Origin of the sequence: Kitasatospora sp. NPDC057965 (assembly GCF_042887135.1) — a bacterium.
GTDB lineage: Bacteria > Actinomycetota > Actinomycetes > Streptomycetales > Streptomycetaceae > Kitasatospora.
In genome coordinates this window covers 1-87,064 of the sequence record NZ_JBHVPZ010000019.1, presented here as the reverse complement: position 1 = coordinate 87,064, position 87,064 = coordinate 1, and the positions used below count along the sequence as shown (strand labels likewise).

Sequence of the window (87,064 nt, the reverse complement as noted above, 5' to 3'; positions counted from 1 at the left end):
CCGCCGCGGCGGAGCTGACCGAGCGCACCGCCGCCGAGACCGCCGCCGTCCGCGAAGCCGCCGACACCCACGCCGAACGCGTCCGCACCGACGCCGAAACCGCCGCCAAGGAGCTGCGCGAGCGGGGCGCCGCCGACCTGTCGCTGGCCGAGGAGCAGGCCGGGACGGTCCGCGCCGAGGCCGGCCGTGAGCTGTCCGAGGCCCGCGCCACCGCCGCGGCGATCCGCACCGAGGCCGGCGAGGAGCTGGAGCAGGCCCGGCGCGACGGCGAGGAGCTGGTCGAGGCCGGCCGGACCGAGGCCGCCGCGCTGGTCGAGGCCGCCGAGGAGGAGGCCGCCGAGGTCCGCCAGTCGGTGGCCGGGCTGCACGAGACCGCCTCCCAGCAGATCGCCGAACTCCGCGCCACCGCCGAGCGGGACGTCGAGGAGCTGCGCGAGCAGGCCGAGCGGGCCGCCGCCGAGGTGCGCGACACCGCCGACCGGGAGACCACCGAGCTGCGGGCGCTGGCCGACCGCGAGACCGCCGAGCAGCGCGAGACCGCCGAGCAGGAGGTCGCCCGGCTGCGCGAGACGGCCGAGCACGAGACCGCCGACCTGCGGGCCCGGACCGCCGCCGAGACGACCGCCCTGCGCGAACAGACCGAGCTGGAGCTGGCCGCCGACCGCGAGGCCGCCGAGGCCGAGCTGGCCCGTCAGTTCGCCGAGGCGAAGGCCCACGACGAGCAGCTGCGCGCCGAGGCCGAGGACACCCTGCGCGCCGCCCAGGAGGCCGCCGAGCAGCAGCGCGCCGACTCCGAGCAGTGGGCCGCCCGGACGGTGGCCGCCGGTGAGGAGCGGGCCGCCGCCACCGTCGCCGAGGCGGAGGAGTTCGCCGCCGCCCTGCGCACCGAGGCCGAGGAGTACGCGCTCGCCACCCGCGCCCTCGCCGACGAGTACGACACGGCCACCCACGGCCGCGCCGACGCCTACGACGCCGAGGTCCGGGAGACCGCCGAGCAGTTCGACAAGGCCACCCGCGAGCGGGCCAAGTCCGTACTGGAGAAGGCCTTCGCGGACGCCGAGGCGCTCGGCGAGGACGCCCGGACCACCGCGCTGGCCACCACGGCCGCCGCCGAGGAGCAGGCGGACGCGATGGTCGCCGCCGCCCGCAAGGAGGCCGACCGGCTGGTCGTGGCCGGCGAGGCCGCCGGGCAGGAGGCCGTCGAGAAGGGCCGGTCCGACGCCGACGCGCTGCTCTCCGAGGCCCGGCGGGACGCCACCGCGATCCGCGAGCGCGCCGAGGAGCTGCGCGAGCGCACCGACGCCGAGGTGGAGGCCCTGCACGAGCGCGCCCGCAAGGAGAACGCGCAGGCCATGAAGTCGGCCGGCGAGCGGGTGGACGCGCTGGTGACGGCCGCCCAGGAGCAGCTGACCGAGGCCGAGGAGCAGGCGGTGGCCACCGTCGCCGAGGCCGAGGACCGGGCCGCGGCGCTGGTCGCGGCCGCCGAGGACCGGGCCAACGAGCTGACCTCGGAGGCGTCCACCGAGGCCAGCAAGGTCCGGCTGCAGGCCGTCCGCAAGGCGGAGGGCCTGCTCAAGGAGGCCGAGACCAAGCTCGCCAGCTCCACCGACCGCGCCGAGGCCCTGATCATCAAGGCCGAGGCCAAGCTGAAGTCCGCCCAGGACGAGGCGGAGGAGCGGCTGGAGTCGGCGTCGGCCGAGGCCGAGAAGCGGCTGCGGGCCGCCGACCGGGCCGCCGACGAGCAGGTCGAGCTGGCGAAGGCGGAGGCCGAGCGGCTGCTCGCCGAGGCACGGGCCGAGGCGCAGCGGGCCACCGACGAGGGCCGGCGCGAGCTGGACGAACTGGTGCGCCGCCGCAAGGACATCAACACCGAGATCTCCAGGGTGCAGGACGTGCTGTCCGCCCTGGAGGCCTTCGAGGCTCCGTCACCGGTCGCCCAGGCCAACGGGGGAAGCACCACCAAGAAGGACGGGGGGGCCAAGGCGGGTGCCGGAATTGGCTCTCCCCGATCGGGCGGCAATCGCTCCAAGAGCGCACCACCCGATTGAGCGGACATTGTCCGCGGGACAACGGCGTTTCGTCGCCGACACTCCGGTACCGTGTCAGGATTCCCTCAACCACCTCAGCGGTTTGACGACAGGAAGCCCAGAACCCCATGAGCGACAGTCACTCCCCTCACGGCTTCGACCTGGTGCGCCGTGGGTACGAGCGCGCCCAGGTCGACGAGCGGATCACCAAGCTGGTAGCCGACCGTGACAGTGCCTTGACCCGGATCAGCGCCCTCGAGAAGCGCATCGAGGAGCTCCACCTGGAGACCCAGACCGCCCAGGCGGCGGTCGCCGAGGCTGAGCCGTCGTACGCCGGTCTCGGTGCCCGGGTCGAGAAGATCCTGCGGCTCGCCGAGGAGGAGGCCAAGGACCTGCGCGAGGAGGCGCACCGCGCGGCCGAGCAGCACCGCGAGCTCGCCGAGGCGGCCGCCCAGCAGGTCCGCACCGAGGCCGAGAACTACGCCAAGGACCGCAAGGCCAAGGCGGAGGACGAGGGTCTGCGGATCGTCGACAAGGCCAAGAGCGACGCCGCCCAGCTGCGTGCCGAGGCCAACAAGGACGCCCAGAACAAGCGCGAGGAGGCGGACGCCCTCTTCGAGGAGACCCGCACCAAGGCCGCCCAGGCCGCGCTGGAGTTCGAGACCAACCTGGCCAAGCGCCGCGAGCAGTCCGAGCGCGACCTGGCCGCCCGTCAGGCCAAGGCCGAGAAGCGGCTGGCCGAGATCGAGCACCGCGCCGAGCAGCTCCGCCTGGAGGCCGAGAAGCTGCGCACCGACGCCGAGCGCCGTGCCCGCCAGACCGTCGAGACGGCCCAGCGCCAGTCCGAGGACATCGTGGCGGACGCCAACGCCAAGGCCGACCGCATCCGCAGCGAATCCGAGCGCGAGCTGGCGGCGCTCACCAACCGCCGCGACAGCATCAACGCCCAGCTGACCAACGTCCGCGAGATGCTGGCGACGCTGACCGGCGCGGCCGTGGCCGCCGCCTCGCTGCCGAACGACGACACCATGGGCGTTCCCGCCCAGCAGTCGCGCTGACGCGGCCCGCAGGCCCCGACGGCCCCCGCCCTCCCAGGGCGGGGGCCGTCCCCTTTTCCTCAGCGCGGGTAGGCGCCGTCCGGGCGCTGGTGCCCGCAGCTCAGCTGGTTGCCCTCGTCGTCCGAGACCGTCCCGAACCACGAGGTGCACCAGACCGAGACCGAGTCCGGCCAGTACTGCACCTCGAAGGGGTGCCCGGGGCCGTAGTCGCCGTACGAGGTGACGATGAACGTCTCCCCCGGGCGCATCCAGTAGTCCTCGCCCAGCGGTTCCAGGGTCAGTTCGAGCAGCCCCTCGCCCCGGTTGGTCAACGGCATCCGGCCGGTCACCTCCAGCGCGGAGAAGTCCCAGCCGCCGGTCTCCGCCCGTTCCTCCCTCATCCCGCCGCCACCCGCTCCAGCAGGCGCAGCGCCACCGCGTCGAACGCCTCCGGCGCCTCGATCGCGCTCAGGTGGCCCACTCCGGGAAGCACCGTCAGCTCCGCGTCCGGCAGGGCCTCCATCATCAGCTCCGCCTCGGTGAGCGGCATCAGCGCGTCCTCGGCGCCCGCCACCACGGCGGCCGGCACCCGCAGCCCGGCCAGCACGTCGAGGCGCTCCGGCCGGGCCGCCATGGCCCGCTGCGCCCAGGCGACGGCGGCCGGCGGGGCGGCCTCGATCAGGTCCTGCACCCGGCCGACCAGGTGCTGCGAGCCCGGGGCCAGCTGACCGTTCGCCACCCGCTCGTCGAGCAGCAGCCGGACGCTGTCGCGGGCCAGCACGGCGGAGGCGATCCGCTCCCGGTTCGTCCTGGCCGCCTCCGGGTCGGCGGTGGCCTTGGTATTGGCCAGCAGCAGGCCGGCCAGCCGGTCCGGGTGCCGCTCGGCGAAGGCCATCGCCACGTACCCGCCCATGGAGAGCCCGCCGAGCACCGCCCGGTCGATCCCCCCGGCGTCCAGCAGCCGGGCGACGTCGTCGGCGACGGCCTCCAGCGAGGGTTCCTCGGAGCCCAGCCCGGCGGCGCCGAAGCCGCGCTGATCGGGTGCGATCACCCGGGCCCGGTCCCCGCCCGGGCCGGGCAGCTCGTCCAGTTGGGCGGACCACATGGCGGCGTTGAGCGGAAAGGCGTGCAGCAGCACGAGGGGTGTTCCGGTGCCGCTCTCGCGGACCGACACTGCGGAGGGGAGCTGGGTCATGGGGCCACCGTATTCCGGTGTGCCCGGCGGGCCCACTCAGCAGGCCGCCTTGTCCGCATTGTCATAGTCTGACGGAGAGTGAGGGAGCTCCCATGATCGAGTTGCACGACCTGACCAAACGCTACGGCAGGACGCTGGCCGTGGACCGGCTGAGCTTCAGGGTCCCGGAGGGGGTGGTCACCGGGTTCCTCGGGCCCAACGGCGCCGGCAAGTCCACCACCATGCGCATGATCCTCGACCTCGACCGCCCCACCGGGGGCCGCGTCACCATCGACGGCAAGAGATACGGACAACTCAGCGAACCGCTCAAGTACATCGGCGCGTTGCTGGAGGCCAAGGCCGTCCACCCCGGCCGCACCGCCCGTGACCACCTGCTCTGGCTCGCCCAGAGCAACCGGATCCCCGAGCGCCGGGTGGACGAGGTGCTCGCCCTGGTCGGCCTCACCCCGGTCGCCCGCAAGCGCGCCCGCGGCTTCTCGCTCGGCATGGGCCAGCGGCTCGGCATCGCCAGCGCGCTGCTCGGCGACCCGGAGATCGTGATGTTCGACGAACCGGTCAACGGCCTCGACCCGGAGGGCATCCTCTGGATCCGCAACCTCATGAAGCGCCTCGCCTCCGAGGGCCGCACCGTCTTCGTCTCCTCCCACCTGATGAGCGAGATGGCCGTCACCGCCGACCACCTGGTGGTCATCGGCAAGGGCCGGCTGCTCGCCGACCTGCCGATGGCCGAGTTCATCCGCCGCAACTCCCGCTCCGCCGTCCGGCTGCGCAGCCCGCAGCCCGAGCGGCTGCTCGACGCCCTGGCCGGCGCCGGGCTGCGGCACGAGCCCGGGCCGGACGGCTCGTTCGAGGTGGTCGACGGCGACCTCGCCGCACTCGGGGAGCTGGCCGCCGCGCACGCCGTGGTGCTGCACGAGCTGAGCCCGCAGCAGGCCTCACTGGAGGAGGCGTTCATGCAGATGACGGCCGACGCGGTCGAGTACCACGCCGGCGCCGGACCGGTGCACGGCCCGGACGGCACGCCCGGCACACCCGCCGCACAGGACGCGGCGGGCGCACCGGGCGCACCGGGCGCAGCGGGCGCCTGGGGCGCGAACTGGAAGGGCGGCCGGGCCGGACAGCCCGCCTCCCCCGGCACGGAGGAGAACTGAGATGGCGTCCTTCCCCGCGGTCCTGCGCTCCGAGTGGACCAAGATCCGCAGCGTCCGCTCGACGGTCTGGACCCTCGCGCTGACCTTCGTGGTCACCCTCGGCATCGGCGCCCTGCTGTCGCTGCTCACCAACAACAACTTCGAGGAGTTCCGCAGCGACAACGCCCCGTTCGACGCCACCGGCACGTCCTTCGCCGGCATCATGCTGGGCGAGCTGGCCATCATCGTCTTCGGCGTGCTGGCCATCGGCAACGAGTACAGCAGCGGCATGATCCGGGTCACCCTGGCCGCCGTCCCGCAGCGCGGCACCCTGCTCACCGGCAAGGCCGTGGTGCTCGGCACCCTGGCGCTGGCCGTCTCGCTGGTGACGGCCTTCCTGACCTTCTTCACCGGCCAGGCGCTGCTCGGCGAGCACTCCACCTCGCTCGGCGAACCGAACGTGCTGCGCGCGGTGTTCGGCGCCGCGCTCTACCTCACGATGCTCTGCCTCTTCTCGGCCGGCGTCACCGCGATGCTGCACAACCAGACCCTGGCGCTGGGCGTGCTGGTGCCGTTCTTCTTCCTGCTCTCGCCGATCCTCTCGGCGGTGCCCGGCGCCAAGACCGTCGCCCACTACTTCCCGGACTACGCCGGCTCCCGGATGCTGCTGGTCTACGAGCAGCACGACCAGCCGTACGGGCCGTGGGCGGGCTTCGCCATCTGCCTGACCTGGACGCTCGCCGCGCTGGTCGGCGGGGCGCTGGTGCTGAAGAAGCGCGACGCCTGAGCCCAGGGCGGTCAGTACCGGGGAGCGCCGCGGCCGCGGAGCAGGTTCGAGGCCCGGCGCTCCCGCGCGCCCCAGCAGGCCCGGTGCCAGTGCCGGCGGTCGTCCACCCCGGCGCCGTGCATCGGCCAGGCCACGATGTGGCCCATGCCGGGCGGGATCTCCTGGTCGCAACCCGGGCAGCGGTAGTGCCGGCCGGCCGTCCCGGCGACCGTCTGGACCACCCAGTCGTCACCCTGGTAGTTCTCGGTCCGGCGCATCGAGCCGCCCAGCGGTGCGGCCGGCTCGGCCTGGTCGCGGTCGGCGGCGCTCTTGATCCGGTTGCGTCGGGGCGACACGGCAACTACCTCTCTACGAGTTGCGGGAACCGTTCCAGCCTACGGCCGGGCGCCACCCGACCGGGCCACTATCACGGCATCGGAGGATGATCGGGCGTTTCCCATGAGATCCACCCGTTTCTCCGGTAAATCGGTGCTCCGGTGTGCCATTGGCACATGACATGGGCTACTCACGAGGGGACAGGCGGGGCCCGCAGACCCTGCGCGCACCCGAGGAGGCCTCAGAAATGACCAGAACGAGCACCGCCACGGCCGTCGCCACCACCGCGGCGACCACGCTACCGGCGGCCCAGGGCGCGAGCGCCGCCACCGCGGACACCGCACCGGTCCGGGTCGGCGCCTTCCTGCTCTCCGCGCAGTTCCCCGGCCAGACCCACGGCGAGGCGCTGGACCGCACCGTGCGGGCCGCCGTCGAGGCCGAGCAGGCGGGGCTGGACAGCGTATGGCTGGCCGAGCACCACTTCGTCCCGTACGGCGTCTGCCCGAACGCCGCCACGCTGGCCGCGCTGCTGCTGGGCCGGACCAGACGGATCGGCATCGGCACGGCGGTCAGCGTGCTCTCCACCACCCACCCGGTGGCGCTCGGCGAACAGGCCGCGCTGCTCCACCTCACCTCCGGCGGACGCTTCACGCTCGGGGTGGGGCGCGGCGGCCCGTGGATCGACCTGGACGTCTTCGGCAGCGGCGTGGACGCCTTCGAGGCGGGCTTCCCGGAGCGGCTCGACCTGCTGCTGCGCTGGCTGCGCGGCTCCCGGGTGGGCGCGGCCGGGCCGCAGTTCAGCTTCCCCGAGGTGGCCGTGGTGCCCCGGGCCACCGAACCTCCCCGCCGCCCGGACCTCGGCGCCTGGCTGGGCCTCGCCGACCGGACCGGCACCGGCGTGCTGCGCTTCCCCCGTCAGCGCCAGGACGCCGACGGTCCCGCCGACGAGCAGCTCACCACCGCCGGCCGCCCGCCGGCCGGACCGCCGGTGGTGGTCGCCTGCACCTCACCCGGCGGGGTCCGCACCGCCGCCGAGCGCGGCCTGCCGATGCTGCTCGGCATGCACTCCGGCGACGACGACAAGCTGCGCATGCTGGAGCTGTATCGTTCCGCCTGGCTGGCGGCCGGACGCGGCGAGGAGCAGCTGCGCCGGGTCGCCCGCCGGCACGTCGCGGCCGGGGTGGCCCAGGTCGACGACCGCACCTCGGCGGCCCGGGCCACTCTGCTCCGTGCGATGCCCGGCTGGTTCGAGTTCGGGCTCGGCGCGCACCGCACGGTGGACGGCCGGGAACGCAAGATGCGCGACCCGCGCCAGTACACCGAGCTGCTCTGCGACCTGCACGCGGTCGGGACGCCGAGGCAGTGTGCGGACCGGCTGCTGGCCACCGCCGAGCGGACCGGCATCCGCCGCTTCGCCCTGCTCGCCGAGGGCAGTGGCGACCGGGAGGCGACCCTGCACAACATCGCCCGGCTCGGCTCCGAGGTCCTGCCGCAGCTGGGCTGAGATCAGCAGTCGCGGAGTTCCTCGGACTGGTTGAGCAGCTGTGCGCGGACCGAGGTGAAGCGCTCGTACCGCTTCTTGTTGGCGGAGGACGGCACGAAGACCGCCACCCGGTGACAGTTCTGGAAGGCCAGCTGAACACCGAAGTGCCGCTCCAGGGCACCCCGGATGGCATTGCTGGCGAGTGCCCGCAGGAGCTGGCCGCGGGCCTGCTCGCTGGGCGGCGGTACCTGGTTGTCGGCGAAGTCGGTGCCGTCGACCTTCGCCTGGGCGACCAGTGAGCTGATCAGGTCCCAGGCGTACGGCAGGGAGACGCGGACGCAGTCGACGAACTCCCGCTCGTCGACCTCGTCCCGCTCGGCCTTGTCCAGCAGGGCCGGTGAGACGTCGAGCGACATGGGTTCTCCTCTCGCGGACCACCCGCGCGACGCCCGGGTGGTGATGCGTAGTCCAAGTCCAAGCTGAGGGTGAGGGTGGGGACGCGTGTGTGTCCGGAGCACCGTCGGACGGGTGTGACGCCGTCGGACGGCCGGGTTTCCGGCACCGCGCCGACGCGGGGGCGCCGCAGACCTTTCGAGGGACGTCGGTCGAGGGCGCCGGCCGCTCAGAACAGCGTGGCAGTCAACGACGGGCCAGGCCGGTCATTCCTGCGGATTGCTCCGGGAATGCGCCCGTGTGCACCACATTGGCCGGATCCCGTCGGATCGTTCATCTGAAGTCTCCATCCCCGTTGACAGCGCTCCCGCAAGCAATCCGTCACACACCGTAGCGGCCTATCATGGTGGCCGCCAGGGTGCCGACGGGCTTTCGAGGATCGCAGGGCATCCATCGTGGCGGGGTTCGTGGATTCTTCACCCGCTCGTCGTGGAATCGCATCAACTGGCCCCGGTGGGCTAGCGTGGTCGACCGTGCGTCTCGTAATTGCCCGCTGCTCAGTCGACTATGCCGGTCGGCTCTCCGCCCATCTGCCCTCCGCCACCAGGCTCATCCTGGTCAAGGCCGACGGCAGCGTCAGCATCCACGCCGACGACCGCGCCTACAAGCCGCTCAACTGGATGTCCCCGCCGTGCGCCCTCAAGGAGGCCGACGGGGTCTGGACGGTGGAGAACAAGGCCGGCGAGAAGCTCATCATCACGCTGGAGGAGGTGCTGCACGACTCCTCGCACGAACTCGGCGTGGATCCCGGCCTGATCAAGGACGGCGTCGAGGCCCACCTCCAGGAGCTGCTCGCGGACCGGATGGAGGTGCTCGGCAGCGGCTGGTCGCTGATCCGCCGCGAGTACCCGACCGCGATCGGCCCGGTGGACATCCTGTGCCGCGACGCGGACGGTACGACGGTCGCCGTCGAGATCAAGCGCCGCGGCGAGATCGACGGCGTGGAGCAGCTCACCCGGTACCTGGAGCTGCTCAACCGGGACCCGCTGCTGGCGCCGGTGAAGGGCGTCTTCGCCGCGCAGGAGATCAAGCCGCAGGCGCGGGTGCTGGCCACCGACCGCGGCATCGGCTGCGTGGTCCTGGACTACGACGGGCTGCGCGGCATCGACGACGACAAGCTGAAGCTGTTCTGAGCGGTCAGGTGCCGCTCGGCGACGGGGACGTCGCGGACGCCGTCGGACTCACCGGGTCCGACGGCGTCGTCGTCGGCGGCGAGGGTGTGGCGGTCTGCGCGGGCGAGGTGCTCGCCGGGGCGGACGGCGTGGTCTCGCCGGTCGGCTGAGTGACGCCCCCGGCGCTGCCGCCGCCGGCCGTCCCGCCGCCCCCGCTCGTCCCGCCCGCCGTGGAGCCGCCCGTGCCACCGGTGCCACCCGAGGCACCGGAGCCGCCGACCGCGCCCGTACCGCCCGTTCCGCCGCCGGAACCGGCGGTGCCGCCCGCCGGGGGCTGCGGCGGGTTCGGGGCCGCGGGCTGGGAGGAGGCGGCCGTGCTGCTCTCCCCCGGGCTCGGCGAACGGCTCGCCCGCTTCGACGCCGGCGTCGAGGCCGACGGCGAGCCGGACGGCGTCCGCGAGGCGGTGGCCGCGCCGCTCGGCGCGGGCTCGTCGTCGGGCTCGCCGGAGGCCGGCTCGGCGGCCCCGTCCGAGGGCGGGTCGGTGGTCGGCGCGGCCGACGGGGAGGGCGAGGACGCCGAGGGCCGCGGCGCGGTGGGGCGCGGCGAGCTGCCCGCACCCGGCAGCACCGAGCCGTCGTCGCTGCTGCTGTGCGGATCGTTGCCCTTGTCCTCGCCGGCCACGGTCATCCCGACCGCGGTGCCGAGCACGCCCAGCGCCAGGACCGCCGCCGAGGCGGCGATCGCCGTGCGCCGGTTCCCCAGCCGCAGCGGCACCCGGGCGATGGCCCGCAGCCGGGGCCGACGGGCCGGCGCCGCCTTGGCCGGCGCGGCGGGCGGCAGCTGCCGGCCCTCGGCCCGCAGCAGGTCCAGCATCCGGCGCGCCCCGGCCGCACCGCGCTGCTCGCCGAGCGCGCCGCGCAGCGCCAGCGCGGCCTCCAACTCGGCGATGGCCCGGCCGGGTTCATGGACGCAGACGGCGTACACGCCCAGCTCGTGGCGGAACCAGGCCTCGTCGGCCCGGGCGCCGGTGTGCCGGGCGGCCTCCAGGCCGAGCTGCAGGGCGCGCTCCCAGGCCCCCCAGCGCAGCGCCAGCGCCAGCGCGGGGGCCGCGGCCCGGGCCAGCCGCAGCACCGCGTCGTGCCGCCCGGCGGCCCGGTCGGCGAGCAGGACGCCGATCACCACCTCGGCCTCGGCGGCGATCTGCGGCAGCGAGACCGAGGAGTGGCCGACCCACCAGGCGAAGTGCTGGGCGGCGCCGTCGGCGCTGCCGCGGGCCGGCCAGTGCGGGGCGAGCAGTTCCAGCGCCCCGGCGGTGAGCCGGTGGTGGCCGCCGATCGAGACGGCGAGCCCGGCGTCGGCGAGTTCGGCGAGCGCGCTCTCGCCCTGGCCGACGTCGATCAGCGCGGGCAGGTGCGGGGCGGTCGGGCACTCGCCGCCGAGCGCCACGGCGAGCCGCAGCACGGCCTGCGCGGTCTCGCTCAGCCCCTCGGCGAGCCGGACGGCGGGCAGCGTGGACTCGGCGACCGAGGGCAGCGGCACGGTGCCGCGCAGCGCGGCCTCGCGGACCGCCGGATCGGGGTGGTGGACGGGCTCCTCCACCGCGCCGAAGACGTCCATCCGGTCCTCCTCGGCGGCCACCAGGGCGTCCACCGCGACATCCCGCTGGCGCAGCAGGGCGGCGGCCTGGACGAAGCGCAGCGGCAGTCCCTCGGACTCGAACCAGAGGTCCACCGCCCATGCCTTCTCGGCGGCGTCCAGCGGCCGCCCGGCCAGCCGGGCGGCGAGGGCCAGACAGGCGGGCCGGGAGAGGCCGGCGAGCAGGTGGTCCCGGAGCCGGGAGTCCGCCGGGAGCAGCGGGCTGTCCGAGGCGGCGGAGATCAGGAACGCGCAGTCGGGGGCGGCACCGAGCAGCGCCTCCAGTTCGGTGCCGGTGGGCACCACCTCGTCGATGACGACGATCGCGCCGACCCGGGCGAGGTGTTCGACGAGCTGACCGGGGTCGGGGCGGAAGCCGGGGGCGTGGTGGGTCGCCGCGAAGAGGTCCTGGAGCAGGTCGGCGGCGGTGCGGCGGTGGCCGCAGAGCTGCACCACGCCACCGGGGGCGAGGCCGCCGGCCGCCGCGGCGACGGCCGACAGCAGGGCGCTGCGGCCGGAGCCGGCCTGGCCGACCAGGCGTATGGACCGGCCTTCGGCGAGCAGGGCGAGCAGCTGGGCGACGTCGTCCTCGCGGTCGAGCAGCGGCAGGTCGGCGGGCCCGGCGCCGAGGGCGAGCGGGCCGACCTGGCGGCCGGCGTCACCGGCCGGGCCGCGGGCGGGCGCGCCGGGGGTGACGGGGCGGGGCCGGGGGCGCCACTCCTCGGGACAGGGCCGCACCTCGGAGCCCTCGGGGCCGCCGACGGTCACCAGCAGTCCCCCGGAGACCAGTTCACCGCTCCGGGTGCGCACGGACTCCTGCCGGAAGTCACCGGTTGGCTGTGCCACGTTCTGCTCCGCCCCACGCTCGCGCCGTCAACCCCGACCGGCCGCCGCGCGCCCGGCAAGGGCGGGCCGGGCGGCCGTGTCCTGACGCCAGACTCTCGCACATCCGTGCCCGCCCGCGCAGCGTCGCGCGGTCAGGGCCCCGGGAGTCCCGGGCCGCCGGGTGGTCAGAGCGCGGGGAGGGTGGCGCCGCGGGCGTCGGCGGTGACGCCCTCGACGGCGAGGATGCGGTGCAGCCGGGTGGCCACCAGCAGGCGCTGGAGCTGGGCGGGGACGGAGCGGAGCACCAGGCGGCGGCCGATCCGCCCGGCCCGGCGGTGGGTTCCCATGATCACGCCCAGGCCGGTGGCGTCCCAGAACTCCAGCCGGGCGAGGTCGAGGACGAGATCGCCGAGGCCGCCGTCGACGGCATGGTGCAGCCGGGCGCGCGCGTCGGCGGCGGTGCGCACGTCGAGGCGGCCTTCGATGGCCAGCGCCGCGTGGTCGCCGGTGATGCGCATGCTCTCCTCCTTCGCGTGGCGGGCCTGGGATGCGGGTGTGCGGGTGTGTTCGGGTGGTGGTGTGCGGGTGTCGGCGGGTACGGGTGTCACCGGCGGTGCCGGGCCGGAGGGGGCGGTGGTGATCCGGGCGCCGGGCGGGCCCCGCGGCCCCACGCGCCGGCCCCGGCCGGAATGCCGGGTTCCCCGTCATCCATCTGACGGTGAGCCGGCCCCCTGGGTTGCTGGTCATGGCCGGATCTGAAGCAATTTCACTCGTCCGAGGGAATATACGCAGGAACTCTCCACACTTACGCTCGATTACCGCCCAAATCACCCGTCTGCGGCATCGGCGTGAGGAAACTCACCCGCCCCGGGAGGGACGGGCCGCCCGGTTCCACGACCGCACGGCCCGCCCGTTCACCGGCTCAGCGCCGGCTGCCCGCCGTCACTTGCCCGGGTACGGGTAGAAGCCGCGGCCGCTCTTGCGGCCGAGGTCGCCGGCGGTGACCATGCGCGCCATGACCTCCGGGGCGGCGAACTTCTCGTCCTGGGTCTCGTTGTAGATGTTCCGCGCGGCGTGCAGCAGGATGTCCACGCCCGTCAGGTCGGCGGTCTCCAGCGGGCCCATCGGGTGGCCGAAGCCGAGCCGGCAGGCGGTGTCGATGTCCTCGGCGCTGGCGACGCCCGACTCGTAGAGCTTGGCGGCCTCGACGACCAGCGCGGTGATCAGACGGGTGGTGACGAAGCCGGCCACGTCGCGGTTGACCACCACGACCTCCTTGCCGACACCCTCGGCGAAGGCGCGCGCGGCGGCCAGCGTCTCGTCGCTGGTCTTGTAGCCGCGGACCAGCTCGACCAGCTTCATCAGCGGCACCGGCGAGAAGAAGTGCACGCCGACCACCGACTCGGGGCGCGAGGTCGCGGCTGCGATCCGGGTGATCGGGATGGCGGAGGTGTTGGAGGCGAGCACCGCGCCGTCCTTGGCGATCTTGTCGAGCTCCTTGAAGACGCCCTCCTTGACGTCCAGCTGCTCGAAGACGGCCTCGACCACGATGTCGGCCTCGGCGACGGCGCCCAGGTCGGTGGTGGTGGTGATCCGGGCGAGCGCCGCCTCGGCGTCCTCGGCGGTGAGCCGGCCCTTGGAGACGAACTTGTCGTACGAGGCGCGGATGCCGTCGAGGCCGCGCCGCAGCGCCTCCTCGGTCACGTCACGCAGGACCACCGGGTGCCCGGCCTGGGCGGAGACCTGGGCGATGCCGGCGCCCATCAGGCCGGCACCGATCACGGCGATCTGCTTGCTGGACGCATTGCTCATGGCTTGGTCTCCCGATGCCGTCGCCGCCCCGATGGGCGGGCCCTGAAGGCGGCTCAAGGCAGGGGTCGCCCACCGAGCCGCATCGCTCATGGGCCGGACTTTAGTCCCCGGACGCGGCCCGTGGTGCCATCCGAGGGTGTGATCTGCGACCGACCTGGTCAACTGAGCAAATCACTCGATCAGATCATCATCCCGAGGTCCTGGGCGAGGATCGCGGCCTGCACCCGGCTGCGCAGCCGCAGCTTCGCCAGGATCCGGCTGACGTGCGTCTTGGTGGTCGCCTCCGCCATCTCCAGCCGCCCGGCGATCTCACCGTTCGACAGGCCGGCCCCGATGCAGGCCAGTACCTCCCGCTCGCGCGGCGTCAGCCCGTCCACCGCCGCCCGCAGCTCCGGCCCCACCACCCGCTCCGGGCGGGCGAAGGTGCCGATCAGCCGCCGGGTCACCGAGGGCGCCAGCATGCCGTCCCCGCGGGCCACCGTGCGGATGCCCTCGACCAGGGTGTCCGCCTCCAGGTCCTTCAGCAGGAACCCGGCCGCCCCGGCCCGCAGCGCGCCGTAGACGTACTCGTCCAGGTCGAAGGTGGTCAGCACCAGGACCTGCGCCGCCCCGGCCGCCACCACCTGGCGGGTCGCCGAGACGCCGTCCAGCCGCGGCATCTGCACGTCCATCAGGACGACGTCCGGCCGCAGCTCCAGCGCCAGCCGGACGGCCTCCTCGCCGTCCGCCGCCTGCCCGACCACCTCCAGGCCCGGCTCTGCCCGCAGGATCATCACCAGCGCCGCCCGCACCGCCGCCTGGTCCTCCGCGACCAGCACCCGGATCGTCATGCCCGCCCCACCCTTTCCTCCGTCCCCAGCGCCCGCGGCAGCACCGCGCGCACACTCCAGCGGTCGTCCCGCGGCCCGGCCTCGAAGCCGCCGCCCAGCAGCGAGGCCCGCTCCGCCATGCCGACCAGCCCGGCCCGGGCGCCCGGCAGCGACCGCCCCGCCCCCTGGCGGAACGGGCTGTCCACGACGATCCGCAGCTCCTCGGGGCAGAAGTCCAGCAGCACCCGCACCTCCCCCGGACCGGCGTGCTTCAGCGCGTTGGTCAGCGACTCCTGCACGATCCGGTACGCGGCCAGCTCCACCGGCACCGGCAGGGAGCCGCGCTCCCCGCGCTCGGCCAGCTCGAAGGCCAGCCCGACGTCCCGCCCGGCCGCCCGCGCCTTGGCGAGCAGCGCGTCCACCGCCGCCAGGTCCGGCGCGGCGTACGACTCGTCGGCCTCGCCACCGCCGCTGTCACGCAGCAGGCCGATGATGCGACGCATTTCGGCCAATCCCTGGACGCTGTTCTCCCGGATCACCCCGAGCACCTCCACCACCGGATCGTCCGCCGCCCGGTGCTGACGCCGCGCCATCGACTGTGCCCCGGTCGCGTGGATCGCGATCGCCGACAGGTGGTTGGCCACCACGTCGTGCAACTCGCGGGCCATCCGGGCCCGTTCGGCGACCACCGCCTCGCGCCGGTCCATCTCCGAGAGCAGCGCGGTCTGCTCCGCCCGCAGCCGCTGGGCCTCCGCCTCCTGCCGGTGCTTGCGCACCGCGTCCGCGGTCCACAGCGGGCCCAGGAAGATCAGGGCGGTCAGCATGGCCACCGCGACGGCCGTCGCCGAGTCGGAGTACACGAAGGTCAGGGTGGTCAGCACCAGCACCGAGGCGGTACCGCTCACGTGCAGGACCGGCGACATCCGGCGGGGGCCGTAGACCACCGCCGCGTAGAGCAGGTCGGTGTACATGATGGTGGTCGCCAGCAGCGCGCCGGAGAAGATGCTCCCGGCGAAGACCAGTCCGCCGAGCGTCACCACCAGGATCGGCCGGGTCCGCCGCATCAGCTCCAGGCCCGACATCGCCAGCAGCGCCGGCAGCACCTGCCACCGCTCGATCGTCGACGAGTGGTCGTACACCTGGAAGGCGATCAGCAGCAGCCCGCCGAGCAGCCCGGACAGCGCCAGTGCCCCGTCGACCTGCCGCGGGGTGGGGGTGGGTCTGCGCACGCCCCCCATCAGATCATCCCGGGGGTCGACCCGGCTCCGGCAGCGGGGAGGAGCCCCGGTACATCGAAAGATGCAGCCCGGGTCCGTTCCCGGCGACGACGCGCGCGCGAGCGGCCCCGGGGAGGCTGGAGGCATCGCCGAGAGCCGGAGCAGACCATGATCGTCACCCTGATCCTCGCCGCCGAGGCCGCCTTCTGGGTGGTCCTCGCCCTGGGTCTGATCACCCGCTACCTGCTGCGGTGGCGCACGGTGAGCACCGTCCTGCTGGTCGGGCTGCCGGTGATCGACCTCGGGCTCTTCCTGCTCACCTTCCTCGACCTGCGCGGCGGCGCCACCGCCTCCTGGACGCACGCGCTGGCCGCGAGCTACCTGGGCTTCTCGGTCGGCTACGGCCCGTCGGTGGTCCGCTGGGCCGACGCCCGGTTCCTGCACCGCTTCGCCGGCGGGCCGAAGCCGCCGCCCGCGCCCGGGTACGGCGCCGAACGCAGCCGCCACGAGTGGCGGATCTGCGGGCGCACCCTGGTCTCGGTGGCGATCACGGTCACCCTGATCAGCGCGCTGAAGCTGTTCACCGGCGCGCCCGGGACCGCCGTCTTCGACCAGTGGTACTGGAAGCTGGGCATCGCCGCGGTGGTGAACACCGCGATCGCCGCCAGTTACACGCTCTGGCCCAAGCGGCCGCCGAAGCCCGGCAGCTAGGTTCTAGCGGTTCTCACCCGGCACCCAGAGCACGTCACCGCGCTCCTTGTTGGCCGACCGGGCCAGGATGAACAGCAGGTCGGACAGCCGGTTGAGGTACTTGGCGGTCAGCGGGTTGACGGTGTCCCCGTGGGTGTCGATCGCCGCCCAGGTGGCCCGCTCGGCCCGCCGGACCACGGTGCAGGCCAGGTGCAGGTAAGCGGCGCCCGGGGTGCCGCCGGGCAGGATGAAGCTGCGCAGCTTCTCCAGCGTCTCCAGGTAGTGGTCGCAGTCCGCCTCCAGCTTGTCGATGTAGGACTGCTGGACCCGCAGCGGCGGGTACTTCGGGTCCTCGACCACCGGGGTGGCCAGGTCGGCGCCGACGTCGAAGAGGTCGTTCTGCACCCGGGTGAGCACGGCGGCCACGTCCTCGGGCAGCGCGCCGGCGGCGATCGCCACGCCGATCGCGGCGTTGGCCTCGTTGGTGTCCGCGTACGCGACCAGGCGCGGATCGGTCTTGGTCGTGCGGCTCATGTCGCCCAGCGCGGTGGTGCCGTCGTCGCCGGTGCGGGTGTAGATGCGCGTCAGATTGACCATGCGGCCAGCCTAGCCGGGCCGGTTAGGCGGCGTTAACCTCTCCCCCACCCCGAGGGTCCGTCGCTACGCGACGTTGACCCTCTGCCCGGGCGGGGCCGCCTCCAGCCAGGCGAGGAAGCCGGTGAGCGCGTCCTCGCTCATCGCCAGCTCCAGCGGGGCCCCGTTGTGCAGGCAGCGCAGCACCACCGAGCCGGAGAGCAGGGCCAGCTCCTCCTGCCCCTCCGGATAGCGCCGGCCGAGCACCTCGATCTCCCGGCGCGGCAGCACCTTGCGCGGGCGCGGGGCGTACGAGAAGACCCGGAACCACTCGATGGAATCGCCGCTGTACCGGCCGATACCAAAAACCCACCCCTTGCCATCGGTCTGCGGGACCGGGGCCGGGGTGGGTTGGCCGTTCTCGTCGAGGTCGGGCTGCGTCGAGGCGTCGGCCGGCATTTTGAGCCGGTAGCTGCAGTCGAACGTGCCACCGACCCGCTGGATCACACGGCGGCGTACCGCGAACGCGACCAACCCGATCACACCGAGCGCCACGACCGCCGCACACACCACAAGGGCGAGGACCATGCTCACCTACCTCCTCGCTACCCGCGTTCCCCGTGTCGGTCGTACCAGCCGACCGCGTTGACCTACCAACTGAGACGACAGTCCCGGGGTCACGCTCACGCGTCCCCGGGACCGTCGGTCGACCCCGCTCAGGCGGGGTCCGGCGCACTCAGGCGTGGGCCTTGAGGCCGCGCGCCGCGAACAGCCGGACCTCGGCGCGCCGCTCGGCGTGCTCGTCCAGGTCCGACTTGGCCTTGTCCAGTGCGCGCTCGGCGCGCGCGACGTCGATCTCGTCCGCCAGCTCGGCGATCTCCGCGAGCAGAGACAGCTTGTTGTCGGCGAAGGAGATGAAGCCGCCGTGCACCGCGGCGATCACGGTGTTGCCGTCCGTGGTGCGGATGGTGACCGGACCGGTCTCCAGCACGCTCAGCACCGGGGTGTGACCCGGCATGATGCCGGTGTCACCGGAGGCCGTACGGGCGACGACGATGGTGGCCGCACCGGACCACACCTTGCGGTCGGCTGCGACCAGCTCGACGTGCAGCTCAGCCAACGTGGGCTCCTAGGCTCATGCAACGCCCGATTACTCGGGAGTTTCGGTAAGAATAACGGGCCCGCGCCCCCGGCATGAAACCGGCGGCACGGATTTGACCGGAATCACAGTCGATGCGACGCGAGGGGTGGGTCCCAGGGTTGGGGCCCACCCCTCGCGATCACGCTCGGCTGCTACCGGCCGGACTACTTCTTCGCCAGCTCGGCGGCGTTCTTCTCGAGGTCCTCGATGCCACCGCACATGAAGAAGGCCTGCTCCGGGACGGAGTCGTACTTGCCGTCCGCGATCGCGTTGAAGGCCTCGATGGTCTCCGACAGCGGGACGGTCGAGCCCTCGACACCGGTGAACTGCTTCGCCACGTAGGTGTTCTGCGAGAGGAAGCGCTCGATGCGGCGGGCACGGTGGACCGTGACCTTGTCCTCCTCGGACAGCTCGTCGATACCGAGGATCGCGATGATGTCCTGGAGGTCCTTGTACTTCTGCAGGATCCCCTTGATACGGACGGCCGTCTCGTAGTGGGTCGCAGCGATGTACCGCGGGTCGAGGATGCGGGACGTGGAGTCCAGCGGGTCGACGGCCGGGTAGATGCCCTTCTCCGAGATCGGACGCGACAGAACGGTGGTCGCGTCCAGGTGGGCGAAGGTGGTGGCCGGCGCCGGGTCGGTCAGGTCGTCCGCGGGGACGTAGATCGCCTGCATCGAGGTGATCGAGTGACCGCGGGTCGAGGTGATGCGCTCCTGCAGGAGGCCCATCTCGTCGGCCAGGTTCGGCTGGTAACCCACCGCGGAGGGCATACGGCCGAGCAGGGTCGACACCTCGGAACCGGCCTGGGTGAACCGGAAGATGTTGTCGATGAAGAGGAGCACGTCCTGCTTCTCGACGTCGCGGAAGTACTCCGCCATGGTCAGCGCGGAGAGCGCGACGCGCAGACGGGTGCCCGGCGGCTCGTCCATCTGGCCGAAGACCAGCGCGGTCTTGTCCAGAACGCCCGAGTCGACCATCTCGTCGATGAGGTCGTTGCCCTCACGGGTGCGCTCGCCGACACCGGCGAACACCGACACACCACCGAAGTTCTCGGCGACGCGGTAGATCATCTCCTGGATCAGAACGGTCTTGCCGACACCGGCACCACCGAACAGACCGATCTTGCCACCCTGGACGTACGGGGTGAGGAGGTCGATGACCTTGATGCCGGTCTCGAACATCTCGGTCTTGGACTCGAGGTCCTTGAACTCCGGGGCCTTGCGGTGGATCGGCCAGCGGACCTCGACCTGCTTGTCGAACTCCGCCTGGTCGACGTTCAGCACGTCACCGAGGGCGTTGAAGACCTTGCCCTTGGTGATCTGGCCGACCGGCACCGAGATGGCGGCACCGGTGTCGCTGACCTGCGAGCCACGGACCAGACCGTCGGTCGGCTGCATCGAGATGCCGCGGACCAGGCCGTCGCCGAGGTGCTGGGCGACCTCGAGGGTCAGGGTCTTCTTGCCCGAGCCGTCGGGGTTGTCCACCTCGACGTGCAGGGCGTTGAACATGTCCGGAATCGCGTCGACGGGGAACTCCACGTCGACGACCGGGCCGATGACCCGCGCGACGCGGCCCGTCGCCGTGGTCGGCTCAACAGTGGTGGTCATACTCATTCGCTCCCCGCGCTAGCGTCGGCCAGGGCGTTCGCGCCACCGACGATCTCGCTGATTTCCTGGGTGATCTCGGCCTGACGGGCCGAGTTGGCAAGCCGCGTGAGCGACTTGATGAGCTCGCCGGCGTTGTCCGTCGCGCTCTTCATGGCGCGGCGGCGGGCGGCGTGCTCGGAGGCAGCCGACTGCAGCAGCGCGTTGTAGATCCGGCTCTCGACGTACCGCGGCAGCAGCGCGTCCAGGACGCCCTCCGCCGACGGCTCGAAGTCGTACAGCGGGAAGATCTCCGACTTGGCCGGGCTCTGGTCGCTGAGCTGGACCTCGTCCAGCTTCAGCGGCAGCAGCCGCGCCTCGACCGCGTTCTGCGTCAGCATGGACACGAACTCGGTCGAGATCAGGTGGAGCTCGTCCACACCGCCGGTCTCCGCGGTGAAGGCCTCGATCAGCTCGGAGGCCACCGTCTTCGCGTCACCGTAGGTCGGCTTGTCGGAGAAGCCCGTCCACGAGCCCGCGACCTGGAGGTTGCGGAAGCCGTAGTACGAGACGCCCTTGCGGCCGACGATGTACGTCACCACGTCCTTGCCCTCGCCGCGCAGGCGCTCGGAGAGCGTCAGCGCGGCCTTGATGGCGTTGGTCGAGTAGCCGCCCGCCAGACCGCGGTCCGCCGTGATCAGCAGGACCGCGGCGCGCGAGGCGCTCGGGTTCTCGGTGGTGAGCGGGTGCTTGGCGTTGGACCGGGTGGCCACCGCCGTCACCGCCCGGGTGAGCTCATCGGCGTACGGAGTGGAGGCGGCCACCGCGCGCTGCGCCTTGACGATGCGCGACGCGGAGATCATCTCCATCGCCTTGGTGATCTTCTTCGTCGCGGTGACAGAGCGGATCCGGCGCTTGTAGACCCGAAGCTGTGCTCCCATGGGTCGTTACGTCCTTTCCCTCGCTACCGGACTCAGGCCTGCTCGGAGAGCAGCTTGCCGTCAGCGGTCTGGTAGCCCGCCTTGAAGCTCTCGACGGCCTTGGTCAGCGCGTCGACGGTGCCGTCGGCCAGCAGACCGGTCTCGACGATGCCGGCCAGCAGGTCCTTGTGCTGCAGACGGACGTAGTCCAGGAACTCGCGCTCGAAGCGGCGGATCTCGGCGACCGGGACGTCGTCCAGCTTGCCGGTGGTGCCGGCCCAGATGGAGACGACCTGCTCCTCGACCGGGAACGGCTGGTACTGGCCCTGCTTCAGCAGCTCGACCATGCGCGCACCGCGCTCCAGCTGGGCCTTGGAGGCCGCGTCCAGGTCGGAACCGAAGGCGGCGAACGCCTCCAGCTCGCGGTACTGGGCGAGGTCCAGACGCAGACGGCCGGCGACCGAGCGCATGGCCTTGATCTGGGCGGAGCCACCGACGCGGGAGACCGAGATACCGACGTTCACGGCCGGGCGGATGCCGGCGTTGAACAGGTCGGACTCCAGGAAGCACTGGCCGTCGGTGATGGAGATGACGTTGGTCGGGATGTACGCCGAGACGTCGTTGGCCTTGGTCTCGATGATCGGCAGACCGGTCATCGAGCCGCCGCCCAGGGCGTCGTTCAGCTTGGCGCAGCGCTCCAGCAGGCGGGAGTGCAGGTAGAAGACGTCACCCGGGTAGGCCTCGCGGCCCGGCGGGCGGCGCAGCAGCAGGGAGACGGAACGGTAGGCCTCGGCCTGCTTCGACAGGTCGTCGAAGATGATCAGGACGTGCTTGCCGTCGTACATCCACTCCTGGCCGATGGCCGAGCCGGTGTACGGGGCGAGGTACTTGAAGCCGGCCGGGTCGGAGGCGGGAGCGGCCACGATGGTGGTGTACTCCAGCGCGCCGGCCTCCTCCAGGGCGCCGCGGACGGACGCGATGGTGGAGCCCTTCTGGCCCACGGCGACGTAGATGCAGCGGACCTGCTTCTCCGGGTCGCCCGAGCGCCAGTTGTCGCGCTGGTTGATGATCGTGTCGACGGCCACCGCGGTCTTGCCGGTCTGGCGGTCACCGATGATCAGCTGGCGCTGGCCGCGGCCGATCGGGGTCATCGCGTCGATGGCCTTGATGCCGGTCTGCAGCGGCTGCTTGACCGACTTGCGGGCCATGACGCCCGGAGCCTGGAGCTCCAGGGCGCGGCGACCGGTCGAGGCGATGTCGCCCAGGCCGTCGATCGGGTTGCCCAGCGGGTCCACGACGCGGCCGAGGTAGCCGTCGCCGACCGGAACCGAGAGGACCTCGCCGGTGCGGCGCACCGTCTGGCCCTCCTCGATGCCGCCGAACTCACCGAGGACGACGACACCGATCTCGCGGGTGTCGAGGTTCAGCGCGAGGCCGAGGGTGCCGTCCTCGAACTTCAGCAGCTCGTTCGCCATGACCGAGGGCAGACCCTCGACATGGGCGATGCCGTCCGCCGCGTCAGTGACCGTGCCGACCTCTTCCACAGAGGCGGCGTCCGGCTGGTACGACTGGACAAAGTCGGCCAGCGCGTCCCGGATCTCCTCCGGACGGATCGTAAGCTCCGCCATCAGGCTTCCCTGCTCTCCTAGTTTGCGATCCTCGGCCCGCCATTGAGGGCCGCAAGTACTCGACTCTCGGCCGGGTCGTATGAACCGGCCGTACGTTTTCCCGACTCCGGTGGAGCCGGTTTCCCGACCGAGGGTCGGATGTGCTGCTTGGGTGCTCAGCCTTCGAGGGACTGGCGAGCGCCTTCCAGGCGGCTCGACACCGTGCCCTCGATGATCTCGTCACCGATCTGCACCCGGACACCGCCGACGACCTCGGGGTCGATGTCGATGTTCAGGTGGACCTGGCGGCCGTACAGCCGGCCGAGAGCACCCGACAGGCGCTCCTTCTGGCTGTCCGACAGCGGAACCGCCGTGGTGACCTGGGCCACCACACGGTCGCGCCGGGAGGCGGCGAGCTTGGAGTAGGACTCCAGCCCCTGCTCCAGGCTACGGCCACGCGGGTTGTTGACCAGGGTGGTGACCAGCCGCACGGTGCCCGCGTGAGCGCGGCCGCCGAGCAGCTTCTTGATCAGGGCCGCCTTGGCGACGGCACCGGCCTTGGGCTCGGTCAGCGCGGCGCGCAGCTCGTGCGAGCCGCTCACCACCCGGCCGAACCGGAAGAGCTCGTCCTCGACGTCGTCCAGGGCACCGGCCTTGTCGGCGGCGATGACCTCGGCGTACGCGGCCAGCTGCTCCGTGGAGTCGACCAGGTCGCGGGCGCCCGACCAGCGGGACCGCACCAGGCCGGCGACCAGGTCGGCCGTCTCGCCGGAGACCTGGCCGGTCAGCAGCGAGGAGACCAGCTGGGCCTTGTCCTGGCCCGACCGGGACGGGTCGGTCAGAACGCGGCGCAGCGACACCTCACGGTCCAGCAGGGCCGTGACGGCGGTGAGCTCCTCGGCCAGCCCGGCCGCGTCCACCGAGGTGGAGTCGGTCAGGCTCTCCAGGTTCTGCCGCCCGGCGGCGAGGGCCTCGCGGCTGGCGCCGATCACTTGGCCGCACCCTGAGCAACGGCGGCCTTGGCCTCCAGCTCGTCCAGGAAGCGGTCGACGACGCCGCTCTGCCGCGCGTGGTCCTCAAGGGACTCACCCACGATGCGGGACGCCAGCTGGGTCGCGAGCGAGCCCACGTCCTGGCGCAGGGCCGCGGTGGCCTGCTTCTTGTCGGCCTCGATCTGGGCGTGGCCGGCGGCGACGATGGCCTCGCGCTGGCGCTGGCCCTCCTCGCGCATCTCGGCGAGCTGGGCGGCGCCCTGCTCGCGAGCCTGCTCGATGATGCGAGCAGCCTCGTGACGCGCCTCGGCGAGCTCGGCACGGTACTGCTCAAGCGTGGCCTGAGCCTCGGCCTGAGCGGCCTCGGCGCGCTCCATGCCGCCCTCGATCGCGTCCCGGCGCTCCGACAGCACCTTCTCGATGCTGGGGAGGAGCTTCTTGCCGAGGATCCCGAAGACGATGAAGAAGCAGAGCAGGCCGATGATGATCTCGGGCCATGCGGGCAGAAGGGGGTTCATGATCTCCCCCTCCTCCGCGAGGTGAGCCGCGATGCTCATATCTGGACCTTCCTCGAAGGGTCTACGGCGGGAATTACTTGGGGCCCTGGCCGAAGACGAACGGCATGACGATGCCGATGAGGGCGAGCGCCTCGGTCAGCGCGAAGCCGATGAACATGTTGGAACGGATCAGGCCGGCGGCCTCGGGCTGGCGGGCCATGGCCTGGACACCGTTACCGAAGATGAGACCGACACCGATGCCGGGGCCGATCGCGGCGAGGCCGTAGCCGATGGAAGCGACGGAACCGTAGACGCCGACCTCAGCGAGCATGCTCATTGCAATGTGTCCTTTGCGGGGATGGTGATCCGGTGGTGATTGGCCACCGGGCGTTCCGGGGGTGGTTCAAGAGGGCCGCGGCGGCCCCTGGCTCAGTGCGCCTCTTCCAGGGCACCGGCGATGTAGCTGCTGGCCAGCATCACGAAGATGTAGGCCTGCAGGAACTGGACCAGCAGCTCGAAGGCGGTCAGGCCGACGGCGACGATGAACGAGGCCGAGCCGTACAGCGCGCCCAGGGTCGGGCTGAGCAGGTACCAGGAGGCGATGGAGAACATCACGATCAGCAGGTGGCCGGCGAACATGTTCGCGAAGGCTCGGACCGCGAGCGTGAAGGGGCGCACGAAGATGTTCGAGAAGAACTCGATCGGCACCAGGATGAACATGACCCAGCCGGGGATGCCCGAGGGCCAGCAGAGGTTCTTGAGACCGCCGACGAAGCCGTGCTTCTTGAAGGTCAGCGTCATGTAGGTGATCCACACGACCGCGGCCAGACCGGCCGGGAACGCGATCGCCGCCGTCACCGGGAACTGGGCGAACGGGATGACCGACATGATGTTCAGCAGCCACACGAAGAAGAACATCGAGACCAGCATCGGGACGTACTTCTCGCCCTTTTTGCCGATGGTCTCCAGCACGATCGAACGCTTGACGAAGTCGTAGCCGATCTCACCGACCAGCTGCAGCTTCCCCGGGACCAGCTTCGGCTTCGCGAAGGCCGCCCAGAAGAACACGACGACCAGCGCGGCAACGATGATCGAGAGCAGCATCGGCTTGTTGAAGTCGAAGCTACCGATGGAGAAAATCGGCTCGAACTGGAACTCGTTCAGGCCAGGGGCCGGGAAGCCGCAGCCAGCGTCCCCGAAGTGGCAACTGCCTGAGGCGAGGGACGTGAGTTCAGCACTCACCACGGACTCCTTCGTCGTGACGCATGGTTACGGCAACCTCGGTGTGTCGGCGTGGCCTGCGACCACGGAGCGGCACTGGAACTTGATGGATTTCTCGCCGACCCCGCGCGGCAGTGCGCTGCACCGAAGCGGGATCATCGAAGACTGCGCGGATCCGGGGGGCGATCGGTCCGCCGTGCGGACAGACCAGGCCTCTTCCCGTACTCCGTTGCTGCGACGGACGATAGCAGCCCGTCAGCGCGGCATAAACACCGCCCCCCTCGTTGGGGGGACAGTGGGCCGCCGTCACTGTTGACGCCCCTTGTCGGACGGCTTCCCGGCCTTCGTTTCGGAGGAATCGCGGTCGGAGGCCTCGGGGTCGACGTAGAAGGTCTTGGCCTTCAGCGCGCCGCGCACCTGGAACCCGGTCCAGATCAGCGCGCAGCCCAGCAGCGTGAAGGCGAAGGCCTGCCGGTTGAAGAGCTCGGTGTCCTTGAACACCGCCAGCACGATGCCGACCAGCAGGATCTGCGTGGTGTACACCAGCAGCGCGGCGGCCATCATGATCTGCGGGTTCGACCTGGTCAGCCGGTCGAGGGCGACCTGGCCGAAGGTGAAGAAGGCCATCACGAGCAGAGCGCCGAAGAGTGCTCCGAGCAGGCCCTTGCCGCCGGCGACGGCAAAGGAGATGGCCATCGCAATGACTCCGGCGACCGCAGTGGGGATCGCGGCGCCCCGGAGGATCCGGGCGTCGTTGGACGGCATGTCGGCAACTCCGGCGGCATGTCGATGTGGCGGGGGGACGGGCAGAGAAACGCGGTGGGTGACACCGGACCGGGACCGCCGCGGGCCGGCCGCTCGACGGCGAGCCCGTCGAGGGAGACCCGCCAGGGACGGAAGTCATCCACCTGTCAGGTCTTTCGGCGTGTTCTCGGTACTCGTGAACGGTATCACAAACTATTTGATGAGAGCTTTACCATGAATGTGTGGTACCTGTCACACCGGCAGCACAGCAGTACCGCCGAACGAGTGAAGCGGATTGACGGATCATCACCTCCGCTAGCGGCCCCGGCCGTTGCCGTGGCCGCGGCCGGTGATCGCCGACGATCCCTTCGCGACCCCGCCGAGCAGCCGCTTGTCCTCGGCCGACAGCTCGGCCATCGGTTCGGAGGCCGCACTCCCGGCCGATTCGGCGGTCAGTTCCTCACCCTGCGTGACCGGTGCGGCGCTCCGGAGCTGGGGACGGCGGCGGCGGTAGCGCGGCGGCACGAAGGCCTGCACGGCGCGCGGGGCCCGCGGCCGGAACTGCGGGGTGAGCAGCACCACCAGGCCGACCAGGCAGAGCCCGGCCAGCGTGAGGACGACGGTGCGGCCGGTGTTGGTGACCGAGAAGGCGACGGTCCCGAAGGCGATCAGCGCGGCCCAGAAGTACATGATCAGTACGGCCCGGCTGTGCGAGTGGCCGACCTGGAGCAGTCGGTGGTGCAGGTGGCGCTTGTCGGCGGCGAACGGGGACTGCCCCGCCCAGGTGCGGCGGACCACCGCGAGCAGCAGGTCCGCCAGCGGCAGCGCGATGACCGTCAGCGGCAGCAGCAGCGGGATGTAGATCGGCACCAGGGCGTGCACGGTGGCGGTCTGCGAGCCCAGCTCGCTGGTGATGAGGTCGGGGTCGACCCGGCCGGTGATGGAGATCGCGGCGACGGCCAGCATCAGGCCGAGCATCATCGACCCGGAGTCGCCCATGAAGATCCGGGCCGGGTGCATGTTGTGCGCCAGGAAGCCCAGGCACATGCCGATCAGCAGCACGCTGAACAGCACGGCGGGGGCGGCGTCGGTGATCGTGTAGCCGTACCAGAGCCGGTAGGAGTACAGGAAGAAGGCCATCGCGGCGATGCAGACCATGCCGCCGGCCAGACCGTCCAGGCCGTCGATGAAGTTCACCGCGTTGACCATCACCACGACCATGACCACCGAGATGACCATGCCCTGGGTGGGGCTGACCGCGACCGGTCCGACACCCGGCACCGGCAGGGTGATCACCGTGACGCCCTGCCAGACCATCACACCGGCGGCGATCATCTGGCCGCCGAGCTTCACCAGGGCGTCCACGCCCCACTTGTCGTCCAGCACACCGAGCAGCCACATGATGCCGGCCCCGGAGAGCAGCGCCCGGATGTCGGTGCCCTGGGAGAACACCTTGCTCAGGTTGTCCAGCTGGGAGGCGACCAGGATGCCCGCGCAGAGGCCGCCGAACATGGCGATGCCGCCGAGCCGCGGTGTGGGCTCGCGGTGCACGTCGCGGGCGCGGACCGGGGGCATCGCCCCCGCCGCGATGGCGAACTTCCGGACCGGCCCGGTCAGCAGGTAGGTGACGGCCGCGGTGCAGAACAGCACCAGCAGATACTCACGCACCACTGACCTCCTGCAGCGCTGTCCGACGGGTGGGTACCGAAGGTACTCCCGTGCCTGTCCGGGGTTCGAGGTGCGTCGCCACGGCACACACCTTATTGACTCCGACGCCGGGGGCGCGCATCGCGGTTCGCCCCGCCGGGCAGGAGATTCGGATGACCGTTCAACGGCGCCCGGCGAACGCCCGCGCCAGCTCCCGGACCCGCTGCGCCACCCGGACGTCCGTGCCCGCGACGAGCAGCCGTCCGATCAGCCCGGCGATCTCCTCCAGCTCCGCCTCCCCCATGCCCTGCGAGGTCACCGTGCCGGTGCCGAGCCGGATCCCGGAGGCCTCGGACGGCGGCGCCTCGTCGTACGGCAGCGCGCACTTGCCGAGCAGCAGGCCGGCGGCGGCGCAGCGGCGCTCCGCCTCGGCGCCGCTGACCCCGAGCGCGCCGACGTCGGCGGTCACCAGGTGGGTGTCGGTCCCGCCGGTCAGCGGGCTCGCACCGGCCTGCGCGAGCCCTTCGGCCAGCACCCGCGCGCCGGTCACCGTCCGCTGCGCGTACGCCCGGTAGGCGGGCGTCGCGGCCTCGGCCAGCGCGACGGCCTTGCCGGCCACCTCGTTCATCGCGGCGCCGCCCTGGCTGAACGGGAAGACCGCCCGGTCGATCCGCTCCGCCAGCTCCGCGGTGGACAGCAGCAGGCCCCCGCGCGGGCCGCGGAGCAGCTTGTGGGTGGCCGCCACCGTGACGTCCGCGTACGGCACCGGGGACGGCGCCAGACCGGCCGCGATCAGTCCGGTGGTCTGCGCGGCGGCGGCCACCAGATAGGCGTCCGTCTCGTCGGCGATCTCCCGGAAGGCGGCCCAGTCGGGGTGCCGCGGGTAGGAGATGGAACCGGCCACGATCGCCTTCGGGCGGTGGCGCAGGGCCAGCTCGCGCACCTGGTCGAGGTCGATCAGCCCGTCGTCGCGGCGCACCCCGTAGCCGACGAACTCGAACCAGCGGCCGGAGAAGTTGGCCCGCGAGCCGCAGCTGAGGTGGCCGCCGTGCTCCAGCGACATCGCGAGCACCACGTCGCCGGGCCGCAGCAGCGCGGCGTAGGCGGCCAGCATCGCCGAGGTGCCGGAGCGCGGCTGCACGTTGGCGTGCGGGGCGGCGAACAGCTCCCGGGCCCGGTCGATCGCCAGCAGCTCGGCGGCGTCGGCGAGCGCGCAGCCGGTGTGGTGGCGACGGCCGGGGTAGCCCTCGGCGTACTTGTCGATCAGCGGGCCGGTGAGGGCCGCCAGGACGGCCGCACTCGTGAGGTTCTCCCCGGCCAGCAGCTGGACCGTCTCGGCCCTCCGCTCGGCCTCGGCGGCCAGCAGGTCGGCCAGCTGGGGATCGGCCCGGTACAGGGCCGTTGAGCGCGCCTCGGCGGTGTCGACGGGTCCGGTCGCGGCATCGGTGACGGTCATGGCGGGGCTCCCGGGCGCGTCGGGTCGGATTTCTCCAGCGTAGGACCGCCCCCGCGCCCTGGCACGGCGGCGCGTGCCGGGGTACGCCCGGGCGTACGAAGGGAGCCGCGAACGGTGTCGGAGCGACGACCGTCGGGACCGGGCCGGGAGCGCCCGAGCGGGGCGGGCTGCTGCCCGCCCGGGCGCGCCGGTGCCGAAAGGGAGGCGCGAGGACGCCGTGAGGCACGAGCGGCGTTGGAGCAACGACCGTCGGGACCGGGACGGGAGCGCCCGGGCGGGCCAATATTCAGAGCGCGCGGATGCCGGTCAGTGCGGTGACCACCGGGTCGACGGCGTGGAATATCTCCTCGCCGCAGTTGCGGAACATCCCGATCGGCGCGCCGTAGGGGTCGTGCAGCTCGTCCGCCTCGGGGTCGGCGGCCAGCAGCCAGCCGCGCAGCGCGGCGGCGGCGCGGACCAGCGCGCGGGCGCGTTCGGTGACGTCCGCGCCGCGCCGGGGGTCCGGCAGGGTGCCGGGGTCGATGGTGCGGACCAGCCGGGTGAACTCCTTCAGCGTGAAGGTGCGCAGCCCCGCCTCGTGGCCCATCGAGATGACCTGGGCCCGGTGGTCCAGGGTCGCGGTGAGCACCAGGTCGGCCTCCACCACGTGCTCGTCCAGCAGTTCGCGGCCGGTGAAGCCGCCGCTGTCGGCGCCGTACTCGTCCAGCACCGTCGCGGCGTGCTCCTCCATCGGCGCGCCCACGTGGCCCCAGGTGCCGGCAGACTCGACCAGGATCCGCCCGGCCACCCGGGGATTGAGCCGGGTGTCCAGCTCACGCCGGGTGAGCCGCTCGGCGATCGGCGAGCGGCAGATGTTGCCGGTGCAGACGTAGAGGATCCGGAAGTGGTTCAGCGGCCTGGGGCCCACGCTCAGGTACGGCGATATGCCGGGCCCGGCATGGAGGGAGGCGGCCGTCAACTGCCGGCCTCCAGGTCGGGGACGACCTCCCTCAGCTGCTCGACGGAGATCGCGCCGGCCCGCAGCAGCACGGGCACCTTGCCGGTGACGTCCACGATCGACGAGGCCTGGGCGTGGTCGGCGGTGCCGCCGTCCAGGTAGACCGAGATGGCGTCGCCGAGCTGCTGCTGGGCCTCGTCGCAGGTGGCCGGGGACGGGCCGCCGGTCCGGTTGGCGCTGGAGACGGCCATCGGTCCGGTGGCGTTCAGCAGCTCGATGGCGACCGGGTGCAGCGGCATCCGGACGGCGACGGTGCCCCGGGTGTCGCCGAGGTCCCAGCGCAGCGAGGGCTGGTGCCGGGCGACCAGGGTGAGGCCGCCGGGCCAGAAGGCGTCGACGAGCTCCCAGGCCTGCTCGGAGAAGTCGGTGACCAGGCCGTGCAGGGTGGTCGGCGAGCCGACCAGGACCGGCGAGGGCATGTTGCGGCCGCGGCCCTTGGCGGCGAGCAGGGCGCCCACGGCCTCCGGGGAGAAGGCGTCCGCGCCGACGCCGTACAGGGTGTCGGTGGGCAGCACGACGAGTTCGCCGCGGCGGATGGCCGAGGCGGCCTCGCGCAGGCCGGTGGCGCGGTCCCCGGTGTCGGCACAGTCGTAGCGGCGGCTCATCGGTGCGGTCCCCTTCCGAACGGGCTCATGACGTGGTTCACAGCGACGCCTTGCGCGCCGTGGTGAAGCGGGGGCGGTTGTTGAGGTCCCGGTGGTCGGCGGCGTCGGTCCAGCCGCCCTCCTCGTTGAAGATCCACGGGACCTGTCCGCCCTGGGTGTCGGCGTGCTCGATCACCACGGCACCGCCCGGACGCAGCAGCCGGGCGGCGACCCGCTCGATGCCGCGGATGGTGTCGAGGCCGTCCTCGCCGGAGAACAGCGACATCTGCGGGTCGTGGTCGCGGGCCTCCGGGGCGACGTACTCCCACTCGGTGAGCGGGATGTACGGCGGGTTGGAGATGACCAGGTCGAAGCGGCCGTCCCAGGCGCGGTCGTCCTCGAAGGCCCGGGTGGCGTCGCCCTCGTGCAGGGTGACCCGGGCGCGGTCGGGCGAGGCCTCGATGTTGCGCCGGGTGTACGGCAGCGCGCCCTCGTCGAGCTCGAAGGCGTGCACGGTGGAGCGCGGCAGCTCCTGGGCGAGGGCGAGCGCGATGGCGCCGGAGCCGGAGCACAGGTCGACCACCAACGGCTCGGCGACGTCCATCTCTCGGACCGCGTCTATGGCCCACTCGACGACCGTCTCGGTCTCCGGGCGGGGTACGAACACGCCCGGCCCGACCGCCAGTTCGAGGTAACGGAAGAAGGCCCGGCCGGTGATGTGCTGGAGCGGCTCACGGGCCTCGCGACGGGCGACGGCCTCCCAGTACCGGGCGTCGAAGTCGCCGTCCTGGACCGTGTGCAGCTGGCTGCGCTTGACGTTGTGGACGTGGGCGGCGAGCTCCTCCGCGTCGAAGCGCGGCGACGGCACGCCGGCCGCGGCCAACCGCTGGGTGGCCTGGGCCACCTCCGCGAGTAGCAGGTTCATCCGTACGACCTCTTGCTTCCGCTCTCCGGCCTCGACGTCGGGCTCGCTGCCGCCGGTGTCAGTTCTGTTGGGCCGCGGCGAGCTTGGCCGCGGCGTCCGCGTCGACGCAGGACTGGATGACGGGGTTCAGTTCGCCGTCCAGCACCTGGTCCAGGTTGTAGGACTTGAAGCCCGTACGGTGGTCCGAGATGCGGTTCTCCGGGTAGTTGTACGTCCGGATCCGCTCGGAGCGGTCCACCGTGCGGACCTGGCTGCGGCGCGCGTCCGAGGCCTCCCGCTCGGCCTCCTCCTGCGCGGCGGCCAGCAGCCGCGAACGCAGGATGCGCATCGCCTGCTCCTTGTTCTGCAGCTGGCTCTTCTCGTTCTGGCAGGACGCCACGATACCGGTCGGCAGGTGGGTGATCCGGACCGCGGAGTCGGTGGTGTTGACCGACTGGCCGCCGGGGCCGGAGGAGCGGTACACGTCGATCCGCAGGTCGTTGGCGAGGATCTCGACCTCGACCTCCTCGGCCTCGGGGGTGACCAGCACGCCCGCCGCGGAGGTGTGGATGCGGCCCTGCGACTCGGTGGCGGGCACGCGCTGCACGCGGTGCACGCCGCCCTCGTACTTGAGCCGGGCCCAGACGCCCTGGCCGGGCTCCGCGTTGCCCTTGGTCTTCACGGCGACCGAGACGTCCTTGTACCCGCCGAGGTCGGACTCGTTGGAGTCGATGATCTCGGTCTTCCAGCCGATCCGCTCGGCGAAGCGCAGGTACATCCGGAGCAGGTCGCCGGCGAACAGCGCGGACTCCTCGCCGCCCTCGCCCGCCTTGATCTCCAGGATGACGTCCTTGTCGTCGCTCGGGTCGCGCGGGACGAGCAGCAGCCGCAGCTCCTCGGTCAGCTCCTCGCGGCGGGCCTCGCCGTCCTTCACCTCGGAGAGGAACTCCGGGTCCTCGGCGGCGAGTTCGCGGGCGGCCTCGATGTCGTCACCGGCCTGCCGCCACTGCCGGTAGACCCGGGTGATGGGGGTCAGCTCGGCGTACCGCTTGGCCAGCTTGCGGGCGTTGGCCTGGTCGGCGTGGACGGACGGGTCGGCCAGCCTCGCTTCGAGGTCGGCGTGCTCGACGAGGAGCTCTTCGACTGCCTCGAACATGGGGTGGCCTTCTTCCCGGGGATCGTCGTGCAAGGGGGGTGGGTGCGCGGAGGTGCGGGGGGACGCGAACGGCGCCGGTCCCCAGCGCCCCCGGAAACGAGTTCGGGGGCACCGGGAGACCGGCGCCGAGGGAGCGCTAGGCCTTCGCGCTGTGCTGCTTGCCGAAGCGGGCCTCGAAGCGGGCCACGCGGCCACCGGTGTCGAGGATCTTCTGCTTGCCGGTGTAGAACGGGTGGCACTGCGAGCAGACCTCGGCGCGGATCTCGCCACTGGTCTCGGTCGAGCGGGTGGTGAACTCGGCACCGCAGGTGCAGGTCACGCGGGTGACCACGTACTCGGGGTGAACGTTGGGCTTCAAGGGGTTCTCCTAGTGTTCGGGAGGGCACCGGGTCGGCGGCTGGAATGCCGCACGTGAACCGGGACCGACGGTCCAGTCTGCCAGGACCGGCCGCTTCTTCCCAAACCGGGGGGCGCCGCGGGATATTCCGGGCCGCCCGGAGGCGCCCGGCGGGCGCGTTCAGGGGCGCTTGGCGGGCGCCTTCGCCGGGGCCGTGGCGGGCGCGGTGGGGGTGGCCTGGGCGGGGTTCTGCGGCTGGCCGGCGACCACCGCCCGCGGCACCGGCGCATCGGCCTTGAGGGCCGCCCAGAGCTGGTCCGCCTGCGGCTGCTGCTGGACCACCCGGTCCCGGTCGGTCGGGGCGGGCTCCACCGGCAGGGTGACCATGGAGAGCTGGTCCGGGCCGATCCCCTTGAGCTCCTGGGCCAGGGCGACCAGCGAGTTGACCGAGGCGAGCGCGGAGTCGGTGGTGATCGAGCGGGTCAGGGTGTCGCCGACGGACCAGAGCTTGACCGGGTTGGTCAGCAGTCCGATCCCGCCGGCCTGCTGGAGCAGCGAGCGGACCATCTGCTTCTGCAGTTCGATCCGGCCGAGGTCGCTGCCGTCGCCCACGCCGTGCCGGGTGCGGACGAAGGCGAGCGCCTGCCGGCCGTCCAGGTGGTGCTCGCCGGCCGGCAGGTCCAGGCCGCTGTCCTTGTCGTGGATGGCCACCGTGGTGGTCACGGTGGCCCCGCCTATCGCGTCCACCAGCCGGGCGAAGCCGTCGAAGTCCACCTCGACGTAGTGGTCCATCCGCAGCCCGCTGAGCTGTTCCACGGTCTTCACCGCGCAGGCCGCGCCGCCGCTCTCGTAGGCGCTGTTGAACATCGCGCGCTTGGCGGCCGGCACCGCCTTGCCCTTGGCGTCGGTGCACTCGGGGCGCGGGACGAGCGTGTCGCGCGGGATGGACACCACGTCGGCGCGGGAGTGGTCCTGGTTGACGTGCAGCACCATCGCGGTGTCCGAGCGGGCGGTGCCGCCGGTGTCGCCGCCGGCGAGGCCGGCGTTGTTGCCGGAGCGCGAGTCGGAGCCGAGCACCAGCACGTTGAAGGAACCGTCGACGGCGGCCGCCGGGCGGGCGGTGCCGAGCCGCGCGTCGATGTCGACGCTCTTGAGGTTGCCGTCCAGCCGCAGGTACGCGTACCCGGCGGCCCCGGCGCCGAGGACGGTGAGCGCGGCGACGGCGCACGCGACCGCGCGCAGCAGCTTGCGACGGCGGCTCGGGACCCTCTTGTGTTCGGCCATACGGCCCAGAGTAAATCGGACAAGATGCCAAAAAGGGCTCAAGATGTCGCGAGTCTGGAACAAACCGGACCGGAACGGCAGCGGGCCCCGGACCGCTCGCGCGGTCCGGGGCCCGGGTGCTTCGACGCGTCCTGCCGCGTCAGTCGCCCGACCCGGGGGTCGTCTTGGCGATCTGCATCAGGAACTCGGCGTTGCTCTTGGTCTGCTTCATCTTGTCCAGCAGCAGCTCGATCGCCTGCTGCGAGTCGAGCGCGTGCAGCACCCGGCGCAGCTTCCAGACGATGGCGAGCTCCTCGCCGCCGAGCAGGATCTCCTCCTTGCGGGTGCTGGAGGCGTCCACGTCCACGGCCGGGAAGATGCGCTTGTCCGAGAGCTTCCGGTCGAGCTTGAGCTCCATGTTGCCGGTGCCCTTGAACTCCTCGAAGATCACCTCGTCCATCCGCGAGCCGGTCTCGACCAGCGCGGTGGCCAGGATGGTCAGCGAGCCGCCGTTCTCGATGTTGCGCGCGGCACCGAAGAACTTCTTCGGCGGGTAGAGCGCGGTCGAGTCGACACCACCGGACAGGATGCGGCCGGAGGCCGGCGCCGCCAGGTTGTAGGCACGGCCCAGACGGGTGATCGAGTCCAGCAGGATCACCACGTCGTGGCCCAGCTCCACCAGGCGCTTGGCGCGCTCGATGGCCAGCTCGGCGACGGTGGTGTGGTCCTCCGCCGGGCGGTCGAAGGTCGAGGAGATGACCTCGCCCTTCACCGACCGCTGCATGTCGGTGACCTCTTCCGGACGCTCGTCGACCAGGACGACCATCAGGTGGCACTCGGGGTTGTTGTGGGTGATCGCGTTGGCGACCGCCTGCAGCACCATCGTCTTGCCGGTCTTCGGCGGCGCGACGATCAGACCGCGCTGGCCCTTGCCGATCGGCGACACCAGGTCGATGATCCGGGTGGTCAGCACACCCGGGTCGGTCTCCAGGCGCAGTCGCTCCTGCGGGTACAGCGGGGTCAGCTTGTTGAACTCGGGGCGGCCGCGGCCGCTCTCCGGGTCCATGCCGTTGACGGAGTCCAGCCGCACCATGGCGTTGAACTTCTCGCGGCGCTCGCCCTCGCGCGGCTGGCGCACCGCACCGGTGATGGCGTCGCCCTTGCGCAGGCCGTTCTTGCGGACCTGGGCGAGCGAGACGTAGACGTCGTTCTGGCCCGGCAGGTAGCCGGAGGTGCGCACGAACGCGTAGTTGTCGAGGATGTCGAGGATGCCCGCGACCGGGATCAGGACGTCGTCCTCGCCGATCTGCGGCTCGGTGCCGGTGGTCTCGAAGCCCTCGCGGCGGCCGCGGCCCCGGCGGTCGCGGTAGCGGCCACGGCGGCCGCGGCGGCCGTCACCGTACTCGTCGTCGTCGAAGCCGGCCTGCTGCTGAGCCTGCGGCTGCTGGGCCTGCTGGCCGCCCTGGCGGCCCTGGCCCTCGCCCTGCGCGCCCTGCTGCTGGGTCTGGCGCTCGGCGCGGTCACGGCGGTTGCGGCGGTCGCGACGCGACTCGCGCCCCTCGCCGTCCTGGCCGGCCTGGGCCTCGGTGGCGGTCTCCTGCCGGCCCTCGCGCTCGCCGCCCTCGCGGCGGTCGCGGCGCTCCCGGCGGTCGCGGCGGGTCTCGCGACCCTCCTCGCGGCCCTCGAAGGCGCGGGCGCCCTCGGTGCGGGTCTCGGCCGGCTTGGCCTCGGTCACCACGGCGGCGGGCGCCTCGGCGGCGGTCTCGGCGGCCGGGGCGCCGGCGGCCGAGGTGGCCCGGCGGCGGGTGCGCTCGGTGCGGGCCGGCGCGGCGGTCTCGGCGGCGGCCTGGACCGGGATCTCGATCTGGGCCTGCGCCTCGGCGGCGGAGGCCTCGGCCCGGGCGGCGGCGGCCTTGCTGGTGCGGCGGGCCGGCTTCTCGGCCGGCTCGGCGGTCTCGGTCTTGGCGGCGCGCTTGGCGGCCGGAGCGGCGGTGGCGCCGGCGAGCAGCGGGTCGCCGCCGCTCTTCTCCTTGATGGTTTCGATCAGCTGGCTCTTGCGCATGCGCCCGGTACCGGTGATGCCCAGGTCCGCGGCGAGCTTCTGCAGCTCGGCCAGGACCATGCCGTCCAGGCCCGCGGCGGCGGTACGACGGCGCCGCGCCGGGGCCGCGGGGGCGGCGGCGGCGTCCGACGCCTCGGCGTCCGGGCGCGCGCCCATCAGATCGGTGGTGTCGCTCACTAAGGGTCCTTCCCTGGAGCGGACGTCGGCCTGTCTGGCTCGGCGACCGGTTGTGCTGTCCTGACCAACGCTCGACTGCGTCGGTCCGAGGCGGTGATCCCCCGAATGGCGCTGGGTGCCGTTCGGGAGAGAGCTGCGAGGTGCGGTGCTTGAAGCACGGTGGTGCTGAGTGGCGTGGTGGGACGGTCGAGTGTCGACCCTCCCCCGGCCGCCGGCCGGGAGGTGCCCCCACGCTGCCTGCGAATCCCGGGCCCCCGTCGCGTGACGGTGGCCCGCGCTCCGCCCGTCCTGGCCTCGGGTGGGAGGCCGCGGGTGGGAGTCAGGTGCCGTCACGGCTTCGGGATGCGGCCGCAAGTCGCGCAGGCAGGCTGCGTACGCGCTGCGGTGGGCTCCCGGAGAATCGTCGCCCCGTGCATCGCCGGGACTCCGCTGGTGCGGAGTGCTGGGATCGGGACGCGGCGCACCGAGCCCCGGAGGGCACCTGGTGCAGCAATGAGGTTAACACTACCGACCCCCTCAGACATTCCCCAGCCTTGCGCTTGCCAATCGTGTCCGGACGGCCCGGCCCGGACGGCGTGCTCAGACGTCGAGCGGGAGCACCGCGGCGCCGGTCCGGTCGAGTTCGAGCCGGTGCGCGGCGAACGCCGGGCCGTCGGCGCCGTGGCCGTCGGCGAAGTCCAGGACCTTCTGCACGCCCGCCTCGTCGGTGAGCGCGAGCACGGTCGGGCCGGCGCCGGAGATCACCGCGGGCACGCCCTCGGCGCGCAGCGCGGCCACCAGCGCGGCGCTGTCCGGCATCGCGGAGGCCCGGTAGTCCTGGTGGATCCGGTCCTCGGTGGCGGTCAGCAGCAGGTCCGGCCGCCGGGTCAGCGCCTCGACCAGCAGCGCGGACCGGCCGGCGTTGGCGGCGGCGTCGGCCAGCGGGACGGTCTTCGGCAGCAGGCCGCGGGCGGTCTCGGTGAGCACCTCGGTGCCCGGCACGAACACCACCGGGACGACCTCGGCGGACGGCTCCAGGGCGATCGCCCTGGCGGTGTCCTCCTCGGTCCACGCCACGGTGAAGTTGCCGCGCAGACAGGCCGCCACGTTGTCCGGGTGGCCCTCCAGCTCGGAGGCGAGGGCCAGCAGGGCGTCGTCGTCCAGGGCGGACGGGCCGCCGATGGTGACGGCGCGGGCGGCGACGATGCCGGCGCAGATGGCGGCGGACGAGGAGCCCAGGCCGCGGCCGTGCGGTATCCGGTTGGCACAGACCACTTCGAGGCCGCGCGGCTGGCCGCCGAGGCGGTCGAAGGCGGCGCGCATCGAGCGGACCAGCAGGTGGCGCTCGTCGCGCGGGAGCGTGTCGGCGCCCTCGCCGGCGATGTCGACGGAGAGCCCGGAGTCGGCGACCCGGACGACCACGTCGTCGTACAGACCCAGCGCGAGTCCGAAGGCGTCGAAACCCGGACCGAGGTTGGCGCTGGTCGCGGGAACCCGGACCCGGACGGCGGCGGCACGGAACGCAGGACCGGCCATGCGGTGGACTCTCCTGGGGAAATCGGGCGGCGCGAAGCGCGTCGGTGCGAGGGTGGGGAGCGGGCCTCGGGCCCCGGCCGGGGCGAACGGTCACAGTCGGTGGTGCGGCCCGCGAAGGGGCCGGACCCGGGGCATGTGCCACACGGCCGGACCCAGAGTATCGAAGAGAGGTTCCACAGCGGTACACCCCGTGGGCCTTCGATCTGGTGTGTTGCCGGTTCTGGCCGGAATGCATGCGGGAATCGGATCGGAATGCGCCGGTAAATTGACACAAAAGTGTCAGTCGAGAACGCAAACCGGGCCGACCCCCGAAAGGGTCGGCCCGGGTGGGGGCCTGGCCCCCGTGGCGGTGGGGGGCTAGTCGAGCAGGCCCAGGCGCCGGGCGGCGGCCTCGGGGTCGACCGGGACGATCTGCGGCTGCGGCGCGCCGGCCACCGCCCAGTCCGGGTCCTTGAGGCCGTTGCCGGTCACCGTGCAGACGATCCGCTGGCCCGGGTCGACCAGGCCGGCCTCCGCCTTGGCCAGCAGTCCGGCCACCGAGGCGGCCGAGGCGGGCTCCACGAAGACGCCCTCCTGGGAGGCCAACAGCCGGTACGCGGAGAGGATCTGACGGTCGGTCACCTTGTCGATAAGACCGCCCGACTCGTCCCGCGCGGCGAGCGCGTAGTCCCAGGAGGCCGGGTTGCCGATCCGGATCGCGGTGGCGATGGTCTGCGGCCGCAGCACCGGGGCGCCGTCGACGATCGGGGCCGAGCCGGACGCCTGGAAGCCCCACATCCGCGGGGTGCGGGTGGCCGGGCCGGGGAGGATGCGGCGCGAAGCGCCTCCGTCAAGGGTGGCGGCGGGAGACGGGCGGGAGTACTCGCGGTAGCCCTTCCAGTAGGCGGTGATGTTGCCCGCGTTGCCGACCGGCAGCACGTGGATGTCCGGAGCGTCGCCGAGCATGTCGACGATCTCGAAGGCGGCGGTCTTCTGGCCCTCGATCCGGACCGGGTTCACCGAGTTGACCAGCGCCACCGGGTACTTCTCGGACAGTTCACGCGCAAGGGTGAGGCAGTCGTCGAAGTTCCCGTCCACCTGGAGGATCTTCGCGCCGTGCACCAGCGCCTGGCCCATCTTGCCCAGGGCGATCTTGCCCTGCGGGACGAGCACCGCCGACACCATCCGCGCCCGCACCGCGTACGCGGCGGCGGAGGCCGAGGTGTTGCCGGTGGAGGCGCAGATGACGGCCTGGGCGCCGTCCTCCTTCGCCTTGGAGATGGCCATCGTCATGCCGCGGTCCTTGAAGGACCCGGTCGGGTTGGCGCCCTCGACCTTGAGGTAGACCTCGCAGCCGGTGCGCTCGGAGAGCACCTGGGCGGGGACCAGCGGGGTGCCGCCCTCCAGCAGGGTGACCACCGGGGTGGCCGCGCTGACCGGCAGGCGGTCCCGGTACTCCTCGATCAGACCACGCCACTGGTGGGTGTGGGTGCCACGGGCGGCGTTCTCGGCAACGCTGCTCATCATCTGTTCCTATTCCCCTTCGACCCGCATGATGCTGGCCACGTCGCGCACGCTGTCGAGTGCGCGGAGCTTGTCCACCGTCGCCGACAGCGCGGCGTCGGTGGCGCGGTGGGTGACCACGACGAGCGAGGCGTCGCCGTCGCGGCCCTGCTGGCGCACGGTGTCGATGGAGACGCCGTGCTCGGCGAAGACGGAGGCGACCTGGGCGAGCACGCCCGCCCGGTCGTCGACGTCCAGGCTGACGTGGTAGCGGGTGACGACCTCGTCCATCGGCTTGGCCGGCAGCCTGGTGTACACCGAGTCGCCGGGGCCGGTGGCACCGGCGAGCTTGTTGCGGCACACCGCGACGAGGTCGCCGAGGACCGCGGAGGCGGTCGGCGCGCCGCCCGCGCCCGGGCCGTAGAACATCAGCCGGCCGGCCGCCTCGGCCTCCACGAACACCGCGTTGTACGCCTCGCGGACCGAGGCCAGCGGGTGCGACAGCGGGATCATCGCCGGGTGGACGCGCGCGGTGACCGACTCGCCGTCGGCGGCCCGCTCGCAGATCGCCAGCAGCTTCACCACGCAGCCCATCGCCTTGGCGGAGGCGATGTCGGCGGCGGTCACCTCGGTGAGGCCCTCGCGGTAGACGTCCGCCGCGGTCACCTTGGTGTGGAAGGCGATGCCGGCCAGGATCGCGGCCTTGGCGGCGGCGTCGAAGCCCTCCACGTCGGCGGTGGGGTCGGCCTCGGCGTAACCGAGCGCGGTGGCCTCCTCCAGCGCCTCCGAGTACCCGGCGCCGGTGGAGTCCATCTTGTCGAGGATGAAGTTGGTGGTGCCGTTGACGATGCCCAGCACCCGGTTGACCCGGTCGCCGGCCAGCGACTCGCGCAGCGGGCGCAGCAGCGGGATCGCGCCGGCCACCGCGGCCTCGTAGTACAGGTCCACCCCGGCCTCGGCGGCCGCCGCGTGCAGCTCGGTGCCGTCCTTGGCCAGCAGCGCCTTGTTGGCGCTGACCACCGAGGCGCCCTGCCGGAACGCCGACAGGATGAGGTGTTTGGACGGCTCGATGCCGCCCACGACCTCGATCACCACGTCGATGTCGCCCCGGTTGACCAGCGCCTCGGCATCGGTGGTGAGCAGGTGCTCGGGCACCCCCGGGCGGGGGCGGCCCGCCCGGCGGACCGCGATGCCGGCGAGCTCGACCGGCGCGCCGATGCGCGCGGCGAGGTCGGCGGCGTCTGTCGTCATGATGCGCGCCACCTCGGAGCCCACCACACCACAGCCCAGCAACGCCACCTTCAGCGGCCGCGTACGCATCATCCGACTCCGCTCATTCATCGTGCTTCGGTCGTTCCGGCGGGATTTTCGGGGGCCCGCCGGACTTTCGGTCCCTGCCAGTCTCCGGGACTTTCCGTACGGATCTACGGTCGTTCCATGATCTGAGACAAGGATTTCGTCATCCGATATCGAGACGCAGGAGATCCTCCTCCGTCTCGCGCCGGACGATCACCCGGGCCGCACCGTCCTGGACGGCGAGCACGGGGGGCTTGAGGGCGTGGTTGTAGTTGCTCGCCATGGAGCGGCAGTACGCGCCGGTGGCGGGCACCGCGACGAGGTCGCCGGGGGCGAGGTCGGCCGGCAGGAAGGCGTCCCGGACGACGATGTCGCCGGACTCGCAGTGCTTGCCGACCACCCGGACCAGCATCGGCTCGGCCTCGCTGGTGCGCGACACCAGGGCCACCGAGTACTCGGCGTCGTACAGCGCGGTGCGGATGTTGTCGGACATCCCGCCGTCCACGCTGACGTAGGTGCGCAGGCCCTCCAGCGGCTTGACGGTGCCGACCTCGTACAGGGTGAACGCGGTCGGGCCGACGATCGCCCGGCCCGGCTCCACGCTCAGCCGGGGGGCGGTGAGGTTCGCGGCGGCGCACTCGCGGCGCACGATCTCGGCCAGCGCGGCGGCGATCTCGGCCGGCTCGCGCGGGTCGTCCTCGCTGGTGTAGGCGATGCCCAGGCCGCCGCCGAGGTCGATCTCGGGCAGCTCGACGCCGTGCTCGTCGCGGATCGACGCCAGCAGGCCGACCACCCGGCGGGCGGCCACCTCGAAGCCGGCGGTGTCGAAGATCTGCGAGCCGATGTGCGAGTGGATGCCGCGCAGTTCCAGGCTCGCGCCGTGCGCCAGCACCCGGCGGACCGCCTCGGCGGCCGCTCCCCCGGTCAGCGACAGGCCGAACTTCTGGTCCTCGTGCGCGGTGGCGATGAACTCGTGGGTGTGTGCCTCGACGCCGACGGTGATCCGGATCAGCACCGGCTGGCGCACGCCCTGGTGGCCGGCGATGGCCGCCAGGCGCTCGATCTCCTCGTAGGAGTCGACCACGATGTGCCCGACCCCGGTCTTCACCGCGTGTTCGAGCTCGTCCACCGACTTGTTGTTGCCGTGCAGCGCGATCCGCTCCGGCGGCATCCCGGCGGCCAGTGCCACGGCCAGCTCGCCCGGGCTGCAGACGTCGAGGTTGAGGCCCTCCTCGTGCAGCCAGCGCACGACCGCCTTGGAGAGGAAGGCCTTGCCCGCGTAGAAGACGTCGGCGTCCGCGCCGAACGCCTCGCGCCAGGCGCGGGCCCGGGCCCGGAAGTCGGCCTCGTCCATGACGTAGGCCGGGGTGCCGAACTCGGCGGCCAGCCGCTTGACGTCGACGCCGCCGACGGTGACCACGCCCTCGGCGTCACGGGTGACGGTCCGGGACCAGACCTTGGGGTCGAGCGCGTTCAGGTCGCTCGGCGGCGCCTGGTAGTGGCCCTCGGGCAGCACGTCGCCGTGCCGGGGACCTGCGGGGTGTGCGGAGCGAGACATGTCGTTGGTTCCCTCGACCTATGGCGAGGGGCGGCGACGGTCCCCGTTGACCGTCCGCCGCCCCCGCTGTGCACATGGGGGTGGTGCCTACATCCGCTCGGGCGCCGAGACGCCCAGCAGCGTCAGGCCGTTCGCGACGACCGTGCGTGTCGCGTCGGCGAGCCAGAGCCGGGCGCGCGTGAGGTCGGTGACCTCCTCGTCGCCCCGCGGCAGGATGCGGCAGTTGTCGTAGAAGCGGTGGTACTTGGCCGCGAGGTCCTCCAGGTACGTCGCGACGCGGTGCGGCTCGCGCAGCTCTCCGGCCGAGGCCAGCACGCGCGGGAACTCACCGAGGTGACCGAGCAGGTCGGACTCCCACTCGGTGGCCAGCAGCTCCGGTTTGAAGTCCTCGGCCGCGCCGCGCGAGACGCCGTGCTCGTCGGCGTTGCGCTGGACCGCGCACATCCGCGAGTGGGCGTACTGGACGTAGTACACCCGGTTCTCGTTGGTCTGGCTGGTCAGGATGTTGATGTCGAGCGTGATGGTGGAGTCGGTGGAGGAGCGCGCCAGGGTGTAGCGGGCCGCGTCCACGCCGATCCACTCGACGACGTCGTCGATCGTGATGATGTTGCCGGCCCGCTTGGACATGCGGACCTCTTCGCCGTCGCGAAGCATCTTCACGAACTGGCCGATCTTGACCTCGATGTTGTGGTTCATGTCGTCGCCCGCGCAGGCCGCGATGGCCTTGAGGCGGTTGACGTAGCCGTGGTGGTCGGCGCCCAGCATGTAGAGCGCGACCTCGGTGCCGCGGTCCCGCTTGGACAGGTAGTAGGCGGCGTCGGCGGCGAAGTAGGTGGTGTCGCCGTCGGCCTTGACCAGGACGCGGTCCTTGTCGTCGCCGAAGTCGGTGGTGCGCAGCCAGACGGCGCCGTCCTGCTCGAAGACGTGGCCCTGCTCGCGCAGCCGCTCGATGGCCGTGCCGACGGCGCCCGAGTCGTGCAGCGACTTCTCCGAGAACCAGACGTCGAAGTGGGTGCCGAACTCGTCCATCGAGCGCTTGATCTCGGCGACCATGAGCTTCAGGCCCTCGGCGCGGAAGACCTGGAGCTGCTCGTCCTCGGACTTCTCCAGCAGGCCCGGGACGGCCTCGGTGATCGCCTTGGCGATGTCGACGATGTACTCGCCGACGTAGCCGCCCTCCGGCACCTCGCGGCCGTTCGCGGCGGCCTGCAGCGAGCCGGCGAACTTGCTGATCTGCACGCCGGCGTCGTTGAGGTAGTACTCGGTGGTGACGTCGGCGCCGCAGGCCCGCAGCACGCGCGCCAGCGAGTCGCCGACGGCCGCCCAGCGCACGCCGCCGATGTGGATCGGGCCGGTCGGGTTGGCGGAGACGAACTCCAGGTTGATCTTCAGACCGGCGAGGTCCCCGTTGCGGCCGTAGGCCTCGCCCGCCTCGACGATGGTGCGCGCCAGCGCGCCCGCGGTGGCGGTGTCCAGGGTGATGTTCAGGAAGCCCGGGCCGGCGATGTCGACCTTGGCGACGCCGGTGATCCCTCGCAGGCGGTCGGCCAGCACCTCGGCAACGGCTCGCGGCGGCCGGCCGGCCGACTTCGCGAGCTGGAGGGCCACGTTGGTCGCGTAGTCGCCGTGGTCCCTGTTCTTGGGCCGCTCGACCGTCACGTGCTCGGGCACGGCGACGGCCAGCTCGCCCGCCTCGACGGCGGCGCTCACTGCGGCCTGGACTGCCTGGGAAAGCTCTGCGGGGGTCACGACGCCAAGCGTAGGCGAGAGGGGGAGTGCGCCCGCCACCCGGTTTACCGGTTGAGACGTCCGGCCCCCGGCGCTCAGCCCCGATCGCTCGGATCTGTTCGCTGAGGGCGAAACCCGCCCTGCGCCTCGTCGGCCGCCCCGTCGGCCGAGCGGGCGGCCGCCCCGCCGCCTGTCGCGTCCCCCCGGCCGAGCTCGACCAGCCGGCGCACCAGCGCCACCAGGTCCGCCGGGTCGAAGGGCTTGCCCAGGTAGCCGTCCACCCCGACCGACTCCCCCCGGTCCAGGTCGGCCGGAGTGCAGGCGCTCACGATCGCGATCGGCAGCAGCCTGGTCCCCGGCGCCGCCCGCAGCCGGGCCGCCGTCCGCAGGCCGTCCAGTCGCGGCATCATCACGTCCAGCGTCACCACGTCGGGCTTCACCCGGCGGACCACCTCCAGGCACTCGGCGCCGTCGGCGGCGGTCACCACCTCGAAGCCCTCGAGCTCCAGGTTGACCCTGATCAGCTGGCGGATCACCTCGCTGTCGTCCACCACGAGGACCCGCCCGGACACTCCCGACACCTCACCGAGGGTATCGGCGGCCCCGCCGCCCCGTCCGGCCTTTCCGCACTTCCACCGGACCGGCCGCCCGGCCCCCGCGCGAAACCCGTGCACGGAGCACGCTCCGGGCCTGGTAGTGTTCTCCACGTCGAAGCGAACGCGACGACAACACCGAGCAAGCCCCCGTAGCTCAGGGGATAGAGCACCGCCCTCCGGAGGCGGGTGCGTAGGTTCGAATCCTACCGGGGGCACTTCGCGAGAAGTGCCGAAGAGGCCCAGGCCAGTGGCGAGTTGCCACCGGACTGGGCCTGATTCGTTTTCAGGAGGACGCGGCGGCCACGGCCTCGGCGTAGAGCGCCGCGACGGTGTGGTCGAAGTAGGCGCCGTAGGAGGTGTCGTCGCTGTCGCCGCCCTGCTGGTAGCCGCCGATGACGCCGACCACGTGGCCGGTGGCGGTGGAGATCCAGGGCCCGCCGCTGGTCCCGCCCGGGTAGTCGGGACAGTCGACGACACGCTGGAAGGCGCTCTGCCGACCGGTGGTGTTGGTGCACAGCAGGGGCTCCTCGCCGGTGGCGGGGTAGCCGTAGAGACGGACGTCGGCGCCGAACGGCTCGTCGGTGCCGAGCGTATTGCCGCCGACCACGTCCTCGATCCGGCGTCCCGCGGCGTCGGGGGCGGTCTCCAGAACGGCGAAGTCCTCGTCCTGGTCGCCGCCGTGGGACCAGCCGGTGGTGGTGTGCACGGCGGTGACCCGCCAGGTGCCGTACGGGGCGCGGCCGTCCCGGTAGCCGGGGGCGAAGGTGACGCCGCTCGGGTCGTCGACGCAGTGGGCGGCGGTGAGCAGCAGGTTGCCGGTGGCGCTGTGCAGCACGCTGGCGGTGCAGAAGTGGTCGCCGGCGCGCACGGCGCCGCTGAACAGGGCACCGACGGTGGCCGCCTCGGGGGTGGCCCCGGCGGTGTCGGTGGTGCCCGGCGGACTGCTCGGCGTGGGGGTCGGGGTGGCGGTGGTGGCCGCGGTGACGGTGGGCGTCGGGGTGACGGTGGGGGCCGCGGTGACGGTGGGCGTCGCCACCGGAGCCACCGGGGCCGCCTGGATCCGCGGAGCCGCCGGAGCCGCCGGGGCGGCGGCCGCCGCGGTCTCCGGGGAGGCCACGGCGGTGGCCCGGGGGGTCACGCTGTGGGTGCCGACGACGGCGGCCGCCAGGGTGAGCGCGGAGAGCGTCGCGGCGCCCACGGTAGGGGCCAGGAGGCGTCGTCGGGAGGTGCGGCGGCGGTGCTGGCCCATGCGTGGTCGACTCCTGCCCTGGTCGGCGGCGGTACGGGAACCGACTATGGCGCCCTGAGCTGGGAGGGTCGTGATGCGTCGCTGGGAACGCGATGAGAATTCAGCCGGTCGACGGCGCGCTCGCAGTGCGGCGGCCGGCGCGTCCGTCGGGTGCGGAGGCGCCGGCCGCCGGGCAGGTGTCATCGGGCCCGCTGTCGCTGGTGGGCCGGGGACTGCGCCGGGGACTGCGGGGCCCCCGCGACCTCGGGGGCCTCGGCAGCCCCGGTCGCTCCGGCGGCCTCGCCGGGTCCGGCGGCCTCCCCCGGCGCCGGCCGGTGGTTGATCATCAGGAACGCGATCAGCGCGGCGAGCAGCAGGATGCCCATCGCCACCCAGGTCGCCACCACGTAGCCGTGCACGGAGCCCTCGGCCCGGACCGCGGGGTTCGCGGCGCCGAGGCCCCGGGCGGCCAGCCAGCTCGCGGTGGCGCTGGCCGCGATGGTGTTCAGCAGGGCCGTGCCGAAGGAGCCGCCGACCTGCTGGGCCGAGTTGATGGTGGCCGAGGCCGCGCCCGCCTCGTGCGGGGAGACGCCCAGGGTGGCCAGGCTCATCGACGGCATGAAGACCAGGCCCATGCCGAAGCCCAGCAGCAGCTCGGCCGGCAGCACCATGCCGGCCCAGGGGCTGTCCACCCGCATCTGGGTCAGCCAGGCCATGCCGGAGGCGGCCAGCAGCAGCCCGGGGCCGATCAGGTTGCGGGACGGCACCCGGGTCATCAGCCGGGCCGCGAAGCCGGTCGAGCTGATGACGATGGCGGCGGTCATCGGCAGGAAGGAGACGCCGGACAGCACCGGCGAGAAGTGCTTGATCACCTGGAGGTAGTAGGTCAGGAACAGGAACAGGCCGAACATCCCGATCATCGCCAGGCCGATCGAGAGGGCGCCGCCGCCCCGGTTCCGGTTGGCGACGATGTGCGTCGGCAGCAGTGCGTGCGGCGTCCGCTTCTCGACCAGCACGAACACCGCCAGCAGCAGCACGCCGAACACCAGCGAGCCGAGCACGAGGGCGTCGCCCCAGCCCCGGGTGACCGCCTCGGACATGCCGAACACGATGGCCAGCAGACCGCCGCAGCCGAGCAGCGCGCCGGGCAGGTCGAGCCTGATCCGCGTGCCCTTGCCGATGTGGTCGCGGGTGAGCACCGAGTACGCCGCGAAGGCGGCCGCCACCGCGATCGGGGTGTTCACGAACAGGCACCAGCGCCAGTTCAGGTACTCGGTGAGCACACCGCCGAGCAGCAGGCCGATCGCGGCGCCGCCGCCGGCGATCGCGCCGAAGACGCCGAAGGCCGTGCTCCGCTCCCTGGGATCGGAGAAGGTCGTCGAGAGCAGCCCCAGTGCGGAGGGGGCGAGCAGCGCGCCGAAGGCGCCCTGCAGGGCGCGCGCCGCGAAGAGCATGGTCGGGCCGCTCGCGCTGCCGCCGATCGCGGAGGCGAGGGCGAAGCCGAGCAGGCCGATGATGAAGACGCGCTTGCGGCCGAAGAGGTCCCCGAGCCGGCCGCCGAGCAGCAGCAGACCGCCGAAGGCCAGCGTGTAGGCGGTGATCACCCATTGCCGGTCGGCGTCCGAGATGCCCAGGTCCTTCTGGGCCGACGGGAGGGCGATGTTCACGATGGTGATGTCCAGCACGATCATCAGCTGGGCGATGGCGATGACCGCCAACGCCCACCAGCGGCGGGAGTCCGCCGCCGTTCCGTGACCGGTGGTGGCTTGGGCTTGGGCAGACACTGGGGGAGCCTTTCCGGAGGGGTACGGAGAGGTCACGCAGTCGCCTTCCAGCCAAACGCGCGGGGCGTCGAATGGCAAGGAAAAACCTGGACAAATCAATGGAACCAGGACCAAATGACCAGGGGCCCGGGACCACGGTCCAGGGCCCCCGGGACCGGTTCGTCCCGGGGGCCCCGCCGTCGCGACCAGCCGGCTACAGCACCGAGAGCTCCGCGACCAGGTCGTCCAGACCCAGCGAGCCCTGCGACAGGGCCGCCATGTGCCAGGCCTTGAGGTCGAACACCTCGCCGCGCGCCTCGTGCGCCGCCCGGGCCGCCGCCCGGCCGCGCAGCCAGGCCCGCTCGCCCAGCTTGTAGCCGATCGCCTGCCCGGGCAGGCCCAGGTAGCGGACCAGCTCGCTGTCCAGGAAGTCGGCGGACAGCCCGCAGTACAGGCCGAAGAACTCCCGCGCGGTGTCCGGCGTGACCGGCTCCCCCGCGCGGTACGGCGAGTCCGCCGGGAACTCCAGGCCGGCGTGCATGCCGATGTCCACGATCACCCGCAGCGCCCGCATCATCTGCGCGTTGAGGTAGCCCAGCCGGTGGCCGGGGTCGGTGAGGTAGCCGAGCTCGTCCATCAGGCGCTCGGCGTACAGCGCCCAGCCCTCCAGGTTGGCGCTCACCCCGCCGAGGCTCACCTGGTAGGTGGAGAGCCGGTCGGCGACGTAGTTCCACTGCGCGATCTGCAGGTGGTGGCCGGGGACGCCCTCGTGGTACCAGGTCGAGACCAGGTCCCACTCGGGGAACCGCTCGCGGCCCAGGACCGGCAGCCAGGTCCGGCCGGGGCGGCTGAAGTCCAGCGACGGGGCGGTGTAGTACGGCGCGGCGGCGCTGCCGGCCGGGGCGATCCGCGACTCGACCCGGGTGATCGGCTCGGCCAGGTCGAAGTGGATGCCCTGGAGGTCGGCGATCGCCGAGTCCATCAGGCCCTGGAGGAACTCACGGGCGGCCTCGACGCCGACCCGCGCGGGGCCGTCGGTCTCCAGCCACTTCATCGCCTCCATCGGTTCGGCGCCGGGCCGCACCTTCTCGGCCTCGGTGCGCATCTGGGCGAGCAGGTCGTGGAACTCCTGCCAGGCCCAGGCGTAGGCCTCGTCGAGGTCGAGGTCGGCACCGGTCCAGTAGCGCACCCAGCGGCCGTAGCGCTCGCGCCCGGCGGTGTCGGGGGCGTCGGCGGCGGCCGGCCCGTAGACGTCGCGCAGCCAGTCGCGCAGGGCGGCGAGCGCCTCGGCGGCGGCCACCGCGTGCCCGGCCAGTTCCCCGCGCAACGCCTCGGGGGCCTCCTGGACCAGTTCGCCGAACCAGCCGCCCGGGACCTCCCCGGCGAGCCATTCGCCGAGCTGGCCGGTCACCGTGGTGACCTGGCGGGGTCCGGAGAGCAGACCGCGCTCGATGCCCTCGGCGAGGGTGGCGCGGTACTCGGTGAGCGCCTGGGGCACCCGGGCCAGGCGGCGGCCGAGGATCCGCCACTGCTCCTCGGTGTCGGTGGGCATCAGGGTGAAGACGTCGCGGACCAGGTGCACCGGGGAGCCCAGGTTGTGGACGGCCCGGTAGCGCTCGCCGGCGTCGTGGACGGCGAGTTCGGCGTCGAGCCGCTCGCGCAGCAGGCGGGCGCAGCGCCGCTCGGCCTCGTCCCGGGGGGTGCCGGCCGCCTCGGCCGCGTCGAGCGCCGCCTCGGCCTCGTCGAGCCGGGCCAGGGTGGCGCGGCCGAGGTCCGCGATCGCCTCGGCGCCGGCCGGCGAGAGGTCGGGAAGGCGGTCGTCCTCGGGGTTCAGGCCCAGGTACACCGCGGTCAGCGGGTCGAGCTCGGCGAGGTCCCGCACATAGGTGTCGGCGACACTGCGGGGTGTGGTGCCGTCGGAGCTGATCAGTTCAACCATCCGGACATCATTTCGTGACCCGCGCCGTTTGCAAGCCCCTTCCGCCTGGCATGGGCCGGCCAATTCGCGCCGGGGCCCGCCGGGTCAGCCGTGCGGGCGGCGCGGCCACCCGCGCCGCAGCACCCGGCCCGGGTCCCAGAGGGGCCGTCCGTGCGCGAAGGGGAAGAAGGCGAGGCCGATCAGCGCGGCGGTGAAGTGCCCGAGGTCCGTGAAGGTGTGCGAGGCCACCAGCGGCACCAGGTAGAAGACCACCACCGCACCGCCGTACAGCCACCGCCAGCCGCCGGCGAACCGGTAGGTGAGCACCGCCACCACCCCGGCCAGCGCGTAGGAGACGCCGACGTCCACCGTCTCGGCCATGCTCCGTCGCAGGGTGCCCTGGACGATCCCCCAGGCCACCACCCCCTCGCTCACCAGGGTCGCCAGCACGTGCGAGGTCGCGGCCACCGTGAACCAGCGCGCGGTGCCCAGCCAGCGCTCGGCGTTGGCGTGGACCAGGGTGAACAGGACGGCGTAGAGCGGCCAGCTCGACGTCTCGGTCCACAGCGCGCTGGCGACCAGGGCGTGCACCGGGCGCGAGCGCAGGTGCTCCAGGTTGGTCGAGCGGGCGGCCAGGAACCAGTCCAGGGTGCGCTGGTCCATCCGCGCCACGACGAAGCTGGTGACCGCCAGCAGGAGCAGCCACAGATACGTGCCGGGCGCCGAGCGGACCCACGCCAGGAGCGCGCGCGAGGCCCCGCGCAGCCGGCGCGCGCGGGGCGGCCGTTCCAGCGTCCGGGCCATCCGGCGGGCCTCCTCGGTGCGGTGGCGTGGTGTGTCCCATCCTCGGACGGCGCCCGGCGGGCCGCCTCCCGGAGCGGGCCCCGGGCGGGCCGCGGGGCGGCACAAACGCCCGTTCGGAAGATCGGTGCAGACCCGCCTCCCATCCGGCCCGGGGCCGTTACGCTGACCGCCATGGAAGCCAGCTCAGCGCCCGTCCCACCGGACCCCGAACCGGCCGCCCGGCCACGGCGCGCCGGATACCGGCGCCTGCCGGTGCAGCAGCGGCGCGAGCAGCTGATCGCGGTGGCACTGGAGCTGTTCGCCCACCGGCCGCCCGAGGACGTCGGGCTGGACGACGTGGCGGAGGCCGCCGGAGCCTCCCGGCCGCTGGTCTACCGCTACTTCGCGGGCGGCAAGCAGCAACTGTACGAGGCGGCGCTGCGCAGCGCCGCCGAGGAACTCACCGACCGCTTCACGGTGCCGCCGGCCGGGACCCCGACCCAGCAGCTGTCCGCCGTCCTGGAGCGCTACTTCTCCTTCGTCGCCGAGCACGACGCCGGCTACTCGGCGCTGCTGCGCGGCGGCTCGGTGGTGGAGACGGCCCGCACCTCGGCGATCGTGGACGACGTCCGGCGGGCGGCCCTGCGGCGGACGCTGCGCCACCTCGGGGTGCGGCAGGCCGGGCCGCGGCTGACGCTGCTGGTGCGCTCGTGGATCGCGGTGGTCGAGGGGGCCTCGCTCAGCTGGCTCGACGAGGGCCGGGCGCTGCCGGTGGACGAGCTGCGCGAGTGGCTGGTGGACCAGTTCGTGGCGATGGCGGCGGCGACGGCGCTGCACGACCCGCAGACCGCCGAGGTGCTGGCCGTGCTGCTGTTGCTCGAAGGCCCGGACTCGCCGCGGACCGCGCGGCTGCGGGCGGTCCTGGATACGGCGGCCGGGTAGCGCGGGTCCGGGCGCCGCGGCCCCGGCCCCCGCGCCGAGGGCCGGGACCACGGCCCGCACTACGCCTTGCCGAGGACCTGGCGCTGCCGGCCGAGGCCGTCGATCTCGATCTCGACGACGTCGCCGGGCGCGAGGTAGGGCGTGCCCGGGCGGCCGAGGGTGACCCCGGCCGGGGTGCCGGTGATGATCACGTCGCCCGGTTCCAGCACCATGAACTGGCTCGCGTAGCGGACCAGCTCCAGCACCGGGAAGATCATCCGCTCGGTGGAGCCGCCCTGGCGCTGCTCCCCGTTCACCCACAGCCGCAGCGACAGCCGCTGCGGGTCCACCACCTCCTCGGCGGTGACCAGCCAGGGCCCGAGCGGGGTGAAGGTCTCCGCCGACTTGCCCTTGTCCCACTGGCCGCCGCGCTCGAACTGGAAGGCGCGCTCGGTGACGTCGTTGGCGATGGTGTAGCCGGCGATCACCCCCGCCGCCGCCGCGTGGTCCTCCAGGTAGCGGGCGGTGCGGCCGATCACCACGGCCAGTTCGGCCTCGTAGTCGGTCTTCTCGCCGCCGCGCGGCACCAGCACCTCGTCGTACGGGCCGACCACCGTCGAACTCGGCTTGAGGAAGATCACCGGCTCGTCCGGGATCGCCGCGCCCGCCTCGGCCGCGTGGTCCCGGTAGTTGAGGCCGATGCCGACCACCTTGCCGGGCCGGGCCACCGGCGGGCCGATCCGCTGCCCGGCGAGGTCGGCCACCGGCAGCCGCCCGGCCGCCACCCGTCCGGCCAGCTCGGCCAGGCCGGAACCGTCCAGCCCGGCGAGGAAGCCGCCGGTGATGTCCGCGGTCACCCCGGAGAGGTCGTACGCGGTGCCGTCCTGGGCCAGCGCGACCGGGCGCTCGGCGCCCGGCGGGCCGACACGGAGGAGCTTCATCCGATCCCCACCTCCTGATTCGTCGATCGCCGGGGCGGTGAGGGCCCGCGCCCGGCTGCTGCCTGCGAGGTATATCAACGGCCCGCCGCGGCGGGCCAGGCCGGCCCGGCCGGCGCCCCCCGGGGCCGCGTCACGCCCGGGGCGAACAGGGGCGTGAACCGGCACCGCGCGGTACAGGATCCGCCCATGGAGATCACCCGCATACGCCCCGAACTGACCACCATCACGCTGGAGTTCGGCACCGCCCAGCTCTGGCGCGACGAGGACGGCACGCTCACCCTGGTCGACACCGGCATCGCCGGGCAGGCCGACGCGATCGAGGAGGCGATCCGCGCCGTCGGCGCCGAGCCGGCCGCGCTGCGCGCCATCGTGCTCACCCACTACCACGAGGACCACACCGGCTCGGCCGCCGAACTCGCCCGGCGGCTGGGCGCCGAGGTGGTCGCCCACCGGCTGGAGGCCCCGGTGGTCCGCGGCGAGCAGGAGCCGAAGCCGTTCGCGCTGAGCCCCTTCGAGCAGGAGCTGTGGGACGCGCTGCCGGCGCTGCCGCCCGCCCCGCCGTGCCGGGTGGACCGCGAGGTGGCGGACGGCGAGGTGCTGGCTTTCGGCGGCGGCGCCGTGGTGGTGCACGTGCCCGGCCACACCGACGGGTCGATCGCCCTGCACCTGCCGGGGCCGGGCGTGCTGTTCACCGGGGACCTCGCGGCCAACGTCGGGCACCGGACCACGCCCGGGGTCTTCAACACCGATCCGGCGCTGGCGCTGGAGTCCTTCCGCCGGCTGGCCGCGCTGGACGCCGGGACGGTGGTGTTCGGGCACGGCGAGCCGATCGCCGAGGGCGGCTCAGCCGCTCTGCGCCGGGCCGTCGAGCAGCTGGGCGAGCACTAGCGGCCGGTCCTGTTCCGGCGCGGCGGCGGCGCTCTCACGCTCCCAGCGCTCCAGGTCGCGCCCGACGTCCTCGCGGGCCCGCGGGTGGCCGTCCAGCACCGGCAACAGCTCGCGCAGCAGCGCGACGGCCGCCCGCGGCCGCCCGGAGCGGGCCAGCCACAGCGCCAGGTCGTGGCAGGTCCGCAGGGTCCGCGGGTCGGCCGGCCCGAAGGCCCGGGCGAACTGCGGTATCAGCGCGACCAGCTGCTCGACGGCCCGCTCGGGCGAGCCGGCCGCGCCGCGCCGCCAGGCGTCGTCGGCCTTCTGCCGCAGCGCCTCCGGGTCGGTGCCGACCTTGACGTCGCGCAGCCGGCGGCGGACCTCGGCGGCGTCGGCGGGCCGGTCCGCCGGGTCCTTGGCGAGCAGCTGGAGGATCAGCCGGTCCAGCGCGGGGTCGGGTGTACCGGGGGCCGGCGGCTGCTCGTTGAGGTGCTTGAACATCATGGTCACCGGCGTATTGGCGCTGAACGGGCGACGGCCGGTGCACAGCTGGTAGAGCAGCACGCCGAGCGCGTACAGGTCGGCCCGGCCGTCGATGTCCTCGCCGGACCAGCACTCGGGCGCCAGGTACGCCGGGGTGCCGATGACCACGCCGGTGGAGGTGAGCCCGCCGCCCTGCTGGGTGAGCAGGCGGGCTATGCCGAAGTCCAGCACCTTGGCCTCACCGGTGTCGGTGATCATGATGTTCTCGGGCTTGATGTCCCGGTGCACCACGCCGCTGCGGTGCGCGGAGTCCAGTGCCTTGCAGACCTGCCGCATCCAGCGCAGGGCGACCGAGGAGTCCGGCCGGGCCCCGCCGGCCAGCAGCGCGGAGAGCGGCCGGCCCCGGACCAGCTCCATCACCAGGTAGTGGGTCGAGCGCGCGCCGTCCTGCACCCGTCCGTAGTCGTACAGGATGACGATGTGCGGATGGGAGAGGCCGCCGACGGTCCTGGCCTCGCGGATGAACCGGCCGACCGCCTCCTCGTCGCCGGCCTTCTCCTCGGAGAGCACCTTGACCGCGACCGCGCGCCCGATGGTCTCGTCGTGGGCGGCCCAGACCACACCGAACCCGCCGTGGCCGAGCTCGCGCTCCAGCCGGTAGCGGCCGCCCACGACATCGCCCGCCTTCATGCCTTCCCCCACAAGTCCGCCGGAACCGAGCCCCGTTCAACCTGACCGGGTCAGGGTAGCGGCGGCCGACGGCGTTCGGGTGAACGACCCCGGGCCCGGACCGGGACCGGACCGGGCCCGGAGCCGGGGCTACGTCTTCGGCAGGCCGACCGGGTTGATCTCGGAGGTCGGCACGGCCTCGGCGTCCAGGCCCCAGCGCTTCAGCACCTGGGCGTAGGTGCCGTTCTTGATCACCTCGTTGAGCGCCCCGTTCAGTGCCTTGACCAGGCCGTTGTCCTTCTTGGTGGTGGCCCCGATCTTGCCGAGCACGTCGGCTCCGCCGCCCGAGTAGGTGCCGATCACCTCGGTGTCACCGCTCTGCACGGCGTGGAAGGCCGCCATCGGGTTGGGGCCGACGTACATGTCGATCCGGCCGGAGGCGAGTGCCAGGTAGTAGTCCGAGGCGTTCTGGAAGTACTTGATGTCGGCCGGCTTGAGGCCGTTGCGCACGTTCTCCTCGTTCCAGGCGACGAGCAGCTTCTCCTGGTTGGTGCCGGAGCTGACGGCGACGGTCCGACCGGCGATGTCCTTGGGGCCTGCGACCTTCCAGCCGCTGCCCTTCTTCGCCTCGAAGCCGAGGATGTCCAGGCGGTAGGTGGCGAAGTCGTACTTCTCCTTGCGCGCCTCGGTGACGGTGATGTTGGAGACGCCGACGTCGTACTTGCCGCTGTCCAGGCCGACGAAGATGTTCTCCCAGGAGACCGGGTTGAACTCGATGTCGAGGCCGAGCACATTGCCGATCAGCGAGGCGATGTCCGGGTCGACGCCGATGACCGTCTTGTCGTCGTCGGCGTAGAAGTCCAGCGGCGGCGTGGTGCCGAGCGAGTCGGCCACGGTCAGTTTTCCGCGCTTTCTGATCTCCTCCGGGACCAGCGCCGCGAGGGCGTCCACCTTGGGCGTGGTCACCCGGTTCTGCTTCGCCGTCAGGTTCACCGTGGTGCCGTTCGGCGCGGTGCTGCCCTTGGCCGGGGCGGCGAGGTCGGCCGACGCGTCCGAGGAACTGCCGCAGGCGGCCAGGGTGAGGGCGGCGGCGAGCGCGGCGGCGGCGGTCACGAGGGCGCGACGGGGTAGGGACATGGCGGGGCTCCTGCCGGTGAGGGGGGTTCGGTGGGTCAGAGGACCTTGGCCAGGAAGGCCTTGGTCCGGTCGTGCCGCGGCTCGTCGAGGACCGCCTGCGGCGGGCCCTGCTCGACCACGACACCGCCGTCCATGAAGACCACGGTGTCGGCGACCTCGCGGGCGAAGCCGATCTCATGGGTCACCACGATCATCGTGGTGCCGCTGCGGGCGAGGTCCTTGACGACGTCCAGCACCTCGCCGACCAGCTCCGGGTCCAGCGCCGAGGTCGGCTCGTCGAACAGCAGCACCTTCGGGTCCAGCGCCAGCGCCCGGGCGATCGCCACCCGCTGCTGCTGGCCGCCGGAGAGCTGGCGCGGGTAGGCGGCCGCCTTCTCGGCCAGGCCGACCCGTTCGAGCAGCTCCAGCGCGCGGGCCCGGGCCTCGGCCTTCGGCCGGCCGAGGGCGCTGACCGGCGCCTCGGTGAGGTTCTCCAGCACGGTCAGGTGCGGGAAGAGGTTGAAGTTCTGGAACACGAAGCCGATGCCGGTCCGCTGCCGCAGGACCTCGCGCTCCTTGAGCTCGTGCAGCTTGTCCCCGGTGCGCCGGTAGCCGATCAGCTCGCCGTCGATCGCCACGAAGCCGCGGTCCACCTTCTCCAGGTGGTTGATCGAGCGCAGCAGGGTGGACTTTCCGGAGCCGGACGGCCCCAGCACCACGGTCACCGAGCCGGCCGGCACGTCGAGGTCGACGCCGCGCAGCACCGCGTTCGCTCCGAAGCTCTTCCACAGACCGCGGACCTGGACCATCGGCGGCGCCGCCGGCTCGGCCTCTTCGGCGGCGGGGTCCTTGGCGACGGTGGTCACGAGCGTCCTCCGGTGGCGGGGGCGGTGGCGGTGCGGGCGCGCAGGCCCCGGACGAACGCCCGGGCCCGCTGGAGCGGGGTGGGCGGCGGGGTGCGGTCGGCGCCACGGGCGAAGTAGCGCTCGACGTAGTACTGGCCGATCGACAGCACGGTGGTGAGCAGCACGTACCAGACGGTGGCGACCATCAGCATCGGCACCACCCGGCCGGTGCGGCCGTACACCACCTGCACCTGGTAGAAGAGCTCGCCGATGGCCATCACGTAGACCACCGAGGTGCCCTTGAACAGCGAGATCACCTCGTTCGCGGCGGCCGGCAGGATGCCGCGCATGGCCTGCGGCAGGACGATCCGCCAGGCCTGCCGCAGCCGCGGCACGCCGAGCGCGGCGGCGGCCTCGCGCTGGCCGGGGTCGACGGCGATCACGCCGCCGCGGATGATCTCGGCGGCGAACGCGGCCTGGTGCAGCCCGAGGCCGAGCACCGCCGCGCCGAGCGCGCCCAGCACGCCGACCGTCTCGAAGTCCCCGAAGGTCGGGCCGAACGGGATGCCGAAGCCGAACCGCTTGTAGAGGTAGGAGAGGTTGAACCAGAAGACCAGCTGGACGATCAGCGGGATCGAGCGGAACACCCAGACGTAGGCCCAGGCGACGGACTGCAGGACCACGCTGCGGGAGAGCCGCATCGCGGCGACGACGGCGCCCAGCAGGAAGCCCAGCACGGTGCCGTAGGCGGTGAGCTCCACGGTCCGGCCGACCGCCTGCAGGATGGTGTCGGCGGAGAAGAACAGCCGGAAGGTCGCCCAGTCCCAGGCGGGGTTGGTGGCCAGGCCGTGGGCGAACTGGGCCAGCACGACGAGGGTGGCGACGCCGGCCGCCCAGCGCCAGGGGTGCCGGGCGCGGACGGTGGTCAGCCCGGTCAGCTCGGCGAGGTCGAGCGGGGCGGTCGTGCCGGCGCCGGCGGCCTTGCCGGCTCCGGGTCTGCCGCCGGGCTTCGCGAGCGCTTCGGTGGTGGTGGTACTCATGGGGGACTCCTCCCAACGGGCCCTGGACAGGGGGTCACGCGTGCTCGGGCGGGCTGATCAGCGATTCCTTGACGGCCGAGTCCGTCACCCCCCACTTCTTGAGGATCCGCTCGTACGTCCCGTCCTTGATCAGCTCGTTGACGGCCGCCTGGAACGCGGCGGTGAGCGGGGAGCCCTTCTTGAACGCGAAGCCGACGTCGAGGCGGTGGAACTCGCCGAGGAACCGGGTGCCCGAGGCCTCCTGGGAGGCCTGGTAGCGCAGGCCGTTGATGGTGGACATCTCGATGTCCACCCGGCCCTGCTGGAGGCTGGTCAGGAGGGCGCCGTTGTCGCTGAACGCCTTGACCTCGTAGGGCTGCTTGCCGGCGTCCGTGCAGACGCTCTTCTTCGCGTTGAGCGTGGTCTCGAAGGTGGTGCCGGCGCTGGTGCCGACGGTCAGCCCGCAGAGCTGGACGAGGTCGGTGACCGGCTGGATCGAGGTGTTGTCCTTCTTGACCGCGAAGCCCTGGCCGTCGTCGATGTAGGTGACGAAGTCGATCGTCTTCAGCCGGGCCGTGGTGACGCCGAAGTTGCCGGTGCCGACGTCGTACTTGCCGCTGCCGAGCGCGGGCAGGATGGTCTCGAACGCCGCGTCCTCGCGCTGCACGCTCAGACCGAGCAGCTTGGCCACCGCGTCGGCGAAGTCGACGTCCAGGCCGGCGGCCTTCTTGCTCGCCTGGTCGGCGTAGAAGGAGGACGGCGGGGCGCCGATCGAGCTGCCGAACTTCACCGTTCCGGCGGCCCGGATGTCGGCGGGCAGCAGCGCGGCGGCGGTGTCCGACTTCTTCAGGCCGGAGACGACGTCCTCCGCGGCGGCGGAGACGGCCGGCTGCCCGGCGCCCGCCGCCGCCGGCTTCGGGTCCGAGCCGCACGCGGCCAGCGCCAGGACCGGGAGCACGGCGGCGGTCGCGAGCAGGCGGCGGCGGACGGTGGTGGTTCTCACGGGTACGGGTGCCTTTCGGGGTGTGCGGGATGTGCGGGGTGCGCCGGGTCAGCGCAGGTGCTTCTCGAACGGCAGCGGGCCGATCGTCAGAGGGTCGGCGGCGACGTCGAACAGCGGGGTGTAGCCGTTGGCCAGGTAGAGCCCCCGGGCCTCGGGCTGGAGCGGGCCGGTGGTGAGGTAGATCCGCCGGTAGCCGGCCGCGGCGGCGGCCCGCTCCAGCTCGGCCAGCACCCGGGTGGCCAGGCCCCGGCGGCGGTGCGCCGAGTGCGTCCACATCCGCTTCAGCTCGGCCGTGCGCGGGTCGTAGCGCCGGTACGCGCCGCCGGCCACCGGCTCGCCGCCCTCCAGCAGGAGCAGCAGGACGCCGTGCGGCTCGGCCCACTCCTCCACCGGGTAGCGGGTCATCTCCTCGTACGCCCCGGGGCCGTAGCGGCGGACGTACTCCTCGGTCAGTTCGCGCACCAGCGGCTCGGCGAGCGGGTCGTCGATGCGCACCCGGCGCACCTCGACGTCGAGGGCCGGGCCGCCGGGCAGGGCCGTCACGCCTGGGCCGCGATCAGCTGGTGCCGGTCGCGCTCGCTCTGCTCGGCGCGGTCGGCCTCGGCGGCGGCCGCCTTGGCCGCGTCCCGCTTGGCGACCTCCTCGCGCACGATCGGGATCACGTACCGGCCGAAGTCGATCGCGTCGTCCACCAGGTGGTAGCCGCGGGCGGAGAGGATGTCCACGCCCAGGTCGTAGTAGTCGAGCAGCGCCTGGGCGACCGTCTCCGGGGTGCCGACCAGGGCGTTGGAGTTGCCCGCGCCGCCGGTGGCCGCGGCGGTCGGCGTCCACAGCGCGCGGTCGTAGCGCTCGCCCGCCTCGGCGATCTCCAGCAGCCGCTGCGAGCCGGCGTTCTCGGGGGCCTCCCCGGCCGGGCGTCCCCGGCGGATCAGCTCGCCGCCCTCCCGGCGGGCCCGGATCGCGTCCACCGTCCGGTGCGCCTTCTCCCAGGCCAGTTCCTCGGTCGGGGCGATGATCGGCCGGAACGCCACCTGGATCCGCGGCGCGTCCTCGCGCCCGGCGGCCCGCGCCGCCTCCTTCACCCGCTCGATCTGCTCGGCGGTGCGCGCCAGCGGCTCGCCCCACAGGCCGTAGACGTCCGCCTCGGCGCCGCCGGCCGCGTACGCCGCCGCCGAGGAGCCGCCGAAGGAGACGCCCGGCCGCGGCTGCTGCACCGGGAAGACGTCGGCGACGAAGTCCTTGAAGCGGTAGTGGACGCCCTCGTGGTCGAAGGGCTCGCGGCTGGTCCAGGCCTTCTTGACGATCCCGATGTACTCCCGGGTCCGCTCGTACCGCTCGTCCTTGGTGAGGAAGTCGCCCTCGCGCTGCTGCTCGTGGTCGTTGCCGCCGGTGATGAAGTGGACGGTGAGCCGGCCCTCGCTGATGTGGTCCAGGGTGGCGAAGGTCTTGGCGGCGAAGGTCGGGTACGAGACGTTCGGGCGGTGGGCGAGCAGGATCTGCAGCGTGTCGAGGCGGGAGGCGAGGAACGCGGCGGCGGGGGCCGGGTCGGGGGCGCCGGAGCCGTAGGCGAACAGCACCCGGTCCCAGCCGTTGTCCTCGTGGGCGCGGGCCAGCCGCAGGGTGTAGTCGCGGTCGAACGCGGCCGTGGTGCGAGCGGTGGTCTCGGTACCGTCGGCGGTGGCGGCGATGCCGAGGAATTCGACGGGCATGGTGGCGGAACCTTTCGGGTCGTGCGCAGTCCGGTGGGCTGCGGGTGGGCAGACCGGATCGGGGCCCGGCGGCTTGGCGGGCCGTGGTGCGGTGGAGGCGGCGGGCACGTGACGGCCCGGGCGCGGAACGGGGTACAGCCGGAGCGCAACGCGGTGAGGAGGAGAAGGGGGCGGCGGCAGCGCGCGATTGACGAACCGTCAGGAGACGACGGCTCTCCCGGCCCGGGACGGGGCACCGAGGGAGGTCCCTGCGAGGGAGGAACAGGCCGGACGAACGGCCCGCTGCCGGGTCAGCCGCGACACGCCGCGGACCACACCCGACCGAAGTCGATGTGGTCGCGGGTGACCAGTGGCTGCTCGGCGTACATGGCCTCAAGTTGAGCAGCGAACCGCGCACGGCGTCAACCGTCCACCATTACCGCTCTGTTGCGATCTCCTGTCGCCCCGCGAAGCCTCCCCGGCCCCGCTCGGAGGCGGGGTCCCCACCCTTGACACCCGCCTCTCGCTCACGCGTACGATCCAAGCGGAGTGCAACGCATCGCCGGCCGTGTTGAGGGACGCGGGCCGGCCGCAACGGCCGTACGTGACCACGCCGTACCCCGCCCGCGCGCCCGCGCGCGTCTCCGCCCTCCCGCCTGGAGCCTGAACATGGCCACCCCGTCGGACGTCCTGCCCGCCCGCGCCCTCACCGAGCCCACCACCCCGCCGCCCGCGACCGTCCTCGACGCCGCGGCCGCCACCGCCCGGATCGTCCCCCGCCGCCGCCCCGGCCAGTGGGTCGCCGCCGCCGTCGCCCTGCTGCTCTTCGCGATGGTCGTCAACTCACTCGCCCGCAACCGCGCGTTCCAGTGGGACGTGGTGGCCGACTGGTTCACCGCCGCCTCGGTCATGAACGGCCTCACCCTGACCCTCTGGCTGACCGCCGTCACCCTCGGCCTCGGCTTCCTGCTCGGCACCGTCCTCGCCACCATGCGGCTGTCCGGCAACCCGGTGCTGCGCACGCTGAGCTGGGTCTACATCTGGATCTTCCGCTCCACCCCGGCCCTGGTGCAGCTGCTGCTCTTCTTCAACATCGGCGCCCTCTACCCGACGCTCGGCCTCGGCATCCCGTTCGGCCCGGAGTTCCTCACCGTCCGCACCGTCAACCTGTTCGGCCCGACCCTCACCGCCGTCGTCGGCCTGACCCTGCTGGAGGCCGCGTACGCCGCCGAGGTGGTGCGCGGCGGCATCCTCGCCGTCGACCGGGGCCAGCTGGAGGCCGCCTCCGCGCTCGGCATCGGCCGGTGGCGGGTGCTGCGCCGGATCGTCGTGCCGCAGGCGATGCGCTCGATCGTGCCCACCGCGGGCAACATGCTGATCAGCGCGCTCAAGGGGACCAGCATCATCAGCGTGCTGGCCGTCTCGGACCTGCTCTACTCGGTGCAGCTGGTCTATCTGCAGTCCTACCAGGTCATCCCGATGCTGATGGTCGCCACCATCTGGTACATCGTGATCACCACGGTGCTGTCGATCGGCCAGTACTACGTCGAACGGCACTACGCGAAGGGCGCCACCCGCGAGGGGCTGCCGCCCACGCCGCTGCAGAAGGCCCGCGCCGGGTACCGCCGGCTGCGCGCCGCCGCCTCGGCCGACCTGCCCGGGGAGGCCGGCCGATGAGCGCCGTCCTGGTCATCGTCGGCGCCGGGCCGCGCGGCACCGGCGTCCTGGAGCGGCTCGCCGCCAACGCGCCCGAACTGCTGCCCGCCGACCGCCCGTTGCACATCCACCTGGTCGACCCGCACCCGCCCGGCGGAGGCCGGATCTGGCGCCACGAGCAGTCCCCCCTGCTGCGGATGAACTCGATGGCCGAGGACGTCACGATGTTCACCGACGAGCGCTCCACCATCGACGGCCCGGTCCGCCCCGGCCCCTCGCTCGCCGAGTGGGCCGCCGACCCCCGGGCCTTCGCCCCCCACCGGGAGATCACCGACCCGGCCGTCCGGGCCGAGCTGCGCACCCTCGCGCCCACCGACTTCCCCACCCGCCGGGCCCAGAGCGCCTACCTGGACTGGGTGTTCCGGCGCGCCGTCGCCGACCTGCCGCCGCACGTCACGGTCACCGTGCACCGGGACACCGCGCACCGCGTCGAGGGCCCGGCCGACGGGCCGCAGCACGTCCACCTCACCGACCGGGTGCTCACCGCCGACCACGTCGTACTCACCCTCGGCCACCTCGACTCCGCCCCCGACCCCCGCTACGCCGCCGACACCGCCTTCGCCACCCGGCACGGCCGCTTCCACCTGCCGCCCGCCTACTCCGCCGACGCGGCCGGCGACCTCGACCGGATCGCCCCCGGCGAGCACACCGTGCTGCGCGGCTTCGGCCTCGCGTTCGTCGACCTCGTCTCCCTGCTCACCGAGGGCCGCGGCGGCCGCTTCGAGCCGGACGGCGCCGACGGCCTGGTCTACCGCCCCTCCGGCCGCGAACCCGTCCTGCACGTCGGCTCCCGGCGCGGCGTCCCCTACCACTCCAAGACCGACTACCGCCTGCAGGGACCGCCCGCACCGCTCCCCCGCTACTTCGACGCCGCCGCCGTCGACGCCCTGCTGGACCGGCCCGGCCCACTCGAACTGCGGCGCGACGCCTGGCCGTTGATGGCCAAGGACATCGGCTTCGGCCACTACCACGAACTGTTCCACGCCCACCCGGAGCGCACCGCCCTGCCCTGGGCCGAGTTCCTGGCCGGCTACGACGCCCACCCCTGGGCGTCCCCCGGGCTGCGCGCCCTGGTCGAACGGGCCGTCCCCGACCCGGCCGACCGGCTCGACCTCGAACGCCTGGACTTCCCGCTCGCCGGCCTCGAACTCGGCTCCGCCGAGGAACTCCAGCGGTACCTGCGCCGCTACATCACCGAGGACGCCGACCGCCGCGCCGACCCCGCCCACAGCGCCGACCTCGGCGCCTTCCTCGCCCTGCTCTCGCTCTTCGGCCAACTGCCCCGGCTGCTCGGCTCCGGCCGGCTCACCGCCCGCTCGGTGGCCGAGGAGATCGACGAGTGGTTCTTCGGCTACTTCAGCTACCTGGCCTCCGGCCCGCCCGGCTTCCGGCTGCGCCAGCTGCTCGCGCTCTCCGAGGCCGGGGTGGTCCGCTTCCTCGGCGCCGGCGTCCGGGTCGAGCGGGACGAGGCCACCGGCACCTGGCGGGCCTCCGGCGCCACCGTGCCCGGCCACACCGTCACCGCCACCGCGCTGGTCGAGGCGTACTTGCCCAAGCACGCGCTCGCCCGCACCCGCGACGCGCTGCTGCGCGACCTGCACCGCACCGGGCGGATCACCGAGGAGGTCGTCGCCGACCCCGAGTACACCCACCGCTCCGGCCTGCTCACCATCCGCCCCGGGGACAGCCGCGTCCTCGACCCGGCCCTCGACCCCGCCGTCGACGGCGGCGCGCACCCGCGCCGCACCGCGCTCGGCCCGCACACCAGCCTGCGCGCGGCCGCGGCCTTCGCCCGCCCGCGCACCGACTCGCCCGGCTTCCGGCAGAACGACGCGGCGGTCCGGGCCCTGCTGCGCGCGCTCGCCCGGGCGGACTCGGCGGTGCCGGTGTAGGGCGCCGGGGTTTGACGCGCCCCACCGCGTCACGGGCCGTAGATCTCCGCCACCAGGTCCTCGGCCGTGACGTGGTCCGGCGCGGAGAGCACCCAGTCGCCGATCCGCTTGATCCCGGTGCCGCGCTCCAGCGCGGTCAGGCAGGCGTCGGCCTCCTGGTCCGAGGCGAAGTCCCAGGCCAGCAGGCGGCGGACGAGCAGCAGTGCCTCACCCGGGTGCATCCGCGGCTGCCTCCCCGGCCGCGCCCGCCCGGCCGGGGCCGCCGCCAGCCGCCGCTGGTAGCCGGCGAGGTCCTGCCAGGCCTGGACGGTGGCCGGGTGCTGCTCCCCGAGCGCGCGGGCGAGCTCCGGCAGCAGGGTGCGCAGCTGGAGCACCGCGCCGTCGAGGTCGCCCCGGTTGGCCGTGTACACCGCCAGGTCGTGCCGCGCCTTGAGCACCCGCGGGTCGTGGCCGCCCCAGGCGGCCTGCAGGTCCGGCAGCAGCTGGGCGAGCCGGCGCAGCGCGGTGACCGTCTCGCCGCTCTCGCCGATGCACCACACCAGGTGGTACCGGGCGGCGAGGGTGTCCGGGTCGCCCTGGCCGAGGGCGAGCCGCATGTCCTCGGTCACCGTGGAGAGCAACCGGATCGCGCCGTCGAGGTCGCCGGCCCGGCTGAGGAACCAGGTGAAGTCGCGCCAGGCGACGAGGGTCTCGCGGTCGGCGGCGCCGAGCGCGGCCACGGCCTCCTGGGCCACCGCCTGGAGCTGGACGGCGGACTCGCCGGCCGTCGGCGCCCGGAAGGCGGCGTTGCGGCGCTCGCGCAGCGCGGCCCGGACGTCCTCCGCCCGGTCCTCCGCCCGGCCCGCCGCCCCTCCTCGCCCCGCCGTCCGCCGCTCCTCCGGATCCGCCAGCTCCGCCAGCCGCCGCTCCACCGTGCGGGCGTCCGCCGGTCGCCCCTCCGGGTCCTTCGCCAGCAGCTCCGCGACCAGCCCCGCCAGTTCCGCCGGCAGCCCGAACGGCGCCGGGTCCAGCGCCGGAGGCGGCTCGTTGAGGTGCTGGTACATCAGCACCGGCGTCGAGTCCCCGCTGAACGGCCGTGCCCCGGTGCAGAGTTCGACCAGCACGCAGCCGAACGCGTAGAGGTCCGCCCGGCCGTCCACCCGGCCCCCGGTCCAGCGCTCCGGTGCCATGTACGCCGGACTGCCGATGACCGTGCCCGTGGTGGTCAGCCCGCCCGTCCCGATGTCCAGCTGCGCGATGCCGAAGTCCAGCACCTTCACCGCCCCGGCCTCGGTGACCATGATGTTCTCGGGCTTGATGTCCCGGTGCACCATCCCCGCGTCGTGCGCGGCGGCCAGCGCGGAGCAGATCTGCCGCCCCCAGCGCAGGCTCCGCACCGGGTCCACCGGTCCGTCCCGCAGCACGGCGGTCAGGGTGCGGCCGATGAGCAGTTCCATCACCAGGTACGTCACCGTCCGGCCGCCGAGCTCGCCCTCACCGAGGTCGTGCACGGTGACGATGTGCGGGTGGGAGAGGTTCCCGGCCGCGCAGGCCTCCCGGACGAACCGCAGCGCGGCCTTCTGCTGGTCCTCGCCGCGGTGGTTGATGACCTTGACCGCCACCGGCCGCCGCATCCGGGTGTCGAAGGCCCGCCACACCACGCCGAACCCGCCCTGGCCCAGCCGCTCGACCAGCTGGTACCGCCCGTCGAGCACGTCGCCGACCATCACCCGCCACCCCCGGACCTGTCGAAGCACCTGCACTCTATCCGCGCCGCCGTCCCGGCCGCCCTCCCCCTTTCCCGCCCCTGCCGCCCCCGGCCGCCGGGTGCGAGGATGAGTCAGGCGCCGTGACGAGACGGCGGCCCGACGCACAGCCGAGGAGCGCAGTCATGGCCAAGCAGGCCCCGCAGAGCGACCCGGCGCAGGACGCCCCCCGGGTGTCGGCGCCCCAGCACGCGGCCGCCGGGCTGCCCGCCGTCGGCCACACCCTGCGGATGGCCACCGAGCAGATGGGCGCCCGTCGCACCCTCAGCACCCTGCGGAAGATCAACCAGCCCGACGGCTTCGACTGCCCCGGCTGCGCCTGGCCGGAGCCCGGGAAGACCCACACCGCCGAGTTCTGCGAGAACGGCGCCAAGGCCGTCGCCGAGGAGGCCACCGAGCGCCGGATCCGCGCCGAGTTCTTCGCCGCCCACCCGGTCGCCGAGCTGGCCGAGCGCTCCGGCTACTGGCTCGGCCAGCAGGGCCGGCTGACCCGGCCGATGTTCCTCGACGAGGGCGCCACCCACTACACGCCGATCTCCTGGGACGACGCCTTCGCGCTGATCGCCGAGGAACTGCGCGCCCTGGACACCCCGGACGGCGCCGCGTTCTACACCTCCGGCCGGACCAGCAACGAGGCCGCGTTCGCCTACCAGCTGTTCGCCCGCCGGCTCGGCACCAACAACCTGCCGGACTGCTCCAACATGTGCCACGAGTCCTCCGGCTCCGCGCTCACCGAGACGCTCGGCGTCGGCAAGGGCAGCGTCAGCCTCAAGGACCTCTACCAGGCCGATCTGATCATCGTGGCGGGCCAGAACCCGGGCACCAACCACCCCCGGATGCTCTCCGCCCTGGAGCGGGCCAAGCGCGCCGGCGCGACCATCGTCAGCGTCAACCCGCTGCCCGAGGCCGGTCTGGAGCGCTTCAAGAACCCGCAGCAGGCGCGCGGCCTGGTCGGCCACGGCACCAAGCTGACCGACCTCTTCCTGCAGATCCGGCTCGGCGGCGACCTCGCCCTGTTCCGCGCCCTCAACCAGCTGCTGCTGGAGCAGGACGCCGTCGACCACGCCTTCGTCGAGGAGCACTGCCACGGCTTCGAGGAGTTCGCCGCCGAGGCCGCGTCGACCTCCCGCGAGGAGGTGCTCGCCGCCACCGGCCTGCCCTGGGCGCACATCGAGGAGCTCGCCCGGCTCGTCCTCGCCTCCGAGAAGGTCATCGTCTGCTGGGCGATGGGCCTCACCCAGCACAAGCACGCCGTGCCGACCATCCGCGAGGTCGTCAACTTCCTGCTGCTGCGCGGCAACGTGGGCCGCCCGGGCGCGGGCGTCTGCCCGGTGCGCGGACACAGCAACGTCCAGGGCGACCGGACGATGGGCATCTTCGAACGCCCCACCACCGCCTTCCTGGACGCCCTCGGCCGCGAGTTCTCCTTCGAACCGCCGCGCGAGCACGGCCTGGACTCCGTCGACACCATCCGCGCGATGCGCGACGGCCGGATAGGCGTCTTCTTCGCGATGGGCGGCAACTTCGTCGCCGCCACCCCGGACACCGAGGTCACCGAGGCCGCGATGCGCCGCTGCCGGCTCACCGTGCACGTCTCCACCAAGCTCAACCGCTCCCATGTGATCACCGGCGCCCGCGCCCTGATCCTCCCCACCCTCGGCCGCACCGACCGGGACGTCACCGCCGGCGGCGCCCAGTTCGTCAGCGTCGAGGACTCGATGGGCCAGGTCCACTCCTCGCGCGGCGGCCTGCGCCCGCCGGCCCCCGGCCTGCTCTCCGAGACCGCCATCGTCTGCCGGCTCGCCCGCGCCGTCCTCGGCCCGCAGGACACCGTGCCGTGGGAGGACTTCGCCGCCGACTACGACACCCTGCGCGACCGGATCGCCCGGGTCGTCCCCGGCTTCGAGGACTACAACGACAAGGTCCGCCGCCCCGGCGGCTTCACCCTCCCGCACGGCCCGCGCGACTCCCGCACCTTCCCCACCGCGAACGGGAAGGCCAACTTCACGGTCAACCCGCTGACGGCGCCGGAGGTCCCGGAGGGCCGCCTGCTGTTGCAGACGCTGCGCTCGCACGACCAGTACAACACCACCATCTACGGCCTGGACGACCGCTACCGCGGCATCAAGGGCGGGCGGCGGGTCGTCCTGGTCGACCCGGCGGACGCCATCGAGCTGGGGCTCTCCGACGGCCAGTACGTCGACCTGGTCAGCGAGTGGAAGGACGGTGTCGAGCGCCGGGCTCCCCACTTCCGCGTCGTCTACTACCCGGTCGCCCGGGGCGGCGCCGCGGCGTACTACCCCGAGACCAACGTCCTGGTCCCGCTGGACTCCACCGCCGACATCAGCAACACCCCCACCTCCAAGGCCGTCGTCATCCGCTTCGAGCCCGACACCGGCGCCTCTGCCTGATGCCCCTGGAGTAGGAAGTCGGCTCCGCCGACTTCCTACTCCAGGGGCATCACCGCCGGCCCGGGCGCTTGGTGTCGCCCATCACCACTCCGTTCACGCGCCGTGCTGAGCCCACCATTCCGTGAAGGGAATCGAGTGCGCCATCGCGGTGTCGCGGTACGCCCTGAACTCGTCGAGCCGTGCGGGGGCGAGGAAGTCGGCCCCGAGGTACTTGCCGTTGCCGTCGTAGTTCATCGCGGCCACGGTCTCGTCGTCGAAGAGCCAGAAGTCCGGCGCCTGCGGGACGGGGTTCTGCTGGTCGGTGGTGTCCAGGATGAAGAACTCCTCGCCGGCCGCCGTGTTGCGGTGGTACCCCCACGCGAGTTCGAAGCGGAGGTAGTCGGTGAGCGGGCGCGAGAGGACGTGAACCCGGTACATGCGCTTCCCCGAACGGGTGGCCTCGGCCACCGTCCCGACCCAGCCGGCGGTCCGGTAGCTCTCCGGCTGCTCCTCCCCTGCGAGGAACGCGTGATAGGCGTCCACCCCACCGGACTGGCTGTAGTCGTCCAGCGTCTCCAGCCGGAATGCCGTCCGTTCGAACGCCGAGAAGCAGTCCCCGAGGCTCCTGGATGAGGTTGTCACGGACGGCCTTTCGGATGAGTTCGACAGGAATTTCGACCAGGGTCTCGTGGGCCGGAATCCGAAGACCGTGCTCGGTGATGCGACCGCCCTGAACGGCGAGGGTGCCCTGATCCGTCAGGTACAGCGTCGGGCAGTCGCCGTCGTCACATGAACCCACAAGCCGCGTCAGCTCCACTGCCGCCTCCTCGGTGTCACGACAATGCTCCCGAGAGGGGATGGACGTGGGCAAGGCCCTCACGTTTCCAACACTGGAAACCACCCCGACTGCGAAGCGGCGGCCCCTCGCTCGGCACCGAGCGAGGGGCCGCGAGAGCTACTCCCAGTAGTCGAACTCACCGGCTTTTATGGAGTCGAGAAGGCCAGTGAAGGCAACGAGCGGCGGGCGGACTATGACGCCAGGGTCTTCGGACTCACGCACTTCAATCAGCCCACCTGCTGTGCGAACCTCGATGCAGTCATTGTTGGCGCCTGAGTAGCTGGACTTCTGCCAGGTGTGGCTAGGCATGCCTTCCGGTTTCCTTCTTGATCGACTGGATGAGGTCGCGGGACTCCCCCTCGGAGAGGGAGTTCGACTCCATCTGCACGAGGACGGCCCGGAACTTTGCCACGTGGGCCGGGGCATCGAACATCTGACAGCCGAGACCCGTGTCGATCTGTACGGTGTCCAGCTCAGGGATCGGCCCTTCGGCATAGGTGAAGTTCTCGCTGGGGCTTGGCAGGCCGTCCACGGCGAACGGGACAACCCGAACAGAGATTGCCGACCTCTCGGAGCTCTCGACGAGTGCGTCAAGTTGGTCGGTGAAGACCTTTGCTCCGCTGAACCGCATCCTCAGGGCCGCCTCATGGATGTATGCGGTGTACGGAACGGCGCCGGAACGGACCACTTGCTGTCGCCGCATGCGAAAGGCCGTTCGCAGGTCGACCTCGTGGTGCGGCAATGGCGGGATGGAGTTGCCGAACACAGCGGATGCATAGGCGTCAGTCTGAAGCAGCCCGGGAACAAAGGTCACGGTGTAGGTCACGAGCCGCTTCGCGTGGCCTTCGAGTTCGGCGTTCTCCAGAAAATCCGTCGCCAGGGCGTCTCGGTACTCCTCCCACCAACCGGGCCTGCCACGCTCAGTGATGATCTCCGCGAGGGCGTCGATCAGTGGTTCATTGACGCACATGCACGTCGCGGCGATCGTGCGCAGGCGCTCGACACTGATGCCGGTCCGGCCCGCTTCCATCTGCGTGATCTGAGCCGGGGTGGCACCGATCGCACGGGCGAGCTGGCTACCTCCGAAGCCCGCCTGCTCCCGCATTCTCCGCAGCTCAACTCCCAGTCGACGCTGACGGAGGGTGGGATTCGATCGAAGGGCCATGACGTCCTCTCTGCGAGCGTGGGATCAGTCTGCCGCGCGGACGCCACGCGGGGCCATTCGGGGTGAGCGCCACGTAAGGGGGAACTTCCGCCAGCTCGCCACAAATTTGTGGCGAGCTGCGCTATGGTCAATGCCACAACGATCCGACGGATCGTCAGTAACGCCTGTTTCCTGGGGCAGTAGGCGCATGCTGCCCATTTCGCACCGCAGAGCAGCCAGGTCCGGGCTGGCCTCGTTCACGGTGACGCATCCGTTGGCGCTTTCCTCCCCTTCTTGCCTCTTCCCCTGGAGGTCTCTCATGCGTGCCCTCAACCCGCCCGACTGCACCACCGTCCGCGCCGAACTCCGCGCGCTCCTCCACACCGCCGGCTGGCCGCCGGACACCATCTCCGACGCCGAACTCGCCTTCCAGGAGCTCTTCGTCAACGCCTGGCAGCACGGCCGCTCCCCCGCCCCCGGCGTCCTGGTCTCCCTCCTGTCGAGCACCTTGCGCGTGGCGGTCTGCGACTACTGCCCCCTCCTCCACGAACTCCACGAGCGCGGCGAGCCCTTCGGCATCCGATGGGGCTCCGCCACCGTCGACGGCACCACCGTCCACCTCGGCGACACCACCCTCGCCACCTTCCTCAACCTCCTCGAACTCCTCCGCCGAGCGAGCCCGAAGTGACCGACTTCCTCATCGGCGCCGCCTTCACCACCCTCCTCGCCCTCGCCCTCACCACCGTCATCACCGGCGTCATCACCGCCCTCAAAGTCGGCCCGCCCCCACCGCCCATCACCCGCCAGGCCCACCACTTCAGCCCCGAAACCAACCCCGACAACCGCCGCCGCGCGCCCTGATGCCTCCTCCGGAGTGGAAAGTCGGCCCCACCGACTTCCCGCTCCACCCCCTCGACCAAGGAGTCCCGGCTTCTCCTTCGGGCGGCCCCCTTGCGAGGAGCAAGGGGGCCGCCCGCCAATCTCGCGCAGCTCCCACCGTGCGGGGCCAGGAGTAGGAAGTCGGCCTCGCCGACTTCCTACTCCGCATCCGCCGCCGGCCCCTTGCGCGGAGAAAGGGGCCGGCGGAAACCGTGCTCAGTTCGGCTGCGCTGTCCCAACCACCACGCACAGGAAGTCGGTCCCACCGACTTCCCAGCGCGCGCAAAGGTGACAGACCAGACCCGCCCCACGCCTCCGGAACAGGGGGGACCCGTCGATGTCAGCGGGCCTCAGGCAGCCAGATGGCAGCCCTCGGAGTGGGAAGTCGGCCTCATCGACTTCCCACTCCGCCTCGCTCTGGTGGGGAACGGTTTGCTGTCGGCGGCGATCGCTCGGGCCGAACGATCGCCGCCAAGGTCTTCGCGCATGGCGGTGGAGGTGGAGGTTGAAGGCGCGGAGTGGGAAGTCGGCCCCATCGACTTCCCACTCCGCTTCCACCAGCGACCCCTTGCACGGATCAAAGGGCCGCCCGATGCCATGCTCGGGTTGGCTGTGCGGTCCCTGCCGTCAGGAGCAGGAAGTCGAAGGGGCCGACTTCCTGCTCCAAGCACCCATCCGTCTACGACAGCCGCAACGTGTGGCCGCCGGTCCCCACTCGGATTGAGCGAGTACCGGCCGGAGCAGGTGTGGTGGTCAAGGGACGGACTCTGCAGGTGGAGTGAGAAGTCAGAATGGCCGACTTCCTACTCCGCAGCGGCAAGGCGCAGCGACGGAGCGGCCTGGGCTTCGAGAGGGGTCTCGAAGCCCAGGCCGCCGCGGGTCAGTTCTGGGTGGGCGAGAGGGTACCGGACGTGGTGGCGGAGGCGGTGCCGGAGGCCGTGGCGGTGTTGGAGCCGGTGGCGGTGGGCGAGCCGGTGCCGGTGCCGGTCGGGGTTCCCGAGGGGGTCTCGGTGGGCGTGCCCGTGGGGGTGCCGGTCGGGGTCCCCGTGGGCGTTCCGGTCGGGGTGCCGGTCGGCGTGGTCGTCGGCGTCTCGGTGGGCGTGCCCGTGGGCGTACCGGTCGGGGTCTCGGTCGGCGTGCCGGTCGGCGTGCCCGTGGGCGTGCCGGTCGGGGTCGCCGTCGGCGTACCGGTGGGCGTGGACGGGTCCGGGGTGCCCGTCGGCGTGGCGGTGGGCTCGGGGGTGCCCGGGGCCGCCGGGGTGACGGGCGGCGGGACCGGGGTGCCCGGGGGGAGCGGCGGCTGGTTGAGCGGGCTGGACGCGATCGGGGTCACCGAGTCCCAGCCGGCCGGCAGGTCCGGCACCTTCCAGGCCCCGCCCGCCTCGTCGGCCGCCCCGTCCGGGTCCGGCCGGACGGCGCCGAGGATCGGGTTGGCCCCGATCGGCCCGACCTTGACGTACGAGCCCGGCCGCGGCGCGTGCACGACGAGCCCGCCGCCGATGTACATCGCGACGTGCGTGGCGCCCTCGAAGTAGATGATCAGATCGCCCGGCCGCAGCTGGTCGAGCGGGATGTGCCGGAGCTGCGCCCACTGCTCCTGGCTGGTGCGCGGGATCGGCTTGCCGGCGTGCAGCCAGGCCTGCGAGGTGAGCCCGGAGCAGTCGAAGACGTCCGGCCCGGCGCCGCCCCAGACGTACGGCTTGCCCAGCTGGGCGAGCGCGTAGGCGACCGCGGCGCGGCCGGCCAGCGACGGGGTGCGCTCGCCCTTGCCGAGCACTCCGGTGGCGAGGAAGGCGAGCTGGGCCTCGTCGGCCTTGGCCTTCTCGACCTGCTCCAGCTCGGCGCGCTGGGCACCGGTGAGCGAGGAGACCAGCTGCTCGACGGTGGCGAGGTCGGCGGCGACCTTGGCCTTGGCGGCGTCCTGCTGGGTGACCAGGCTCTGCGAGGTGGCGAGCGCCTCCTCGTTCTGCTTCTGCAGCCCGCCGAGCGCGTCGCGGTCGGCGGTCAGCTTGTTGAGGAACTCGTTCTGCGAGCGGCTGGCGGCGGCGAGCAGCTCGGCGATGGTGACGGCCTCGTACGGGTCCTTGGAGAGCAGCAGCTCCGCGTAGGCGGACGCGGAGCCGTTGCGGTACTGCGCGGCGGCGAGCTGGGCGGCGATGTCGGTGCCCGCGTCGACCTGCTTCTGCTGGCGCTCCAGCTTGGCCTTGAGCTCGGTCAGCGCGGCCTGCTGCACGGCGACCCTGTCGACGGCCGCGTTGTACTGCTCGGTGGCGGCCTCGGCGCCCTGGTAGAGCGCGTGCAGCTGGTCGAGCAGTGGGCCGAGGGTGGCCTTGGCGGCGGCGAGCGGGTCGGCACCGGCGGGATCGGCGACGGGTGCGCCGGGTGCGGTGGTGGCCGGCGGGACCGGGTCGGCCCAGGCCGCGCCGGAGGCCAGTGGCAGCGACAGGGCGGCCGCCGCGAGGACGGCACCGCAGCGCAGCGCGGCCCGGACCCAGGCCGGTCGTCTGCCGCCCGCTCCGCCCGTCGGTCGTCCGCCCGTCAGCTCCGCGCGCCGTACCGCCCCGCCCATGGGTCTCGTCCTCCCCGTCCGCCCGCGCTCCGGGGTACCCGGACCTCCGGCAGATCCTGCCACGGGTTACTCGCCGGAAACAGACCGCGCCCGTACGACCCGATGAATTTTTCACCCTTCCTGTGAGGCAACTCTCAGCAAAACGGGCGAAGCGGGCGGATCTCCACTAATGTCCAGCTCAGCGCGGCGGGCGCAACCCTTCGGAAAGGTCCCGGCAACCCCTACGACACCGTCGGAACCTTGATTCAGATGCCAGTTCACCTTCCGTTCACCAAGCGTCCCTAGCGTCGCGCACGACACCAACGTCAGTGCGACAACTACGACGATTGTTTGGGTATGGAACACATCTCGTTCCTGGTGGCCGTTGTGATCATCACGGCGCTCGCCTTCGACTTCACCAACGGGTTCCACGACACCGCCAACGCGATGGCCACCTCCATCGCGACGGGAGCCCTCCGGCCGAAGATCGCAGTCACCATCGCGGCCCTCCTCAACTTCGCGGGCGCGTTCCTCTCCGTGAAGGTCGCCACCACCATCTCCGGCGGCATCGTCAACGAGAAGGCCGGTATCCATCCGGAGATCATCTTCGCCGCACTGGCCGGCGCCATCCTCTGGAACCTGCTGACCTGGCTGCGCGGCCTGCCGTCGAGCTCTTCGCACGCGCTCTACGGCGGTCTGATCGGCGCCACCGTGGTCGGCGTCGGCGCCAACGGCGTCAACTTCGACACCGTGGTCAGCAAGATCCTCATCCCGGCGATCGCCTCCCCGCTGGTGGCCGGCCTGGCCTCCTGGGGCGCCACCAAGCTGGCCTTCGCGATCACTCGCAAGAGCGACGAGAAGACCGTCGGCAAGGGCTTCCGCACCGGCCAGATCTTCTCCTCCTCGCTGATCTCGCTGGCGCACGGCACCAACGACGCCCAGAAGACGATGGGCATCATCACCCTGACCCTGGTCTCGGTCGGCGCCCTGCCGAAGGGCGCGCTGCCCCCCACCTGGGTCATCGTCTCGGCCGGTGCCGCGATCGCGCTCGGCACCTACATGGGCGGCTGGCGGATCATCCGCTCGATGGGCAGCGGCCTGGCGGACATCACCCCGCGCCAGGGCTTCGCCTCCGAGTCGGCCTCCGCGACGGTCATCCTGACCTCGTCCAGCATGGGCTTCGGTCTCTCCACCACCCAGGTCTGCTCCGGCGGCATCATGGGCGCCGGCCTCGGCGGTCCGAAGGCCGAGCTGCGCTGGGGCATGGTCCGCCGCATGGTCTACACCTGGGGCCTGACCCTGCCCGCCGCCGCCACCGTGGGCGGACTCGCGGCCTACCTGGCCGAGCGGGGCAACTGGGGCGTCGCCCTGGTCGGTGCCGCCCTGGTGGCCGGCTCGGGCGCGATGTGGGTCATCTCCCGCCGCCAGCCGGTCCACGCGGACAACGTCAACGACGCCTCCGACGTCACCCCGGTCGAGGTCGGCCCGGCCGAGGCCGACCCGGCCGCCGCGCCCGCCTCCCCGACCCCGTCCTCGACCACGGTCGCGGCCTGACCGCCGCCGGCTGAGGAGCTCGAAACACCATGCACATCAAGTGGAACGCCCTGGCCCAGACCGCCGGTGTCAGCTTCGGCATCACCGTCGCCGTGGTCGCCGTCTTCGCACTCGGCATCCTCGCCCTGTCCCGCCGCGAGGCCGCGCTCACCGCGCGCCGCGAGGCGGCCGGCGCCAACGCCGCCCCGGTGACCGGCGGCCGGCTGGCCCTGGCCGGCGCGTACGCCTGCTTCGCCGTCTGCGGCGCGGCGGTCCTCTACGGGCTGAGCCTGATCGCCAATAAGTAGGACGAACACAACGCCGGAGGGCCGGGAGCGCATCACCGCTCCCGGCCCTCCGGCGTTCCAGGACGCGAGGCGACACGAGGCGAGGCGACACGAGGCGACGCGAGGCGGCCGGTCGCGTCCTGGCCGGCGCACGGGGCCATCCGCGGATCAGCGGCACGACGGCTCGCACCCGGCCCTCCCGCCCGGCTGAACGACGGGCGCGGACCGGAAGGACCGGGAAAGCCACGAGGGTCGCGAGGACCGGGAGCGCCGGGAGGCCCCCGGACCGGGGACGCCTCGCCCGCCGGGCGGGAGTTCGCGGACTCCCCCACGGCCCGGCCCCCGAACGCACCGCCCCACACGACGACCACGACCACGGCCCGCGCGACAGCACGCCGGAGGGCCGGGAGTGGTGGTCCACTCCCGGCCCTCCGGCGTTGCCGTCCCCGGCGGGTCTCACTCCTGACCGGTGCGCAGCACGGTCTCCCGGATGAACAGCACGGTGACGAAGGCCAGCAGCGCGAACGGCGCCGCCACCAGGAAGATCATGCCGACGCCGTGCCCGAAGGCGTCGGTGACCAGCGGCACCAGCTGCGCGGGCAGCTTGTGCAGGTCCGGGATGCCGCCGCCGAGCGAGCCGCCGCCCGCCGGGACGCCCGCGTCGGCCAGGTTCTCGGCCAGGTAGTGGCCGACCCGGTTGTTCATCAGCGCGCCGAGCGCCGAGACGCCCATCGCGCCGCCCATGGTGCGGAAGAAGGTGACCACCGAGCTGGCCGAGCCGAGCTCCGCGCGCGGCACGGTGTTCTGGACGGCGAGGACGAGGTTCTGCATGGTGAGGCCGAGGCCGATGCCGGTGACCGCCATGTAGACGGAGAGCAGGCCGTAGTCGGTGTCGGCCCGGGCGGTGCCGAGCAGGCCGAAGCCGATGGCCAGCAGCAGCGTTCCGCTGACCAGGTAGATCTTCCACTTGCCGTACTTGGTGATCAGCTTGCCGGCGACGGTGGAGGAGACGGCCAGGCCGAGGATCATCGGCAGGGTCATCAGGCCGGCCACCGTCGGGGACTTGTCCCGGGCGAGCTGGAAGTACTGGCTGAGGAAGGTGGTCGCGCCGTACATCCCGATGCCGACCAGCACGCTGGCGAGCGCGGCCAGGGTGACCGTCCGGTGCTTGAACAGGTGCGGCGGGATGATCGGCTCGGCCGCGCGGCGCTCGACGACGACGGCGAGGGCGCCGAGCAGCAGGCCGCCGCCGACCATGACCGCGGTCTGCCAGGAGAGCCAGGCGTAGTTCTTGCCGGCCAGGGTGATCCAGATCATCAGCAGGCTGACCGCGCCGGTGATCACCAGGGCGCCGAGGTAGTCGATCTTCACCTTGCGCTTGACCACGGGCAGCTTCAGGGTGCGCTGCAGCACCAGGATCGCGGCCAGCGCGAACGGGATGCCGACGTAGAAGCACCAGCGCCAGCCGAGCCAGGAGGTGTCCACGATGACGCCGCCGATCAGCGGGCCGCCGATGGTGGCCAGCGCGAAGACGGCGCCGAAGTAGCCGCTGTACCGGCCGCGCTCACGCGGCGGGACCATCGCGGCCAGGCAGATCTGGGCGAGGGCGGTGACACCGCCGGCGCCGATGCCCTGGAGGGCGCGGCAGGCGATCAGCTCGCCGGTGTTCTGGGAGAGGCCGGCCAGCGCGGAGGAGGCGATGTAGATCACCAGCGCGATCTGCAGCAGCAGCTTCTTGCTGGCGAGGTCGGAGAGCTTGCCCCAGATCGGGGTGGAGGCGGTGAGGGTGAGCAGGGTCGCGGTGATCACCCAGGTGTAGGCGGACTGGCCGCCGTGCAGGTCGGTGAGGATCCGCGGCAGCGCGTTGGAGACGACGGTCGACGAGAGCACGGCGACGAAGAGGCCGAGCAGCAGGCCGGAGAGCGCCTCCATCACCTGCCGGTGCGTCATCGGTTGGTCGGTCGTGTCGGCGGCTCCGGTCGCGGCAGGCGTGGCGGTGACGGTCATCGAGGTCCTTCGGAATAGTTGCCTGTGGCAACCATAAGGCTGATGGTTGACCTAGGCAACATTCGTCAAGAACAAGTAAAGCCCGGACCGATCCCGGCCCGGGCCCCTGGCGTCCACCGCCCCGCGCGCCGCTCAGCCGGCCGGCGCCGGCGCGGCCGCCGCCTCGCCGACCACGTCGTTGAAGCGGTGCAGCAGCTCGGCGAAGCGCACCACATCCTCCTCCGGCCAGCCACCCATCAGCTCCCGCACCCGGGTCATCCGGGCCGCCCTGGCCGCGAGGAAGCGCCGTCGGCCGTCCTCGGTGAGCGAGACCCGGGCGGAGCGGCGGTCCTGCGGGTCCACCTCCCGGGCCAGCAGGCCCAGCTCCTCCAGCGCCCGGATCTGCCGGCTGATCGTCGCCTTGCCGACCGCGAAGTGCACGCCGACGTCGGTCACCCGCACCGACCCGGCCTGCTCGACGTAGCTCAGCAGGCTGTACGCCATGCCCTCCAGCTGCGGGTGGACCCGCCGGGACAGCTCGGACATCCGGGCCCGGCCGCGCCGGAACAGCACCCCCACCTCGCGCTCGACCGCCAGCAGCGGGTCCTCGTCCTGCGGGGCCTCGGCGCGGTCCTCGTCCTGCGTACTCACCGCGTCAGTATCCCGCAGCCCGTCCGGAGCGCCCCGGCGCGGGAGAAACCTCGACGAAACTAGTTCATGCTATTAAGTACCCGGTTTCCCCCGATACGCAAGGAGATGTGCATGACCGCCCCAGGGCAGCAGGGACCCGAGCCCGCCGAGGCACCGGAGCGCACGGCCGAACCGGCACCGAAGAAGGGCTTCGCCGCCGAGCTGAAGGGCGCGGTCACCCCGCGCGCGGCGCTGCTGGTCATCGGCGTGCTGCTCCTCCAGCTGGGCTTCGTCACCTCGTACGTCGGCGCGCTGCACCAGCCGAAGCCGCACGAGCTGTCGATCGCGGTGGTCGCCCCGCCGCAGGTCGCCCCCAAGCTGGTCCAGGGCCTGGAGTCGGTCCCGGACGAGGCCGTGAAGGCCGTCACCGCGCCGGACGCGGAGGCCGCCACCCAGCAGATCAAGGACCAGAAGATCTACGCCGCGCTGGTGGTGAACCCGGCCTCCACCGAGGACGTGCTGCTGGTCGCCAACGCGCGCGGGCCGTCCGCGGCCAGGGCCGCCGAGAGCATCGTCACCGGCCTGGAGAAGAGCCAGGGCCGCACGGTCGTCGTCCAGGACGTCGTGCCTCTCGCCACGGGCGACGCCAACGGGCTCTCCTCCTTCTACCTGGTGATCGGCTGGTGCGTCGGCGGCTACCTGGTCGCCTCGATCCTCGGTGTCAGCGCCGGAGCCAAGCCGTCCAACACCCACCGGGCGCTGATCCGGCTCGGCACCCTGGCGGTGTACTCGATCGCGGCCGGCATCGGCGGTGCGATCATCGTCCAGACGGTCCTGGACGCGCTGCCCGGCTCGTTCTGGGCGATGTCCGCCCTCGGCGCGCTGGTGGTCTTCGCGGTCGGCGCGTTCACCATGGCCCTGCAGTGCCTGTTCGACATCATCGGCATCGGCATCGCGGTGCTGATCTTCGTGGTGCTCGGCAACCCGAGCGCGGGCGGTGTCTTCCCGCCGCCGCTGATGCCGCCGTTCTGGCGGGCGATCGGCGCCTGGTTCCCGAACGGCGCCGGCACCGACGCGGCCCGCTCGATCGCCTACTTCGACGCCACCAACCTGACCCAGCCGCTGCTGGTCCTGCTGGCCTGGGCGCTGGTCGGCATCGGCATCACCTTCGCCGCCGTCCTCGGCAAGCCCTCGCGGCTGAGCCGCGAGCTGGTCAAGGACTGACGGCACGGCCCCTAGGGTTCCTCCAGCCGGCCCGGGTCGGCGAGCAACGACCGGACAACGCCGACCGCGGCCCCCAGCAGGGGGCCGCGGCGGCCCAGCCGGGAGACCGTCAGCCGCTCGTCCGACCAGGGCCGGACGGTCACCCGGGCGGTCAGCTCGGCGCGCATCGCGGGCAGCAGCCAGGGCGCCAGCCGGGCGTAGCCGCCGCCCAGCACCACCTCGGCCGGGTCCAGCAGGTTGACCGCCCCCGCCGCGGCGATGCCCAGCGCGGCACCGGCGCCGCCGAGCGCCGCCCGCACCTCCTCGTCCCCGGCCTCGGCCCGCTCCGCGAGCAGCGCCACCCAGTCGCCCCGGACGCCCTCCAGCCCGGCCGCCCGCAGCACCGCCGACTCCCCCGCGTACTGCTCCAGGCAGCCGTGCGCCCCGCACGCGCAGCGCGGCCCCTCCGGATGCACCGGGACGTGGCCCAGCTCGCCCGCGTAGCCGCGCGCGCCGCGCAGCAGCCGGCCGTCGACGACGATCGCCGAGCCGACCCCCGCCTCGGCGGAGACGTGCAGGAAGTACCCCGGACCGTCGCCCAGCCAGAGCTCGGCCAGCCCGCCGAGGTTGGCCTCGTTGTCGGCCCGCAGCGGGAGTTCGGCCAGCTCCTCGGCGTTGGCGGCGCGCAGCGCCAGCCGCAGCTCGGCGACGGCGGCGACGTCCCGCCAGCCCAGGTTGGCGGCCCGCCGGAGCAGCGCGCCGTCGGCGCCGACCAGTCCGGGCACGGCCAGCGCGAGCCCGGCCGGGCGCAGCCCGGCGTCCGCGACGGCCCGGCGGAGCAGTTCGGCGAGGTCGGCCATCACGGCGGCGGGCTGCCGCCCCCGGTTCCGGATCTCCTGGCGGCGCCAGGCGCGGACCTCGCCGCGCAGGTCGACCACGCAGGCGCCCAGGTGCTCCACCCCGATCTCGGCGCCGAGGCCGGCCGGGCCGTCCGGGTTGAGCCCGAGCGCGGTGCCGGGGCGGCCGACCTTGCCGCTGGGCGCGGCCGGGCCCTCCTCGACCACCAGTCCGGCCGCGATCAGCTCCTCGGCGAGCGAGGAGACGGCGGCCCTGGTCAGCCCGCTCTCGGCCGCCACCTCGGCGCGGGAGCGCGGGGCGCGGGAGACGACCCGCAGCACCAGCGCCAGATTGGCCCGGCGCATGCCCTGCTGGCTCGCGGGCCCGGCCCCACGCCCCGGACCGTCCGGCTCACGCATCGCCCTCACCCGCTCCGGCCTCCGCCGACCGCACCGACGGGACCGGGCCTCGCCGGCCCTCGGGGCCCGGATCGGCGAACACCCCGGCGGTGTCCGCGACGGGCTGCTCCATCCGGGTGAAGACCCAGCGCCGCATGGCCCAGAAGCGGAACAGCATCGCCGCGAAGGTGCCCAGCACCATCCCGCTCAGGAAGTCGGCCACCTCCCGGGTGACCGGGCCGACCCGTGGCTCGCGCAGCCCGAACACGTAGCGCGAGGCGATCAGCGGCAGCACGTTGACGACGATGGCGACGGCGCTCACCAGCAGGAACAGCAGCGGTTCGCGCCGCCGCCAGGAGGAGCGGAAGCTCCACCGCCGGTTGAGCACGTAGGAGACGGCGGTGCCGGCCACCGTCGCAACGGTCAGCGCCAGCACGGGCTTGCGCTCCAGCAGGGTCAGCCGCAGCGCGTAGTTGATCAGCAGCGTCAGGGCGAAGCAGCCGCTGCCGACCAGCAGGAACTTCACCAGGCTCCGGTGCCGGACCAGGAAGGGGCGCACCCCCTCCGGGACCCGGGCCAGGGCGCGCTGGGTCAAGGACGGCACCCTCGCAGTCTGGCACGCGGCACGCGGCCCGTCCCCTCCGGCGATCCACCGGACGGGACGGGCCGCGGACCGGCCGCGACGGGCCTCGCGACGGGCCTCACGACGGCCCCCGCGGGTCGGTCAGGCCGCCGCCACCAGCACGCCGGCCGGCTCCAGGGCCAGCTCCAGCACCTCCCGGACGTCCGCGACCGGGTGGACGCTCAGCCGCTCCAGCACCTCGGCGGGGACGTCGTCCAGGTCGGCCTCGTTGCGCTTGGGGATGATCACCGTGGTGATCCCGGCCCGGTCGGCGGCGAGCAGCTTCTGCTTCACCCCGCCGATCGGCAGCACCCGCCCGGTCAGCGACACCTCACCGGTCATCGCCACGTCGGTGCGCACCTTGCGTCCGGAGAGCAGCGAGGCCAGCGCCGTGGTCATGGTGATGCCGGCGCTCGGCCCGTCCTTGGGGACGGCCCCGGCCGGGACGTGCAGGTGCACGCCGCGGTCGCGCAGCGAGGTGACCGGCAGCTCCAGCTCGGCGCCGCGCGAGCGCAGGTAGGAGAGCGCGATGTGCGCGGACTCCTTCATGACGTCGCCCAGCTGGCCGGTCAGGGTCAGCCCGGTGCCGCCGGTCTCGGCGTCGGCGAGCGAGGCCTCGATGTAGAGCACGTCGCCGCCGGCCCCGGTGACCGCCAGTCCGGTGGCCACGCCGGGCACCGCGGTGCGCCGCTCGGCGGGCTCCTGGGCCGCCTCCGGGACGTGGTGCGGCCGGCCGATCAGGGCACGCAGGTCGTCGGCGCCGATCGCGGCGGGCAGCTCGCGCTCGCCCAGCTCGTGCTGCGCGGCAACCTTGCGCAGCACCCGGGCGATGGCCCGTTCGAGGTTGCGCACGCCCGCCTCGCGGGTGTACTCGCCGGCCAGCCTGCGCAGCGCCGGCTCGTCGACCGCGACCTCCTCGCCCTTCAGCCCGGCCTTCTCCAGCTGGCGCGGGAGCAGGTGGTCACGGGCGATGACGACCTTCTCGTCCTCGGTGTAGCCGTCCAGGCGGACCAGCTCCATCCGGTCGAGCAGCGGCTCGGGGATGGCCTCCAGCACATTGGCGGTGGCGAGGAAGACCACGTCGGAGAGGTCCAGCTCGACCTCCAGGTAGTGGTCCCGGAAGGTGTGGTTCTGCGCCGGGTCGAGCACCTCCAGCAGGGCGGCGGCCGGGTCGCCCCGGTAGTCGGAGCCGACCTTGTCGATCTCGTCGAGCAGGACGACCGGGTTCATCGAGCCGGCCTCCTTGATGGCGCGGACCAGCCGGCCGGGCAGCGCGCCGACGTAGGTGCGCCGGTGGCCGCGGATCTCCGCCTCGTCCCGGACGCCGCCGAGCGCGACCCGGACGAACTTGCGGCCCATGGCGTGGGCCACCGACTCGCCGAGCGAGGTCTTGCCGACGCCGGGCGGGCCGACCAGGGCCAGCACCGCGCCGCCGCGGCGCCCGCCCACCAGGCCGAGCCCCTGGTCGGCCCGGCGCTTGCGGACGGCCAGGTACTCGACGATCCGCTCCTTCACGTCGGCCAGGCCGGCGTGGTCGGCGTCCAGCACCGCGCGGGCGCCGGCGATGTCGTAGGAGTCCTCGGTGCGCTCGTTCCAGGGCAGCTCCAGGACGGTGTCCAGCCAGGTGCGGATCCACGAGCCCTCGGGCGACTGGTCGCTGGAGCGCTCCAGCTTGTCGACCTCCTTGAGCGCGGCCTCGCGGACCTTCTCCGGCAGGTCGGCGGCCTCCACCCGGGCGCGGTAGTCCTCCTCCTCGTCGGCCGGGTCGCCGTTCAGCTCGGCCAGCTCCTTGCGGACGGCCTCCAGCTGGCGGCGGAGCAGGAACTCCTTCTGCTGCTTGGCCACGCCCTCCTCGACGTCCTTGCGGATGGTGTCGTTGACCTCCTCCTCGGCGAGGTGGTCGCGGAGCAGGCCGAGCGCGTACTCCAGTCGCGCGACCTGGTCGGCCTCCAGCAGCACCTTGAGCTTCTGCTCGGCGGTGACGAAGGACGCGTAGCCGATGTTGTCGGCGAGCTCGCCGACACCCTCGATGGCGGCCACCCGGTCGACGATCTGCCAGGCGCCGCGCTTGCGCAGCCACTGGGTGGACAGGTTCTTGTACTCCTTGACCAGCTCGGCGGCCCGCCCGGCCACCGGGGTGCCGACCGAGGACTCCCGGAACGGCGTGGTCTCCACCCAGAGCGCGGCGCCGGGCCCGGTGGTGCCGACGCCGATCCGCACCCGGCGCACCGCGCGCACCAGCGCGGCCGGCTGCCCGATCGCATTGGGGCCGTCGGCCAGCCGGCCGACCTGCTCGACGGTGGCGAGGGTGCCGACCGCCGCATACGAGCCGTCCACCCGCGGCACCAGCAGGACCTGGGGCTTGCCGGTGCTGCCGGGGGCGGCGGCGCGCGCGGCCTCGACGGCGGCGCGGACCTCGGTGTCCTTCAGGTCCAGCGGAACGACCATGCCCGGCAGGACGACCTCGTCGTCGAGCGGCAGCACGGGCAGGGTGAGCGGTGTGGACGTCGATGCCATGATCTCTCCCCAGTCAGCGAACTTGAGTCGACCTGACTAAGGCTTCGCGGCCGCCGGATGTTCCCCGGGCCGCGTTCGCCGTGAGCGAACGGCCGAGGAGTCCCGGCCGGGCCGTCAAAAACGGGACCGGACCCGGCTCAGAGCCGCTCCAGCACCGCACCCCGCCCCGCCCCGGAGGCCGGCGCGGAGGCCGGCGCGGAAGCCGAACGGGGGCGCCCGGCGAACGCTCCGAGCCGGTTGCGGCGCGGCCGGTGCCCGTCCCAACGGCGCAGCCACCGCCACAGCGCCACCCCGGCCAGCAGCGCCGCCGGGTGACCGACCCCGGTGACGAGGTCCCGGTCCTCGGCGATCTGCCCGGCGATCAGCGCGGCGGCCAGTCCGAGCGCGACCACCCGCCCGCCCGGCCGCAGCAGCCCGGCCAGCGCACCGAGACTGGCCAGCACGCCGTAGCTGACGCCGATGTCCAGGTAGTCCATCGCGGCCGGCTCCAGCCGCCCGGCCTCCACCCCGACGACGACCACGCCCTGGGAGAGCAGGGTGGCGCCGATGTGCCCGGCGGCGAAGACGGCGGCCGCCCGGACGGGGCCGACCCGGCGCTCCAGCGGCGCGACGGTGAGGGCGAAGGCCCACAGGTAGGGCACCCAGTTCGGGCCGGCCACCCAGAAGCCGCTCAGCAGCAGCGCGCGCAGCGGGTGCTGGAGCAGGTTGTGCCCGTCCGAGCTGGACGCCTCCTGGAGCCGCAGCACGAGGTCCGGGTCGGCCAGCTGGGCGAAGGTGGTGGTGACGCCGACCACGGCGAGGTAGCCCAGCGCGAAGGGATTGCGCCGCGGGGTCGGCACCCGGGCCAGCAGCCAGTCGGCCGCCCCGGCCCGAAGGCCGTGCCGGAGCATCCCGTACGGCGGACCGCCGCGCCCGGCGCGCACCTGTCGCTCCGTCATGCCGCCTCCGCTCCGCCGCCCGTGACCGTCGCCCCCGCGCGTGTCCAACGTTCCGGCGCGTACCGGAAATCCCACCCCCCGTGATTTGTCGTGGCCACGGTACGGCCGGCGGCTGGGAGCACGCTGGGAGAACGCTGGGCGCGGGGGGATCGAGGGGTGGTCGAATTGGTCCATACCTTCTCCCCCAATACCGGTGCCCGTCCCCGCTGACCGGCGCCTTGGCGTCGATCGATGTGCATACGTACCGTTACGGAGTGAAAAAACGCCGGGTAAGGTATCGGCCCGTGCCCACTTCCGAGTGGGCCCGACGGCCGGCCCGGCAAGCCGGCCCGCGGGCCGGAAATGTCCGGTCCACCTGCCGGGAATCACCCGCTGTCCGTACGCTGCGAGGTGTGCGGGACAAGTGAGCGGCGCACGCCCGCTCGCCGGCACCGCGCACGCGACGGGACGGCGGACCCGGCACAGTCCACGACGGAACAAGACTACGAGCGGAGCCTTCGCCATCCCCACAGGTGGCCGGCCCGCAGCCCTGGGGGCGGTGGCGTGACCGTGACAGAAATTCAGCAGGACAACCAGAACGCCGGCGGCACGGTGAGCAGTCAGCGCAGAGTGCTGGTGGTCGAGGACGAGCCCACGATCGCCGAGTCCATCGCGGCCCGGCTGGGCGCGGAGGGCTTCAAGGTCGCCGTGGCCCACGACGGCCCGGGCGCCGTCGACGGCTTCCACACCTGGCAGCCCGACCTCGTCGTCCTCGACATCATGCTGCCCGGCTTCGACGGCCTGGAGGTGTGCCGCCGGATCCAGGCCCAGCGCCCGGTACCGGTCCTGATGCTCACCGCGCGGGACGACGAGACGGACCTGCTGGTCGGCCTCGGCGTCGGCGCCGACGACTACATGACCAAGCCCTTCTCCATGCGCGAACTGGCCGCCCGGGTCAATGTGCTGCTGCGCCGCGTCGAGCGCGCCCAGCAGGCCGCCCGCACGCCCGCGCTGGGCAGCCTGCGCTTCGGCGAGCTGGAGATCGACCACGTGCAGCGCCGGGTCCGGCTGGCCTCGGGCGACGTCCACCTGACGCCGACCGAGTTCGACCTGCTCGCCTGCCTGGCCGCCCAGCCGCGCGCCGTGCTCACCCGCGAGCAGCTGCTGGCCGAGGTCTGGGACTGGACCGACGCGTCCGGCACCCGCACCGTCGACAGCCACGTCAAGGCGCTGCGCCGGAAGATCGGCGCCAGCTGGATCCGCACCGTGCACGGCGTCGGATACGCGCTGGAGGCCCCGCTCTCGTAGCGGCGCACCCTCGGACAACGGGCCGCCGGGGGGCCCGTGCCACGGACGCCGTGCGACCCACGCGGGGGATCACAGGGGACCAATGACCTTTCCACAGCAACGCAACGGGGACCTCGCCGGCAGCCGGCCGCCCACCCTGGCCGCCCGCGCCGCGAGAAGGGTCTGGGCCGACATCCGGCCGCTCGACCCGGTCCGCTCGATCAAGGGCAAACTCGCCCTCCTGGTGATCGTGTCCGTCTTCCTGGCCACCGGCATGGTGGTCGTGGCGATCCGGTCCGAGACCCAGATCCGGATCATCATGATCTTCTCGATGATCGCCTCACTGCTCTTCATGCAGTTCCTCGCGCACGGGCTGACCGCCCCGCTGCGCGACATGACCGCCGCCGCCCGCGCGATGGCCTCCGGCGACTACAGCCGCCGGGTCGAGGTGAACTCGCGCGACGAGATCGGCGAGCTCGCCGCCACCTTCAACCAGATGGCGGCCGACCTGGAGGCCGCCGACCGGCACCGCCGCGAACTGGTCGCCAACGTCTCGCACGAGCTGCGCACGCCGATCGCCGCGCTGCACGCCGTGCTGGAGAACGTGGTCGACGGCGTCGTCCAGCCGAACCCGGCGACCCTGGGTGCCGCGCTGGAGCAGACCGAGCGGCTCGGCCGGCTGGTCGCCCACCTGCTGGACCTCTCCAAGATCGACGACGGCGTGGTCGACCTGGACGCCCGCCCCTTCGAGGTGCGGGAGTTCCTGGATGGCGTGCTGCGCGGGGTCACCGTGGACGGCGCCACGGCGGGCGGGGCGTTCTCCCGGCGCGGCGACGTCCGGCTCGCGCTGGAGGTGAGCCCGGTGGGCCTGACCGGCGTCGCCGATCCGGAGCGGCTCCACCAGGTGGTCGCCAACCTGGTCGACAACGCCTGCAAGCACTCCCCGCCCGGGGGCACCGTGACGGTCCGCGCCCGGCCCGGCGAGGGGCCCGGCGCGCTGCTGCTGGAGGTCGAGGACGAGGGTCCCGGCATCCCCGCGGCGGACCGGACCCGGGTCTTCGAGCGGTTCGGGCGCAGCGGCACCGCGACCGCCGCCGGTCCTGGCGCCGACGGCGGGACCGGCCTCGGCCTGGCCATCGCCCGCTGGGCGGTGGACCTGCACGGCGGGCGGATCGAGGTCGCCGAGGCCGCCCGCGGCTGCCGGATCGAGGTCCGGTTGCCCGGCCCGCGCTGAGCACCGCGCGCGGGCCGGGCAACCGGACCGGACGGCGGCCGGGCGACGGCCGGACGGCGGCCGGGCCCCGGGGAAGAGGACAAATGTCACAGAACCGACACAGACCCGACCCCGGGGCCCGTACCCCACCTTGTCCGCTTTTGCCACCATTTGGGTGGCGATCAGAACCGGTCGGTTCCCCTCCGCTGCGGGTTTCTAACGCACATTTTCAGCCAAACCGCAGGTCAGGACTGTGATCTGGGCGACGCCTGCCCCCCGGGGACTGCGCGATCACTGGTCGGAGGCGTAGCCTTAATCCCCGCTGTCCAAACATCCCAAAAGGAAGCGGAAGAGGGCGGTTGCCGCCGTGTCGCCACAGTCCCCTGAACACCCCAACAGCTCGGCAAGCTCCACTGGCTTCGGCCCCAATGAGTGGCTCGTCGACGAGATCTACCAGCAGTACCTCCAGGACCCGAACTCGGTCGACCGAGCCTGGTGGGACTTTTTCGCCGACTACAAGCCCGGTACCGAGGTGACCCCAGTGACCCAGGCCGCGACCCAGGCCGGCGCTACGCCGACCCCCGCCGCCGCCCCCGCGACGCCCGCCGCCGCTCCGGCCGCCCAGGCCCCGGCCCCCGCGCCGGTGCAGCCGGCCCCGGCCGCCCCCGTGG

The 87,064-nt window shown here is 72.8% G+C and carries 77 protein-coding genes, 1 tRNA gene and 2 pseudogenes; 21 read left to right on the top strand and 59 right to left on the bottom strand.

Translation table 11 applies throughout. From position 1 onward, the window contains the following. Both ACFVVU_RS24590 and ACFVVU_RS24585 read left to right on the top strand, forming a co-directional pair. Positions 1-2,048, top strand: a pseudogene (locus ACFVVU_RS24590) (hypothetical protein); the annotation flags it as partial. A 107-nt stretch (positions 2,049-2,155) separates the two neighbouring features. After that, on the top strand, positions 2,156-3,085 hold the full coding sequence (locus ACFVVU_RS24585; protein ID WP_344345574.1) for a cellulose-binding protein: 930 nt from the start codon (positions 2,156-2,158) through the stop codon (positions 3,083-3,085). Positions 3,086-3,144: 59 nt separating this feature from the next. Here ACFVVU_RS24585 and ACFVVU_RS24580 read toward each other — a convergent pair whose 3' ends face one another. After that, positions 3,145-3,465: a hypothetical protein gene (locus ACFVVU_RS24580; protein ID WP_355371377.1), complete on the bottom strand. Its 321-nt coding sequence runs from the start codon at positions 3,463-3,465 to the stop codon at positions 3,145-3,147. Then, on the bottom strand, positions 3,462-4,259 hold the full coding sequence (locus ACFVVU_RS24575; protein WP_387792222.1) for an alpha/beta fold hydrolase: 798 nt from the start codon (positions 4,257-4,259) through the stop codon (positions 3,462-3,464). The genes ACFVVU_RS24580 and ACFVVU_RS24575 overlap by 4 nt, the downstream gene beginning before the upstream one ends. Before the next feature lie 92 nt (positions 4,260-4,351). Between ACFVVU_RS24575 and ACFVVU_RS24570 the strand changes: the two genes are divergently transcribed. Further along, entirely contained in the window at positions 4,352-5,410 is a 1,059-nt protein-coding gene (locus ACFVVU_RS24570; protein WP_387792219.1) for an ABC transporter ATP-binding protein, read from the top strand. A 1-nt stretch (position 5,411) separates the two neighbouring features. Further along, positions 5,412-6,176, top strand: a complete 765-nt coding sequence (locus ACFVVU_RS24565) for an ABC transporter permease subunit (RefSeq protein WP_380681301.1) — start codon at positions 5,412-5,414, stop codon at positions 6,174-6,176. Between the two features lie 11 nt (positions 6,177-6,187). Here the strand turns inward: ACFVVU_RS24565 and ACFVVU_RS24560 are convergent, their stop codons facing one another. After that, complete coding sequence (locus ACFVVU_RS24560; protein WP_380681303.1) at positions 6,188-6,511, bottom strand: ATP/GTP-binding protein; 324 nt, start codon at positions 6,509-6,511, stop codon at positions 6,188-6,190. 227 nt (positions 6,512-6,738) lie between these two features. Between ACFVVU_RS24560 and ACFVVU_RS24555 the strand changes: the two genes are divergently transcribed. Further along, a complete protein-coding gene (locus ACFVVU_RS24555) occupies positions 6,739-7,995 on the top strand; it encodes an LLM class flavin-dependent oxidoreductase (RefSeq protein ID WP_387792216.1) in 1,257 nt (418 codons plus the stop codon). A gap of 2 nt (positions 7,996-7,997) precedes the next feature. Here the strand turns inward: ACFVVU_RS24555 and ACFVVU_RS24550 are convergent, their stop codons facing one another. After that, positions 7,998-8,390, bottom strand: coding sequence for an SCO5389 family protein (locus ACFVVU_RS24550; RefSeq protein ID WP_355371360.1), 393 nt, complete (start codon positions 8,388-8,390; stop codon positions 7,998-8,000). Between the two features lie 510 nt (positions 8,391-8,900). On the opposite strand from ACFVVU_RS24550, the gene nucS reads away from it, so the two are divergent. Next, positions 8,901-9,560 carry an endonuclease NucS gene (nucS, locus tag ACFVVU_RS24545; RefSeq protein ID WP_380681307.1) on the top strand — a complete coding sequence of 220 codons (660 nt, stop codon included), beginning with the start codon at positions 8,901-8,903 and terminating at the stop codon, positions 9,558-9,560. Positions 9,561-9,564: 4 nt separating this feature from the next. Here nucS and ACFVVU_RS24540 read toward each other — a convergent pair whose 3' ends face one another. From ACFVVU_RS24540 to ACFVVU_RS24520, 5 genes are all read right to left on the bottom strand, one after another. Further along, positions 9,565-12,021 carry an ATP-binding protein gene (locus tag ACFVVU_RS24540; RefSeq protein ID WP_387792214.1) on the bottom strand — a complete coding sequence of 819 codons (2,457 nt, stop codon included), beginning with the start codon at positions 12,019-12,021 and terminating at the stop codon, positions 9,565-9,567. A gap of 164 nt (positions 12,022-12,185) precedes the next feature. Then, positions 12,186-12,518, bottom strand: a complete 333-nt coding sequence (locus ACFVVU_RS24535; RefSeq protein WP_380681311.1) for an STAS domain-containing protein — start codon at positions 12,516-12,518, stop codon at positions 12,186-12,188. A 424-nt stretch (positions 12,519-12,942) separates the two neighbouring features. Continuing rightward, positions 12,943-13,812, bottom strand: a complete 870-nt coding sequence (locus ACFVVU_RS24530; RefSeq protein WP_380681313.1) for a 3-hydroxyacyl-CoA dehydrogenase family protein — start codon at positions 13,810-13,812, stop codon at positions 12,943-12,945. 179 nt (positions 13,813-13,991) lie between these two features. Then, positions 13,992-14,642 (bottom strand): response regulator, encoded by a 651-nt coding sequence (locus ACFVVU_RS24525; RefSeq protein ID WP_380681315.1) that lies wholly within the window; start codon positions 14,640-14,642, stop codon positions 13,992-13,994. Next, positions 14,639-15,859 (bottom strand): sensor histidine kinase, encoded by a 1,221-nt coding sequence (locus ACFVVU_RS24520; RefSeq protein ID WP_380681317.1) that lies wholly within the window; start codon positions 15,857-15,859, stop codon positions 14,639-14,641. The genes ACFVVU_RS24525 and ACFVVU_RS24520 overlap by 4 nt, the downstream gene beginning before the upstream one ends. Positions 15,860-16,006: 147 nt before the next feature. On the opposite strand from ACFVVU_RS24520, the gene ACFVVU_RS24515 reads away from it, so the two are divergent. Continuing rightward, positions 16,007-16,549 (top strand): hypothetical protein, encoded by a 543-nt coding sequence (locus ACFVVU_RS24515; RefSeq protein WP_387792211.1) that lies wholly within the window; start codon positions 16,007-16,009, stop codon positions 16,547-16,549. A gap of 3 nt (positions 16,550-16,552) precedes the next feature. Here the strand turns inward: ACFVVU_RS24515 and ACFVVU_RS24510 are convergent, their stop codons facing one another. From ACFVVU_RS24510 to ACFVVU_RS24385, 26 genes are all read right to left on the bottom strand, one after another. Next, complete coding sequence (locus ACFVVU_RS24510) at positions 16,553-17,125, bottom strand: cob(I)yrinic acid a,c-diamide adenosyltransferase (protein WP_355371343.1); 573 nt, start codon at positions 17,123-17,125, stop codon at positions 16,553-16,555. 63 nt (positions 17,126-17,188) lie between these two features. Beyond that, positions 17,189-17,689 carry a DUF2550 domain-containing protein gene (locus ACFVVU_RS24505; RefSeq protein WP_344324216.1) on the bottom strand — a complete coding sequence of 167 codons (501 nt, stop codon included), beginning with the start codon at positions 17,687-17,689 and terminating at the stop codon, positions 17,189-17,191. 148 nt (positions 17,690-17,837) lie between these two features. After that, positions 17,838-18,221 (bottom strand): F0F1 ATP synthase subunit epsilon, encoded by a 384-nt coding sequence (locus ACFVVU_RS24500; RefSeq protein WP_376091445.1) that lies wholly within the window; start codon positions 18,219-18,221, stop codon positions 17,838-17,840. 185 nt (positions 18,222-18,406) lie between these two features. Further along, positions 18,407-19,852, bottom strand: coding sequence for a F0F1 ATP synthase subunit beta (atpD, locus tag ACFVVU_RS24495; protein ID WP_380681323.1), 1,446 nt, complete (start codon positions 19,850-19,852; stop codon positions 18,407-18,409). A gap of 2 nt (positions 19,853-19,854) precedes the next feature. Then, entirely contained in the window at positions 19,855-20,769 is a 915-nt protein-coding gene (locus tag ACFVVU_RS24490; RefSeq protein ID WP_380681325.1) for a F0F1 ATP synthase subunit gamma, read from the bottom strand. A gap of 32 nt (positions 20,770-20,801) precedes the next feature. Next, positions 20,802-22,376, bottom strand: coding sequence for a F0F1 ATP synthase subunit alpha (gene atpA, locus ACFVVU_RS24485; RefSeq protein WP_355371332.1), 1,575 nt, complete (start codon positions 22,374-22,376; stop codon positions 20,802-20,804). A 155-nt stretch (positions 22,377-22,531) separates the two neighbouring features. Then, a complete protein-coding gene (locus tag ACFVVU_RS24480) occupies positions 22,532-23,347 on the bottom strand; it encodes a F0F1 ATP synthase subunit delta (protein ID WP_380681327.1) in 816 nt (271 codons plus the stop codon). Further along, positions 23,344-23,904: a F0F1 ATP synthase subunit B gene (locus tag ACFVVU_RS24475; RefSeq protein ID WP_376091430.1), complete on the bottom strand. Its 561-nt coding sequence runs from the start codon at positions 23,902-23,904 to the stop codon at positions 23,344-23,346. The genes ACFVVU_RS24480 and ACFVVU_RS24475 overlap by 4 nt, the downstream gene beginning before the upstream one ends. Positions 23,905-23,938: 34 nt before the next feature. Then, the gene (gene atpE, locus ACFVVU_RS24470; RefSeq protein WP_030302757.1) at positions 23,939-24,181 is read right to left on the bottom strand and encodes an ATP synthase F0 subunit C; all 243 of its coding nucleotides are present in this window, start codon (positions 24,179-24,181) and stop codon (positions 23,939-23,941) included. Positions 24,182-24,273: 92 nt separating this feature from the next. Further along, the gene (gene atpB / locus ACFVVU_RS24465; RefSeq protein WP_380681329.1) at positions 24,274-25,086 is read right to left on the bottom strand and encodes a F0F1 ATP synthase subunit A; all 813 of its coding nucleotides are present in this window, start codon (positions 25,084-25,086) and stop codon (positions 24,274-24,276) included. A gap of 285 nt (positions 25,087-25,371) precedes the next feature. Further along, positions 25,372-25,761 (bottom strand): hypothetical protein, encoded by a 390-nt coding sequence (locus ACFVVU_RS24460; protein WP_380681331.1) that lies wholly within the window; start codon positions 25,759-25,761, stop codon positions 25,372-25,374. A gap of 363 nt (positions 25,762-26,124) precedes the next feature. Beyond that, the gene (locus ACFVVU_RS24455; protein ID WP_380681333.1) at positions 26,125-27,477 is read right to left on the bottom strand and encodes an MraY family glycosyltransferase; all 1,353 of its coding nucleotides are present in this window, start codon (positions 27,475-27,477) and stop codon (positions 26,125-26,127) included. A 160-nt stretch (positions 27,478-27,637) separates the two neighbouring features. Next, complete coding sequence (gene glyA / locus ACFVVU_RS24450) at positions 27,638-28,912, bottom strand: serine hydroxymethyltransferase (RefSeq protein WP_387792208.1); 1,275 nt, start codon at positions 28,910-28,912, stop codon at positions 27,638-27,640. Between the two features lie 286 nt (positions 28,913-29,198). Continuing rightward, positions 29,199-29,837, bottom strand: coding sequence for a protein-tyrosine-phosphatase (locus ACFVVU_RS24445; protein ID WP_380681340.1), 639 nt, complete (start codon positions 29,835-29,837; stop codon positions 29,199-29,201). Between the two features lie 29 nt (positions 29,838-29,866). Beyond that, the gene (locus ACFVVU_RS24440; RefSeq protein WP_355371309.1) at positions 29,867-30,514 is read right to left on the bottom strand and encodes an L-threonylcarbamoyladenylate synthase; all 648 of its coding nucleotides are present in this window, start codon (positions 30,512-30,514) and stop codon (positions 29,867-29,869) included. 37 nt (positions 30,515-30,551) lie between these two features. Further along, positions 30,552-31,418, bottom strand: coding sequence for a peptide chain release factor N(5)-glutamine methyltransferase (prmC, locus tag ACFVVU_RS24435; protein ID WP_350553031.1), 867 nt, complete (start codon positions 31,416-31,418; stop codon positions 30,552-30,554). A gap of 58 nt (positions 31,419-31,476) precedes the next feature. Beyond that, positions 31,477-32,553, bottom strand: a complete 1,077-nt coding sequence (prfA, locus tag ACFVVU_RS24430; RefSeq protein ID WP_355371306.1) for a peptide chain release factor 1 — start codon at positions 32,551-32,553, stop codon at positions 31,477-31,479. 136 nt (positions 32,554-32,689) lie between these two features. Next, entirely contained in the window at positions 32,690-32,911 is a 222-nt protein-coding gene (rpmE, locus tag ACFVVU_RS24425) for a 50S ribosomal protein L31 (protein WP_030057539.1), read from the bottom strand. A gap of 159 nt (positions 32,912-33,070) precedes the next feature. Then, positions 33,071-34,174 (bottom strand): LCP family protein, encoded by a 1,104-nt coding sequence (locus tag ACFVVU_RS24420; protein ID WP_387792205.1) that lies wholly within the window; start codon positions 34,172-34,174, stop codon positions 33,071-33,073. Between the two features lie 139 nt (positions 34,175-34,313). Then, complete coding sequence (rho, locus tag ACFVVU_RS24415; protein ID WP_387792203.1) at positions 34,314-36,392, bottom strand: transcription termination factor Rho; 2,079 nt, start codon at positions 36,390-36,392, stop codon at positions 34,314-34,316. 579 nt (positions 36,393-36,971) lie between these two features. Then, entirely contained in the window at positions 36,972-37,907 is a 936-nt protein-coding gene (gene thrB, locus ACFVVU_RS24410) for a homoserine kinase (RefSeq protein ID WP_380684808.1), read from the bottom strand. A 357-nt stretch (positions 37,908-38,264) separates the two neighbouring features. Further along, positions 38,265-39,410, bottom strand: coding sequence for a threonine synthase (thrC, locus tag ACFVVU_RS24405; RefSeq protein WP_387792296.1), 1,146 nt, complete (start codon positions 39,408-39,410; stop codon positions 38,265-38,267). Positions 39,411-39,419: 9 nt separating this feature from the next. Continuing rightward, a complete protein-coding gene (locus tag ACFVVU_RS24400; RefSeq protein ID WP_380684806.1) occupies positions 39,420-40,712 on the bottom strand; it encodes a homoserine dehydrogenase in 1,293 nt (430 codons plus the stop codon). Between the two features lie 136 nt (positions 40,713-40,848). Beyond that, a complete protein-coding gene (gene lysA, locus ACFVVU_RS24395) occupies positions 40,849-42,243 on the bottom strand; it encodes a diaminopimelate decarboxylase (RefSeq protein WP_380684805.1) in 1,395 nt (464 codons plus the stop codon). A gap of 87 nt (positions 42,244-42,330) precedes the next feature. Next, on the bottom strand, positions 42,331-43,992 hold the full coding sequence (gene argS, locus ACFVVU_RS24390) for an arginine--tRNA ligase (RefSeq protein ID WP_380684804.1): 1,662 nt from the start codon (positions 43,990-43,992) through the stop codon (positions 42,331-42,333). Positions 43,993-44,066: 74 nt separating this feature from the next. Next, entirely contained in the window at positions 44,067-44,552 is a 486-nt protein-coding gene (locus tag ACFVVU_RS24385; RefSeq protein ID WP_387792199.1) for a response regulator, read from the bottom strand. A gap of 158 nt (positions 44,553-44,710) precedes the next feature. Between ACFVVU_RS24385 and ACFVVU_RS24380 the strand changes: the two genes are divergently transcribed. Beyond that, a tRNA-Arg gene (locus ACFVVU_RS24380) sits at positions 44,711-44,782 on the top strand. Positions 44,783-44,850: 68 nt separating this feature from the next. On the opposite strand, the gene ACFVVU_RS24375 is transcribed toward ACFVVU_RS24380, so the two are convergent. From ACFVVU_RS24375 to ACFVVU_RS24360, 4 genes are all read right to left on the bottom strand, one after another. After that, the gene (locus ACFVVU_RS24375) at positions 44,851-45,816 is read right to left on the bottom strand and encodes a trypsin-like serine peptidase (RefSeq protein ID WP_387792197.1); all 966 of its coding nucleotides are present in this window, start codon (positions 45,814-45,816) and stop codon (positions 44,851-44,853) included. A 179-nt stretch (positions 45,817-45,995) separates the two neighbouring features. Beyond that, a complete protein-coding gene (locus tag ACFVVU_RS24370; protein WP_380690237.1) occupies positions 45,996-47,579 on the bottom strand; it encodes an MFS transporter in 1,584 nt (527 codons plus the stop codon). Positions 47,580-47,772: 193 nt separating this feature from the next. Next, positions 47,773-49,497, bottom strand: a complete 1,725-nt coding sequence (locus ACFVVU_RS24365) for a DUF885 domain-containing protein (RefSeq protein WP_387792195.1) — start codon at positions 49,495-49,497, stop codon at positions 47,773-47,775. Between the two features lie 84 nt (positions 49,498-49,581). Beyond that, positions 49,582-50,280 (bottom strand): rhomboid-like protein, encoded by a 699-nt coding sequence (locus tag ACFVVU_RS24360; RefSeq protein ID WP_387792193.1) that lies wholly within the window; start codon positions 50,278-50,280, stop codon positions 49,582-49,584. A 171-nt stretch (positions 50,281-50,451) separates the two neighbouring features. On the opposite strand from ACFVVU_RS24360, the gene ACFVVU_RS24355 reads away from it, so the two are divergent. Next, on the top strand, positions 50,452-51,201 hold the full coding sequence (locus ACFVVU_RS24355) for a TetR/AcrR family transcriptional regulator (RefSeq protein ID WP_387792192.1): 750 nt from the start codon (positions 50,452-50,454) through the stop codon (positions 51,199-51,201). A 59-nt stretch (positions 51,202-51,260) separates the two neighbouring features. On the opposite strand, the gene ACFVVU_RS24350 is transcribed toward ACFVVU_RS24355, so the two are convergent. Beyond that, on the bottom strand, positions 51,261-52,121 hold the full coding sequence (locus ACFVVU_RS24350; RefSeq protein WP_387792190.1) for a fumarylacetoacetate hydrolase family protein: 861 nt from the start codon (positions 52,119-52,121) through the stop codon (positions 51,261-51,263). A 186-nt stretch (positions 52,122-52,307) separates the two neighbouring features. On the opposite strand from ACFVVU_RS24350, the gene ACFVVU_RS24345 reads away from it, so the two are divergent. Then, positions 52,308-53,009: an MBL fold metallo-hydrolase gene (locus tag ACFVVU_RS24345; RefSeq protein ID WP_387792188.1), complete on the top strand. Its 702-nt coding sequence runs from the start codon at positions 52,308-52,310 to the stop codon at positions 53,007-53,009. Here ACFVVU_RS24345 and ACFVVU_RS24340 read toward each other — a convergent pair. From ACFVVU_RS24340 to ACFVVU_RS24310, 7 genes are all read right to left on the bottom strand, one after another. Then, positions 52,965-54,161, bottom strand: coding sequence for a protein kinase (locus ACFVVU_RS24340; protein ID WP_387792185.1), 1,197 nt, complete (start codon positions 54,159-54,161; stop codon positions 52,965-52,967). The two genes, ACFVVU_RS24345 and ACFVVU_RS24340, sit on opposite strands and share 45 nt — an antisense overlap. A 129-nt stretch (positions 54,162-54,290) precedes the next feature. After that, complete coding sequence (locus ACFVVU_RS24335) at positions 54,291-55,277, bottom strand: ABC transporter substrate-binding protein (RefSeq protein WP_387792183.1); 987 nt, start codon at positions 55,275-55,277, stop codon at positions 54,291-54,293. Positions 55,278-55,312: 35 nt separating this feature from the next. Beyond that, complete coding sequence (locus ACFVVU_RS24330; RefSeq protein WP_380684362.1) at positions 55,313-56,065, bottom strand: amino acid ABC transporter ATP-binding protein; 753 nt, start codon at positions 56,063-56,065, stop codon at positions 55,313-55,315. A gap of 53 nt (positions 56,066-56,118) precedes the next feature. Then, positions 56,119-57,141 (bottom strand): amino acid ABC transporter permease, encoded by a 1,023-nt coding sequence (locus ACFVVU_RS24325; protein WP_380684356.1) that lies wholly within the window; start codon positions 57,139-57,141, stop codon positions 56,119-56,121. A gap of 34 nt (positions 57,142-57,175) precedes the next feature. After that, positions 57,176-58,123, bottom strand: a complete 948-nt coding sequence (locus ACFVVU_RS24320; protein ID WP_380684355.1) for an ABC transporter substrate-binding protein — start codon at positions 58,121-58,123, stop codon at positions 57,176-57,178. Positions 58,124-58,171: 48 nt separating this feature from the next. Then, a complete protein-coding gene (locus tag ACFVVU_RS24315) occupies positions 58,172-58,666 on the bottom strand; it encodes a GNAT family N-acetyltransferase (RefSeq protein WP_380684354.1) in 495 nt (164 codons plus the stop codon). Next, positions 58,663-59,832: an LLM class flavin-dependent oxidoreductase gene (locus tag ACFVVU_RS24310; protein WP_355371254.1), complete on the bottom strand. Its 1,170-nt coding sequence runs from the start codon at positions 59,830-59,832 to the stop codon at positions 58,663-58,665. The genes ACFVVU_RS24315 and ACFVVU_RS24310 overlap by 4 nt, the downstream gene beginning before the upstream one ends. A gap of 648 nt (positions 59,833-60,480) precedes the next feature. On the opposite strand from ACFVVU_RS24310, the gene ACFVVU_RS24305 reads away from it, so the two are divergent. Together ACFVVU_RS24305 and ACFVVU_RS24300 are read left to right on the top strand one after the other, a co-directional pair. Beyond that, positions 60,481-61,488: an amino acid ABC transporter permease gene (locus ACFVVU_RS24305; RefSeq protein WP_380684353.1), complete on the top strand. Its 1,008-nt coding sequence runs from the start codon at positions 60,481-60,483 to the stop codon at positions 61,486-61,488. Further along, positions 61,485-63,419 carry an FAD/NAD(P)-binding protein gene (locus ACFVVU_RS24300; protein WP_387792181.1) on the top strand — a complete coding sequence of 645 codons (1,935 nt, stop codon included), beginning with the start codon at positions 61,485-61,487 and terminating at the stop codon, positions 63,417-63,419. Before ACFVVU_RS24305 ends, ACFVVU_RS24300 begins: the two co-directional genes overlap by 4 nt. A gap of 29 nt (positions 63,420-63,448) precedes the next feature. Here ACFVVU_RS24300 and ACFVVU_RS24295 read toward each other — a convergent pair whose 3' ends face one another. Further along, a complete protein-coding gene (locus ACFVVU_RS24295) occupies positions 63,449-65,155 on the bottom strand; it encodes a protein kinase (RefSeq protein ID WP_387792179.1) in 1,707 nt (568 codons plus the stop codon). A gap of 134 nt (positions 65,156-65,289) precedes the next feature. On the opposite strand from ACFVVU_RS24295, the gene ACFVVU_RS24290 reads away from it, so the two are divergent. Beyond that, a complete protein-coding gene (locus tag ACFVVU_RS24290) occupies positions 65,290-67,575 on the top strand; it encodes an FdhF/YdeP family oxidoreductase (protein WP_387792177.1) in 2,286 nt (761 codons plus the stop codon). 93 nt (positions 67,576-67,668) lie between these two features. Here the strand turns inward: ACFVVU_RS24290 and ACFVVU_RS24285 are convergent, their stop codons facing one another. The 4 genes and pseudogenes from ACFVVU_RS24285 to ACFVVU_RS24270 form a co-directional block, all read right to left on the bottom strand. Beyond that, positions 67,669-68,196 carry a DUF6879 family protein gene (locus ACFVVU_RS24285; RefSeq protein WP_387792175.1) on the bottom strand — a complete coding sequence of 176 codons (528 nt, stop codon included), beginning with the start codon at positions 68,194-68,196 and terminating at the stop codon, positions 67,669-67,671. Further along, positions 68,183-68,371, bottom strand: a pseudogene (locus tag ACFVVU_RS24280) (hypothetical protein); the annotation flags it as partial. The pseudogene ACFVVU_RS24280 and the gene ACFVVU_RS24285, both read right to left, overlap by 14 nt. A gap of 138 nt (positions 68,372-68,509) precedes the next feature. After that, the gene (locus ACFVVU_RS24275) at positions 68,510-68,701 is read right to left on the bottom strand and encodes a DUF397 domain-containing protein (protein WP_380690216.1); all 192 of its coding nucleotides are present in this window, start codon (positions 68,699-68,701) and stop codon (positions 68,510-68,512) included. After that, complete coding sequence (locus tag ACFVVU_RS24270) at positions 68,694-69,557, bottom strand: helix-turn-helix domain-containing protein (protein WP_380690218.1); 864 nt, start codon at positions 69,555-69,557, stop codon at positions 68,694-68,696. Before ACFVVU_RS24270 ends, ACFVVU_RS24275 begins: the two co-directional genes overlap by 8 nt. 298 nt (positions 69,558-69,855) lie before the next feature. Here ACFVVU_RS24270 and ACFVVU_RS24265 point away from each other — a divergent pair, with 298 nt between their 5' ends. Both ACFVVU_RS24265 and ACFVVU_RS24260 read left to right on the top strand, forming a co-directional pair. Continuing rightward, the gene (locus tag ACFVVU_RS24265; RefSeq protein ID WP_387792173.1) at positions 69,856-70,224 is read left to right on the top strand and encodes an ATP-binding protein; all 369 of its coding nucleotides are present in this window, start codon (positions 69,856-69,858) and stop codon (positions 70,222-70,224) included. Beyond that, on the top strand, positions 70,221-70,397 hold the full coding sequence (locus ACFVVU_RS24260; protein WP_387792171.1) for a hypothetical protein: 177 nt from the start codon (positions 70,221-70,223) through the stop codon (positions 70,395-70,397). Before ACFVVU_RS24265 ends, ACFVVU_RS24260 begins: the two co-directional genes overlap by 4 nt. An 898-nt stretch (positions 70,398-71,295) precedes the next feature. On the opposite strand, the gene ACFVVU_RS24255 is transcribed toward ACFVVU_RS24260, so the two are convergent. After that, a complete protein-coding gene (locus tag ACFVVU_RS24255; RefSeq protein ID WP_387792169.1) occupies positions 71,296-72,984 on the bottom strand; it encodes an NlpC/P60 family protein in 1,689 nt (562 codons plus the stop codon). Positions 72,985-73,320: 336 nt separating this feature from the next. On the opposite strand from ACFVVU_RS24255, the gene ACFVVU_RS24250 reads away from it, so the two are divergent. Both ACFVVU_RS24250 and ACFVVU_RS24245 read left to right on the top strand, forming a co-directional pair. Beyond that, on the top strand, positions 73,321-74,517 hold the full coding sequence (locus ACFVVU_RS24250) for an anion permease (RefSeq protein WP_387792167.1): 1,197 nt from the start codon (positions 73,321-73,323) through the stop codon (positions 74,515-74,517). A gap of 29 nt (positions 74,518-74,546) precedes the next feature. Continuing rightward, a complete protein-coding gene (locus ACFVVU_RS24245; protein ID WP_380689494.1) occupies positions 74,547-74,804 on the top strand; it encodes a hypothetical protein in 258 nt (85 codons plus the stop codon). 435 nt (positions 74,805-75,239) lie between these two features. On the opposite strand, the gene ACFVVU_RS24240 is transcribed toward ACFVVU_RS24245, so the two are convergent. Next, positions 75,240-76,790, bottom strand: a complete 1,551-nt coding sequence (locus tag ACFVVU_RS24240) for an MDR family MFS transporter (protein WP_380689557.1) — start codon at positions 76,788-76,790, stop codon at positions 75,240-75,242. Positions 76,791-76,922: 132 nt separating this feature from the next. Beyond that, positions 76,923-77,420 (bottom strand): MarR family winged helix-turn-helix transcriptional regulator, encoded by a 498-nt coding sequence (locus ACFVVU_RS24235; protein ID WP_387792164.1) that lies wholly within the window; start codon positions 77,418-77,420, stop codon positions 76,923-76,925. 111 nt (positions 77,421-77,531) lie between these two features. Between ACFVVU_RS24235 and ACFVVU_RS24230 the strand changes: the two genes are divergently transcribed. After that, complete coding sequence (locus ACFVVU_RS24230) at positions 77,532-78,623, top strand: ABC transporter permease (protein WP_380689553.1); 1,092 nt, start codon at positions 77,532-77,534, stop codon at positions 78,621-78,623. An 11-nt stretch (positions 78,624-78,634) separates the two neighbouring features. Here ACFVVU_RS24230 and ACFVVU_RS24225 read toward each other — a convergent pair whose 3' ends face one another. The 4 genes from ACFVVU_RS24225 to ACFVVU_RS24210 form a co-directional block, all read right to left on the bottom strand. Beyond that, on the bottom strand, positions 78,635-79,858 hold the full coding sequence (locus ACFVVU_RS24225) for an ROK family protein (protein ID WP_387792162.1): 1,224 nt from the start codon (positions 79,856-79,858) through the stop codon (positions 78,635-78,637). Next, positions 79,851-80,441 (bottom strand): GtrA family protein, encoded by a 591-nt coding sequence (locus ACFVVU_RS24220; protein ID WP_387792160.1) that lies wholly within the window; start codon positions 80,439-80,441, stop codon positions 79,851-79,853. Before ACFVVU_RS24220 ends, ACFVVU_RS24225 begins: the two co-directional genes overlap by 8 nt. Positions 80,442-80,561: 120 nt before the next feature. Then, positions 80,562-82,976: an endopeptidase La gene (lon, locus tag ACFVVU_RS24215; protein WP_380686877.1), complete on the bottom strand. Its 2,415-nt coding sequence runs from the start codon at positions 82,974-82,976 to the stop codon at positions 80,562-80,564. Between the two features lie 137 nt (positions 82,977-83,113). Then, positions 83,114-83,914 (bottom strand): rhomboid-like protein, encoded by an 801-nt coding sequence (locus ACFVVU_RS24210; protein WP_380686875.1) that lies wholly within the window; start codon positions 83,912-83,914, stop codon positions 83,114-83,116. A gap of 549 nt (positions 83,915-84,463) precedes the next feature. On the opposite strand from ACFVVU_RS24210, the gene ACFVVU_RS24205 reads away from it, so the two are divergent. The 3 genes from ACFVVU_RS24205 to ACFVVU_RS24195 form a co-directional block, all read left to right on the top strand. Continuing rightward, positions 84,464-85,201, top strand: a complete 738-nt coding sequence (locus ACFVVU_RS24205) for a response regulator transcription factor (RefSeq protein WP_344337269.1) — start codon at positions 84,464-84,466, stop codon at positions 85,199-85,201. Positions 85,202-85,283: 82 nt separating this feature from the next. Next, entirely contained in the window at positions 85,284-86,414 is a 1,131-nt protein-coding gene (locus tag ACFVVU_RS24200; RefSeq protein WP_380715373.1) for an ATP-binding protein, read from the top strand. A gap of 346 nt (positions 86,415-86,760) precedes the next feature. After that, positions 86,761-87,064 (top strand): hypothetical protein (locus tag ACFVVU_RS24195; RefSeq protein WP_380715371.1); only part of this gene is annotated, 304 nt, incomplete at its 3' end.

What these genes read in the sequence shown, in the direction of transcription:
- ACFVVU_RS24585 (WP_344345574.1), top strand. Translation starts at nt 2,156, where the DNA reads ATGAGCGACAGTCACTCCCCTCACGGCTTCGACCTGGTGCGCCGTGGG.
- ACFVVU_RS24580 (WP_355371377.1), bottom strand. Translation starts at nt 3,465, where the DNA reads ATGAGGGAGGAACGGGCGGAGACCGGCGGCTGGGACTTCTCCGCGCTG.
- ACFVVU_RS24575 (WP_387792222.1), bottom strand. Translation starts at nt 4,259, where the DNA reads ATGACCCAGCTCCCCTCCGCAGTGTCGGTCCGCGAGAGCGGCACCGGA.
- ACFVVU_RS24570 (WP_387792219.1), top strand. Translation starts at nt 4,352, where the DNA reads ATGATCGAGTTGCACGACCTGACCAAACGCTACGGCAGGACGCTGGCC.
- ACFVVU_RS24565 (WP_380681301.1), top strand. Translation starts at nt 5,412, where the DNA reads ATGGCGTCCTTCCCCGCGGTCCTGCGCTCCGAGTGGACCAAGATCCGC.
- ACFVVU_RS24555 (WP_387792216.1), top strand. Translation starts at nt 6,739, where the DNA reads ATGACCAGAACGAGCACCGCCACGGCCGTCGCCACCACCGCGGCGACC.
- ACFVVU_RS24550 (WP_355371360.1), bottom strand. Translation starts at nt 8,390, where the DNA reads ATGTCGCTCGACGTCTCACCGGCCCTGCTGGACAAGGCCGAGCGGGAC.
- ACFVVU_RS24535 (WP_380681311.1), bottom strand. Translation starts at nt 12,518, where the DNA reads ATGCGCATCACCGGCGACCACGCGGCGCTGGCCATCGAAGGCCGCCTC.
- ACFVVU_RS24530 (WP_380681313.1), bottom strand. Translation starts at nt 13,812, where the DNA reads ATGAGCAATGCGTCCAGCAAGCAGATCGCCGTGATCGGTGCCGGCCTG.
- ACFVVU_RS24525 (WP_380681315.1), bottom strand. Translation starts at nt 14,642, where the DNA reads ATGACGATCCGGGTGCTGGTCGCGGAGGACCAGGCGGCGGTGCGGGCG.
- ACFVVU_RS24520 (WP_380681317.1), bottom strand. Translation starts at nt 15,859, where the DNA reads ATGGGGGGCGTGCGCAGACCCACCCCCACCCCGCGGCAGGTCGACGGG.
- ACFVVU_RS24515 (WP_387792211.1), top strand. Translation starts at nt 16,007, where the DNA reads ATGATCGTCACCCTGATCCTCGCCGCCGAGGCCGCCTTCTGGGTGGTC.
- ACFVVU_RS24510 (WP_355371343.1), bottom strand. Translation starts at nt 17,125, where the DNA reads ATGGTCAATCTGACGCGCATCTACACCCGCACCGGCGACGACGGCACC.
- ACFVVU_RS24505 (WP_344324216.1), bottom strand. Translation starts at nt 17,689, where the DNA reads ATGGTCCTCGCCCTTGTGGTGTGTGCGGCGGTCGTGGCGCTCGGTGTG.
- atpD (WP_380681323.1), bottom strand. Translation starts at nt 19,852, where the DNA reads ATGACCACCACTGTTGAGCCGACCACGGCGACGGGCCGCGTCGCGCGG.
- ACFVVU_RS24490 (WP_380681325.1), bottom strand. Translation starts at nt 20,769, where the DNA reads ATGGGAGCACAGCTTCGGGTCTACAAGCGCCGGATCCGCTCTGTCACC.
- atpA (WP_355371332.1), bottom strand. Translation starts at nt 22,376, where the DNA reads ATGGCGGAGCTTACGATCCGTCCGGAGGAGATCCGGGACGCGCTGGCC.
- ACFVVU_RS24475 (WP_376091430.1), bottom strand. Translation starts at nt 23,904, where the DNA reads ATGAGCATCGCGGCTCACCTCGCGGAGGAGGGGGAGATCATGAACCCC.
- atpE (WP_030302757.1), bottom strand. Translation starts at nt 24,181, where the DNA reads ATGAGCATGCTCGCTGAGGTCGGCGTCTACGGTTCCGTCGCTTCCATC.
- ACFVVU_RS24460 (WP_380681331.1), bottom strand. Translation starts at nt 25,761, where the DNA reads ATGGCCATCTCCTTTGCCGTCGCCGGCGGCAAGGGCCTGCTCGGAGCA.
- glyA (WP_387792208.1), bottom strand. Translation starts at nt 28,912, where the DNA reads ATGACCGTCACCGATGCCGCGACCGGACCCGTCGACACCGCCGAGGCG.
- ACFVVU_RS24440 (WP_355371309.1), bottom strand. Translation starts at nt 30,514, where the DNA reads ATGAGCCGCCGCTACGACTGTGCCGACACCGGGGACCGCGCCACCGGC.
- prmC (WP_350553031.1), bottom strand. Translation starts at nt 31,418, where the DNA reads ATGAACCTGCTACTCGCGGAGGTGGCCCAGGCCACCCAGCGGTTGGCC.
- prfA (WP_355371306.1), bottom strand. Translation starts at nt 32,553, where the DNA reads ATGTTCGAGGCAGTCGAAGAGCTCCTCGTCGAGCACGCCGACCTCGAA.
- ACFVVU_RS24420 (WP_387792205.1), bottom strand. Translation starts at nt 34,174, where the DNA reads ATGGCCGAACACAAGAGGGTCCCGAGCCGCCGTCGCAAGCTGCTGCGC.
- thrB (WP_380684808.1), bottom strand. Translation starts at nt 37,907, where the DNA reads ATGGCCGGTCCTGCGTTCCGTGCCGCCGCCGTCCGGGTCCGGGTTCCC.
- thrC (WP_387792296.1), bottom strand. Translation starts at nt 39,410, where the DNA reads ATGAGCAGCGTTGCCGAGAACGCCGCCCGTGGCACCCACACCCACCAG.
- ACFVVU_RS24400 (WP_380684806.1), bottom strand. Translation starts at nt 40,712, where the DNA reads ATGATGCGTACGCGGCCGCTGAAGGTGGCGTTGCTGGGCTGTGGTGTG.
- lysA (WP_380684805.1), bottom strand. Translation starts at nt 42,243, where the DNA reads ATGTCTCGCTCCGCACACCCCGCAGGTCCCCGGCACGGCGACGTGCTG.
- ACFVVU_RS24375 (WP_387792197.1), bottom strand. Translation starts at nt 45,816, where the DNA reads ATGGGCCAGCACCGCCGCCGCACCTCCCGACGACGCCTCCTGGCCCCT.
- ACFVVU_RS24365 (WP_387792195.1), bottom strand. Translation starts at nt 49,497, where the DNA reads ATGGTTGAACTGATCAGCTCCGACGGCACCACACCCCGCAGTGTCGCC.
- ACFVVU_RS24360 (WP_387792193.1), bottom strand. Translation starts at nt 50,280, where the DNA reads ATGGCCCGGACGCTGGAACGGCCGCCCCGCGCGCGCCGGCTGCGCGGG.
- ACFVVU_RS24355 (WP_387792192.1), top strand. Translation starts at nt 50,452, where the DNA reads ATGGAAGCCAGCTCAGCGCCCGTCCCACCGGACCCCGAACCGGCCGCC.
- ACFVVU_RS24350 (WP_387792190.1), bottom strand. Translation starts at nt 52,121, where the DNA reads ATGAAGCTCCTCCGTGTCGGCCCGCCGGGCGCCGAGCGCCCGGTCGCG.
- ACFVVU_RS24345 (WP_387792188.1), top strand. Translation starts at nt 52,308, where the DNA reads ATGGAGATCACCCGCATACGCCCCGAACTGACCACCATCACGCTGGAG.
- ACFVVU_RS24340 (WP_387792185.1), bottom strand. Translation starts at nt 54,161, where the DNA reads ATGAAGGCGGGCGATGTCGTGGGCGGCCGCTACCGGCTGGAGCGCGAG.
- ACFVVU_RS24335 (WP_387792183.1), bottom strand. Translation starts at nt 55,277, where the DNA reads ATGTCCCTACCCCGTCGCGCCCTCGTGACCGCCGCCGCCGCGCTCGCC.
- ACFVVU_RS24330 (WP_380684362.1), bottom strand. Translation starts at nt 56,065, where the DNA reads ATGGTCCAGGTCCGCGGTCTGTGGAAGAGCTTCGGAGCGAACGCGGTG.
- ACFVVU_RS24325 (WP_380684356.1), bottom strand. Translation starts at nt 57,141, where the DNA reads ATGAGTACCACCACCACCGAAGCGCTCGCGAAGCCCGGCGGCAGACCC.
- ACFVVU_RS24310 (WP_355371254.1), bottom strand. Translation starts at nt 59,832, where the DNA reads ATGCCCGTCGAATTCCTCGGCATCGCCGCCACCGCCGACGGTACCGAG.
- ACFVVU_RS24305 (WP_380684353.1), top strand. Translation starts at nt 60,481, where the DNA reads ATGGCCACCCCGTCGGACGTCCTGCCCGCCCGCGCCCTCACCGAGCCC.
- ACFVVU_RS24300 (WP_387792181.1), top strand. Translation starts at nt 61,485, where the DNA reads ATGAGCGCCGTCCTGGTCATCGTCGGCGCCGGGCCGCGCGGCACCGGC.
- ACFVVU_RS24290 (WP_387792177.1), top strand. Translation starts at nt 65,290, where the DNA reads ATGGCCAAGCAGGCCCCGCAGAGCGACCCGGCGCAGGACGCCCCCCGG.
- ACFVVU_RS24275 (WP_380690216.1), bottom strand. Translation starts at nt 68,701, where the DNA reads ATGCCTAGCCACACCTGGCAGAAGTCCAGCTACTCAGGCGCCAACAAT.
- ACFVVU_RS24270 (WP_380690218.1), bottom strand. Translation starts at nt 69,557, where the DNA reads ATGGCCCTTCGATCGAATCCCACCCTCCGTCAGCGTCGACTGGGAGTT.
- ACFVVU_RS24265 (WP_387792173.1), top strand. Translation starts at nt 69,856, where the DNA reads ATGCGTGCCCTCAACCCGCCCGACTGCACCACCGTCCGCGCCGAACTC.
- ACFVVU_RS24255 (WP_387792169.1), bottom strand. Translation starts at nt 72,984, where the DNA reads ATGGGCGGGGCGGTACGGCGCGCGGAGCTGACGGGCGGACGACCGACG.
- ACFVVU_RS24250 (WP_387792167.1), top strand. Translation starts at nt 73,321, where the DNA reads ATGGAACACATCTCGTTCCTGGTGGCCGTTGTGATCATCACGGCGCTC.
- ACFVVU_RS24245 (WP_380689494.1), top strand. Translation starts at nt 74,547, where the DNA reads ATGCACATCAAGTGGAACGCCCTGGCCCAGACCGCCGGTGTCAGCTTC.
- ACFVVU_RS24240 (WP_380689557.1), bottom strand. Translation starts at nt 76,790, where the DNA reads ATGACCGTCACCGCCACGCCTGCCGCGACCGGAGCCGCCGACACGACC.
- ACFVVU_RS24230 (WP_380689553.1), top strand. Translation starts at nt 77,532, where the DNA reads ATGACCGCCCCAGGGCAGCAGGGACCCGAGCCCGCCGAGGCACCGGAG.
- ACFVVU_RS24225 (WP_387792162.1), bottom strand. Translation starts at nt 79,858, where the DNA reads ATGCGTGAGCCGGACGGTCCGGGGCGTGGGGCCGGGCCCGCGAGCCAG.
- lon (WP_380686877.1), bottom strand. Translation starts at nt 82,976, where the DNA reads ATGGCATCGACGTCCACACCGCTCACCCTGCCCGTGCTGCCGCTCGAC.
- ACFVVU_RS24210 (WP_380686875.1), bottom strand. Translation starts at nt 83,914, where the DNA reads ATGACGGAGCGACAGGTGCGCGCCGGGCGCGGCGGTCCGCCGTACGGG.
- ACFVVU_RS24200 (WP_380715373.1), top strand. Translation starts at nt 85,284, where the DNA reads ATGACCTTTCCACAGCAACGCAACGGGGACCTCGCCGGCAGCCGGCCG.